At 74.1% G+C, this 98,162-nt stretch carries 97 protein-coding genes and 1 riboswitch; of the genes, 47 read left to right on the forward strand and 50 right to left on the reverse strand.

The window, feature by feature from the left end; translation table 11 throughout:
• Window positions 1–106 precede the first annotated feature (106 nt).
• Both AB0C17_RS25510 and AB0C17_RS25515 read left to right on the forward strand, forming a co-directional pair.
• Window positions 107–607, forward strand: coding sequence for a hemerythrin domain-containing protein (locus AB0C17_RS25510; protein WP_357387693.1), 501 nt, complete (start codon window positions 107–109; stop codon window positions 605–607).
• Between the two features lie 181 nt (window positions 608–788).
• Window positions 789–878: riboswitch (ZMP/ZTP riboswitch) on the forward strand.
• Window positions 879–896: 18 nt separating this feature from the next.
• Complete coding sequence (locus AB0C17_RS25515; protein WP_357387695.1) at window positions 897–2,333, forward strand: glycine hydroxymethyltransferase; 1,437 nt, start codon at window positions 897–899, stop codon at window positions 2,331–2,333.
• A 70-nt stretch (window positions 2,334–2,403) separates the two neighbouring features.
• On the opposite strand, the gene AB0C17_RS25520 is transcribed toward AB0C17_RS25515, so the two are convergent.
• The 6 genes from AB0C17_RS25520 to AB0C17_RS25545 all read right to left on the reverse strand — a co-directional run bounded on the left by AB0C17_RS25520 (window position 2,404) and on the right by AB0C17_RS25545 (window position 8,743).
• On the reverse strand, window positions 2,404–2,655 hold the full coding sequence (locus tag AB0C17_RS25520) for a hypothetical protein (protein ID WP_013286617.1): 252 nt from the start codon (window positions 2,653–2,655) through the stop codon (window positions 2,404–2,406).
• Window positions 2,656–2,682: 27 nt separating this feature from the next.
• Complete coding sequence (locus AB0C17_RS25525; RefSeq protein ID WP_357480778.1) at window positions 2,683–4,026, reverse strand: PLP-dependent aminotransferase family protein; 1,344 nt, start codon at window positions 4,024–4,026, stop codon at window positions 2,683–2,685.
• A 1-nt stretch (window position 4,027) separates the two neighbouring features.
• The gene (locus AB0C17_RS25530; RefSeq protein WP_357480781.1) at window positions 4,028–5,161 is read right to left on the reverse strand and encodes an alpha-hydroxy acid oxidase; all 1,134 of its coding nucleotides are present in this window, start codon (window positions 5,159–5,161) and stop codon (window positions 4,028–4,030) included.
• Complete coding sequence (locus tag AB0C17_RS25535; protein ID WP_357480784.1) at window positions 5,154–6,173, reverse strand: alpha/beta hydrolase; 1,020 nt, start codon at window positions 6,171–6,173, stop codon at window positions 5,154–5,156. The genes AB0C17_RS25530 and AB0C17_RS25535 overlap by 8 nt, the downstream gene beginning before the upstream one ends.
• Entirely contained in the window at window positions 6,173–7,393 is a 1,221-nt protein-coding gene (locus AB0C17_RS25540) for a cytochrome P450 (protein ID WP_357480787.1), read from the reverse strand. The genes AB0C17_RS25535 and AB0C17_RS25540 overlap by 1 nt, the downstream gene beginning before the upstream one ends.
• A gap of 66 nt (window positions 7,394–7,459) precedes the next feature.
• Window positions 7,460–8,743 (reverse strand): SGNH/GDSL hydrolase family protein, encoded by a 1,284-nt coding sequence (locus tag AB0C17_RS25545; protein WP_357387839.1) that lies wholly within the window; start codon window positions 8,741–8,743, stop codon window positions 7,460–7,462.
• 311 nt (window positions 8,744–9,054) lie between these two features.
• On the opposite strand from AB0C17_RS25545, the gene AB0C17_RS25550 reads away from it, so the two are divergent.
• The 8 genes from AB0C17_RS25550 (at window position 9,055) to AB0C17_RS25585 (ending at window position 16,276) form a co-directional block, all read left to right on the forward strand.
• Complete coding sequence (locus AB0C17_RS25550) at window positions 9,055–10,617, forward strand: AMP-binding protein (RefSeq protein ID WP_357387705.1); 1,563 nt, start codon at window positions 9,055–9,057, stop codon at window positions 10,615–10,617.
• Entirely contained in the window at window positions 10,614–11,834 is a 1,221-nt protein-coding gene (locus tag AB0C17_RS25555) for an MFS transporter (protein ID WP_357473684.1), read from the forward strand. The genes AB0C17_RS25550 and AB0C17_RS25555 overlap by 4 nt, the downstream gene beginning before the upstream one ends.
• An 80-nt stretch (window positions 11,835–11,914) precedes the next feature.
• Entirely contained in the window at window positions 11,915–12,061 is a 147-nt protein-coding gene (locus AB0C17_RS25560) for a hypothetical protein (protein WP_357387709.1), read from the forward strand.
• Window positions 12,058–12,690, forward strand: coding sequence for an HAD family hydrolase (locus tag AB0C17_RS25565; protein ID WP_357387711.1), 633 nt, complete (start codon window positions 12,058–12,060; stop codon window positions 12,688–12,690). The genes AB0C17_RS25560 and AB0C17_RS25565 overlap by 4 nt, the downstream gene beginning before the upstream one ends.
• Window positions 12,691–12,731: 41 nt before the next feature.
• Window positions 12,732–13,466, forward strand: a complete 735-nt coding sequence (locus AB0C17_RS25570; protein WP_357480790.1) for an SGNH/GDSL hydrolase family protein — start codon at window positions 12,732–12,734, stop codon at window positions 13,464–13,466.
• A gap of 51 nt (window positions 13,467–13,517) precedes the next feature.
• Window positions 13,518–14,756, forward strand: a complete 1,239-nt coding sequence (locus AB0C17_RS25575) for a YcaO-like family protein (RefSeq protein ID WP_357480793.1) — start codon at window positions 13,518–13,520, stop codon at window positions 14,754–14,756.
• 30 nt (window positions 14,757–14,786) lie between these two features.
• Complete coding sequence (locus AB0C17_RS25580) at window positions 14,787–15,026, forward strand: hypothetical protein (RefSeq protein WP_357387717.1); 240 nt, start codon at window positions 14,787–14,789, stop codon at window positions 15,024–15,026.
• An 8-nt stretch (window positions 15,027–15,034) separates the two neighbouring features.
• Window positions 15,035–16,276, forward strand: coding sequence for an MFS transporter (locus tag AB0C17_RS25585; protein ID WP_357387719.1), 1,242 nt, complete (start codon window positions 15,035–15,037; stop codon window positions 16,274–16,276).
• 145 nt (window positions 16,277–16,421) lie between these two features.
• On the opposite strand, the gene AB0C17_RS25590 is transcribed toward AB0C17_RS25585, so the two are convergent.
• From AB0C17_RS25590 to AB0C17_RS25650, 13 genes are all read right to left on the reverse strand, one after another.
• Window positions 16,422–17,771: a hypothetical protein gene (locus AB0C17_RS25590; RefSeq protein WP_357480796.1), complete on the reverse strand. Its 1,350-nt coding sequence runs from the start codon at window positions 17,769–17,771 to the stop codon at window positions 16,422–16,424.
• Window positions 17,772–17,774: 3 nt separating this feature from the next.
• Window positions 17,775–18,740 carry a transketolase C-terminal domain-containing protein gene (locus AB0C17_RS25595; protein WP_357387723.1) on the reverse strand — a complete coding sequence of 322 codons (966 nt, stop codon included), beginning with the start codon at window positions 18,738–18,740 and terminating at the stop codon, window positions 17,775–17,777.
• Complete coding sequence (locus AB0C17_RS25600) at window positions 18,740–19,711, reverse strand: thiamine pyrophosphate-dependent dehydrogenase E1 component subunit alpha (RefSeq protein ID WP_357387725.1); 972 nt, start codon at window positions 19,709–19,711, stop codon at window positions 18,740–18,742. Before AB0C17_RS25600 ends, AB0C17_RS25595 begins: the two co-directional genes overlap by 1 nt.
• Entirely contained in the window at window positions 19,708–20,505 is a 798-nt protein-coding gene (locus AB0C17_RS25605) for a DUF3050 domain-containing protein (protein WP_357473705.1), read from the reverse strand. Before AB0C17_RS25605 ends, AB0C17_RS25600 begins: the two co-directional genes overlap by 4 nt.
• Window positions 20,506–20,507: 2 nt before the next feature.
• Window positions 20,508–21,431 (reverse strand): phytanoyl-CoA dioxygenase family protein, encoded by a 924-nt coding sequence (locus AB0C17_RS25610; protein WP_357473844.1) that lies wholly within the window; start codon window positions 21,429–21,431, stop codon window positions 20,508–20,510.
• Between the two features lie 53 nt (window positions 21,432–21,484).
• Window positions 21,485–22,588 carry a 4-hydroxyphenylpyruvate dioxygenase gene (gene hppD, locus AB0C17_RS25615; RefSeq protein WP_357473708.1) on the reverse strand — a complete coding sequence of 368 codons (1,104 nt, stop codon included), beginning with the start codon at window positions 22,586–22,588 and terminating at the stop codon, window positions 21,485–21,487.
• A gap of 60 nt (window positions 22,589–22,648) precedes the next feature.
• On the reverse strand, window positions 22,649–23,911 hold the full coding sequence (locus AB0C17_RS25620) for a beta-ketoacyl-[acyl-carrier-protein] synthase family protein (RefSeq protein ID WP_357480799.1): 1,263 nt from the start codon (window positions 23,909–23,911) through the stop codon (window positions 22,649–22,651).
• The gene (locus tag AB0C17_RS25625; protein WP_357387732.1) at window positions 23,908–25,527 is read right to left on the reverse strand and encodes a class I adenylate-forming enzyme family protein; all 1,620 of its coding nucleotides are present in this window, start codon (window positions 25,525–25,527) and stop codon (window positions 23,908–23,910) included. Before AB0C17_RS25625 ends, AB0C17_RS25620 begins: the two co-directional genes overlap by 4 nt.
• Entirely contained in the window at window positions 25,524–26,024 is a 501-nt protein-coding gene (locus tag AB0C17_RS25630; RefSeq protein WP_357387734.1) for a beta-ketoacyl synthase chain length factor, read from the reverse strand. Before AB0C17_RS25630 ends, AB0C17_RS25625 begins: the two co-directional genes overlap by 4 nt.
• Before the next feature lie 107 nt (window positions 26,025–26,131).
• Entirely contained in the window at window positions 26,132–27,262 is a 1,131-nt protein-coding gene (locus tag AB0C17_RS25635; protein ID WP_357387736.1) for a beta-ketoacyl synthase N-terminal-like domain-containing protein, read from the reverse strand.
• A complete protein-coding gene (locus AB0C17_RS25640) occupies window positions 27,255–27,500 on the reverse strand; it encodes an acyl carrier protein (protein WP_357387738.1) in 246 nt (81 codons plus the stop codon). The genes AB0C17_RS25635 and AB0C17_RS25640 overlap by 8 nt, the downstream gene beginning before the upstream one ends.
• Window positions 27,500–27,763, reverse strand: coding sequence for an acyl carrier protein (locus AB0C17_RS25645; RefSeq protein WP_357387740.1), 264 nt, complete (start codon window positions 27,761–27,763; stop codon window positions 27,500–27,502). The genes AB0C17_RS25640 and AB0C17_RS25645 overlap by 1 nt, the downstream gene beginning before the upstream one ends.
• A 180-nt stretch (window positions 27,764–27,943) precedes the next feature.
• Window positions 27,944–29,341, reverse strand: a complete 1,398-nt coding sequence (locus tag AB0C17_RS25650; RefSeq protein ID WP_357480802.1) for a fatty acid--CoA ligase family protein — start codon at window positions 29,339–29,341, stop codon at window positions 27,944–27,946.
• A 256-nt stretch (window positions 29,342–29,597) separates the two neighbouring features.
• On the opposite strand from AB0C17_RS25650, the gene AB0C17_RS25655 reads away from it, so the two are divergent.
• Window positions 29,598–29,813, forward strand: coding sequence for a hypothetical protein (locus AB0C17_RS25655; RefSeq protein ID WP_357480806.1), 216 nt, complete (start codon window positions 29,598–29,600; stop codon window positions 29,811–29,813).
• A gap of 3 nt (window positions 29,814–29,816) precedes the next feature.
• On the opposite strand, the gene AB0C17_RS25660 is transcribed toward AB0C17_RS25655, so the two are convergent.
• The 8 genes from AB0C17_RS25660 to AB0C17_RS25695 are packed head-to-tail and all read right to left on the reverse strand — an operon-like array spanning window position 29,817 to window position 37,513.
• Window positions 29,817–31,064, reverse strand: a complete 1,248-nt coding sequence (locus AB0C17_RS25660; protein ID WP_357480809.1) for a beta-ketoacyl synthase N-terminal-like domain-containing protein — start codon at window positions 31,062–31,064, stop codon at window positions 29,817–29,819.
• Window positions 31,061–32,332: a beta-ketoacyl-[acyl-carrier-protein] synthase family protein gene (locus AB0C17_RS25665; protein ID WP_357473731.1), complete on the reverse strand. Its 1,272-nt coding sequence runs from the start codon at window positions 32,330–32,332 to the stop codon at window positions 31,061–31,063. Before AB0C17_RS25665 ends, AB0C17_RS25660 begins: the two co-directional genes overlap by 4 nt.
• On the reverse strand, window positions 32,329–32,739 hold the full coding sequence (locus tag AB0C17_RS25670) for a cupin domain-containing protein (RefSeq protein WP_357473734.1): 411 nt from the start codon (window positions 32,737–32,739) through the stop codon (window positions 32,329–32,331). The genes AB0C17_RS25665 and AB0C17_RS25670 overlap by 4 nt, the downstream gene beginning before the upstream one ends.
• Window positions 32,736–33,443 carry an SRPBCC family protein gene (locus tag AB0C17_RS25675; RefSeq protein WP_357387752.1) on the reverse strand — a complete coding sequence of 236 codons (708 nt, stop codon included), beginning with the start codon at window positions 33,441–33,443 and terminating at the stop codon, window positions 32,736–32,738. The genes AB0C17_RS25670 and AB0C17_RS25675 overlap by 4 nt, the downstream gene beginning before the upstream one ends.
• Window positions 33,440–34,957 (reverse strand): acetyl-CoA carboxylase biotin carboxylase subunit, encoded by a 1,518-nt coding sequence (locus AB0C17_RS25680; RefSeq protein WP_357480812.1) that lies wholly within the window; start codon window positions 34,955–34,957, stop codon window positions 33,440–33,442. The genes AB0C17_RS25675 and AB0C17_RS25680 overlap by 4 nt, the downstream gene beginning before the upstream one ends.
• Window positions 34,957–35,442, reverse strand: coding sequence for an acetyl-CoA carboxylase biotin carboxyl carrier protein (gene accB, locus AB0C17_RS25685; RefSeq protein WP_357387756.1), 486 nt, complete (start codon window positions 35,440–35,442; stop codon window positions 34,957–34,959). The genes AB0C17_RS25680 and accB overlap by 1 nt, the downstream gene beginning before the upstream one ends.
• A complete protein-coding gene (locus AB0C17_RS25690; RefSeq protein WP_357480815.1) occupies window positions 35,442–37,163 on the reverse strand; it encodes an acetyl-CoA carboxylase carboxyltransferase subunit alpha in 1,722 nt (573 codons plus the stop codon). Before AB0C17_RS25690 ends, accB begins: the two co-directional genes overlap by 1 nt.
• Window positions 37,160–37,513: a TcmI family type II polyketide cyclase gene (locus tag AB0C17_RS25695; protein ID WP_357480818.1), complete on the reverse strand. Its 354-nt coding sequence runs from the start codon at window positions 37,511–37,513 to the stop codon at window positions 37,160–37,162. Before AB0C17_RS25695 ends, AB0C17_RS25690 begins: the two co-directional genes overlap by 4 nt.
• 411 nt (window positions 37,514–37,924) lie before the next feature.
• Here AB0C17_RS25695 and AB0C17_RS25700 point away from each other — a divergent pair, with 411 nt between their 5' ends.
• From AB0C17_RS25700 to AB0C17_RS25725, 6 genes are all read left to right on the forward strand, one after another.
• Complete coding sequence (locus tag AB0C17_RS25700; RefSeq protein ID WP_357387762.1) at window positions 37,925–38,743, forward strand: BTAD domain-containing putative transcriptional regulator; 819 nt, start codon at window positions 37,925–37,927, stop codon at window positions 38,741–38,743.
• 62 nt (window positions 38,744–38,805) lie between these two features.
• The gene (locus AB0C17_RS25705; RefSeq protein WP_357480820.1) at window positions 38,806–39,153 is read left to right on the forward strand and encodes a TcmI family type II polyketide cyclase; all 348 of its coding nucleotides are present in this window, start codon (window positions 38,806–38,808) and stop codon (window positions 39,151–39,153) included.
• A 241-nt stretch (window positions 39,154–39,394) separates the two neighbouring features.
• The gene (locus AB0C17_RS25710; protein WP_357480823.1) at window positions 39,395–40,372 is read left to right on the forward strand and encodes a helix-hairpin-helix domain-containing protein; all 978 of its coding nucleotides are present in this window, start codon (window positions 39,395–39,397) and stop codon (window positions 40,370–40,372) included.
• Between the two features lie 195 nt (window positions 40,373–40,567).
• Window positions 40,568–41,770, forward strand: coding sequence for a low temperature requirement protein A (locus AB0C17_RS25715; RefSeq protein WP_357480825.1), 1,203 nt, complete (start codon window positions 40,568–40,570; stop codon window positions 41,768–41,770).
• A 109-nt stretch (window positions 41,771–41,879) separates the two neighbouring features.
• Complete coding sequence (locus AB0C17_RS25720; RefSeq protein ID WP_013286658.1) at window positions 41,880–42,086, forward strand: hypothetical protein; 207 nt, start codon at window positions 41,880–41,882, stop codon at window positions 42,084–42,086.
• A 177-nt stretch (window positions 42,087–42,263) separates the two neighbouring features.
• Window positions 42,264–43,223, forward strand: coding sequence for a TIGR03557 family F420-dependent LLM class oxidoreductase (locus AB0C17_RS25725; RefSeq protein ID WP_357387770.1), 960 nt, complete (start codon window positions 42,264–42,266; stop codon window positions 43,221–43,223).
• Between the two features lie 28 nt (window positions 43,224–43,251).
• Here AB0C17_RS25725 and AB0C17_RS25730 read toward each other — a convergent pair whose 3' ends face one another.
• The 4 genes from AB0C17_RS25730 to AB0C17_RS25745 all read right to left on the reverse strand — a co-directional run bounded on the left by AB0C17_RS25730 (window position 43,252) and on the right by AB0C17_RS25745 (window position 49,761).
• Window positions 43,252–45,339 (reverse strand): amino acid transporter, encoded by a 2,088-nt coding sequence (locus tag AB0C17_RS25730; protein WP_357480828.1) that lies wholly within the window; start codon window positions 45,337–45,339, stop codon window positions 43,252–43,254.
• Window positions 45,340–45,402: 63 nt separating this feature from the next.
• A complete protein-coding gene (locus AB0C17_RS25735; RefSeq protein ID WP_357480831.1) occupies window positions 45,403–45,840 on the reverse strand; it encodes a hypothetical protein in 438 nt (145 codons plus the stop codon).
• A 96-nt stretch (window positions 45,841–45,936) separates the two neighbouring features.
• Window positions 45,937–46,707: a DUF5995 family protein gene (locus AB0C17_RS25740; RefSeq protein ID WP_357387776.1), complete on the reverse strand. Its 771-nt coding sequence runs from the start codon at window positions 46,705–46,707 to the stop codon at window positions 45,937–45,939.
• A 114-nt stretch (window positions 46,708–46,821) separates the two neighbouring features.
• A complete protein-coding gene (locus AB0C17_RS25745) occupies window positions 46,822–49,761 on the reverse strand; it encodes an AAA family ATPase (protein ID WP_357480834.1) in 2,940 nt (979 codons plus the stop codon).
• Window positions 49,762–50,029: 268 nt separating this feature from the next.
• Between AB0C17_RS25745 and AB0C17_RS25750 the strand changes: the two genes are divergently transcribed.
• Window positions 50,030–51,997 (forward strand): adenylate/guanylate cyclase domain-containing protein, encoded by a 1,968-nt coding sequence (locus tag AB0C17_RS25750; protein WP_357480837.1) that lies wholly within the window; start codon window positions 50,030–50,032, stop codon window positions 51,995–51,997.
• A 74-nt stretch (window positions 51,998–52,071) separates the two neighbouring features.
• Here AB0C17_RS25750 and paaI read toward each other — a convergent pair whose 3' ends face one another.
• On the reverse strand, window positions 52,072–52,470 hold the full coding sequence (gene paaI / locus AB0C17_RS25755) for a hydroxyphenylacetyl-CoA thioesterase PaaI (protein WP_357387782.1): 399 nt from the start codon (window positions 52,468–52,470) through the stop codon (window positions 52,072–52,074).
• Between the two features lies 1 nt (window position 52,471).
• Complete coding sequence (paaK, locus tag AB0C17_RS25760; protein ID WP_357480840.1) at window positions 52,472–53,779, reverse strand: phenylacetate--CoA ligase PaaK; 1,308 nt, start codon at window positions 53,777–53,779, stop codon at window positions 52,472–52,474.
• Between the two features lie 227 nt (window positions 53,780–54,006).
• Between paaK and AB0C17_RS25765 the strand changes: the two genes are divergently transcribed.
• Window positions 54,007–54,489 (forward strand): CrcB family protein, encoded by a 483-nt coding sequence (locus AB0C17_RS25765; protein WP_357387786.1) that lies wholly within the window; start codon window positions 54,007–54,009, stop codon window positions 54,487–54,489.
• The gene (locus tag AB0C17_RS25770; RefSeq protein ID WP_357480843.1) at window positions 54,486–54,848 is read left to right on the forward strand and encodes a CrcB family protein; all 363 of its coding nucleotides are present in this window, start codon (window positions 54,486–54,488) and stop codon (window positions 54,846–54,848) included. The genes AB0C17_RS25765 and AB0C17_RS25770 overlap by 4 nt, the downstream gene beginning before the upstream one ends.
• Window positions 54,849–54,857: 9 nt before the next feature.
• Here the strand turns inward: AB0C17_RS25770 and AB0C17_RS25775 are convergent, their stop codons facing one another.
• Window positions 54,858–55,190 carry a hypothetical protein gene (locus AB0C17_RS25775; protein ID WP_357480846.1) on the reverse strand — a complete coding sequence of 111 codons (333 nt, stop codon included), beginning with the start codon at window positions 55,188–55,190 and terminating at the stop codon, window positions 54,858–54,860.
• 88 nt (window positions 55,191–55,278) lie between these two features.
• Complete coding sequence (locus AB0C17_RS25780) at window positions 55,279–56,568, reverse strand: MFS transporter (RefSeq protein ID WP_357480849.1); 1,290 nt, start codon at window positions 56,566–56,568, stop codon at window positions 55,279–55,281.
• Between the two features lie 118 nt (window positions 56,569–56,686).
• Between AB0C17_RS25780 and AB0C17_RS25785 the strand changes: the two genes are divergently transcribed.
• The 8 genes from AB0C17_RS25785 (at window position 56,687) to AB0C17_RS25820 (ending at window position 63,094) form a co-directional block, all read left to right on the forward strand.
• Window positions 56,687–57,676 carry a LacI family DNA-binding transcriptional regulator gene (locus AB0C17_RS25785; RefSeq protein WP_357480851.1) on the forward strand — a complete coding sequence of 330 codons (990 nt, stop codon included), beginning with the start codon at window positions 56,687–56,689 and terminating at the stop codon, window positions 57,674–57,676.
• A 359-nt stretch (window positions 57,677–58,035) separates the two neighbouring features.
• The gene (locus AB0C17_RS25790) at window positions 58,036–58,509 is read left to right on the forward strand and encodes a nitroreductase/quinone reductase family protein (RefSeq protein WP_357387798.1); all 474 of its coding nucleotides are present in this window, start codon (window positions 58,036–58,038) and stop codon (window positions 58,507–58,509) included.
• Window positions 58,510–58,663: 154 nt separating this feature from the next.
• The gene (locus AB0C17_RS25795; RefSeq protein WP_357480854.1) at window positions 58,664–59,563 is read left to right on the forward strand and encodes a DUF3153 domain-containing protein; all 900 of its coding nucleotides are present in this window, start codon (window positions 58,664–58,666) and stop codon (window positions 59,561–59,563) included.
• A gap of 139 nt (window positions 59,564–59,702) precedes the next feature.
• A complete protein-coding gene (locus AB0C17_RS25800; protein WP_357387802.1) occupies window positions 59,703–60,047 on the forward strand; it encodes a hypothetical protein in 345 nt (114 codons plus the stop codon).
• Window positions 60,048–60,060: 13 nt separating this feature from the next.
• Window positions 60,061–60,669, forward strand: a complete 609-nt coding sequence (locus AB0C17_RS25805; RefSeq protein WP_357387804.1) for a glycine zipper family protein — start codon at window positions 60,061–60,063, stop codon at window positions 60,667–60,669.
• Window positions 60,666–61,346, forward strand: coding sequence for a carboxypeptidase-like regulatory domain-containing protein (locus AB0C17_RS25810; RefSeq protein WP_357473776.1), 681 nt, complete (start codon window positions 60,666–60,668; stop codon window positions 61,344–61,346). Before AB0C17_RS25805 ends, AB0C17_RS25810 begins: the two co-directional genes overlap by 4 nt.
• Window positions 61,347–61,362: 16 nt before the next feature.
• Window positions 61,363–62,610, forward strand: a complete 1,248-nt coding sequence (locus AB0C17_RS25815; protein ID WP_357480857.1) for a phage tail sheath subtilisin-like domain-containing protein — start codon at window positions 61,363–61,365, stop codon at window positions 62,608–62,610.
• A 1-nt stretch (window position 62,611) separates the two neighbouring features.
• Window positions 62,612–63,094, forward strand: a complete 483-nt coding sequence (locus tag AB0C17_RS25820) for a phage tail protein (protein WP_260028717.1) — start codon at window positions 62,612–62,614, stop codon at window positions 63,092–63,094.
• A gap of 480 nt (window positions 63,095–63,574) precedes the next feature.
• Here the strand turns inward: AB0C17_RS25820 and AB0C17_RS25825 are convergent, their stop codons facing one another.
• Window positions 63,575–63,967 (reverse strand): hypothetical protein, encoded by a 393-nt coding sequence (locus AB0C17_RS25825; protein ID WP_357480861.1) that lies wholly within the window; start codon window positions 63,965–63,967, stop codon window positions 63,575–63,577.
• Window positions 63,968–64,274: 307 nt separating this feature from the next.
• On the opposite strand from AB0C17_RS25825, the gene AB0C17_RS25830 reads away from it, so the two are divergent.
• From AB0C17_RS25830 to AB0C17_RS25875, 10 genes are all read left to right on the forward strand, one after another.
• Window positions 64,275–64,616, forward strand: coding sequence for a hypothetical protein (locus AB0C17_RS25830; protein ID WP_357480864.1), 342 nt, complete (start codon window positions 64,275–64,277; stop codon window positions 64,614–64,616).
• Window positions 64,616–65,374: a hypothetical protein gene (locus AB0C17_RS25835; protein WP_357387814.1), complete on the forward strand. Its 759-nt coding sequence runs from the start codon at window positions 64,616–64,618 to the stop codon at window positions 65,372–65,374. Before AB0C17_RS25830 ends, AB0C17_RS25835 begins: the two co-directional genes overlap by 1 nt.
• Window positions 65,375–65,459: 85 nt before the next feature.
• Entirely contained in the window at window positions 65,460–67,031 is a 1,572-nt protein-coding gene (locus AB0C17_RS25840; protein ID WP_357387816.1) for a phage baseplate assembly protein V, read from the forward strand.
• The gene (locus AB0C17_RS25845; RefSeq protein ID WP_357387817.1) at window positions 67,031–67,369 is read left to right on the forward strand and encodes a hypothetical protein; all 339 of its coding nucleotides are present in this window, start codon (window positions 67,031–67,033) and stop codon (window positions 67,367–67,369) included. The genes AB0C17_RS25840 and AB0C17_RS25845 overlap by 1 nt, the downstream gene beginning before the upstream one ends.
• Window positions 67,366–67,806 (forward strand): GPW/gp25 family protein, encoded by a 441-nt coding sequence (locus AB0C17_RS25850; protein WP_357480866.1) that lies wholly within the window; start codon window positions 67,366–67,368, stop codon window positions 67,804–67,806. The genes AB0C17_RS25845 and AB0C17_RS25850 overlap by 4 nt, the downstream gene beginning before the upstream one ends.
• A complete protein-coding gene (locus tag AB0C17_RS25855) occupies window positions 67,803–70,424 on the forward strand; it encodes a putative baseplate assembly protein (RefSeq protein ID WP_357480869.1) in 2,622 nt (873 codons plus the stop codon). Before AB0C17_RS25850 ends, AB0C17_RS25855 begins: the two co-directional genes overlap by 4 nt.
• Window positions 70,405–71,100 carry a phage tail protein gene (locus AB0C17_RS25860; RefSeq protein ID WP_357480872.1) on the forward strand — a complete coding sequence of 232 codons (696 nt, stop codon included), beginning with the start codon at window positions 70,405–70,407 and terminating at the stop codon, window positions 71,098–71,100. Before AB0C17_RS25855 ends, AB0C17_RS25860 begins: the two co-directional genes overlap by 20 nt.
• Complete coding sequence (locus tag AB0C17_RS25865; RefSeq protein ID WP_357387824.1) at window positions 71,097–72,017, forward strand: hypothetical protein; 921 nt, start codon at window positions 71,097–71,099, stop codon at window positions 72,015–72,017. Before AB0C17_RS25860 ends, AB0C17_RS25865 begins: the two co-directional genes overlap by 4 nt.
• On the forward strand, window positions 72,014–72,490 hold the full coding sequence (locus AB0C17_RS25870; protein ID WP_357480875.1) for a hypothetical protein: 477 nt from the start codon (window positions 72,014–72,016) through the stop codon (window positions 72,488–72,490). Before AB0C17_RS25865 ends, AB0C17_RS25870 begins: the two co-directional genes overlap by 4 nt.
• A gap of 18 nt (window positions 72,491–72,508) precedes the next feature.
• Complete coding sequence (locus AB0C17_RS25875) at window positions 72,509–73,273, forward strand: hypothetical protein (RefSeq protein ID WP_357387828.1); 765 nt, start codon at window positions 72,509–72,511, stop codon at window positions 73,271–73,273.
• A gap of 12 nt (window positions 73,274–73,285) precedes the next feature.
• Here the strand turns inward: AB0C17_RS25875 and AB0C17_RS25880 are convergent, their stop codons facing one another.
• The 9 genes from AB0C17_RS25880 to AB0C17_RS25920 all read right to left on the reverse strand — a co-directional run bounded on the left by AB0C17_RS25880 (window position 73,286) and on the right by AB0C17_RS25920 (window position 82,194).
• Complete coding sequence (locus AB0C17_RS25880; RefSeq protein ID WP_357480908.1) at window positions 73,286–74,518, reverse strand: extracellular solute-binding protein; 1,233 nt, start codon at window positions 74,516–74,518, stop codon at window positions 73,286–73,288.
• Between the two features lie 181 nt (window positions 74,519–74,699).
• Window positions 74,700–75,314, reverse strand: coding sequence for a bifunctional 4-hydroxy-2-oxoglutarate aldolase/2-dehydro-3-deoxy-phosphogluconate aldolase (locus AB0C17_RS25885; protein WP_357387830.1), 615 nt, complete (start codon window positions 75,312–75,314; stop codon window positions 74,700–74,702).
• A 16-nt stretch (window positions 75,315–75,330) separates the two neighbouring features.
• Window positions 75,331–76,260 carry a sugar kinase gene (locus AB0C17_RS25890; RefSeq protein WP_357387832.1) on the reverse strand — a complete coding sequence of 310 codons (930 nt, stop codon included), beginning with the start codon at window positions 76,258–76,260 and terminating at the stop codon, window positions 75,331–75,333.
• Window positions 76,261–76,355: 95 nt separating this feature from the next.
• Window positions 76,356–77,204, reverse strand: a complete 849-nt coding sequence (locus AB0C17_RS25895; protein ID WP_357473813.1) for a PmoA family protein — start codon at window positions 77,202–77,204, stop codon at window positions 76,356–76,358.
• On the reverse strand, window positions 77,201–77,842 hold the full coding sequence (locus AB0C17_RS25900; RefSeq protein WP_357480878.1) for a hypothetical protein: 642 nt from the start codon (window positions 77,840–77,842) through the stop codon (window positions 77,201–77,203). The genes AB0C17_RS25895 and AB0C17_RS25900 overlap by 4 nt, the downstream gene beginning before the upstream one ends.
• A complete protein-coding gene (locus AB0C17_RS25905) occupies window positions 77,839–78,708 on the reverse strand; it encodes a carbohydrate ABC transporter permease (RefSeq protein WP_043323561.1) in 870 nt (289 codons plus the stop codon). The genes AB0C17_RS25900 and AB0C17_RS25905 overlap by 4 nt, the downstream gene beginning before the upstream one ends.
• Entirely contained in the window at window positions 78,705–79,685 is a 981-nt protein-coding gene (locus tag AB0C17_RS25910) for a sugar ABC transporter permease (protein WP_357383219.1), read from the reverse strand. The genes AB0C17_RS25905 and AB0C17_RS25910 overlap by 4 nt, the downstream gene beginning before the upstream one ends.
• Window positions 79,686–79,706: 21 nt before the next feature.
• On the reverse strand, window positions 79,707–81,050 hold the full coding sequence (locus AB0C17_RS25915; RefSeq protein ID WP_357383217.1) for an extracellular solute-binding protein: 1,344 nt from the start codon (window positions 81,048–81,050) through the stop codon (window positions 79,707–79,709).
• Between the two features lie 97 nt (window positions 81,051–81,147).
• Window positions 81,148–82,194 (reverse strand): LacI family DNA-binding transcriptional regulator, encoded by a 1,047-nt coding sequence (locus AB0C17_RS25920; protein WP_357383215.1) that lies wholly within the window; start codon window positions 82,192–82,194, stop codon window positions 81,148–81,150.
• A gap of 241 nt (window positions 82,195–82,435) precedes the next feature.
• Here AB0C17_RS25920 and AB0C17_RS25925 point away from each other — a divergent pair, with 241 nt between their 5' ends.
• The 8 genes from AB0C17_RS25925 to AB0C17_RS25960 all read left to right on the forward strand — a co-directional run bounded on the left by AB0C17_RS25925 (window position 82,436) and on the right by AB0C17_RS25960 (window position 92,007).
• Window positions 82,436–83,764, forward strand: coding sequence for a Gfo/Idh/MocA family oxidoreductase (locus tag AB0C17_RS25925; protein ID WP_357480882.1), 1,329 nt, complete (start codon window positions 82,436–82,438; stop codon window positions 83,762–83,764).
• A gap of 17 nt (window positions 83,765–83,781) precedes the next feature.
• On the forward strand, window positions 83,782–85,215 hold the full coding sequence (gene uxaC, locus AB0C17_RS25930) for a glucuronate isomerase (RefSeq protein ID WP_357480886.1): 1,434 nt from the start codon (window positions 83,782–83,784) through the stop codon (window positions 85,213–85,215).
• On the forward strand, window positions 85,212–86,513 hold the full coding sequence (locus AB0C17_RS25935) for an enolase C-terminal domain-like protein (protein WP_357480890.1): 1,302 nt from the start codon (window positions 85,212–85,214) through the stop codon (window positions 86,511–86,513). Before uxaC ends, AB0C17_RS25935 begins: the two co-directional genes overlap by 4 nt.
• A complete protein-coding gene (locus AB0C17_RS25940) occupies window positions 86,504–87,988 on the forward strand; it encodes a mannitol dehydrogenase family protein (RefSeq protein ID WP_357383207.1) in 1,485 nt (494 codons plus the stop codon). Before AB0C17_RS25935 ends, AB0C17_RS25940 begins: the two co-directional genes overlap by 10 nt.
• Before the next feature lie 67 nt (window positions 87,989–88,055).
• Window positions 88,056–89,198 (forward strand): Gfo/Idh/MocA family oxidoreductase, encoded by a 1,143-nt coding sequence (locus AB0C17_RS25945; RefSeq protein WP_357383205.1) that lies wholly within the window; start codon window positions 88,056–88,058, stop codon window positions 89,196–89,198.
• A 27-nt stretch (window positions 89,199–89,225) separates the two neighbouring features.
• The gene (locus AB0C17_RS25950; protein ID WP_357480893.1) at window positions 89,226–90,569 is read left to right on the forward strand and encodes a pectate lyase; all 1,344 of its coding nucleotides are present in this window, start codon (window positions 89,226–89,228) and stop codon (window positions 90,567–90,569) included.
• A 246-nt stretch (window positions 90,570–90,815) separates the two neighbouring features.
• Entirely contained in the window at window positions 90,816–91,274 is a 459-nt protein-coding gene (locus AB0C17_RS25955) for an ATP-binding protein (protein ID WP_357383201.1), read from the forward strand.
• Window positions 91,275–91,281: 7 nt separating this feature from the next.
• On the forward strand, window positions 91,282–92,007 hold the full coding sequence (locus tag AB0C17_RS25960) for an HD domain-containing protein (protein WP_357473832.1): 726 nt from the start codon (window positions 91,282–91,284) through the stop codon (window positions 92,005–92,007).
• Between the two features lie 315 nt (window positions 92,008–92,322).
• On the opposite strand, the gene AB0C17_RS25965 is transcribed toward AB0C17_RS25960, so the two are convergent.
• From AB0C17_RS25965 to AB0C17_RS25985, 5 genes are all read right to left on the reverse strand, one after another.
• Complete coding sequence (locus AB0C17_RS25965) at window positions 92,323–92,748, reverse strand: barstar family protein (protein ID WP_357480896.1); 426 nt, start codon at window positions 92,746–92,748, stop codon at window positions 92,323–92,325.
• A 62-nt stretch (window positions 92,749–92,810) separates the two neighbouring features.
• On the reverse strand, window positions 92,811–93,251 hold the full coding sequence (locus AB0C17_RS25970) for a ribonuclease domain-containing protein (protein ID WP_357383194.1): 441 nt from the start codon (window positions 93,249–93,251) through the stop codon (window positions 92,811–92,813).
• 186 nt (window positions 93,252–93,437) lie between these two features.
• Window positions 93,438–96,347, reverse strand: a complete 2,910-nt coding sequence (locus AB0C17_RS25975; RefSeq protein WP_357480899.1) for a M36 family metallopeptidase — start codon at window positions 96,345–96,347, stop codon at window positions 93,438–93,440.
• Window positions 96,348–96,662: 315 nt separating this feature from the next.
• Window positions 96,663–96,983: a hypothetical protein gene (locus tag AB0C17_RS25980; protein ID WP_357480902.1), complete on the reverse strand. Its 321-nt coding sequence runs from the start codon at window positions 96,981–96,983 to the stop codon at window positions 96,663–96,665.
• Window positions 96,980–97,969: an EAL domain-containing protein gene (locus tag AB0C17_RS25985; RefSeq protein WP_357480905.1), complete on the reverse strand. Its 990-nt coding sequence runs from the start codon at window positions 97,967–97,969 to the stop codon at window positions 96,980–96,982. Before AB0C17_RS25985 ends, AB0C17_RS25980 begins: the two co-directional genes overlap by 4 nt.
• A 78-nt stretch (window positions 97,970–98,047) precedes the next feature.
• On the opposite strand from AB0C17_RS25985, the gene AB0C17_RS25990 reads away from it, so the two are divergent.
• Window positions 98,048–98,162, forward strand: a 115-nt coding sequence (locus AB0C17_RS25990) for a transposase (RefSeq protein ID WP_357480911.1), incomplete at its 3' end; no start/stop codon positions are given.

Consider the following 98,162-nt stretch of genomic DNA (forward strand, 5'->3'; position numbering starts at 1 on the left):
TCCGCTGGGAAATCCGCGACGACATCCACGAAGCCTTCCTCAGCCTCGCCTGCGCCCTCATCTGCTGGCGCCAACTCCAACGTTAGGAGTTCTTAGGAGGTAACCGGTGTCCACCGACGCGATCGTCCTGCTCAAGGAGGACCACAAGGAGATCCGCCGTCTGTTCAAGGCCTTCCAGGAGGCCGAGGAGGGACCGGCGAGCAAGCGCGGGAAGATCGTCAAGCAGATCCTCGAAGCCCTGACGGTGCACACCTACCTGGAGAACGAGGTGATGTACCCGGAGGTCCGCAAGCTGGTGCCCGAGGTCGAGGACGACGTCCTGGAGTCGTACGAGGAGCACCACGTCGCGGACGTGCTCTGCTTCGAGCTGTTCACCATGGACGCCGACGACGAGCGGTACAACGCCAAGACGACGGTGCTGATCGAGAACGTCCTGCACCACATCGAGGAGGAGGAGCAGGAGTGGTTCCCGAAGGTCCGCGAGGCGCTCGGCCGTAACCAGCTCCAGGAGATCGGCCAGCGGATGCTGGACCTGCGCCCGAAGGCCCCGAAGACGCCGACCGCCCCCAAGGCGCTGAAGAAGTCGCTGGACGCCGTGGTCGCCTGACACCGGCACCGCGAGGCTAGCGGGACCGCCAGCTCGTACCCGATGCCGCCGGACGCGCCGGTCACCACGGCGATCGGCCGTCCGGTGCTCGGTGTGGTCATGGTCGTGTCTCCTCTCCCCGGGCCGGGCCGGGGCCGACGGGCGGCCCAACCCCGCAGCTCCCGGCCGGGCCGGTAGGATCGGCACGGGCCGTGACTGGCGCGTGGAGATGGAGCACCATCGGGGAGCGGCCTCGTCATGAGGACGCATGCCGAGCGCCTGGGCCTTCCGCACGTCATCTGGAGGTCGCATGTCGCGCAACGCCGAGTCCACCGCCTTCCGCAGCGCGCTCGAGGTCGTCCGCGGCGTCGAGCCGCGCGTGGCCGACGCCATCGCCGCGGAACTGGCCGACCAGCGCGAGTCGCTCAAGCTCATCGCCAGCGAGAACTACGCCTCCCCCGCGACGCTGCTGGCCATGGGCAACTGGTTCAGCGACAAGTACGCCGAGGGCACCGTCGGGCGCCGGTTCTACGCCGGCTGCCAGAACGTCGACACCGTCGAGGCGCTCGCCGCCGAGCACGCCCGGGAGCTGTTCGGCGCGTCCCACGCGTACGTGCAGCCGCACTCGGGCATCGACGCCAACCTGGTCGCCTTCTGGGCGATCCTGGCCGACCGGGTCGAGTCCCCCGCGCTGCGCAAGGCGCAGGCCCGGCAGGTGAACGACCTCACCGAGGCGGACTGGTTCGCGCTGCGCCGCGAGCTGGGCAACCAGCGGATGCTCGGCATGTCGCTTGATGCCGGCGGGCACCTCACCCACGGCTTCCGGCCGAACATCTCCGGCAAGATGTTCGACCAGCGCAGCTACGGCACCGACCCGGCCACCGGCCTGATCGACTACGACCGGGTGGCCGAGGCGGCCCGCGAGTTCAAGCCGCTGATCCTGGTCGCCGGTTACTCCGCGTACCCGCGGAAGGTCAACTTCCGGATCATGCGGGAGATCGCCGACTCGGTCGGCGCCACCTTCATGGTCGACATGGCCCACTTCGCCGGGCTGGTCGCCGGCAAGGTCTTCACCGGCGACTTCGACCCGGTGCCGCACGCGCACATCGTCACCACCACCACCCACAAGTCGCTGCGTGGCCCGCGCGGCGGCATGGTGCTCTGCGGCCCGGAGCTCGCCGACCAGGTCGACCGGGGCTGCCCGATGGTGCTCGGCGGGCCGCTGCCGCACGTGATGGCCGCCAAGGCCGTGGCGCTGGCCGAGGCACGCCGCCCCGACTTCGCCGACTACGCCCAGCGGATCGTGGACAACGCGCAGGCGCTCGCCGACGGGTTGCTGCGGCGCGGCGCCACGCTGGTCACCGGCGGCACCGACAACCACCTGGTGCTCATCGACGTGTCCGGGTACGGCCTGACCGGCCGGCAGGCCGAGCAGGCGCTGCTGGACTCGGGCATCGTGACCAACCGCAACTCGGTGCCGCAGGACCCGAACGGCGCCTGGTACACCTCCGGCATCCGCATCGGCACCCCGGCGCTGACCACCCGGGGCCTCGGCGCCGCCGAGATGGACGCCACCGCCGAGCTGATCCACACCGTGCTCAGCCAGACCACGCCGGGCACCGGGCCGGACGGCGCGGCGTCGAAGGCGAAGTACGTGCTGGACCCGGCCGTCGCCGAGTCCGTCGGCAAGCAGGCCGCCGACCTGCTCACGCCGTTCCCGCTCTACCCGGCGGTCGACCTGGGCTGAGCGCCCCCACCGACACGAAGCGGCGCCCCAGGAGAACGAGTCTCCCGGGGCGCCGGCGGGTCACGTGTGGTCAGCGCAGCGGGCGCTTGAGGTGGTAGCGGTGGACCTCGGTGCTGCCCTGCACGTTGTTCACGTCCTCGGCGGCAGAGACCAGTTCCCAGCCCTCCCGGCCGACCCGGTTGAGGTGGGCGATGGCGGTGTCGCCGTACGCGGTCACGTCGGTGCGTGACCCGTCCGGGCCGTACCACACGAACGAGACGTGGAAATTGCGACCCTGCCCCTGATACCGACGAACGAGCAACGCGTACTCCCAGGCAACCATTCGTCCATTATCAACAGTCGAACGGGCTCAGGAAACACGGACGGTGCCGGAAGGCTGACACTGCGGTGCCACCTGCGCTGCGATGGTGTCGGTGACCAGCGCGGCGAGCCGGTCCAGCCCGAGATCGATCGACTCCGGTGTGACAGCGCTCACCGACAGCCGCAACGCGTTCACCGGTGTGCCCGCGTCATAGAAGTGCGCCATCGGGGTCCAGAGCACGCCGTACTCGCGCGCCGAGCGGTGCAGCAGCGCGTCGTCGACGGCGAACGGCACGTTCACCACCACGAAGAACCCGCCCGCCGGGACGGTCCAGGTGACCGGGCCGCCGGCCGGGAAGCGCCGGGCCAGGCCGTCGACCAGATGCCGCAGGTTCCGGGCGTACGCGGCCCGCTCCCGCACGTTCGCGGCGACCAGCGAGCAGTCGTGCGCCAGCAGCGCGCCGCCGATCACCGCCTGGCTGATCGGTGACGTGTTCACGGTGACCATGCTCTTGATCTTGGCGAGGTGGTCGGCGAGCGGCACCACGGTGCCGTCGGTCTCGCTGACGCGCTGGTCGGCCACCACGTAGCCGACCCGCGCGCCGGGCAGCACCGTCTTGGCGAACGAGCCGAGGTAGACCACCCGGCGCGCGGTGTCCAGCGCCTTGAGCGTGGGCCGCCGCGCGGTGCCGCCGGCCGGGAACAGGCCGTACGGGTTGTCCTCGATCAGCAGCAGGTCCTCCTCGGCGGCCAGGTCCAGCAGCCGCCGCCGCTGCGCGGTGTCCATGCTGACGCCGGACGGGTTGGCGAAGTCGGGCATCACGTAGCAGCCCCGGGGCCGCAGCCCCTCCGCGCGGGCCCGGCGCACCCCGGCGCGCAGGTCGGCCAGGTCGACGCCGTCCGGCCCGCCGGCCACCGGGCGCACCGGCAGGTCGACCAGGCGGGCCGCGCCGGTGAGCCCGACGTACGTGGGCGCCACCGCGAACAGCACGTCGTCCGGCCCGGCCCGCAGCGCGCGCAGCACCAGGAACATCGCCTCCTGGCAGCCGACCGTCACCACCATCGACTCCGGGTCGACGGTGAGGCCCTCGTCCACGGCGAGGTGCCGGGCGATCAGGTGGTGCACGATGCCCTTGGTGCGGCCGTACTGCAGCAGCGTCCGGTCCACACCGGCCCGGTCCAGCCCGACGTCCTCGGTCAGGTGGCGGCGGAAACGGTCCAGGTGCGCGTGCAGCAGCGTGGAGTCGAAGAACTCCTCGTACGGCCGCCCTGCCGCCAGCGACACCGCGTCCGGGTAGTGCTGCGCCACCTCGTTGAGGAAGTTCATCGAGTTCAGCGCCGGGTCGCCGACGCTGCCGTGCAGCGCCGTGACGGTCAGGTCGACGGGTTCCACGTCAGCCTCCGATCCGGGTACGCAGCCGCCGGGCCGAGGCCGGGTCGGGGCAGCCGCTGAGGATGAGCGCGTCGCGCAGTTCCGCCGCGAGCAGCGCGAGCGCCGCCTCGGCGCCGGCCCGGCCGCCCGCCGCGAGCGCCCAGAGCAGCGGCCGGCCGAGCAGCACGCCGTCCGCGCCGAGCGCCAGCGCCCGCAGCACGTCGACGCCGCCGCGGACGCCGCTGTCCAGCAGCACCGCGCAGCGCCCGTCCACCGCGCCGACCACCTCGGGCAGCACGCTCACGCTGGCCGGGGCGGCGTCGAGCTGCCGTCCGCCGTGGTTGGAGACCACCACGGCGTCCACGCCGGCGTCCGCCGCGCGGACCGCGTCGCGCGGGTCCAGGAGGCCCTTCACGAGCAACGGCACCCGGGTACGCGCGCGCAGCCACTCCAGGTCCGCCCAGCTCAGCGCCGGGGCGAACACCGCGCCCGTGTGCACCGCCACCGCCGAGACACCCGGGGTGCCCTGGTGGGCCAGGTCGTCCCGCCCGCCGGGCAGGTTCGCGGCGGTGACGTGCGGCGGCAGCGCGAAGCCGTTGCGCGCGTCGCGCAGCCGCCGCCCCAGCACCGGCACGTCCACCGTCACCATCACCGCCGCGCAGCCGGCCGCCTCCGCCCGGTCCAGCAGGTCGGCCACCAGTGCCCGGTCGCGCAGCCAGTACAGCTGGAACCAGGCAGTCGCGCCGGTCGCCGTGATCTCCTCGATCGGCGTGCTGGACAGCGTGCTGATCACGTACGGCACGCCCGCCGTGCGCGCCGCCGCCGCAAGCGCCGGCTCGCCGCCGGGGTGCAGCAGCCGCTGGTACGCCATCGGCGCGACAGCCACCGGCAACGCGGCCCGGCCACCGGGCAGCGTCGCCTCGGTGGACGGGTCCTCGACCCCGGCGAGCATCCGGGGCAGCACCGCCACCCGGTCCAGCGCGGCCCGGTTCGCGGCCAGGGCGGTCTCGGTGCCGCTGCCGCCGTCGACGAAGTCCCACACGTCGGCCGGCAGCACGGCCCGGGCCAGCGCGGCGAACTCGGCCAGGCTGGCCGGCGGCACGAACCCGTCCGCCGGGTCGCCGGGCGGCCGCGTGTCGCGGGCCGGGTCAGCCATGGCCGTCCGAGCCCACAGCGCTCCCGGCCGCCACCGGTCCGGCCGGCTCGGGCACCGCGCCGTCCGGGCCGGTCGCCGCGTCGAGCCCGAACGAGCGGCGCAGGAAGGCGGCGGCGCGTTCCTGGGCCTCCCGGCCCGCGTCGAACACGCCGGGCATGGCGAAGAACCCGTGCACCATGCCCGGGTAGTCGACCGTCTCGGTGGGCACGCCGTCCTCGCGCAGCCGAGCCGCGTACCGCAGGCCCTCGTCGCGCAGCGGATCGTGCCCGGCGGTAATCACGAGCGCCGGGGGCAGGCCGGACAGGTCCTCGGCGAGCAGCGGCGACGCCAGCGGGTGGGCGGCGTCGCCGGGGTCGGCGAGGTAGTGGCCGCGGTACCAGCCGACCGAGTGCTTGTTGAACAGCAGCGGGTCCTCGTCGCCGGCCGGCCGGCGCCCGGGCCGCTGGTCGGTGTTCGGGTAGACGAGCAACTGGGCGGCCAGCCGGGGGCCGCCGTCGGCCCGGGCCAGCAGCGTGACCACGGCGGCCAGGTTCCCGCCCGCGCTGTCGCCGCCCACCGCCAGCCGGTCCGGGTCGACCCGGAACTCGGCCGCGTGCGCCGAGAGGTGCCGCAGCGCGGCGTGGCAGTCCTCCACCGCCGCCGGGAACGGGTGCTCCGGGGCGAGCCGGTAGCCGACAGTCACGGTCTGGGCGCCGGTGAGGTTGACCAGCCGGCGGCAGATCCCGTCGGCGGTGTCGACGCTGCCGAGGGTCCATCCACCACCGAAGAAGTAGACGAGCGTGGGCAGCGGGCCGTCACCGTCCGGCCGGTGGATCCGCACCGGCAGCGGCTCGGCCGGGCCGGGCACCGTCGTGTCGCGTACCTCGGCGACCGGTTCGACCGCGCCGGAGCCGGCACGGATCGCGGCGAGGTCGGCGGCGCGGGCCTGCTCGAGGGTCTGGGTGTAGAGCGGCACGGTGCCGGCGGCGGCCCGCGCGGCCCGCCACGCGACCACCTGTGGATCGAGTGTCATCAAGCCTCCCCGGTGGTGACGAAGAGTTTGTCGATACCGCGCAGGAACAGGCTCCCGCTGTACGTGTAGGGCTGGGTGACGGCGAGCCGGGGGAAGCGCGCGAACAGGCGCGGCAGCGCCAGCCGGCCCTCCAGCCGGGACACCGCCGAGCCGAGGCAGAAGTGCAGCCCGACGCCGAAGGCCAGCGACGACGGCCCGTCGCGGTGCGGGTCGAAGCGGTCCGGGTCGGGGAACCGGGCCGGGTCGCGGTTGGCGGCGGCGATGAGCAGCAGCACGTTGTCGTCGCGGCTGATCGGCACGCCGCCGAGGTCGACGCCGGCCGGCGCGGAGCGGGCCAGGAAGTGCACCGGGCTCTCCATCCGCAGCACCTCCTCGACGCAGCCGCTGGCCAGCGCGCCGTCGCCGGGCAGGGCGGCGGTCACGTCCGGGTGGTCAAGCAGCAGCGGCAGGCCGTTGCTGAACATGTAGACGGTGGTGACGAAACTGGCGTTGAACAGCACGATCAGGTTGCTGATCAACTCGTCCTCGGTGAGGTCGACGCCACCCGCGTCGAGCACCTCGACCAGCCCGCTGATCAGGTCGTGCCCGGGCGTACGGCGCCGGTGGGCGATCAGGTCCCGGTAGTAGACGCGCAGCTCCTCGGCGGCCTGGTTGGCCCGGGCCAGCCGCTCCGGCGTCTTGCCGGCGACGTCCATGTACTCGTCGATCCAGTCGACCCGCTGCCGGTACCACGCCAGGTCGGCCGCGGGCAGGCCGATGAACTCGGCCATCACCAGGGCCGGGACCGGGTACGCGAAGTCGGCCACGAAGTCCACCTCGTGCCCGCCCGCGCCCGCCTCGGCCATGTGGTCCAGGCGTTCGGCGACGATCCGCTCGATCACCGGCTCCAGCGCGCCGAGGCGGCGCGGGGTGAACGTCTTGGCGAACACCGCGCGCATCCGGGTGTGGTCCGGCGGGTTGACGAACATCATCGAGGTGAGGAACGTACGCAGGATCTCCTGCTCCTCCCAGCCGGGCGGGAAACCCTTGTACCAGCCGGGATCGCGCAGGATCTGGTCGACCACGTCGTACCCGCCCGCGACCGCGCTGACAGTGCTGTGCTCGGCCCGGGCCGGAACGGCGCTTATCGGCCCGTGCTCGTGCAGGGCCGTATAGAAGGGATAGGGGTTCTGCCGGCCCTGTTCACTGTAGAGCCCGGTCAGGATCTCGCTGACGTCCACTGTCTTTTCCTCCCCAGGAAACGGCGGCGGGGGCGGCGTCGTGTCGACCGCCGCCCCCGCCCGGTGTCACAGTCCGAGCAACTTCAGTGGCACGGCGTTCGCCATCGCCGCGGCACCCGTGTCGTTCGGGTGGATGTGGTCACCCGAGTCGTACGCCGGCAGCAGCCGGGTCGGCTGGGCCGGATCCCGCATCACCGCGTCGAAGTCGACGACGCCGTCGAACTCGGCCCGGCCGGGCCCGCGCAGCCAGGTGTTGACGGCCTGACGGGTGGCGTCCTTCTCCGGCGTCCACACGCCCGGCCCGCCGTTGCCCTCGTACGGCATGAGCGTGCCGGCGATGCTGGTCAGGCCGCGCGCCTGGACCTGCCGGTTGATCTGGCGCAGCGAGGCGATGATCGCCTCGGGGCTGTCGCCGTTCATCCAGATGTCGTTGATGCCCAGGTGGGTGATGACGGTCCGCACCCCGGTCTGCGGGAACACGTCCTCGTTGAGCCGGGCCAGCGCGTTCGGGCCCAGCTCGTAGTAGCCGGGGAAACCGCCCGCGCCGGGCTCGGTGCCCTCGTGGTTGAGCCGGTTGCCGGCCAGGCTGAGGTTGAGCACGCCCGGCGTACGCGGATCGGGCCGGGCGTCGATCAGCCGCTTGGCCAGGAAGTCCGGCCAGCGGCGGTCGGCGTTGACGGTGCTGCCGTTGCCGTCGCCGATGGAGTCACCCAGCACCACCACGGAGCCGGGCGTCACCTTGCGCTCCACGTCGATGCCGGACAGGAACATCCAGCAGCAGTTGGGCCGGATGGTGAAGCCGGCGCCGTCGGCAGCCGACGTGAGGTCGGTGGCGCCGATGAAGTTGGTGACCTTGGACTGGCCGTGGAACGTGACCGGCCCGGTGAGCACCGGGAAGTACAGCGTGACGACCAGGTCCTCCTGCTCGGCCACCCGGAAGTCCACCGGATCGCTGAGCAGTTCCGCGCCCTTGTTGATGGTCGCCGAGCCGCCACCGGAGAACGTCAGCTGGCGGACGCTCGCCGGGACGATGTCGGACAGGTCGTCGGGGGTGGCGGTGTTCGGCCGGGCGATCGTGGCGCGGCCGACCTGGACGGCCTGCTGGCCGTACAGGTTGGTCAGCCGCACCCGCAGGCGCGGCCCGCCGACCGAGGTCTGCACTGTCATCCGGATGCTCTGGTTGTTCAGCCCGGTCTCGGTCAGGCCCACGTTGTTCCCGCGGGTCACCGCCGCGGCCCAGGTTCCGGCCCACTCGGCGCGCCCGTGCCCGGCGCCCTCGTTCCCGGTCGGGCCGGCGCTCGCGGTGACCGCCGGGGTGGCGGCGATCAGGAGCGTGACGGCGGAAGCTATGACGTGCCATCTCTTCGGGGTCGGCATCGATCCTCCATGGTCGGCAGCCCCGGGCGTGACGCGGTCGGCGACACGGCCCGGGCGATGGACCGGAAACTAGCTTCCGGCCGTGACGAGCGTCAATCAACCTGATCGACATGATCAAATGCCCGCGGGACGGGACGCGACGACGATCGGCTCTGTCCGCCGTGGACCGCCGCTGCCTAGGCTCGGGGCTGGCGGCGGTGCGGTCGCCGACTCCGGCACCTGCCGTCATGTCCCGGCCCTGACCTGGCCGGACGCCGCTCGCGGACCATGATGGGGGCTGCCCGATGACCGACCGGCCGAACTACGTGCACGAGGCGCTGGAGCTGTTCGCCGGGTTCGGCGACCGGGAGGCGCTCGTCGGCGGCGGACGCCGCCTGAGCTACCCCCAGGTCGCCGCCGAGGTGCGCGGCCTGGCCGCCGCGCTGCGCCACCACGGGGTACGCCCCGGCGCGGCGGTGCTGGTGATGCTCGGCAACACGGTTGAGGGCCCGCTACTCCAACTGGCCCTGCACCTGCTCGGCTGCCGGAGCATGTGGGTCGCGCCGGTGACCTCGCGGCGGGAGGTGGACGAGTTCGTCGCGCTGTCCGCGCCGGAGGCGTTCGTGTACGACGCGCGCGATCCGCAGGCGGCGCAGGTCGCGGCGGGGCTGTCCGGCGTACCGCTGCTCTGCCTCGGTCCCGGCGGTGCCGGACCGGACCTGAGGGCCGAAACCGGCGAGCCGGCGGCGGAGCTGCCCGCCGGCGTGCCCGCGCCGGAGTCGTTCCTGCAGACCAGCGGCACCACCGGCACGCCGAAGCTGGTACACCACCGGGAGAGCTTCTACCGGCAGGTACTCGCCCTGGCCGCCGACTTCCGGGGCGCCGGGTTCCCGCTGCTGCGGCACCTGTCGCACTCCCCGATGTGGCTCGCCAGCGGCCAGATCACGACGCTGTTCAACCTGTTCACCGGCGGCGTGCTGTTCCTGCGCGAGCAGTGGGACCCGGCCGCGTTCATCGCCACCGTGGACGCCGAGCGGCTGACCTCCACGTTCGTCACCCCGCCGATGCTGTACGAGGTGCTCGACCACCCCGACCTGCCGGGCGCCGACTTCTCGGCGATGTTCATGTTCAACGTGGGGGCCGGGCCCGCCGCGCCGGCCCGGCTGCGCCAGGCCATCGCCCGCTTCGGCCCGTGCCTGCGCATCGTGTACGGGCTCAGCGAGGCAGTGGTCATCTGCGCGCTACCGGGGCTCACCGAGGACCCGGAGCACCCGGAACGGCTGCGGTCCTGCGGCCGCCCGTACGGCGACGTGACGGTGCAGATCCGCGACGCCGACGGGCGGGTGCTGCCGGCCGGCGAGGACGGCGAGGTGTGGGCGCGCACCAAGCTGAGCTTCGCCGGCTACCACGGACAATCCGAGCTGACCGCCGACACGCTCGTCGACGGCTGGGTCCGCACCCGCGACATCGGGCACCTCGACGCCGACGGCTACCTCTACCTGGTCGACCGGTTACAGGACCGGATCCTCACCCGGCAGCGCAGCTGGCCGATCTACTCCCGCCCGATCGAGGACGTGCTCGCCGGCCACCCCGAGGTACGCGCCGCCGCCGTCATCGGCGTACCGGACCCGGTGGCCGGGGAGCTGCCGCACGCGTACGTGGTGCCCGCGCCGGGCGCGTCGGTGACCGGCGAGGAGCTGATCGCGCTCGTGGTCCGGGAACTCAGCGAGACCTGGGCGCCCGGCGCCGTGGAGTTCGTCGACGCGCTGCCGCTCAACCGGTCGGCGAAGGTGGACAAGCGGGCGTTGCGAGCCCGGTACGCGGCCGCACACCCGGCCGGCGCCGACCCGATCGGCAGTCCGGCGTGAACCCGCGCCGGGAGTTGTACACCCTGGTCGGCGCCGACCTGCTGTCCAACCTCGGCACCCGGATCTCGGTGGTCGCCATCCCGTGGCTGGTGCTGGAGACGACCGGCAGCCCCACCAAGATGGGCCTGGTGGCGGCGGCGGAGACGCTGCCGTACATGCTGTCCAGCGCGCTGGCGACACCGTGGGCGGACCGGTTCGGGGTACGCCGTACCTCGGTGTTCGTGGACGCCGCGAGCGCCGCCGCGATGGCAGTGGTGGCGCTGGCGCCCTGGCTCGGGTTCGGCGCGTTGCTGGTGCTGGTGGCGGTCGCCGGCGGGCTGCGCGGCATCGGCGACCGGGTCAAGCACGTGCTGTTCAAACCGGCCGCCGAGCGGGCCGGGGTGCCACTGATCCGGCTCACCAGCGCCTACGACGGCCTGGCCCGGGGCATGACGCTGTTCGGCGCGGTGCTCGGCGGGCTGCTCATCGACTGGGTCGGGCTGACCCGGGCCATCTGGATCGACGCGGCCACGTTCGCGGTCTGCGCGCTGCTGATCGGCGTGCTGGTCCGGCCGCCCGCACCGGCCGAGCCCGCGCCCCGGGAGCCGTACCTGCGGGCGCTGCGCGGCGGCTTCGCGTACCTGCGCACCGACCGGACGTTGATGACGATGCTGCTTGTGGTGTCGGTGTCGAACATGTTCGCCAACGCCAGCGTCGCGGTCTGGATCCCGCTCTGGGTCAGCCAGGTGCTCGGCGACCCGGCCGGGTTCGGCCTGCTGTTGGGCGTCTTCTCGGCCGGCGCGCTGCTGGGCAACCTGCTGTTCACCATGCTCGGCACGCGGCTGCCCGCCGGGACGACGTTCGCGCTGGGGCTGACGCTCAGCGGCGCGCCCCGGCTGCTCGCGCTGGCGCTCAGCGACGACCTGGTCGTGGTGCTCGTGGTGACGTTCCTGTCCGGCATCGGCATCGCGGCGGTGAACCCGCTGCTCGGCGCGGCGCTCTACCAGCGGGTGCCGGGCGAGTTGCAGACCCGGGTGCTGGGCATCTCCGGATCGGTGGCGTTCCTCGGCCTGCCGGTGGGCGCGCTGCTCGGCGGCTGGTCGGTGGCGCTGCTCGACCTGACCCCGGCGCTGCTGGTGATGTCGGTGGTCTGCCTGGTGCTCACGGTGGGACCGCTGCTGCTGACCCGCGCGTCCCGGCGCCCGGCCGTGGAACCGGCCACTCCCACGCCGGTCTGAGCCCGCCGGTCGGGGCCCGCCGGTCGCGAGCCTGCCGGTCGCGGGTCGCGGCGTCGGGGGGCGGCGGTAGGGTCTGGGCCATGGCGACCTGGGACGACGTGCGGCGCATCGCGCTGGCCCTGCCGGAGACCACCGAGCGCGGCTCGCACGACGACCTGCCCGCCTGGCGGGTGCACGACCGCGCCCCGAAGCGGCTCGCCACGGCACACCGGGCCGGCGCCGCATGAGCCGCACGGTGGACGCGATCGTGTTCGACATGGACGGCACGCTCGTCGAGTCGCACGCGGTGGTGCCCGCGGCCTACCGGGCGGCCGTGCGGGCCGGCGGCGGCCCGTCGTACACCGACGCGGAGGTCATCGCCGGCTACTCGCTCGGCTCGCCGGCGGACCTGCTGACCCACCTGCTGCGGCGGCCGGCCTCCGGCGAGGACCTGGACCGCTACCACACCGAACTGGCCGCGCTGGCCGGGCGGGTGCGCGTCTACCCCGGCATCGCCGACACGCTCGCCGAGATCGCCGCCCGGGTGCCGGTGGGCGTGTTCACCGGCGCGAGCCACCGGGCCGCCGAGATCCTGCTCGACCGGGCGGGCCTGCGCGGCCACTTCGGGGTCGTACTCGGCGGCGACCAGGTCGACCGCCCCAAACCGGCGCCCGACGGCGTGGAGGTGGCCTGCCGCCGGCTCGGCGTGCCACCCGGCCGCGCCGCGTACGTGGGCGACTCACCGCTGGACGTCCGCGCCGCCCGGCACAGCGGCGCGATCGCGGTCGCCGCCGCCTGGGGCCACCAGTACGACAGCGCCGAGCCGGCCGACCTCAGCCTGAGCCGGCCCGGGGAGCTGCTGGCCCTGCTGCCCTGATCCCCTTTCCCCGCTCACCCGGCTCGGCTAGCCTGCCGGGCATGCCATCGACGTTGACCGAGGCGACCGACCCGTGGTGCCTGCGACCGGGAGAGGCCGCCGAGCTGCTGCGCGGGCACCGGTGGCGGCGGTTCGTGGTGCTGGGTGACAGTGTCGCGGAAGGGCTGTGCGAGCCGGCCGACGGCTATCCGGATCTCCAGTGGGCCGACCGGGTCGCCGTCGAGCTGCGCGCGATCCGGCCGGAGCTGGCCTACCTGAACCTGGGCCGGCGCGGGCTGCGCGCGCACGAGGTCCGGGCGACCCAGCTCGCCGACGCGCTGGCCTTCGAGCCGGACCTGGCCCTCGTGGTGTGCGGCGGCAACGACGCGTTCCGGTCCGCCTACGACCCGGACGCGGTCGACGCCGAGCTCACCGCCATGATCACCGCCCTACGGGAGGCGGGGGCGGACGTGATCACGGTGGGCATGTTCGACGTGTCGCACAGCCCGGCGGTGCCGGACGCGCTACGCGCGGGCCTGGGCGAGCGGATGCGCCGGCTGGCCCGGCACACGAGGGCGGTGGGCGAGCGGCTGGGCACGCTGCACGTCCACCTCACCGACCATCCACTGGTGGCCGACCCGTCGCTGTACAGCAGCGACGGCCGGCACGGCAGCGCCCGCAGCGACGCCGTCGCCACCGCCGAGACGCTGCGCGTCCTGGCCCGCCGCGACACGTCCGGCTCCCCGGAGAGGAACCCCGCGCCGACGCCGGGGCGCGGCGCGGCGCGTGGCGTCTGATCCCGCCACCGCCGTTCACATCGAGGCAGTTCGATGACACGGTCCGGGCCGGTGAACAGTTTCCGGGAGGCCGCGGTGCCGTTCCGGTCCGTGCCCGCGGAGCGCGCTCTCGCTACAGCGTCAACTGAGATCAAACGGCTCGGCCTCACGGCGCGGACGGAGGTGCTCGGCCCGGCCGAGTCGCCCACCATGCGCGTCACGCTGTTCCAGGGCGGGGCACGGGTCGCCGTGGGTGCGGGAAAGGGAGCGGGTCCCCAGGGCGCGGCGAGCGCGCACTTCGAGGCCCTGGAACGCCACCTCATGTCTGCCCGGGACAACCGCCGATGGACGGCGGACGCCACGAGGCTGCTGCCGGCGAGCATCGTGGCCGGACAGTCCGCCCTGGATTCGGATCTGGTCGTACAGCGGTGGGCGACGGAGTTTCCGGACTCCGTCGCGGCATGTGCCTCGTACGGCGGGGTCCGTTATCCCACCTTCCTCACGGACCCGCGCTACTACCGGTGGTCGGTGGCGGGTGACGACGTCCGGCCGTACCGCAGCCTCCTGCGATACTCGTCCAGCCTGGGCACAGCGGCCGGCGTCGACGTGGCGGAGGCCGTCTATCACGGCCTCTGCGAGCTGATCGAACACGACGGGCTCGGGCAGGCGCTGCTCCGGTGGTACGTCGCCGGAGTGCCGGACGTCGACCTCGTGCCGGCCGGGGACCTGCCGGACCAGCTGCGCGCACTGCACGCGCAGGCCGTACGGGCGGCCGGCGCACCCGTACATCTGCTCGACGTCACGACCGACCTGGACGTGCCGGTGTACCTGGCAGTCAGCCCGGCGGCCGGCGGTGAGCCGACCCGGCTCGGGGCCGGCGCATCGCTCTGGGCCACCGACGCCGCGTCGCGTGCCCTCGGCGAGCTGATCCAAGTCTGTGCGCTCTCCTCACCGGCCCCCGGCTCGCCCGCGGTCCAGCGTCTGGCGGCCTGGCCCGCACTGCGACGATGTGCCCTGATGCCACTCGACGGGCTGCTCTCCGGGCCGGTGCGCGCGGTGCCGCTACGCGCGGACGTAGCCGGCGACGGCAGCCCGGGTTGGGGGCTGGAGCACGTCCGGCGGGCTCTGGCCCGTCGAGGCGTCGACCACCACGTGTGCGAGGTCACGGCGGTCGGCTCACCGATCGTGGTGGCCACCACGATCGCCCCGGGGCTGGAACGCTTCAGCCTGGTGCGACACGGGGTGCCCGTCGTCCCGACCGGACGGGGATGGCACTTGTGGCCGTCACCGGACCGGGCGATCATCACCTGACCACATCCAGTCCAAACGATATGAGGACACATGTCTACTGAGGAGAACGGCTTCGCCCCCGGTGGTGGCAGCCTCTGCTTCCACCCGGGTGACGACGTCGAAGAGCCGATGGCTCAGGATCTCGGCATCGGCCCCGGTGGCGGCACCCTCTGCTTCCACCCCGGCGACGAGGAAGGCGCGTCGACGCTTCGCCTCGCCGACGATCTGGCAGCGGACCTGCACCTCGCGCTGACCAGCATCGACGACCGCCACCTCGCCGTGCTGGCCTGAAGGAGGTCGTGACGCGGCTCGTAGAGACAGCCGGCGTCGACGGGAGTCGGCTGTTTCACCGTGACTTCTCCCTCTGGTACCTCGCCCGGTCGATCTCCGTCGCCGGGACCGCCGCCAGCGCCGTCGCGCTGCCGCTACTCGTCTACCGGACGAGCGCGTCCCCGACGCTGACCGCGGCGGTGGTCGGGCTCGAAGCCCTGCCGTACCTGCTGTTCGGGCTCTTCGCCGGGGCCGCCGCCGACCGCCTGCGACGTAAGCGCATGATGATCATCGCAGACGTGTGCTGCGCACTGCTGATCGCCACCGTGCCGGTCGCCGCGTTGTTCGATGTGCTCGCCCCCTGGTACCTGCTCGTCGTGGCGTTCGGCGTGGGTTGCGGTTTCTGCTGGTTCGACGCGGCGGCGTGGGGCGCCTTCGTGCGCATCGTCGGCAAGGCGGGGATCACCCGGGCGAACAGCCTCATCTGGTCCACCGAGATCGTGCTGGAGATCGCCGCGCCCGCCGCCGCGGGACTACTTGCCGCTGTCGCCGACCCCACCCTGGTGCTGGCCGTCGACGCCGTCACCTATCTGGTGTCCGCCGCGCTGCTCGCCCAGATCCGCGCCGGGTTGGACCCGGGGCCGACGGGAGCCCGCCGGGTGCGGGCCGAGATCGCCGAAGGACTGCGCCACCTCTGGCGGACGCGGGTCCTGCGGACGTTGACCGCTGCCGGTTTCGGGCTCAACGTCGCCGCCGGCGGCGTGCTGGGCCTGCTCGTCGTCCACGCCGACGAGGTGCTCGATCTGAGCCCGGAGGACCAGCGCCTGGGTCTGCTCTTCACTGCCGCCGCGGTCGGCTCACTGGTGGCCGCCGTCGTCCTGCCCAGGGCCAGCCGGTGGGCCGGCCAGGGGACGGTGTCCATCACGGGGCTCGTCATCTTCGTCGCGGCCCTCATCGGCCTGGCCGGCACGTCGGTGTTCGCCCTGGCGTTGGCGTGGTGGACGATCTGGGCCGTGGCGCGCCTGACCGTGAACGCGAACGGCATCACCGTGCGCCAACTCCTCACACCAGATGCGCTGCAGGGCCGCGTCAACACCACCGGGCGCATGCTGGCCTGGGGCGGCACTCCGTTCGGCGCCCTGATCGGAGGGCTGGCCGCAGACACCGTCGGGGTCCGGGTGGCGTACCTGATGCTGGCCGTGCCCGTCGTGCTCAGCCTCGCCCTGGTCATCACCTCACCGGTGCGCGGCCTGCGCATCACGGCCGACTAACCACGCACCCCGCACCCCTGCCCCGCCCTTTCCTCCCCCGGGCCTGCCCTGCCCGACGATCCGCCCGTCGATCAAGGAGTTTGTGTCAACGGCAGGCCCTGGTGAGGACACAAACTCCTTGATCAACGCGCCCAAGGGGCGGGGGTCAGTCGGTTAGGAGGATGCCGGTCAGGAGGACGCCTCGGGCCAGGTTGAGGACCTCGTCGCAACCCGGGTAGCCGACCCGGGCCAGCGCGCCGGATCCGGTGCGGTCGAACAGGTACGGCGCGAGGCTGTACGGGACGTCGGCGGTGACCGTCTCACCGGTCTCGATCTGCACGAAGTCCATCGCCACCCGGTCCGCCTCGTGGTAGCGCTGCAGGATGTTGCCGCCCTCGGCGATCGCGGCGCGCACCCCGTCCGCCCATGCCACCGGCTTCATCTCCCGGCCGATCAGCACCCCGTGCCCGGCCGATCCGCCGGCCGGCTTGGCGACCAGGTCGGCCTGCTCGGCGAGCGCCCGGTCGAGCTGGTCGGCGGTGAGCGCCACGGTGTGCGGCACGTACCGGCGGATCAGCGTCCGGTCGTCCTCCGGCAACAGGTCCAGGTCTTCCCAGAGCCAGGCGTAGTTCAGCTTGTTGCTGAGCAGCCAGGCGGCGCTGCTGACGAACATCGGCAGCGTGCCGGCGGCGAGCGCCCCGGACACCGCGTCCAGGCCGGCGCTGGGGGTGACCCGGTTGGGCACGAACAGCCGGAACAGGGCGTCCACCGGGGCACCGCCGACGACCAGCCGGTTCCGCGCGTCCAGCGTGGCGGTGGCGACCGGGGCGATGACCAGGTCGATGCCGAACGGCCGGGCCTGGTCGATCAGCGGGGACAGGATCCGGATGAACGTCTCCGGGTCGTCCAGCCCCGGGTAGTCGGCGTCGAAGTCCATCAGCAGCGCCACCCGGGCGCCGTCGGGCAGGCCGAGCGTGTCCCGGATGGCCACGAACCGCTGATCCAGCAGGGACGGCGCGGGCCGCGCGCCGTCGAGCAGGTCATGGGTACGGTAGAGCTCGGCGTACCGCTGGATCACTGTGTCGGCGTCGAAGCCGCCGCCGAGGCTGCTGTCGATGTTGTACTCCACGATGCACGGCACGCCGCCGGAGAACAGCACGTCCGGCCGGTACGCGGCGAGCAGCCCCTCGTGCAGCTCCTCGTCCGGGTCGAGCAGCCGGGTCTCCCCGTCCGGCACGTCGAGCAGCAGGCGCAGCTCACCAGCGGTACGGGCGCGGCGCCGGCAGGCTTCCAGGATGAGCTGCGCGATGCGGTCGCAGACCTCGTTCAGCTCGCGGAACGCGTCGGCGGTGAACACGGGCGGGCGGGCCAGCCGCCACTGCTTGTTGTACGTGGCCCGGCCGTGGAAGACCTTCTCCCACGCCGCGGCGCCGGTGGCCACCATCGCGGTACGGGTGGACTCGGGCAGGTCGGTCCACGCCTGGCCGAGCGGCGGCCACGTGTAGTTCGGGTCCATCGTTCATCCGTCCTTGAGGGTCAGTTGGATGGCGGCGGTGAGCTGGTCGCGGCCGGGTTGCACGGCCCGGTCCAGGGCCGGCGCGAACGGCAGCACCGCGCCGTCGGGGCGGGTGACCCGCCGGGGTGGCGCGGCCAGCCGGACCCGCTCGACCACCGTGGCGATGATCTCCCCGGCGATGCCGCAGGAGCGGTTGCCGTCGTCGACGACCACCAGCCGCCCGGTGCGGCTCACCGACTCGACCAGCCCGTCCCAGTCGAACGGGTAGATCGTGCGGGGGTCGAAGACCTCCACCGACGCCTCGTCGGCCAGGTCCTCGGCGACGGCGAGCGCGTCGTGCACCAGGTGCCCGACCGCCACCACTGTCACGTCGGTGCCGGCGCGGCGGACGATCCCCCGGCCCAGCGGCACCGGCGCCGGGTCGGTGACGTCGGCGCGCAGGTCGAGGGCGCCCGCCGGGGCGAAGACCACCACCGGGTCGTCGCAGCGGATCGCGGACACCAGCAGGCCGTACGCGTCGGCCGGGGTGGCCGGTACGACTGTTGTCACGCCGACGTGGGCGAACAGCGCGTACGGGTGGTCGGAGTGCTGCCCGGCCCAGCCGGTGCGGGAACCGGAGCCGGGCACCACGTAGGTGACCGGCACCGCGCACTGGCCGCCGGTCATCAGCGGGAACTTGTGCGCGTGGTTGACGATCTGCTCGAAGACCAGGAACAGCAGCGACGGGATCTGGAACTCCACCACCGGGCGGGCCCCGGCCAGCGCCGCGCCGGTGGCGAAGCTGGTGAACGCCTGCTCGGACAGCGGTGTGTCGCGGACGCGTTCCGGGCCGAACTTCTTCAGCAGGCCGGTGGTGACGTTCGCGGCGGCCACCCGGATGTCCTCACCGAGCACCACCACCGAGTCGTCGCGGGTCATCTCGTCGGCGAGCGCCCGGGTGAGCGCCCTGCGGTAGGAGAGCCGAGGCATCAGCCACCTCCGGTCCGGGCGGTGAGCCCGCTGGCGTACAGATGGTCCAGTGCGGTCGCCGGGTCGGGGTGCGGCCCGGCGAGCGCGTAGTCGACTGCGGCGTCCAGCTCCGCCTCGACCGCGGCGTCCACCTCGGCCCGTACCGCCGGGTCCAGCCGCGCTCCGGCGATGTCCACCGGATCGCGGGACCGGCCCTCGGCCACCTCCTCCGGCGGCCGGTAGTCGAGGCGTACCTGATGTTCGAAGGTGTGGTGGGCGTCGAAGCGGTAGGTGCGGGCCTCGACCAGCTCGGGGCCGCCGCCGGCGCGCATCCGCGCGACGGCGGCGGCGGTGACCTCGCGTACCGCCTCCGGGTCCTGCCCGTCGACGGCGGCCGCCGGCATGCCGAACGCGGCGGCCCGCCCGGCGATGGTGCCGGCGACCGCCCCCTCGACCGGCATCGTGGTGGCGTAGCCGTTGTTCTCGCAGACGAACAGCACCGGCACCCGCCAGAGCGCGGCCAGGTTGAACGCCTCCAGGAGCATGCCCTCGTTGACGGCGCCGTCACCGAAGAAGGTGGCGCCGACGATGTCGGCGCCGCGCCGCCGGCGCTCCCACACCGCTCCGGTGAGGATCGCGCCGGCGGCTCCGACGATGGCATTGGCGCCCAGGACGCCGACGCCGAAGTCGGCGGCGTGCATCGACCCGCCCCGGCCCCGGTTGAGCCCGGTGACCCGGCCGCACAGCTCGGCCAGCATCCGGGCCGGGTCGGCGCCCTTCGCGAGCACGTGCCCGTGCCCGCGGTGGGTGCCGGTGACCAGGTCCTGCGCGGCGAGTGCCGCGCAGACGCCGGCGGCGATCCCCTCCTGACCGAGGTACGGGTGGATGCCGCCGACGATCTCCCCGGCGCGGACCAGCTCGATCGCGCGCTCCTCGAAGCGGCGGATCAGCCGGACCGTCCGGTAGAGCCGGAGCGGGTCGGAGCCGGTCACGCCGGACGGCCCTCCTTGACGGCGGCGAGGATGTCGTCCCAGAGGCGGGCGCGGGCGGCCAGCGCGGCGTTCACCGTGTCGGCGCACTCCTGCCACTTGGTGTCGTCGTCGCCGCACAGGTCGGCGAGCATCTGCATGGCCATCGGGGTGTGCTGCTCGCCGTCGACCTCGATGTGGCGCTCCAGGTAGTCGACGAACTTGTTGAGCCTGTTGCTGCGCTCGTTGACGGCGACGACCTGGGTGAACATCTCCGGGATCAGGTCCTCGCGGCCGAACGCGAACGCCGCCGCCTGGCAGTGCACCGGGGTGGTCTCGATGATCCGCCAGGTGGTGCCGGCGAACGCCGCCGAGGCCGCGGGGACGCCCGCCGCGCCGAGCGCCTCGGTGACCGGCGTGCCGTCGCGCAGCAGGTCGACGAGCTTGTTCACGGCCGCGGTGTCGGCGCCGGCCTCGGTCATGCCCTGCACGTACAGCTCGAAGTGGCTGATGTAGCCCTCGCCCAGCTCGTCGCTCTCCTCGACCATGACGATGTCGTTGATCAGGCGGCGGCTGCCGGTCGGGCCGGTCGGGATCCACGGCACCGTCACGCAGGTGAGCTGCCGCTGCAACGACTTCAGCAGCGACATGAAGTCCCACACCGCGAAGACGTGGTGCTCCATGAACGTGACGAGCGCGTCGTGGGTGTCCAGGTTGGCGTAGAGGGGGTGCTTGACCACCACGTCGCGGCGCTCGGTCACCGCCCGCTCCAGCCGCTCGATGCCCGGGTGCGTCTTACCCCAGTCGTACCGTGACATTGTCAGCCTCCCTGCTGGGCGCGGTCGCGCCAGATGACCGGGCAGTAATCGGGGTCCGCGTAGTCCGGCCGGCCCTCGTGGTTGCGGCGGACCAGCACGTCGTGGTTGTACGCGGCGAGCGTGCCGTCGGAGAGCGGATACTCCCGCCAGGCGTTGTCGCCGTCCTGCAGGTGCAGCGAGACGGCCCGGCGGGGCCGCCCGCTGACGTTCGCACCGCTGCCGTGGTAGATGCGGCAGTGGTGGAAGCTCATGTGTCCCTTCGGGATCACCATGGGGATCTTGCGGATCTGGGCGCCGTTGTACGCGGCGTTCTCGGCCAGCATCGCTTCGAGCTGGTCGCGGTCCCGGTCGGCGAAGTGCCGCACCACCGTGTCGTCGGCGCCGATCTCCCGCCAGCGGTGGGAGCCGTCGACCATGGTGATGGTGCCCATCTCCTCGCCGCAGTCGTGGAACGGGATGAACGCGGTGAGCATGTTCTCCGACGACGAGGACGCCCAGTAGTGCTTGTCGAAGTGCCACGGCACGATGTTCGACGGCTCGCCGGCGATCGGCGGCTTCCAGATCAGCGTGGACTGGAAGATCCGGATCTCGGCGGCCCGGGCCAGCCGGGCGGCCACCGCGCCGATCAGCGGCTTGCGCAGGATGCGGGCGATGCCGTCGTGCTCGTGGTGGACGTAGTCGTTGTGCCGCTGCACGTCACCCCGGGACGGCTCCCAGTAGGCCAGCTTCGGCGGCCGTGCCGGCAGCAACCTGTCGCGTTCCCCCGCGTAGTAGCTGTCGGTGGCGGCGACCAGCTCGTCCACCTCGTCGTCGGTGAGCAGCTTCTTCGACAGGTACCAGCCGTGCTCGGCGTAGTGCCGGACGTCCTCGTCGGAGGGCAGCAGCGCCTCCTCCTCGGCGGTCAGTCCGGGATCGATGGTGGTCATGCCGAGCCGACCGGGCATGGCCTCACGGCCCTCGCTTCGCTCGGTGCGTTCACTCATGCCGTACCTGCCCCTCCGGCGGCGACAGCGGGGGTCGCCCCCGCCGCGGCCAGCTCGCGTTCCTTCGCTTCGTAGAGCGCCTTGATGTTGCCGCTGCCGAAAGTGCGCGCCCCGCGCCGCTCGATGAGTTCGAGGAAGAGGGTGCGGCGCACGTGCATCGACTCGGTGAAGATCTGCAGCAGTTGCCCGTCGTGGTCGGAGTCGACCAGGATGCTCAGCTCGCGCAGCCGGTCCACCGGCGCGTCCAGCCGGCCGACCCGCTGCTCCAGGCCGTCGTAGTAGGCGCCGGGCGTGCTGGCGAAGCGCACCCCGCGCCGGGCGAGCGCGCCGACGGCGGTGACGATGTCGTCGGTGCGCAGGCCCAGGTGCTGCACCCCGGCCCCGGCGTGCCAGCGCAGGAAGTCCTCGATCTGCCCCGGCCGGGCGCCGGTGTCCGGCTCCAGCAGCACGAACGTGACCTGCCCGGAGGGGCTCTGCACCACCTTGGAGTTCATCGCCTGGCCGGCGACCTCGATGTGCTCGGTGAAGATGTCGGCGAAGCCGAACACCTTCTCGTAGTGCGCGACGGTCTCGTCGAGCTGCCCCGGCGGCACGCAGATGGCCAGGTGGTCGACCTCGGCGAGCAGGGTGTCCGTCCCGTCCGGCGCGGTCACCGGCTCGATCGCGCCGGGCAGGAACACACCCGGGTCGCCGCGCCGCTGCACGAGGCGGTGCACCACGTCGCCGAAGCCGCCGACCTCGGCGACCACCACCTCGGCGTCCGCGCCGGTGAAGGTGCGCGGCGGGCTCAGCGCCGTCGCGCCCCGGTCCACCAGTTCCGCGTACGCCCCGGCGGCGTCGTCGACGGCGAGCGCCACCACCGCGATGCCGTCGCCGTGCCGGTGCACGTACGTGGCCGCCGGGTGTTCGGCGGACAGTCCGGTGGTCAGCAGCAGCCGGATGCCGGCCTGGGCCAGCAGCAGCGACCGCTGCCCGTCCAGCCCGGTCTCCGGACCGCCCTGCCCGCACAGCCGGAAACCGACGGCGTTGTCGAAGTAGAAGGCCGCCTGCCGGGCGTCCCCCACGTAGAGCTCAAGATGATCTATCCCGTTGATGGTCATGGGCTTCCCCTGTTCCCCCCGTGATCGCGACCCGGACGGACGCCCGGGACTGGAGTCCGGTCAGCCCGCGGCCGGGGTGGCGGCCCGGCGGGCCGGCCCGGAGAGCCGGCGCAGGAGCAGGCTGACGTTCTGGCCGCCGAACCCGAACGAGTTCGTCAGCGCGTGGCCGGCCCGGGTCGGCCGGGGCACGGCGCGGACGTGGTCCGCCTCGCACTCCGGCTCCGGGTCGTCCAGGTGGTAGGTGGGTGGCAGCAGGCCACCGTCGAGCGCCAGCGCGGTGGCGGCGGCCTCCAGCGCCCCTGACGCGCCGAGCAGGTGCCCGGTGAGCGCCTTGGTGGAGCTGACCGGCACGGCGCCGGCACCGAAGACCTCGGCCAGCGCGGTCGTCTCGGCGACGTCACCGAGCTTGGTGCCGGTGCCGTGCGCGTTGACGTACCCGACGTCGGCGGGCTCGACCCCGCCGGCCGCCAGCGCCCGGCGCATGCACGCCGCCGCGCCCGCCCCGTCCGGCCGTGGCGCGGTCGGGTGGTACGCGTCGGTGTTCGCCCCGAACCCGGCGACCTCGGCGTAGCCGCGCACACCCCGTCCGCCGGCGTGACCGGCGCGCTCCAGCACCAGCAGCGCCGCGCCCTCGGCGAGCACGAAACCGTTGCGCCGCTTGTCGAACGGGCGGCTCGCCTCGGTGGGCTCGTCCCAGCCGCGGGCCAGCGCCCGGGCGTTGCCGAACGTGTCGGCGAACGTCGGGAACAGCGGTGCCTCGCTCGCCCCGCACACCACCACGTCGGCCTCGCCGGCGCGGATGAGGCGTACCCCGTCGGCGACGGCCTGGGCGCCGGAGGCGCAGGCCGTGCCGACCGACGAGCTGTAGCCGCGGATGCCGTGCGCGATGGCGATCCGCGCCGAGGGCATGTTCGGCAGGATGCCGGTGAGCAGGTACGGGCTGACCGCCGCGCGGCCCCGGGCGGCCCGCGCCAGCACCTGGCCCTCCAGCGTGGCCATGCCGCCGACACCGCCGACGATCACCGCGATCCGCTCCGGGTCGACGTCGCGGCCCACCTCGATGCCGGCGTCGGCGAGCGCCTCGGCGGCGGTGATCAGGGCGAGCAGCACCACCCGGTCGAGCACCTTCGTCTCCGGGCCGGAGGCGACGCTGCGCGGGTCGATGTCCGGCAGCAGCCCGGCCACCTCCAGGCAGCCCGCCGCCGGGTGCCCCTCGGGCGGGCGGCGCAGCCCGGAGCGGCCGGTCAGCAGCGCGTCGAACGTGTCAGCGACGCCGCGTCCGGCCGGGGTGAACAGGCCCATGCCGGTGATGACGGCGGTCACGACGGCGCCTCGGTCAGGTAGCGCTCGCGCAGCGCCACCTTGCGCACCTTGCCGGTGACGGTGACCGGGATGTCGTCGGCGCGCACCGGGACGATCCGGCGCAGTGTGGCTGCCACGTCCGGGCCGAGCGCGGTACGGATCCGCTCGGTGCGGTCCGCCTCCGGGTCGGCCCCGGCGGCCAGCTCCAGCAGCACGTCGGTGGTGACGGTGCCGTCGTCCGCCTTGACGATCACGACTGTGCAGTCGGTGACGTCGGGGCAGGCGGCGAGGATGCGCTCCTCGGACAGCGCGGTGAAGAACCGTTTCCCGTCGCCGGCCTCGACCGAGTCGACCGCCCGGTCCAGGTGGTAGTAGCGGCCGTCCTCGTCGGCGTACACCAGGTCGCCGGTGAGGTACCAGCCGCGCAGCCGGAACCGGTACGTGGTGACCGAGTCGTTCCAGTAGCCGCGGAACAGCGACGGCGAGTCGATGCCGAGCCAGCCCACCTGCCCGGGCGGCAGCTCGTTGCCGTCGGCGTCGAGCACGGCGACCCCGGCGAACCGGTACGGGCGGCCGACGCAGCGGCCGTACCTGTCGGTGTCGCTGGTGTGCGTGATGTGGAACATCGAGTGGCCCATCTCGCTGGAACCCAGGCCGTCGATGAACACCGACCCGGGTACCCGGGTCACGCCGCCGCGCGTCACCACGTCCCGGGAGCCGACCGCGACCAGCCGCCGTACGTGCGGCTCGTGCGAGCAGTCACCGGTGTTGAACCACAGCCGCACCGAGTCCAGGTCGTAGCCGGACAGGTCGAAGCGGGCCAGTTCGGCCCAGGTGACGGAGAAGCCGAACACGCCGTCCGGACGCCACCGCTGGATCGCGTCGAGCACCCGCTCGCCGCCCTGCTCGGAGAGCAGGAACATCTCCGCCCGGTTGCCCAGCGCCTGGTTGACCATGAGCACGGTGGCGGTGTGCGGGGCGGGCAGCGCGTTGAGGATGCGCGTGGTGCCCTGCGCCTGCGGCATGGACAGCAGGTGGCGGGTGGCGGCGAACAGGCTGGCGTGCGAGTGCAGCACCGCCTTCGGCACACCTGTGGTGCCGGAGGTGTGGGTGATCACGATCGGGTCGTCCGGGTGGTGCCGGTAGTGCGCCGGTGCGGCGTCCGGGTCACCGGTGCCGGCCTGCGCGGGCTCGCCGAGCATCGGGGCGCCCAGGTCGTGTCCGGCCAGCGCCTCGGCGTGCGCGGCGTCGGCGAGCACCCCGGCGGCGCGCAGCCGGCGGATGTACTCGGCGGCGATCTCGGGGCGCAGCCTGCCGTTCATCAGCGCCGGGATGGCGCCGAGGCGGGTCAGCGCGAGGAACGACAGCACCATGTCGGCGGCGGTGCCGGCCCAGACCGCGACCGGGTCGCGTGGCTTCACCCCGCGCTCGTGCAGCCAGGCCGCCCGCGCGGCGACCATCCGGTCGAGCCGGCCCAGGGCCAGCGGTGTCTCGGCCGGGTGGCCGTCGACCTCGGTGTCGAACGTGAGCCCGGGCCCCTCCGGGTCGGCGCCGTGGGCCAGCACCCGGGCGAGCATGTTGCCCGCGCCCAGTTCCGCGTCGGCCGCCAGCGCGCCGCGCAGTCCCTTCGTCCTCATTGACGTGTCCCCTCCCCCAGCAGCACCGCCGTCGCCTCGCCCGGCGTACCGTCCGGTGCCAGTTCGATCAGGATCAGCAACGCCTGTGCGGCGTCGCCGTCGTACAGCAGCAGGTCCGCCTCGGCCTCCCCCTCGGCCCGCGCGTCGCCGGTCGGGCTCAGGCACACCACCGGCCCGTCCAGTCCCCAGCGCGCCGCGACGTGCCCGGCCACGCTGTTCGGCACCGACTGGAAGAAGAACAGCGGCCCGATCCGCCCGCCCTCGGCCACAGTGGCGCGCACGTGCGCCGCCCCGGCGGTGTCCCCACCGGCGCTGACCAGCACCACAGCGGTGCGGTTGCCGGGCGGCAGCGGCCCGGTGCCGTACCGCCGAGCGAGGCACCGTTCCGCCACCGCCGCCACCAGCGGGTGGAACGGCGAGTGCACGAACCCCGGCACCCCCGGCACTCCCGCCCCCTCATCCCCGGGCTCGGGCCACCGCGCCTCCGCGAGCACCACGACCCCGTTGCGCGATCTTGCGGTTGGTGCCCCCTCGGCGGGCGTTGTGCCCGTTTCTCCGGGGCCGGAAGTGCAAGATCGCGGGAGGTCGGGGTGGGTGGAGCCGGTCATGAGGTGCTCACCAGGAGGGCCGTGTCGGCGCCGCCGAAGGCGGCGTTGAGGGTCAGGGCGTGCTCGGTTCGCGCGGGGCGGGGGGCGTCGCGGATGACGTCCAGCGGGCACTGCGGGTCCGGACCGAGCCAGCCGGCGGTTACCGGCAGCTTGCCGTGCCGCAGGGCCAGCACCGTCACCACCAGCTCCAGCAGGCCGGACGCCTCCAGCGCGTGCCCGTGCACCGACTTGGTGGAGCTGACCGGCAACCGCCCGGTGTCCTTGCCGAACACCCGGGTCAGCGCCGCCGCCTCGGAGGCGTCGCTGAACGGGGTGCCGGTGGCGTTGGCGTTGACGTATCCGACCGCGTCCGGGGGCAGCCCGCCGCGGCGCAGCGCCGCCTCGGCCGCCCGGGCCAGCCCGAGCCCGTCCGGGTGCGGCTGGCACGGGTGGTACGCGTCCCCCGCCCGGCCCCACCCGGCCACGCTCGCCATCGTCTCGGCGCCCCGCCGGGCGGCGGCGCCCGCCGACTCCAGCACCACGGCGGCCACCCCGTCACCGAGCAGCAGGCCCTTGCGGCCGGCGCTGAACGGGCGCACCGCCCCGTCGGCGGCGAGCGCCCGCCCGGCGTCGAACAACGCGAACTGGTCCGGTTCGACCAGGTAGCCGGCCGCGACCACGACCCGCTCCAGGTCGCCCCGGCGGATCAGCGCCGCCGCGTCGGCGACCGCGCTGCTCGCCGACACGCACGCGGTGGTGTAGATCCGGGTACGCCCGCCCAGGCCGCACCGCGCGGCCAGGTGACCGGCGAGCGCCGGCACCGCCGGTTCGTCCCGCCCCTGCGGTACGGGCAGCGAGTGCGGCCCACCGTGGGTGGCCAGGAACAGCGCCGACTCCGCGCGCCCGGCCCGGTCCAGCCCGGCGGCCCGGGCGGCGGCGTCGATTCCGTCCGCCAGCTCGTCGGCGAGCGTGCCGGCGTCCGGCACTGTGGCCGCCACCGTCACCCGGCGGCCGGTGGTGTCGAAACGGCGCACCGGCGCGAACGCCGGGGTGCCGGTGAGCACCCCGGCCAGCAGCGCGTCCGCGCCCCTGCCGAGGGCGCTGAGCGCGTACGTGCCGGTGATCCGTACGGTCTCCCGCTCAGCCATCTGCGGGAGCGGTCAGGGAGCCACGGAACACCGCGAGCGCGTCGTCGACGGTGCGGATGCCGGCGAGCTGGTCGTCAGTCACGTCCAGCCGCCGGTCGTAGCGCTGCTCGACCATGTGCACCAGCCAGGCCAGCTCCATCGAGCCGAGCCGGTCCGGCACCTGGTCGGCGGGGCTCGCGGTCAGTTCGGCGAGCATGCTCACCAGGTCAGCTCGCCCCAGGTCGGGCTGACCGGACATCAGGACTCGTCGCTGTTCGCGGCCACCCGGTCGGCGACCATCGTGATGAACTCGCCGACGGTCATCAGCGCCAGCTTCTCCGACTCGTCGTCGGCGAACTTCAGGCCGTACCGGTCCTCGACGCGGACCGCGAGGTCGGCCAGGGCCAGCGACTCCAGGTCGACGCCGGAGGGGCCGAGGGTGGTGTCGTCGTCGAGTTCCTCCACGTCGTAGTTCATGTCGGCGAGCTGTTCGATGACGAAGGTGCGGACCTCGTCTCGCATGGGTTCAGACCTCTTCTCCGTGTACCGGCTGACGGTGCCCGGTCGGGACACCGTGTGCGTGGGAACCGGCCGCATCGGACGCGCGGGTGGCGCGTTCCTCGGCCGGTCCGGGTCGGGAATCGGGGTGGACCGGACGACCGGCGGGCGTACGGCGGGCGTGCGGTTCGTACAGGGGGCCGGTCACGACGCCGCGTCCCGCAGCGCCGGGACGGACCGGACCAGCTTTCCGGTGGTGGTGCGGGGCATCTGGTCGAGCAGGCGCAGGGTGCGGGGACGCTTGAAGCCGGCCAGCCGTTCGGCGATCAGCTTGTCCAGCGTCTCCTCGGTCAGCGAGCCGTCGGTCTGCGCGTACGCGGTGATGCCGTCGTCCCAGACCACCACCGCGGCGATGACACCGGGCAGCCCGGCGACTGTCGCCTCCACCTCGGTCAGGTCGACCTTCAGGCCGCCCACCGACACCTGCGAGTCCAGCCGGCCCTTGATGGTGACCAGGCCGGTGTCCGGATCGACCACGCCGGCGTCGCGGGTGTGCAGCCAGCCGTCGGCCCAGCGGGTCGGGTCGGCCGGCCCGACGTACGGGTTGTCCGGGCAGGACACCCAGAGCTCGCCGTCGCGCTCGCGTACCTCGATGCCGGGGGCGGGCGCGATGGCGGGGCGGTGCCGCCCGTACAGGTCGGTGCCGATGACGCCGACCTCGGTCATCCCGTACATGTTGCCCAGCGGTACGCCGTACCGGTCGGTGAACGCGTTCGCCACGGCGGCGGACACCAGCTCACCGCCGGTGGTCATGCGCTTGAGCTGCGGCAGTGGCCCGGCGGTCGTGGTGGAGGCGAGCAGCCCGATGTGGAACGGCACGCCGAGCACCGTGGCCGGGGTGTCCCGCGCGGCGACGGCGGCGAGGATCGCGTCGCCGCTGAGCCGTTCCGGCGGGCACAGCTCGACACCGGCGTGCAGACCGTAGAGCAGGCCGCCGACCAGGCCGAGCACGTGCACCATGCTGGGCAGCAGGATGATCCGCTCGCCGGGCAGCGCGACGCCGTCGATGCGGGTGTAGCGGTGCACCTCGGCGACCAGGTCGGCGGCGGTGCGGCCGATCACCTTGGACGGTCCGGTGGAGCCGGAGCTGAGCTGGATGACCGCGTGCGGGCTGCCCGCCGGGCGGTCGGAGTACGCGCTGACCCCGGCGGTGACGTCGACGAAGATCTTCAGCGCGCCGCCGCCGGAGCGGACCGGGGCGACCACCACCTGCGGGCTGAGCCGGCGCAGCGCCTGGTCGACCTCGTGGCCGGTGAGCCGGTGGTCGAGCAGCACGGCCTGGGCGCCGGTGCGCCAGGTGGCGAGCAGGTACGCCACGTACGTCAGCGAGGGCGGCAGGCGCAGCGCGGCGGCGCCTCCGGCGCGCAGCCCGGCCTCGGCGAGCGCCGTCTGCGCCTCGCCGACGAGCCGGCGCAGGGTGCCCTTGTCGACCGGTTCGGGCAGCCGCAGGCAGACGTCGCTGTCGTGTCCGGTGAACAGGATGTCGTCCACCCAGTCCACCGTCGTCGGGGCGGGATCCTCCGCCACGGGATGTGCAGTCACGACCGGCCACCGTTCCACTGAGGAACTGGGCGGATCCGCCCAGCGGTACGTCGTTCGGGTACGGACGGAACCCTACGGCGGCCCATTTTGCATCGCCAGATGCAAATGGCTAGATCAAAAACGGCGGCTGGGTGGATTGCCCAGGCTCGATCGGACAGGCAGGATCGGGCACACGCCGGCAAGGTAGCCCGCCGGCCGCCCGATGCTGTGCGCACTCGAAAATCCCGCCCGGGCAGCGGGCGGCGAGGCTCACGGCATGTTCCGCGCGGCCCGGCCCGACGACTTCGCGCAGGTCGTCCGCCTCTACCGGCAGCTCAACCCGGACGACCCGCACCTGACCGACGGCTCAGACGAACGGGCCTTCGCGCGGATCCTGGCCACCGAGGGGCCGCACCTGTTCGTGCTGGAGGTGGACGGCGCCTGCGGGTTCTCCGGGGACGCCAAGACGGCGTACCTGGCCCGGCCGTCGTGACGGTCAGCGCTCGCCCGCCGGTGGGGGCGCGGCGCCGCGCAGCACCAGCGCGCTGTTGAACCCGTCGAAACCGCGGGCCCCGACCAGCGCGATCCGGCTGCGCGGCGGGCGGGGCTCACGCAGGAACGTCAGCTCGCAGCCGGGCGCGGGCTCGTCCGGGCCGGCCGAGGCGGGCAGCATGCCACGGCGGAACGCCAGCAGCGCGGTGGCCGCGTCCAGCGCGGACCCGCCCTGGTGCGCCCGGCCGGTCAGCGGTTTCTGCGTGGTCACCGGCGGGGTCCGGACGCCGAACACGGTACGCAGCGCCGTTGCCTCGGCCCGGTCGTACGTGGGCACGCCGAGCGCGTCCGGCCAGATCACGTCCACGTCGTGCGGGCGTACCCCGGCGCGCTCCAGCGCGAGCCGCAGCGCGCGGGCGTAGTGGGCCGGGTCGGGGCCGGTGGCCGGGTCGGTGGGCGCGGCGTCGTGGGTGGCCGCCCAGCCGGTGATCTCCCCGTAGACGCGGGCACCCCGGGCCAGCGCGTGCCCCAGGTCCTCGACCACGAACACCGCCCCGCCCTCGGCCGGCACGTACCCGCTGGCCGCGACGTCGAACGGCCGGTACGCGCGCTGCGGGTCGGCCACGTCGCTGAGCAGACCGGAACGCAACTGGCAGGCCAGCGCGTACGGGCTCAGCGGGCACTCGGTCGCCCCGGCGATCACCACCGGGGTGCCCCGGCGGACGGTGCGCACCGCGTGCGCCAGGCTGTCCAGCCCGCCGGCCGACTCGGACACTGTCACCCCGGACGGTCCCTTGAACTGGTGGCGGATCGACAGCTGGCCGACGCTCGCGGCGTAGAACCACGCGATCGACTGGTACGCCCCGACGGTGCGGCTCGGCCCGCCCCACAGCCGTTGCAGTTCCCGCTGCCCGAACAGGTTGCCGCCGGAGGAGCTGGCGAGCGTGACCGCCCACTTGTACGGGTCGGGCGACACCTCGGGCAGCCCGGCGTCGGCCAGCGCCAGTTTGGTGGCGGCGAAGCCGAGGTGGGTCCACCTGTCGGTCTGCACCCGCTGCCGGGTGTCGCTGAATCCGGCCGGGTCGAAGCCGGTCACCTCCCCGGCCACGCGCGTTGGATACCGCTCCGGGTCGAACAGCGTGATCGGCCCGGTGCGCCGGGTGCCGGCGACCACCGTGTTCCAGTGCGCCTCGGCCCCGATGCCGCTGGGTGCGACCACGCCGATGCCTGTCACCACCGCGCGCGCGGTCATGATGGCGTCACCGCCAGCCGGCGGAACACCATGGCCGACTGGAAGCCGCCGAAGCCGCTGCCCACCGACAACGCCACGTCCACCGGCACCTCCCGGGCCTCGTTCGGCACGTAGTCCAGGTCGCACTCCGGGTCGCGGGTGGTCCAGTTCGCGGTGGGCGGGACCACGCCGTACTCGATGGCGAGCGCGCAGGCGGCCATCTCGATCGAGCCGATGGCGCCGAGCGAGTGGCCGACCATCGACTTGATCGAGCTGATCGGCACCCGGTACGCCGTCTCCCCCAGCGCCCGCTTGAACGCCGCCGTCTCGTGCCTGTCGTTCTGCCGGGTGCCGGAGCCGTGCGCGCTGACGTACGACACGGCCGACGGGGCGAGCCGCGCCTGCCGCAGCGCGTCGCTGATCGCCACCGCCATCTCCGCGCCGTCCGGGCGCAGCCCGGTCATGTGGAAGCCGTTGCTGCGGCCGGCGTACCCGGCGACCTCGCAGTAGACGTGCGCGCCCCGGCGGCGGGCGTGCTCGGCCTCCTCCAGCACCAGCACCGCCGCGCCCTCGGCGAGGACGAAACCGTGCCGGTCGGCGTCGAACGGCCGGGAGGCGTGCGCCGGGTCGTCGTTGTCCGGGCTGGTCGCGCCGATCGCGTCGAACGAGGCGACGGTGACCGGGGAGATCGGCGAGTCGGCGGCGCCGGCCAGCACCACGTCGGCCTCGCCGTCGGCGACGAGCTGGTGGGCGTACCCGATGGCGTCGATGCCGGAGGTGCAGCCGGTGGAGATGACCTGCGCGGGGCCGTGCAGGCCGTGCCGGCAGGCCACGTCGGCGGCCAGGCTGCTGGGCACCAGCGCCTGGTAGAGGTACGGCCCGCCGAGCGCGTGGTCGACCAGCCAGTGCCGGCCGGAGTCGCTGACCCGCACGTACTCCTGTTCCAGCGCCATGGTGCCGCCGACGGCGGTGCCGAGCACCACCCCGGCGCGTTCGCGCTGCGCGTCGGTGAGGGCCAGGCCGCTGTCCGCGAGCGCCTCGGCGGAGCAGGCGAGCGCGAACTGCGTGTACCTGTCGGCGCGCTGCCGCTCGGCGAGCGTGATCCCGGCGGCGTCCGGGTCGAAGTCGCACTCGGCGGCGATCTGGGACCGGAACGGCGACGGGTCGAAGAAACTGATCCGCCGCGTCGCGGTACGGCCCTCGGTGATCGTCTTCCAGAAGCGGTCCCGGGTGGCGCCACCGGGTGCGACCACACCGATGCCGGTGACCACGGTGCGCCGGCCGGTCACGACGGCTCCCGTGGCGGCGGTGCCGCGCTCTCGGTGTCGACGTGGCCGAGTTCCGGGCGGGGGGCGAGCGGTCCGAGGTGGAACACCACCTCGGCCGGCTCGTCGCCGGTGTTGCGCAGCCGGTGCCGGACGTCCTTCGGCACATAGAGCGCCTCCCCGGCGGCGAGCGGCACCGGCGCGTCGTCCAGGTCGACGGTGATCGCGCCCCGGGCGACGTAGAGGAACTCCTCGCTGTACGGGTGGTAGTGCTCGGCGATCCGCTCCCCCGGCGCGAGCGTGGCGACGCCCATGAAACCGGAGGTGCTGCCGACCGTCTTCGGGCCGAGCAGCACCCGCAGTTCGCCGCCGCGACGGCGGTCGGCGGGTACGTCGTGGACGGAGACCCGGGCGGTGGTGGTGTCGGTCATCGCGCGCCTCCCGCGTACGCCCGCTCGATCTTCTCCTTGATCACGGCAAGCTGGATCGCGCTGTTGGTGTTGATCCGGTCGGTCATGCCAGCGTTGTCGACGGGCGCGTCCGGCTTCATCGCGAAGTCCTGCGTCCAGGTCATCCGGGTGCCGCCGGGCGTCTCGTCGTAGCGCCAGTGGATGCGCATGTACTCGAACGGGCCGGTCTCGACGCGCCGCGCCTGCACCTCGCGGGTGGCCGGGTCGGCGGTGCGCTCGCTGACCCAGCTCCACGCCACGCCGTTCTCATCCGGGTGCATGGTGAGCCGGAACCGCACGGTGTCGCCGTCGCGGTGCAGGATCTCCGCCACCGCGTACTCGGTGAACAGGTCCGGCCACCCGGCCACGTCGTTGGTGATCTCCCAGACCAGCGGCAGCGGCGCGTCGATCTCCACGGCGTTCTCGGTGTGCCCGGGTGGGTCCGACTTGCGGGCCACCAGGTCGGCGACGCCGGCGATGCTGAGCTGCCCGGCCTGTTCGGGGATCTTCACCCGCCACCTGTCGGCCACGACCGCCGACAGTTCGAGCAGCGCCAGCGAGTCCATGCCCAGCTCCTCCAGGCTCGCCGCGGGCGCGCCGGCGGCGGCGTCCGGGTCCAGGCCGCAGTGCGTGACAAGGATGTCGGTGATCTCGCGGGCGAGCGGGCGGTCGGGGGCGACTGTCATCGGTTCCTCCAGGTGGTCGGGCCGGCGGCGGGCACGGCGCTGACGGGGGTACGGCCGTCCGGTCCGGTCGCGCCGCGCGGGTCGGGTACGACGCCCCGCGCCGGGGACGCCCCCGGGGCGCCGTCGCCGGGTGGGGCGTCGCCGTTCGGTGGGGCGTCGTCGGTGGGCGGGGTGAGCAGGCGTTCCACAAGCGCGGTGGTGTGCCGGGCGGCGCGGAACGCCGGGTCGCGCAGCACCCGCCGGGCGAACGGGATGGTGGTACGCACACCGGGACCGGCCACGTCGAACTCGGCCAGCGCCCGGTCGAGCCGGTCCAGCGCGGCGTCCCGGTCCGGCGCCCACACCGCCACCTTCGCCAGCAGCGAGTCGTAGTGCGGGCTGACCAGGTAGCCGGCGTGGCCGTGGGTGTCGACCCGGGTGAACGGGCCGCCCGGCGGCCGGAACCGGTCCAGCCGGCCGGGGGCGGGCGCGAAGTCGCGGTCCGGGTCCTCCACGTTGACCCGGCACTCGATCGCCACGCCGTGCAGGCGGACGTCGGACTGGCGCAGCCGCAGCGGGGTGCCGTACGCGACGTGGAGCTGTTCCTGCACGAGGTCGATGCCGGTGACCATCTCGGTGACCGGGTGTTCGACCTGGATCCGGCAGTTGATCTCCAGGAAGTGGCAACGTTCGGCTTCGTCGACCAGGAACTCCACGGTTCCGGCGCCGGTGAAGCCGACCGACAGCGCGCCGCGCAGCGCCACCTCGGCGACGGTGTCCACCGTGGCCTGCCGCAGCGCGGGGGCGGGCGCCTCCTCGATCAGCTTCTGATGCCGCCGCTGCACCGAGCAGTCCCGGGTGCCCAGGTGCACACCGTTGCCGTGGCTGTCGCAGAGCACCTGCACCTCGACGTGGCGGGCGTCGGCGAGGAACCGCTCGACGTACACCCGGTCGTCACCGAAGGCGACCTGCGCGGCGGCGCGGGTCCTGGCGTACGCGCGGGGCAGCTCGGCGGCGGAACGCACCACTGTCATGCCGCGCCCGCCCCCGCCCGCCGCGGCCTTCACGATGACCGGGTAGCCCACATCGGCGGCCACCTCCTGCGCCTCGCCGACGGTGGGCAGCGTCCGGACGCTGCCCGGCGGCAGCGGCAGCCCGGCCCGGCTCATCAGCGCCCGCGCCGTCGACTTGTCCGCGAGCGCGGACATCACCTGCGGCGGCGGGCCGACGAAGACCAGCCCGTTCTCGGCGCAGATCTCGGCGAAGTCGGCGTCCTCGGACAGGAAGCCGTAGCCGGGGTGCACCGCCTGCGCGCCGGTCTGCCGGGCGGCCTCCACGATCGCCGCCGCGTTGAGGTAGCTGCGGCGGCTGGCCGCCGGTCCGATGCGTACCGCCTCGTCGGCGAGCCGCACCGGCAGCGAGTCGGCGTCGGCGCTGGAGTGCACCACCACGGTGCGTACGCCGAGTTCCCGGCAGGCGCGCAGCACCCGCAGCGCGATCTCGCCCCGGTTGGCGATCAGCACCTTGTCGAACATCACCAGTCCTGTCCGGTGACCGGTTCCAGGGCGATCAGCGGCTGGTCGTACTCGACGGGCTTGCCGTCGTCGACGAGCACCTCGACCACCCGTCCGGCCTGGCCGGCGGTCACCTCGTTCATCAGCTTCATGGCCTCGACGATGCCGACCACCTGGCCCGGGCGGACCATGTCGCCGACCGCCACGAACGGCATCGCCCCCGGCTCGGGGGCCCGGTAGAACGTGCCGACCACCGGTGAGCGCACGGCCGGCCGGTCGATCACGGGCGCGGCGCGCGCGGCCGGTTCGGCGGCTCGCGCGGGTGTCGCCTCGACCGGTTCGGCGGCGCGCTGCGCCGGTGCCGCCGGGTCGTGCCACTCGACCTCCAGCACCGACTCGCCGCTACGCAGCCGCACCCGGCGTACCGGCCCGGCCAGGTCGGCGACGAGCTTGCGGGCCTGCCGGCGCAGCCCGTCGAGCACCTGCTCGGCCTCGGCGTCGGCCATCACGCCACCTCCGCCCGGCCACCGGCCGGGGAGGCGGCAGGGGACGGTCCGGCCGACCGGGCCGCGCCGAAGCGGCGGAAGCGCTGCCTCCGGCGGCGCACCAGGGTGGCCGGCGGGACGGTGAGCAGCGGGGCGAGGTTCGCCGCGACCGCCCGGCGCAGCAGCTCGGCCGCGCCCCCCGGGTCGGCGTGCGCGGCCGGGCGTGGCTCCGGCACCAGCTCGTCGACCACGCCGAGGCGGCACAGGTCGGCGCCGGTGAGCCGCAGCGCGCGGGCCGCCTGCGGGGCGGCCGAGCTGTCCGGCCAGAGGATCGCCGCGCAGCCCTCCGGGCTGATCACCGAGTAGACCGCGTGTTCCAGCATGAGCACCCGGTCGGCGACCGCGAGCGCGAGCGCGCCGCCGCTGCCGCCCTCCCCGGTGACCACCGCCACCACCGGCGTGGGCAGCACGGTGAGCGCCAGGATGTTCTCCGCGATCGCCGCCGCCTGACCCTGCTGCTCGGCGCTCACCCCCGGGTCCGCGCCGGGCGTGTCCACAAGCGTCACCACCGGCAGCCGCAGCCGCGCCGCGAGCCGCATCAGCCGCAGCGCCTTGCGGTGCCCGGCCGGGCTGGCCATGCCGAAGTTGCGGGTCACCAGCTCGGCTGTGGTGTGCCCCTTCTGGTGGCCGAGCACCATCACCGGCCGGCCGTCCAGGCGGGCGATGCCGCCGACGACTGCCGGGCAGTCCGCGCCGAGCCGGTCGCCGTGCAGCTCCACGAACCCGTCGAACGCCGTCTCCAGGTAGTCCAGCGTGGTCGGGCGACCGGGGTGCCGCGCCGTGCGTACCGTCTCCCAGGGGTCGCGGTCCGGGCCGGCCGGCGTGGCGGAGACGGCGGGCGCCGGGCGCGGCGCGGTCGGGGCCTCCGGCGCACGGCGGCCGGAGTCGGCGGCGGCGAGCAGCGCGGCGAGCCGGCCCCGCAGCGCGTGCCGGGGCACCACCATGTCCACCTGGCCGTGCCGCAGCAGGTACTCCGCGGTCTGGAAGCCCTCCGGCAGCTTCGCGCCGGTGACCTGGCGGATCACCCGGGGGCCGGCGAAACCCAGCCGGGCGCCGCTCTCGGCCAGCACCAGGTCGGTGTTCGTGGCGAAGGAGGCGGCCACCCCGCCGTACGTGGGATCGGTGACCACGCTGACCGTGAGCAGGCCGGCCTCCCGCATCCCCGCGAGGGCCTGGCTGACGGTGGCCATCTGCATCAGCGACAGCGCGCCCTCCTGCATCCGCGCGCCGCCGGACGCGGTCACCAGCACCAGCGGGATGCCGTCGGCGAGCGCCCGCTCGGCGGTCCGGGTGATCAGCTCACCGACCGCGCAGCCGAGGCTGCCGCCGAGGAAGCGGAAGTCCATCACCGCCAGCGCGACCGGGTGCCCGCCCAGCCGGGCGGTGCCGCACAGCACCGCCTCGTCCAGGCCGGTCGCCGCGCGGGCCGCCCCGAGCCGGTGCGGGTACGGCAGCTCGTCGACGAACTCGATCGGGTCGACGCGTACCGCCGGGTCGGGCAGCGGCACGAACGAGTCCGGGTCGGCCAGTTGCGCCACCCGGTCGGGAGCGTCCAGCCGGGCGTGCGCGCCGCACTCCGGGCAGACGTCCAGGTTGCGGCGCAGCCGCTTGCGGTAGAGCAGCGACGCGCATCCGTCACACCTCGACCAGAGCTGCTCGTCGCGCGGGGCGGTCGTGGTCACTGCGGCCGCCCGGCGGCGTCGCGCAGGTGAGCCGGCGCGTCGTACCGGTAGAAGCAGTGCGCCATCGCGTCGCGGGGTGAGCGCCAGGTCGGCAGGTACGGCGAGATGTACGGCCGCAGCCGCTCGCTGATCCGGACGAACTCCGGATGCCCCCGGTTGTCCTCGACCGCGCCCCGCGTCGGCGTCTCCGTCTCCAGCAGGTGGACGTAGAGGTCGTGCAGCCGGTACAGCGAACGGTGCCGGACGCCGACCAGGCCGGGCAGCTCTGTCGCGTCGGACTCGGCGAAGATCTCGGCCACCCGGTCCTCGGCCGTCGGCACCACCTTGGCGACGATGAGCGAACGGTCCATTCGCGCCTCCTGCACGTCCCGGTGCGCGGCGAACCAGTCGCGCCGCACGGATCGCCACACGGTCGCGCCAGGGGCGTCTACCGGGCGTCAACCGGGACCCATCGCGGCACAAACGTGGTGACGCTGCGTTGACGCAAGCTGTGCGTGAGCTATGCGAAGATCGCCTTCCGCTCTCCGGGTGACGACACTTCTTCGCAGATCACGGCCGTATTACCGAGCCCGCTATGGACAGTCGGGTGACCGACCTAGCGTTGACTGAGAGTAACAGGCGTTGATATTCTCCGTCTCGGTCAGCCCGGCCACGGTGGAGATTCCCGGCCACGGCGGAGGCGTTCCGACACCGGCGTCGCGGGCGGCGTCCGGGCAACGGGAGACGGTCGGAACGAGGGTTCCGGTGCTGGGGGGTGCGCCGTGTCGGGTGGGTCGAGAATGCCGACGGCCGGCGTACCCGCGCCCCGGGTGTCACTGCACCTGCTCGGCGGTTTCCAGCTCCTGCACGACGACGCGCCGGTCGTCGTACCCCGGGGGTTGCAGCGCGTCATCGCCCTGATCGGCCTGCGTCCGGCCGCGACCCGCAGCCACCTCGCCGGGCTGCTGTGGCCGGAGACGCCGGAGGATCGGGCGCTGTCGTCGCTGCGTACCGCGCTGTGGCGGTTGCGGCAGGACCCGTGCTGCCCGCTGCGCACCGACGGCGACACCGTCCGCCTCGGGCCCACCGTCCGCCTCGACGTGGACGACCTGGTGGAGGCCGCGACGCTGGTCCGCGAGGGCGCCGTCCCGCGCGGCGCGACCGGCGCCGGACGCCACGACCTGCTCCCCGGCTGGTACGACGACTGGGTGCTGCTGGAACGCGAACGGCTGCGCCAGTTACGCCTGCACATGCTGGAGGAGCTGGCCGGCAACCACCTCACCGCCGGCCGGCACGGCGAGGCGCTGGAGGCCGCGCTGGAGGCGATGGCCGCCGAGCCGCTGCGGGAGACCCCGCACCGCCTGGTGGTGCGCATCCACCTGGCCGAGGGCAACGCGTTCGAGGCGGTCCACTCCTTCTACGTCTACCGGGACCTGCTCCTGCGCGAACTGCGCCTGGAACCGTCTCCGGCGATGACAGCGCTGCTCGACGACACCCTCGCGCCGATCCGCCGGGCCAGCCGTCCGGAACCGCCCGCGCCGCGCCGCACGGACCGGCCCGCCAAGGCGGCCCCACCATCAATGCCCCGGGGTACGCGGTGACGTCGAGGTGACAGCGCGACCGGCACGGTGAGCGCAGCACCACGGCGGCGAGAGGGGTCACGATGAGTCGACTGTTGGTGGTCAGCCGGATCGTGCCGGGCGCACAGGGACGGGTGGCGCAGATCTTCGCCGAGGCCGACGCCACCGAACTCCCCCACCTCACCGGCGTCCGGCACCGTTCCCTGTACTACCTGCACGACCTGTGCGTCCATCTGATGGAGACCGTCGACGTCTCTCCCGGCCTGACCGGGGAACTGCGCGACAACCCGCTGTACGAGCAGGTGAACAAGCGGCTCTCCGCGCACACCTCGCCGTACCTGCCGACCTGGCACTCCCCCCGCGACGCCGTGGCCGGCTGCTTCTACAGCTGGGACGCCGCCGACGCGCCCGCGCCGGGCCGGATCCACTGACCGGCGCGGGCGACGGACGGGGCGCCCCGGAACCACGCACGGCACCCGGGTTCCGGGGCGTCTCCCCGCCGCCGCCCGGCCGCCCGCGGCGCACGCTCGGTCACCCGCCGGCCACCGGCCGACACCTTCGGTCCCACCGCCGCGGCCCAGCCCTGGCCTGCCTGTCGTACGTCACGCGCGTGTGCGAAGCTGCCCCGAGTCTTTCGCCCCCGTCGTGCACGTACAGAGAAGGAGGTTGGCCATGCCGTCGAGCTTCGGGCAGTGGCTGTTCGTGATACTGGCCCTGCTCATCGGATTCGGCGCCGGCTGGTTCGTCGTCGGCCGCCGGTCCGGCGCCCCGGCGACGCCCTCGGCGGAGACCGCCCCCGAGGTCACCGCCACCGTCGACGAGCCGCGCCCGGTCGCGGTGGTCGACGAGCCACCGGCGACCGCCTCGGTGGCCGAGCAGCCCGCGCCCACCGAGACCGCGACCGCCGAGCCGGCCGTGGCGACCGCCGCCGAGCCTGTCACCGAGCCGGTCGCCGAGGCCGGGCCGGTCGCCGTCGCCACCGATCGTCCGGTCGAGGAGCCGTCCGCCACGGTGGCCGGTGCGGACCAGTCCGCGACCGCCACGACCGGCACCGATGTGGACGAGCCGGCCGGGTCTCCGGCGCTCGTCGCCGAGTCGGAGCCCTTCGCGGCGGAGCCGGAGCGCGCCCCCGTCGCCGTGCCGGCACAGTCGACACTGGCCGACGAGCCGGACGCCACGGCGTCGCCGGCCGGCCCGGCCACGGAGCCCACCGCTGATGCCGCGCCGTCACCCGTCGCGGCCACGGAGCCCGCCGAGACCACGGAGCCCGTCGAGCCGATCGAGCCGGTCGCTGCCGAGCCGGTCGCTGCCGAGCCGGTCGCCGCCGAGCCGGTCGCTGCCGAGCCGGCCGTCGTGCCCGCGCCGCGCGCGTCTGCCGAGAACGATGCTCCGGCCGACGCGGCCGACACCGCGCCGGACGACTTCCGGCGGATCCAGGGCATCGGGCCGAAGCTGGCCACCGCGCTCCAGGACGCCGGGATCCGTACCTACCGGCAGCTCGCCGAACTGGACGAGGTCACGCTGCGGCAGACCGTGAAGGCCGCCGGGCTGCGCACCGCGCCCGGCCTGGCCACCTGGCCGCAGCAGGCGAAGGTGCTGGCGGGTGCCCCCGCCGACGCCGACCGGGTGCTCCCGGCCGCCGCGGAGTAGACAGCCGTCCGCGTTCCGGGCCGGTGGTGACGAGTTGTCGCCACCGGCCCGGCGCGTTTCCGGCCCCGCCACCTCCCGGCCGGCGGGCACCGGACCGGTATGCCGGAAAGCCGACCACGGGGGTACGGGCGTCGCTACCGTCGGTGAGGGGCCCGGACGGCCCGCCGCGCGTACCGCCTTCCGCAGGAGCATGTCGTGCCCACCGCAGCGCCGGAGCCCGCCGGCCGGCGACCGCCGGTCCGCGACCCGGAGGCGCCGCGCCGGGTGACCCTGCTCGAACTCTTCTTCGACCTGGTCTACGTGGCCGCGCTCGCGTTGATCTCACGTCACCTGATCGGGTCGGTGACCTGGGAACGGGCCGCCGAGTCCCTGGTCATGCTGATGGCGATCTGGTGGACCTGGGCGATCACCACGCTGGTCACCGACATCTACGATCCGCAGCGCACCGAGATCAAGCTGCTGATCGTGGCGGTGATGTTCGGCGCGCTGCTGATGACCACCGCCATCCCGGAGGCGTTCAGCTCCCGCGGGCTGGTGTTCGCCGGGACGTACGTGGCGATCCATCTCGGACGCGGGCTCTTCCTCATGCCCGCCGTGCGGTGGGACGCGGAGAGCAACAAACGGGCCGTGCGCATCTTCGTCTGGTTCGCCGTGTCGGCGGTGCCCTGGTTGATCGGCGCGCTGGCCGCGCACGGCACCGCCCGGCTCCTGCTCTGGTTCGGCGCGCTGGCCATCGACTACCTGGGATTCCGGCTGGCGTATCCGGTGCCGGTCCTGGGTGCGGTGCCGGACGCCCAGCGCAACGTGACGGCCGAACACCTGTCCGAGCGGTACCAGCAGTTCTTCATCATCGCGCTCGGCGACGCCGTGCTGGTCGCCGGCACGGTGTTCAGCACGCACCACTCCGAGGTGGAGAACCTGGTCGCCTTCACCGTCGCGTTCACCACCACGCTGCTGCTCTGGCGCATCTACGTGCACAAGTCCGGCGAGCTGCTGCCGCACGCCATCGCCCGGGCCGACCGGCCGAACCGGTTCCTCAACACCGCGCCGTACACGCATCTGCTGATGGTGGCCGGGGTGGTGACCACCGCGGCGGGCTTCGACCTGGTCCTGCTGGAGCCGACCGGCCACACGCCGCCGGCCTGGCTGGCGGTGATCCTCGGCGGGCCGGCGATGTTCCTGGCCGGGCGGGCCGCCTTCGAGTACGAGGTGTTCAGCCGGGTGTCGTCGTCCCGGCCGGGCGGCGTGCTGGCGTTGCTGACGATCGCCCCGGCCGGGTTGTACCTGGCGCCGGTCTACGCCTCGGCCGGGGCGATGCTGGTGCTGGCCGGGGTGGCGTTCGCCGACTACCTCCGCAGCCGGGGCCGACCGCCCGAGGAGCCGATGCCGCCGCACTGAGGTAATCGGAATCGGCCGCGCCGGCACCGGTGCGCCGTTTGGCGGATCACCCGCACGGGGTACATGGCCTTCACCTCGAAATCCACCACGACCCCAGTGGAGGCAACTGATGCGCGGCACCTCGATAGTCGGCGTCCTGGTCGTCATCTGGCTCATCATCGGCGCCATCGCCGCCGGTCAGCGCGGCTACTACGGCAACGACGAAACCAACTGTGCGGAGGCGGGCACGATCCTGGTCACCATCGTGGCCGGCCCGCTGAACTACATCGGCGCCAACCCGAAGGTCGACTGCAAGCTCCCGGAGCCGTCGAAGTAGGCCGTCGCCCCGTACTTCCCCTCGGCCCGCGCCCGCCCGGCGAGCGCGGGCCGTTCCGTGCCCGCCGCTCGGTCGGTCACCACCCTAGACCGTCCTAGGAGGCTGGGTCTCGCCTGGTTTGCCCGCCGGTCGGGTGGGAACGGCAGCGGTTCGCCGACGACGGAACGGAGACCGGGCATGCGGATCGGCTACAAGCTCGCCTCGGAGGCGTTCGGGCCGCGGGAACTCATCCGGCAGGCGGTCCGGGCCGAGGAGGCCGGCTTCGACTTCGTCGAGATGAGCGACCACTACCACCCCTGGCTGGAGGCGCAGGGGCACTCCTGTTTCACCTGGAGCGCGCTCGGCGCGATCGCCGCCCGCACCACCACCCTCGGCCTGGCCACCGGCGTCACCTGCCCGTCGGTGCGCTACCACCCGGCGATCGTCGCGCAGGCCGCCGCCACCATGGCGCTGATCTCCGACGGGCGGTTCACGCTCGGGGTGGGCGCCGGGGAGCGGCTCAACGAGCACGTCGTCGGGCAGGGGTTCCCCAGCGTCCGAGGGCGGCACGAGCGGCTGCGCGAGGCGTTGGAGATCATCCGGCTGCTCTGGCAGGGTGGCTACCGCTCGTACGACGGCCGGCACCTGCACCTGGAGGACGCCCGGATCTGGGACCTGCCCGAGCAGCCGCCGGTGATCGCGGTGGCGGCCAGCGGCCGGGAATCCGCCGGTCTCGCGGCCGAACTGGGCACCGGCCTGTTCGCCACCGAGCCGAAGTCGTCGATCGTCGACCAGTACCGCAACGCGGGCGGCCAGGGTCCGCGCTACGCCGAGGTGCCGATGGCCTGGGCCGCCGACGAGGAGTCGGCGGTGCGCGCGGCCCGGGAGACCAGCCGCTGGGCGGTCACCGGCTGGAAGGTGATGAGCGAGCTGCCCAACCCGGTGAACTTCGACGCCGCCACCACCTGGGTCGAGGACCACCACATCCGGCAGCAGTTCTCCGTCGGCCCGGACGCCGAGCCGCACGTGGCGAAGGCACGGACGTACGTCGAGGCCGGCTTCGACCACATCGTGCTGCAGAACGCCGGGCCGGACCCGGACGGCTTCCTTGACTTCTGCGCCGGCGACCTGCTCGCCCGGGTCCGCGCGCTCGGCTAGTCCCGCCGCCGGGCCGGTCCCCCGCGCCTCAGCCGCCGACGTGGATGCCGGGGCGGCGTGTCGGGTCCGGCTCGGACTTGCGGATGATCTCCCGCACCACCGGCGGGGTGTCGCCCCGGCCGAGGATGAGATAACGCAGCAGATGCGCGATCGGATTGCCCTCCGACCACTCGAAGTGACAGTGCGGGCGTACGCCGGTGGCGTCGCGCAGGGCCAGCAGGATCGCGGCTATCGCGTTCGGCGCGGCCGGGCTGCTGGCGCGCAGGATCCGGTAGCCGCCGGATTCCACCCCGCGCACCCGCAGCACCTGGCTGAACTGGGACGGGTCGCTCACGTCGATCTCCAGGAACAGCACGTCGGCGGCGCCGGGCACCGGGTTCATCGACCGCTGCGCCCGTTCCTTGACCCGGTACTCCTTGACCGACCCGCTCTGCCGCTTGTGGGCGATCAGGTGCAGCCGCCCGTCCCGGGCGACCGACTCGTCGACGAAGCGGCGGGCCGCCTCGTCGAACTCGATCCGCTCGGCGCGCAGCTCGGTGGTGCGGGTGACCCGGGAGATCAGCGACACCGCGATGATCCCGGCGATGAAGAAACCGGAGATGGTGATCCCGTCCGGCTTCTCCACCACGTTCTCCACAAGCGCGTACAGCAGCACGGCGGTGAGCAGCGCGAACCCGGCAGCGGCCGCGCGGCCGCGAGCCCGCCACGCCGCGATGGTGACCGCTATCGCGCCGGAGACCATCATCGCGAGGATGCCGGTGGCGTACGCGCCGGCCTGGGCGTTCACGTCGGCGGAGAAGGCGATCGTGATGGCGACGCTGATCGCGGTGTATACCAGCACCACCGGGCGCACCGCCCGTCCCCACTCCGGCGCCATGCCGTACGACGGCAGGTAGCGGGGCACGATGTTGATCAGCCCGGCCATCGCCGACGCCCCGGCGAACCAGAGGATGAGCACGCTGCTGATGTCGTACACGGTGCCGAACGCCTCGCCGAGGTGCTCGTGGGCGAGGAACGCCAGCGCCCGCCCGTTCGCCGGCCCGCCGGGGGCGAACGCCCCGGGCGGGATCAGCACCGTGGTGACGAACGTGGTGGCGATCAGGTAGACCGACATGATCAGCGCGGCGGCGGTGAGCAGCCTTCGGGTGTTGCGGATCCGGGCGTCCAGCCGCCGCCGCGGGTCGTCGCCCTCGCCGCGCACCAGCGGCATCATGCTCACCCCGGTCTCGAAGCCGGACAGGCCGAGCACCAGCAGCGGGAACGCGAGCACGCTCGTGACCAGGACGTCGCCGGGCCCGCCGGTGTGCGCCAGCCGGCCGGTCCAGTCGCCGAGCAGGCCCGGATCGGCGGCCACCTCGGCCACCCCGGCGACCACCACCACCGCGTTCAGCGTCAGGAACGCCACCACGAGCGGGATGGCGACCTGCACGGCCTCGCTGAACCCGAGCAGGAACACGCCGCCGAGCACGAGCAGCAGCACCACCGTGACCAGCACCGCCGCCGCGCCGCCGTGCGGGAACGACGCGGGCAGGACCGGGTTCTCCAGCAGGTGCACGCTGGCGTCGGCGGCGGACAGCGTGATCGTGATGATCCACGAGGTGGCGACGAAGCCGAGCAGCACCAGCACGAAGACCTTGCCGCGCCAGAACGGCAGCAGCCGCTCCAGCATGGCCACCGAGCCCTGCCCGTGCGGGCTCTCCCGGGCCACCCGGCGGTACATCGGCAGCATCCCGAGCAGGGTCAGCGCCACGATCAGCAGCGTGGCCAGCGGGCTGAGCGCGCCGGCCGCCACGGCGGCGATGCCGGGCAGGTAGGACAGCGTGGAGAAGTAGTCGACGCCGGTCAGGCACATCACCTGCCACCACGGGTGGGACCGGGTCTGGTGCTCGCCGACCTCCGGGCCGACCGGCTCGACGCGGTGCGCGAACAACCACCTGTGCAGCCGTCCCGCCGGGGCCGCCGGCCGCGCCGGGGCCGCCACCCGTTCCGGCAGTTCCGGCACGGTGCGGCCGGCGTGGTCGCCGTGTCGCCCGGCCCGGGCCGCCGCGGCCGCGTGCGCCTCCCGGCGCCGGTTCCGCGTACGCCGGGGCTGTTCCGGCTCCCCCGCCTGCCCCATCTGCTCCCCTTCGTCCCTATGAAGACGGTAGGGGGTGTCCCGGGCGCGGCCCGGCCGAACCGGTCAAAGATCCGGTCCGCCGGCCAGGGCGTCGCGCACCGCCGCCGGGTCGGCCACCGTCACGGTGACCGCCGGGTGCCGCAGCCAGGAGCCGGGGGCCAACGCCGGCACCGGCTCGGCGAAGCGCAGGCAGAGCCCGCCGGCCAGGCTGGCGCCGAAGGTCACCCCGCCGTCGGCCAGCGACAGGTGCGGGCCGATCGCCCGCCACCAGCGGTACGGCCCGGTCAGCTCGGCCCCGGCCACGTTGCCCGGTGTGGTGCGCAGCAGCCACGGGCCGAACCGGACGACGAGCGCGTCCGGGCCCCAGTCGAGCCAGGCCGTGGCGGGCCGGACACCGAGCAGCGCCAGCGGCAGCCGGAACGCCGGGTCGAAGCGGAACGGGAAGCGGCGGGCCGGGCCCGGCGGGACCGCAGCGGGGCCGGCCTGTTCGTCTGGTGGCACGGCGGCGACGTACCCGGTGCGGCGGCCCCGACACCCGCGGGCGGCGTTCCCGCGCCCCGCGCCCGGACGGCGGGACGCGGGAACCCCCCGTCCCGGCTACTGCAGGAACGCCCCGAGGGGCGACAGCAGCAGCCGGCCGAGCAGCGCGGCGTTGTCGTCCAGCCGCGTCCGCTCACACTCGCGGGCCTCCGGGTCGTGCCGGCAGCGCCAGATCTTCTGCGCGTTGCGCCAGGCCACGTTCCGGGTGTACTCCACCAGTTCGCCCTGGTACCAGTCGTCGATGTCGCCGTTCACCATGTCGATCATGAGCTGCCAGTTGTCCAGGTAGCCGCGGCGCAGCTCCGGGATCCGCTCGGCGAAGATCTTGTTGATCTCCAGGTAGTCGCGGTGCTGGTCGCTGGCGTCGATCGGCTCGGACTCCAGGCTGTCGAACGTGGTCACCAGCGCGAACGGCAGGTCGTAGTTGATGTGCGCGTTGACGCCCGCGGCGGCCGACGGCAGCGGCCGGGCGTCCGGGCCCCGCATCCGCCGGAACAGGCAGGACCACGCCTTCGGGGTGCTCGGGCTGGAGTCGGTCCAGAACCGCAGCGCCTCGAAGTAGCGGGCCGCGAACTCCACGTCCAGCCGCGCCAGGAAGGCCGGGTCGCGGAACCGGTCGTCGTACAGGCCGTCGAGCACCGTACTGGTGATCACCAGGTAGAGCTTGTTGAAGTCGGCGAGCGGGCAGCTCTCCTGCAACGGCGGCAGCCGGACCAGCAGATCCTGCAACTTGGTCAGATGGTCCACGACCGCGGGCACGTCGGCGGGATGGTCGGCGAGCAGGCCGACGATGTCCTGGTGCACAGGACCCCAGACCGGTTCGGTCATCTCTCCTCCACAACGGCCGACGCCCCCACGACGCCACCACCCCTGTTCCGCCGGACAGCCTGCCAGCCACCGTCCACAGGGGGATCCGTCGAACGACGTATTGCCGGCGTACGCCTATTCCGCGCCGTTGCGCAGGAAGATGGCGCTGGCCTGCACCCGCGTGCGTACCTGGAGCTTGTCGAAGATGTGCGAGACGTGGACGCCGATGGTCCGCTCGCTGATGAACAGCCGCTGGCCGATCTCCCGGTTGGTCAGCCCCTCGGCCACCGCGGCGAGCACCTCCCGCTCCCGCGGGGTGAGCGTCGCCAGCTCGTCCACCGCCGGCCCGGCGGGCGCCGCCGCCCGCTGCCGGGGCACCGGCGCCGCCTCCGGCGCGGCGTCCACCGCCACCCGGGCCCGCGAGGCGATGGTACGGATCTCCGCGGTCAGCGGCACCGCGCCGAGCGACTGGGCCGTCGTGTACGCCGCACGCAGCAGGTTGCCGGCGGTGGCCAGGCGGCTGCGTCGGGCCAGCAGCGCCTCGGCCTGCCGCAACCGGGAGTACGCGGCCGGATAGGGGTGGTTGCGCCGGTCCCACTCGGCGGCGGAGCGCTCCCACAGCACGGGATCGCCGCGCCCGTCGTCGAGCCGGCTCAGCTCGGCGTGGCAGAGCGCCAGGAACCCCTCGGCCACGTACCGCACCGGCGCACCCGCCTCGGCGCTCTTGCCTGTCACCCGGTCGACCGCGGCGCGTAGCCGGCGTACCGCGTTCGGGTCCACCTCGATCGTGCGGCCGGCCGCCGCCTCGGCCTCCGCGCGCAGCCCGTGCCAGGCCAGCGTGGCCAGCACGATCACGTCGTCGGACCGGCTCTCGGTCAGGCCCCGCTGCACCGCCTGCCGGGCCAGGTCGTGCCGGCCCTGCCACATGGCCAGGCCGGCACGCAGGATGAGCATCGGCAGCACGTGCCGGGCGCCGCCACCGGCCAGCACCGTGGCGACCGCCTCCAGGTCGCGGTCGGACGCCTCGACGTCGCCGTACCCGACGGAGAGCCGGCACCGGGCCAGCAGCAGCTCGACCGCGTCCGCCCCGGAGGGACGGTGCCGCAGCGCGGCGGCGACCACCTTCTCCGCCTCCGCCCACTGCCCCACCCGGAACAGCCCGTTCGTCGCCACCGCCAGCAGCCGGGTCTCCCAGGTGCGGCCGAGCCCCAGCTCGGCGACCCGGTCGGCGCCCCGGCGGGCCACCACCACCCCCTCCTCGAGGATGTTCAGCGGCCCGGTGAGCAGCTCGGCCAGGTGCAGGTACGCGCAGGCCACGTCCTCCGGACGGCCGGCGGACTCGGCGGTCTCCAGCGCCTGGCGCATCACCGCCAGCCCGGCCGCCGGATCCTCCAGGAACGCCTCGCTGAACCCGAGTGCGGCGCTGGCCATCACCACCTCGGAGGTGGTGCCGGGCACGTCGGCGGCGAGCGCCAGCGCCTCCCGGGCCCGGTCGCCGGCCTCGGCGTAGCGGCCCAGGTGCAGCAGCAGCTCGGCCAGCCGGGCGGCGGCGGTGCACCGCTCCTGCGGCGTGCAGTCGGGCGAGGCCAGCACCAGCCGGTACTCCTGCTCGGCCGGGGCCGACCGGCCGGCCGCGGCCAGGTAACGGGCCCGGCGGATGCGCAGCGCGCAGACCGGTGGCCCGGACGGGTCGTCGGCCAGCTCCTCCAGCAGCGTCAGGGCGCGGGCGTGCTCTCCGCTGTGGTGCGCGGCCTCGGCGGCGTGGCTGAGCAGCTCGGCCCGGTCCACCTCGACCGGCTCCGGCAGGGCCCCGTCGGGCGTGACCGCGGGCGGCTCGGTGGCCAGGGTCAGCGCGGCCGACCAGTGGCGGTGCGCCTCGGCGTACCCGTGCAGCCGTTCCGCCTCGCGGGCCGCGGCCATCGCGGCGGGCAGCGCCCGGGCCGGCTCGCCGGCGTGCCGCCAGTGGTGCGCCAGCCGGGCCTGGTGCAGCTCGGCCGGCACGGCGGTGAGGGCCTCGGCGTAGCGGCGGTGCAGCGCGGCCCGCTCGGCGGGCAGCAGCTCGTGGGCCAGGACCTCGGCGACCAGCCGGTGCCGCAGCCGGTAGCCGTCGTCGGCGCCGACCAGCAGGCGGTGCGCGACCGCCTCCCGGACCGCGTCGAGCAGCTCCTCCTCGGGCAGCCGCACCACCTGGGCCAGCAGCCAGTGCTCGACCGGCTCGACGCCCACCGCCACCGCGTGCACCACCGCGTGCGCGGGCTGGGGCAGCGCGTCGACCCGGTCGAGGAAGACCTCGCGCAGCGTGTCGGAGAGACCGTCGCGGCCGTCGCGCCGGTCGCGGGCCAGCTCCTCCGCCACGAACGGATTGCCGCCGCTGCGCTGCCAGAGCTGGTCGGCGGCCTCCGGCGGCAGCGGCGCGCCGACGACCGCGGCGGCCAGCTCCTCGGTGGCGGGCCGGTCCAGCGGCAGCAGGTCGATCACCCGCACCGACCGCAGCCGGCGCAGCTCGGTGAGCACCCGGCGCAGCGGATGCGCGCCGCGCAGCGACTCGGCCCGGATCGCGGCCAGCACCGACAGCTGCAGGTCGCCCAGCCCGGCCAGCAGGTAGAGGACGAGCTGCCGGGTGCTGCGGTCGACCCACTGCAGATCGTCGAGGACGAGCACCAGCGGCCGTCCGCCGGCCACCAGGTGCAGGCCCTGGGCGACGCGTTCCAGCAGCGCCCCGGCGCCGTCCGGGCCGGGGGTCTCCTCGTCGAAGACCTGCAACACCCCGCGGATCGCCGCGGTGGTGCGCGCCTCGGCCTGCTCGGCGTCGAGCCGGCGCAGCGCCTGGCGTACCGGGTGCAGCGGCGAGGCGTCTCCGATGTCGAGGCAGGCGCCGGTGAGCACCACCGCCCCGGCCTGCCGGAGCTGCTCGCCGACCTCGGTCAGCAGGCGGGTCTTGCCCACCCCGCTCTCTCCGGTGAGGAACACCGCGCCGGTCTGCCCGGGCCGCAGGTCGTCGTGCAGCGCCGACCGCAGCGTCGCCATGGTGCCGGTACGGCCGACGAGCGGTGCGGTGTCCAGGTCGCCGGCCATGGGACGCAGCCTAGTCACCGCTCCCGCGCGGTTCTACGGCCGTGGGCCCGGACTGGTACCTCTCGCGTCGACTACACGACTAATGGTTGCGCGTGCCCGACATACGTCGTCCTACAGATCCCCCGAGAACCCGGTGGTGGAAGTCTGCGGTGGTCGTCAGGTACCGGAGTCCGGGGAAAGGGTGGGTGCGATGTCGATCACCACGCCCGTGTGGAGTCGGAAAGCCGTCATCGCGGCGTGCCGGCCGGTGCCCGAGGAACGACGTGTCGTGACCGTCCTCTTCGTCGACATCGTGGGCTCGACGCGGCTGGTCGAGCGGCTCGACCCGGAGGACGTACGGGCGTTGCAGCGCGCCTACTTCGGCACCGTGGCCTCGGTGCTGCGCCGCTGGCGGGGCGTGGTGGAGAAGTACGTCGGCGACGCGGTGATGGCGTTGTTCGGCGCGTCCGGTTCGGACGGTCTGGACGCGTACCGGGCGGTGCGGGCCGGGCTGGACATCCAGGCCGCGCTGGCGCGGCGGAGCCCGGCCGGCGTCCGGCTGCGCGTGCGGGTCGGCGTGGCGACCGGCGAGGTGCTGCTGGACCTGGCCGAGGTCCGCGACGGCGGCCACGGTGCGGCGAGCGGCGCGGTGATCACCACGGCGGCCCGCCTGCAGGAGCACGCGCCGCCGGGCGGGGTCGTGCTCTGCCCGGTCACCCGGAACGCGGTGGCCGGCCTGGTCGAGCAGCGTCCACTGGCCACGCTGACACTCGCCGGCAAGGCGCTTCCGCTGGACGTGTGGCGGGTGACCGGGACTGCCGGTAGCAGGCCGCCCCGGCACCGCGACCCGCTCGTGGGCCGCCGCCGCGAGCTGGCGAGCGCGGTCGACGAGGTCACCCGGGCGCTGCGTGACCGCCGTCCCCGGTGGATCTCCCTGGTCGGACCGCCGGGCAGCGGCCGCAGCCGGCTGCTGCACGAGGTGACCGGTGCCGTGTCGAGCGTGGACGGCGTGCCGGTGCTCCGGCGGGTGACGTCCTGCCCGCCGTACCCGTGCGGGGAACTGGCGCCCCTGGCCGACCTGGTCCGTCCCCGGCCGGACGGCACTGTCGCGGACGGGCCGGGCGGTGTGCTCGCCGCGTTCCTGGCCGCGCCGGACGACGACGCGGTGGCGGCCCGCGCCGTGGTGGCCTGCCGCGAGACGCTGCTCGGCCTGGCCGCCGACGCGCCGGTGCTGGTCGCGCTGGACGACCTGGACCGGGCCGCACCGGCGCTGCGCCGGTTCCTGCACCAGCTCCACGTGGCGGCGGGTGAACGCGGGCTGCCACTGGCGGTCGTCACCACCAGCGGCACCGGCTCGGCCGACCCGCTGCCCGCCCCGGCCCGGCGGATCCCGCTGGAGCCGCTCGGGCCGCTGGACACCGGTCGGCTGCTGCGGCACCTGCTCGACCGGGCCGGGCGGCCGGCCGCGCTCGCCGCACGCCTGATTCCGCTGGTCGGCGGCAACCCGGCGGTCGCGTCCGCGTACGCGGGCACGGATCCGGCGGGCGAGCCCGGCGGCGTGCCCGCCGCCGCGCGCCGGCTGGTGGACGCCCGGCTGGACCGGCTCGACGGCACACACCGGGCGGTGCTGCTGGCCGGGACCGCCCGCGGCGGCCCGGTCGGGGCCGACGCGGTGGAGGCGATGCTCGGCTGGCCCGCCGGCCGGGCCGAGCCGGTGCTGCGGGCGCTGGCCGCGGCCGGACTGGTCCGCCCGGTCCCGGCGGGCGGCTGGGCGGTCGACGCGCTGGTGGCGCGGGTGGCCGCGCTGCGGCTGTCCCGTGCGGTACGGGCGGACTTCGCCCGCCGCCTGCGCGCCACTGAGGACTCCGCTGCCGGCCGCGGGCCGGGAGCGGTAACCGGCGTCCCGTCCCGGGACGCCGACGAGCGGGGCGTCTGCCCGCTCGGGGCGGGACGGTCGCGCCGGTCGGGTGGAGGGGCCCGACCGGCGCCCGTCCCGCCGAACCGGCTGGATCAGGCCGACGCGCTCCGGGCGGTGCCCGCGCAGCCGGTGCGCGCCGGGCCCGTCACGGGGACCGTCCCGGGTGCCGCGGAGCGGCAGGGGTGGCGCGACGTCCCGCGATCCGAGGTCACGCCCGGTCGGTGGCCCGGCCCGGCGGTCACGGCGTGGCCGGAGCAGCGGACCGGACCACCCGGACGGCCGGGCGGGAACCGGCGAGGGAACGAGCCCGGCGGGCGCCCGCTCGGGCTGGCCGCATGAGCGTGACGTCCGGTTCGGAGCGGGCACGGGGCCACTCCGGCCCGGACGTCACCGGGCGGCCGGCCGGTCCGGGGTCAGTCGCGGGCGATGGTGCGGCTGCGTCCCCGGAACTCGGCCACCACCTCGTCGCCGCGCCGTACCGTCACGTCGTAGATGCCGCTGCGGCCGTGCCGGACGCGTTCGGTGGCGTACGCCTCCAGCAGGTCGCCCTCGCGCACCGGGCGCAGGAAGCTGATCTCGCCGCCGGCCGCCACGGTCGCCGGGCCGTGGCTGTTGCAGGCCAGCGCGAACGCGGTGTCGGCGAGCAGGAACACGAAGCCGCCGTGCCCGATCGCGTGCCCGTTGAGCATCGTCGCGGTGACCCGCATCCGGGCCACCGCCGCGCCGTCGCCGGCCGACACGAGTTCGATGCCGAGCCCCTTGGACGCCACGTCGGCGTCGAACATGTCGTGCGCCGCGGTACGGCCGGCCATCTCAGGACTCCCGTCGCTGGTCGACGATGCGGCGCATCTTGCCCATCGACCGTTCCACCCCGTCCGGTTCGATCACCCGTACCGCCACCGACACCCCGATGGTGTTCTTGACCTGCTCGACCAGCATCGCGCCGGCCCGCTCGGCCTCGTCGGCGGCGGCGCCCGCGCGCCGCTCCACGTGGACGGTGAGCGTGTCGAGCCGCCCCCGCCGGTCGAGCAGGCACTGGAAGTGCGGCGACAGCGCCGGGGTACGCAGGATCAGCTCCTCGATCTGGGTCGGGAAGACGTTCACCCCTCGGACGATCATCATGTCGTCGGTCCGCCCGGTGATCTTCTCGATGCGCCGCATCGGGCGGGCGGTGCCGGGCAGCAGGCGGGTCAGGTCGCGGGTGCGGTAGCGGACCACCGGCATCGCCTCCTTCGTCAGCGAGGTCAGCACCAGCTCACCCCGTTCCCCGTCGGGCAGCACCCGGCCGGTGACCGGGTCGATGATCTCCGGGTAGAAGTGGTCCTCCCACAGGTGCAGACCGTCCTTGGTCTCCACGCACTCGACCGCCACGCCCGGACCCATCACCTCGGACAGGCCGTAGATGTCCAGCGCGTGCATGTCCAGGCGGGTCTCCAGCTCCCGGCGCATGTCCTCGGTCCACGGCTCGGCGCCGAAGATCCCCACCCGCAGCGAGGTGGCGCGCGGGTCGACGCCCTGGCGTTCCATCTCGTCGACGATGGCGAGCATGTAGCTCGGGGTCACCATGACGACCTCCGGTTCGAGGTCGCGGATCAGCATGACCTGGCGCTCGGTCATGCCGCCGGAGACCGGGACGACGGTGCAGCCCAGCTCCTCGGCGCCGTAGTGCGCGCCGAGCCCGCCGGTGAACAGCCCGTAGCCGTACGCGACGTGCACGCGGTCGCCGCGGCGGCCCCCGGCGGCACGGATCGAGCGGGCCATCAGCTTCGCCCAGGTGTCCAGGTCGGCGCGGGTGTAGCCGACCACTGTGGGACGGCCGGTGGTGCCGGAGGAGGCGTGCAGCCGGGCGATCCGCTCGCGGGGCACCGCGAACATGCCGTACGGGTAGTTCTCCCGCAGCTCCGCCTTCGCGGTGAACGGGAAGCGGGCCAGGTCGGCCAGCTCACGCAGGTCGTCCGGGTGCGCGCCGAGCGCGTCGAACGCGCGCCGGTAGTGCGGCACGTTGTCGTACGCGTGGCGCAGCGAGTGCCGCAGCCGGTCCAGTTGCAGCGCGCGCAGCTCGTCGACGCCGATCCGCTCGACGGGATCCAGCTCCTCCGGACGGGGCGTGCGCTCCTCCACGGTGACCTCCTGGCACGACGGGCCCCGGACGCCGCGCGCCGGGCGCTGCGCCCACCGTACGCCCGCCACCCCTGCCCCGCCGCGCTCCCCCGCGATCTTGCACTTGCCGCCCCTCGGGTGTCCTTTTCGCGCAATGTGCCGGGGCGCAAAGTGCAAGATCGCGGAGGGCCGGGCGGGGGCCGGGCGAGGGCCGGGGGCGAGAGGCGGGGTTATGCTCTCGGGTGCTGGTGGGAGGTGTTGTGTCGGATCCCCGGGTCGATCCGGACGTCGACCTGCGCGTACCGGCGGACCGCGCGGAACTGTCCGCGCACCCGGCGGTGGCGCTCGGCGTGATCGCCGCCGGTGGCGTGCTCGGCGCGCTGGCCCGGGCCGGCGCCCAAGCCGCCGTGCCGCACCCGCCCGGCGGCTTCCCGTGGGCCACGTTCGCCGTCAACGTCACCGGCTGCCTGCTCATCGGCGTGCTGATGGCGGTGCTCGCCGCCCGCCCGGCCCATCCGCTGACCCGGCCGTTCCTCGGCGTCGGCGTGCTCGGCGGGTTCACCACGTTCTCCGCGTACGCGGTCGACGCGCAGCGGCTGCTGACCGGCGGCGCGGCCGGTACGGCGGGCGCCTACCTGGCCGCGACTGTGCTCGGCGCGCTGGCGGCGGTCGCGGCCGGGGACGCGGTGACCGCCCGGCTCCTGGCCGCCCGGCACGGGAGGGCAGGGTGACCGTCCTGCTGATCGCGCTCGGCGCGGCGATCGGCGCCCCGCTGCGCTACCTCACCGACCGGGCGGTGCAGGCCCGGCACGGCTCGCCGTTCCCGTGGGGCACGCTGACCGTCAACGTCGCCGGGTCGCTGCTGCTCGGCGGCCTGCTCGCGGCACCCGTCGACCCGGGCGTGACGGCGCTCGTCGGCACCGGCTTCTGCGGCGCGCTGACCACCTGGTCCACGCTCAGCTACGAGACGCTGCGCCTGGCCCGCACCGGTGAGCGCCGCCTCGCGTACGCGAATGTGGCGCTCAGTGTGGCCGCGGGCCTGGGCGCGGCGTTCCTCGGCTACTCGGTCGTCACCGCGCTGGGCGGTTGAGCCCGCGCGTCAGCGGGCCCGGCGCTCCGGGTGCGCCCGGTTCCACGCCCGCATGCGCTCCGGATAGCCGGTACGGGCCGCCTCGTAGAGCGGCAGCGCGTGCTTCTGGGCGATCTTGGCGGCGACCCGGGGCGAGCCGGTACGGCGGCGGATCCACTCGCCGTCGTGCGCGATGGCGACCACTGTCGTGTCGGTGGCCGTGGTCTCCGGTTCCAGGTAGAACTCGACCCCGCTGCGGCTGGTGACGAACGCCTCCAACTGCGCGAGGTCCTCCTTGGTCGCCTCGCGGTCGAGCTTCGTGGGCGTCGTCGGGTCGGCGGCCCGGCGGCTGAACCAGCCCATGCCCGCCTCCTCTCCTCGGCGTTCGCCCCAGTGCAGCACGCCCGCCTGGCAGCCGGCTGGGAGCGCGGTGGGAGTCGGCTGGGCCGGCTCAGCCGGCCTTCACGCCCGGGCTGCCGACTCCCGGCGTGCCGGCCCCCGATGTGCCGGCCGCCGCGTCCGGCGCGGCGGGGCGCTCCCGCAGCACCGGCACCAGCGCGAGCGTGGGCAGCAGGAGCAGCGGCACCACGCCGAGCGCGGGCAGCACGCCGAAGTGGTCGCCGAGGAAGCCGAGCAGCGGCGGGCCGGCGAGGAAGGCGGTGTAGCCGATCACCGCGACCACGCTCACCCGGGCCGGGGCCCTGTCCTCGTCGTCGGCGACGGCGCTCATCCCGACCGGGAAGCCGAGTGACGCGCCGAGGCCCCACAGCGCCACGCCGGCCACGGCGAGAGGGCCGTTACCGGCCAGCACGGCCAGCGCCGCGCCGGCGGACGCCATCGCGATGGTGGTGAACAGCACCGGCACCCGCCCCCACCTGTCGATGGCGACGGTGCCGACGGTGCGGCCGAGCGTCATGCCCACCACGAACACGCCGAACACCGCGGCGCCGACCGCCTCGTCGACCCCGTACCCGTCGACGAACGCCACCGCGAGCCAGTCGTTGGCGCTGCCCTCGGTGAACGCCATGACCAGCACGAGCAGCCCGACCAGCAGGGTGCGGGGCTCGCGCCAGGCGGCCAGCAGCGCCCGCCGCCGGGCCGCCGGCTCCCCGGCCCCGGCCGCCTCGGCCGTGGCCGCGAGGAAGGCCCGGGCGCCGAGCAGCGTGCCACCCAGGACCAGCACGGACAGGACCGGCAGGTGCACCCCGACGGGCACGCCGAAGTGCGCGGCGCCGGCGCCGAGCCCGGCCCCGGCCACCGAGCCGAGGCTCCAGGCGGCGTGGAACCGGGGCAGGATGGTGTAGCCGAGGCGCTTCTCCACGGCGGCGCCCTCGACGTTCATGGCCACGTCGCACAGGCCGGAGCCGAAACCGAACGCGGCGAGCCCCAGCCCGACGCCGACGACCGACCCGGCGATACCGGCGGCGAGACCGGCGCCGGTCAGGCCGAGCGCGACGAGCACCACCGACACGGTCACGGTGCGGGCCGGGCCGAGCCGCTGGGTCACCAGACCGGCGGTCGGCATGGCCAGCAGCGAGCCCGCCGACACGCAGAGCAGCAGCAGCCCGAGCCGGCTCGGGCTCAGGTCGAGCACCTCCCGGGCCGCCGGGACCCGGGAGAACCAGCTCGCCACCGCGAGCCCGTTGAGGGCGAAGACGACGGCCACGCCGTTGCGGGCGCTCAGCACCGCCCGGGGCGCCGGTGGCCGCTTCCCGGCCGGTGCGTCGATGGTGCTGCTCACGGTGCGGTGGTCCCTTCCCCCGTCTGGTTCCCGACGACGATCGCACACCTGAGAGCGCTTCCACCACAAGCGCCGTTAAGGCTTCGCCCATCCACGCCGGAGCGGGCATGATGCGGACATGGGTACGCCGACCGCACGTCCCGCCACGCTCGAAGACGTCGCCCGCGACGCCGGGGTGTCCCGGGCCACCGCCTCCCGGGTGCTCGGTGGCTACGGGTTCACCTCGGCGCAGGCCCGGGCCCGGGTGCACGCCGCCGCCGAGCGCCTCGACTACGTGCCGGACCTCGCGGCCCGGGCGCTGGTGCGCGGCGCCGGGGTACGCCTGGTGGTGGCGGTGGTGGGCCGCGACGAGACGGTGCTGGACGACCCGTACGTGCACCGGGTGGTGGGCGCGGCGTCGCGGGAGTGCGCGCCGCACGGCGTCGGCGTGGCACTGGAGTGGCTGCCGCTGGCCGACCCGTCGGGGCTGGCCCGGCTCGGCGCGGACCGGGGCGTGTGCGGGGTCATCCTGGTCAACACGACCCAGGCCGCGCTGGACGCGGTGCCGCCGAGACTGCGCGGCCGGGTCGTCTCGATCGGCCAGGGCTCGGCGACGGTGCCCTCGTTCGACGTCGACAACGCCGGTGGCGCGGGCGAGGTGCTGCGCCACCTGTACGCCACCGGCCGGCGCCGCATAGTCATGGTCACCGGGCCGCGCTGGCTGGTCTGCGCCGAGCGCTCGGTCACCACGTACCGGGAGCTGATGCGGGAGTCCGGGTCTCCGGAGCGGCTGGTCACCGGCGACTTCACCGCGGCGCGGGGCGGCTGGGCGGCGCTTGCGGCGCTGCGCCGGTGGCCGGACGCCGACGCGGTCTACGCGGCCAGTGACGCCACCGCGTTCGGCGTGATCGCCGCGTTGCGCGGGCGCGGTGTGCGGGTGCCGCACGACGTGGCGGTGGCCGGGTTCGACGACCTGCCGTACGCGGCGATGAGCAGTCCGCCGCTGACCACCGCCACCCACCCGGTCGACCGGATCGCCGCGGCGGCGGCCACCGCCGTGCTGACCCGGGCGCCGGTCGCGCCGAGCACCGCGTTCCCGTCGACGCTCGTCACCCGGGAGAGCGCCTGAGCGCCGGTCAGTGCCCGGCGGCGTCGGCGTGCCGGGCCGGGCCTGGGTCAGCACGTTCCGGGCGGCGGCGGGCGCGAAGAACGGCAGCGGGTGCCCGGCGAGCCGGGTGGCGATGATCCAGGCGACCGTCGCCGCCAGCGTGTCCTGGAGTACGGGCCGTCAGCCGTGCCGTAGCCGCCCGGCCGCCTGCCGGAGCGCCGTCGCGGCCCGGCTCGCGGTCGGTGTCATCGCTTCCCTCCGGTCCGCGTAACCCATCCTGCGGCCGGGCGGTCCCCACCGGTGGACGCGTTCGGGCCGGTCGGCCCTGGCCGTCGCCGCACGCCCGCCGGTCAATGGATACGGGAGAAGGAGGGGTTCCGGTGGGCGGACTCATGACGTGGATGTACCGGGGTCGCCGGCCGAACCGGCTGGCCCGGATGCTCAACGCGCTGTCGGCGTGGCAGTACGGCGCCGGGCTCGCGCCGCGGCACTGGGTGACCATGGAGGTGCCCGGCCGACGCACCGGCCGGACCGTGTCGGTGCCGATAGTGGTCGCCGATCACGACGGCGAGCGGTACGTCGTGTCGATGCTCGGCGAGCGGGCCAACTGGGTGGCGAACGCACGCGCCGCGCACGGGCGGGTGGTGCTGCGCCGTCGCCGCCGCGAGCCGGTCCGGCTGGTCGAGGTGCCGGTGGCGCAGCGGCCGGAGATCCTGCGCCGGCACCTCGCGCTCGCCCCCGGCGCCCGGGCGCACGCGCCGGTGGACCGGCACGCCCCGCTCGCCGACTTCGCCCGGGTCGCCGCCGGCATCCCGGTGTTCCGGATCGTCCCGGAGCAGCCCCCGGCGCGGTGACCCCCGGCGAACCGGCGCCGCGACAATCTTTCAGAATATCGATCGCTCGCGTTTCCGGGGTCGTCCGAATGGGAGAGGGAGCCGGTAAGATCGGCGACAGAACGGCGACCGATCACGGACTGCCCGGCGGCCCGCACCAGCTCACACTGAGCGCATGAATACGAGACTCCGCCGCCGCCGCACATTCGGTCTCGCGGCGTGTCTCGCCCTCGTGGCGATATTGAGCGGCTGCATGCAGCTCAACCTCGGGCTGACCGTGAACGACGACGACACGGTCTCCGGCCAGCTCCTGCTCACCGCGCCGAAGTCTGTGCTCAAGCAGCGCAACCCGGATCCGGCGGTGGCGTTCGCCGAACTGCGGCCGAACATTCCCTCACTTCCGCCCGGAGCGGAGACCCGGTACGAGGACGCCACCTCGTACGGCATTCAGATCGCGTACCGGAAAACGCCACTGGCGCAATTCACGAGCGAAAGCGTGAATCTTGTTCGGGACGACGATCTGTATCGCTTCTCGCTCCCCCTGGACCCGAAGAAATACGGCGGAAAGGTCGGGCAGCAGGATCCGCGTCAGCAACAGGCGTTCATGACCTTGATGGAGTTCGAGATCTCGGTGACGTTCCCCGGCCGGGTGCTCGACACGAACGGCACGGTCACCGGACGCTCGGTCACCTGGAAGGTGGTCGCCAACCAGCCCAAGCCGGCCGAGTTGCGCGCCGTCGCCCAGGCGCCCCCGCCGCCCGCCACCAGCCCGGCCGCCGTGGTGACCGGGAACGGCTCCTTCCCGTGGCTGGCGGTCGCCGGCGCCGTGATCGTCCTGCTGCTGGTCGTCGGCGTGGCGCTCGTGCTGCTGATGCGGCGACGGCGCTCCCACCGCGGGCCGGACGCGACGGCCACCACCGACCCGGGCGCCACCGGCCCGGCCCACACCCCCGGCGCCGCTCCCGGCCCGGGTGCCTCCACCGGCCCGGGCGCGCCCGTCGGCCCCGCCCCGGCCACCACCGGCACCCCGGCCGCGCCCGACGCACCGACTCGACCCGCCGGCCCACCGGCCTGAGCCCGCACCGACCACCGACGGCGCCCGCGCCGGCGGCCCACCACCACACCGGGCGGACCCTGGATCACGTGACCCGGAACGCCGCCGCACCACTCCACCCCGGCCGCACCACCGCACCATCGGAAAGAGGGGGATCGCCGTGAACGATCTCTTCACCTGGGCCGCCCTGGGCAGCCTCACCGGCGCCAGCGCCGCCACCCTGCTCGCCACGAACGTCATCGGCGGGCTGATCGGGCCGAGCGGCGACAAGGCGCGCAAGTGGATCGCGCTGGGCTTCGCGCTCCTGCTGTCCTACCTGACCGCCGCGTTCGCCGACGACGCCGGCCCGGAGAAGTGGATCATCGCCTTCTTCAACGGTCTGGTGATCTTCTCGGCCGCGCTCGGCGTCAACCAGCTCCCCCCTGGCAACCGGCAGGCGACGCAGGCGTCGCCGACCCAGCTCGCCCAGGGCCGCGAGCCCCGCTTCGTCCGCTCCTGGGTCTGAGAGAGGTGACCCCATGATCTTCGGCATCCTCAGCGCGGCCGTCCAGGTCGTCTTCGGCGCCGTACTCGGGCAACTCGCCGCCGGCACCGTCGGCCTGCTGGCCGGCGCGGTCGTCGGCCTGCTCGTCGGCGCACCGTTCGGCTGGGCGTCCGCCTCCGCCGGCACGTACGCCGCCGATCCGAAGGGGATCTTCCTCTTCGTGGTCGACCACACCTGGAGCCTGCTCAACACGTTCGCCGGGGCGCTCTACCTGGCGCTGCACCTGGTCTTCGGCCACCAGCTCGACCGGATCGTCTCGGCCGGCAGCGGCCGGGTCAACGTGGTCGAGGGCGTCTCCCCCCGGTACGCGACCACGATCGGCACCGTGTGCGCCGGGTCCAGCCCCGGCATCCAGCGGCACGAGGACGTGCACGTGTTCCAGGCCCGGCTGCTCGGCCCGTTCTACCTGCCGCTGGTGGCGCTCAACTACGCGCTGTTCACCATCGCCCCGGTGTGGCTGCTCTGGCACGACCACACCAACGCGCCGATAAACAGGTTCACCCGCTACTTCGAGATCGGCGTCTACCCGCACGTGTGGAACGAGGCCATCGCGTACCGGATCCAGGGGACGCCACCGCGATGACCGGCGCGATCGAGGCGGCCGTCGCGGACGTCGCGCAGTGGCTGGCCGGGGCGGTGGGCGAACCCGTACCCGTCGGTCCGCCACGTGACGACCCCGGCGGCGGCCTCACCCTCTGGCCGCTGGAGCTGCGGCCGGCCCGGCAGACCGCGACCGGCGGCGCGACGCGCGAGCCGTACCGGTTCGTGGTCCGCCTGCTGGTGGCGGGCGGCGGGTCGGCGGCGCTGGCCGCGCTGGACCGGGTGCTCGCCGCCGCCACCACGGCGGGCCGGCCGGAGCTGGTGCTCGCCGCCGGCGACCCGGCGCTGTGGCGCGCGCTGGGCGTGGCACCCCGGCCCGCGCTGCTGCTGGACGCGCCGGCCCGGGTGGAGCGGCCGGTTCCGGTCGCGCCGCCGGTACGCCAGCCGCTGCGGCTGCGGCAGCTCGGCATGCGCACGCTGCACGGACGGGTGGTCGGTCCGCGGGACCAGCCGCTCGCCGCCGTCCGGGTGGAGCTGGTGGGCGCCGCCCAGGCCACCGAGACCGACACCGCCGGCCGGTTCCGGCTGGCCGGCGTGCCGCACGACCCCGACGCGCCGGACGCCCCGGTGCGGATCCGGCTCATCGGCGCGGGGCGCGTCCACACCGCCGAGCTCGACCCGGCCGGCGACGGCCTGATCGTCGTCCGCGCCCCCGACTGACGTCCGAGGAGGACCGATGCCCACCTACTTCTCCCCCGGCATCTACGTCGAGGAGGTGCCCAGCGGGGCCCGCCCGATCGGGCCGGTCGGCATGAGCACCGCCGCGTTCGTCGGGGTCGCGCCCGATCCCGGCGCCCACGTCGGCGAGGCGCTGGCGGTGAACAGCTGGACCGAGTTCCTGCGGCTCTACGCCGACGGCGAGCACCTGGAGAGCACCCCGCTGGCCCGCGCCGTGTTCGGCTTCCTGGACAACGGCGGCACCCGCTGCTGGGTGGTGAACGTCGGCGAGAGCGGGCAGCTCACCGGCACCGGCGGGCGGCGCGGCGGCCTGCAACTGCTGGAGGCCATCGACGAGATCTCCATACTGGCTGCGCCCGGCTACCACGATGCGGTCTCGCACGAGGCCCTGATCAGCATGGCCGAGCGGCTGCGCACCATGGTGGCGATCTGCGACCCGCCGCCGGAGGTCACCGACGTCTCCCGGCTCACCCGGGTCGCCACGCCGGGCAAGCCGCCCAAGCCCGCGTCGGCCGCGTCGGCCGACAAACCCGCCGAGGGTACGCCGGGCGACGCCGACGCCGAACCGCCCGGCACCGGTGGCGACCGCCCCCGGCAGTCGGACTTCGCCACCTTCTACTTCCCGTGGATCCGGGTCCGCGACCCGCTCAGCGGCGACCTGGTGCTCACTCCGCCGAGCGGGCACGTGGCGGGCATCTGGGCCCGCACCGACGCGCTGCGCGGCGTGCACAAGGCGCCGGCGAACGAGCCGGTACGCGGGGCCGTCGACCTCGCGTACCGGGTGACCCGGCCGGAGCACGACGTGCTCAACCCCAAGGGCGTCAACGTGATCCGGTTCTTCGCCGGGGAGGGCATCCGGCTGTGGGGCGCCCGGACGCTCGCCGCCGAAGCGAGCGAGTGGCGCTACCTGAACGTGCGGCGGCTGTCCATCTCCATCGAGCAGGCCATCGCGGGCGGCACCCGGTGGATGGTGTTCGAGCCGAACGACTTCACGCTGTGGCGCTCGATCCGCCGCGACATCGGCGCGTTCCTCACCCGGGTGTGGCGCGACGGCGCACTGCTCGGCCGTACGCCCGAGGAGGCGTTCTTCGTCAAGTGCGACGAGGAGACCAACCCGGCCGACGTCCGCGACGCCGGCATGGTGGTGGCCCACATCGGCATCGCCGTGGTCAAGCCCGCGGAGTTCGTGGTGTTCAAGCTGAGCCAGTGGGCCGGCGGCACCGAGACCGAGACGATCGGAGGCTGACATGCCCACCACTGCCACGCCGCAGCCGGGCGCACCGGTCGACCCGTACCGGGCGTACCACTTCAAGCTGCTCATCAACGGCATCACCAACGGGCACTTCACCGAGGTCAGCGGCTTCGAGGTGGCGATACCGGCGCTGTCGTACCGGGAGGCGGGCAACGAGCGCATCCGCGCCGTGCCCGGCCAGGTCGAGTACGCCCCGGTCACCCTCCACTTCGGCCTGACCAGCTCACGCGAGCTGTGGGACTGGGTGAACGCGGCGGCGAAGGGCACCGTCAACCGGCGCAACGTGTCGGTGGTGCTGCTGGACCCGGCCGGCACCGCCGAGGTGCTGCGCTGGAACATGATCAACGCGTGGCCGACCCGGTGGCGGGGTGCGCACCTGAACACGCTGTCGCAGGAGATCGCCATCGAGGCGCTGACCCTGGCGTACGAGGGCCTGGAGCTGGAGGCCGGCGGTGCCGCCGCCCCGGCGTCCGCGTGACCGGCTGGCCCGCGCGCTGCGGGCCACCGCCGATCGCCTGTCCGGTCCCGACTCGCCGTCGTCGACGGACGACGCGCCACGTCCTCCCGGCCAGCCGCCCGAGCACTGGCGGCGCCTCGTGGCAGCGCACGCCCCCGGCCTCCTGCGCGACCTACCTCCGCCCGCCGCCCCTCCCCCGCCCGCCGACGGGCGGGTTCAGGCACGCCGCTGGCCGGCTTGGACGACACGGCTGATCAACCGACTCACCGCCTCCCGCAACGGACCGTCGAGATCTTGGTACGAAAGGGCCCCTATAGGGGCCGTTTCCTACCAAGATCTTCCGGAGGTCCTGGAAGGTGGGACAGAGGTCTCGGGAAGTGGGAGAGCGGAGCGAGGGCGCGGCGCGGAACCGCCCTGGCGTGGAGCGGCGTCAACGTGGGCGGGTGCGGGGCGGGAAGCGGGCGGGGCGGTGACCTCCGCAGCGGCGGCGGACACCGGGTCCTACTCGGACAGTGCGGCGCGGGCGTGGGATACCGGATCGCTCGCGGGCGGGCGTGCAGGCCGGGACGTGACCGAGTCGGGCGGTCCGGAAGGGGCGCCGGAGCTGACGGGAACGGCGAGCATCTCCGACAGGACTGGATCACCGAGCGCCACCGGCACGACCGTCACCACACGCACGACTGACGCCAGCGGCGCGTCCTCGACCCGCAGGCCGACGGTGACCCGCGCCCCCAGGCCCACCACCACGGGTGGACGCGGCGGGAACGGCGCGAACGGCGCGCGGCGCGTGATCGGCGCGAGCAGCATGACCGGTGCGATCAACGCGAACGGCGCGCGGCGCGTGATCGGCGCGAGCGGCGGCGCTGGCGAGAACGGCGGCACCGGTCGGCCCACCGAGCCGGATCCGCCCACCGACACTGGCGGGCCCGCTCATCTCGCCGAAAGCTGGGACACCGTCGGCGTGACGTCCCGCGAATCGAACCGGCCGCCACCGCCCGAGCGGCGACCCGACCTGCGCGCGGATCGGGGGGACGTACTCCGGAACCCGGTGCCGGCCGGACGGGACCGGAATGTGGTCGCCGGGACGAGCCCGTCGCCCAGCCGGGACGACGTCCTCCCACTCCTCCTCGCCGCCGCACGACAGGCCACAGGACAGGCCGCACGACCGGCCGCCCCACTGGACGCACGACCGGGGCCGATCATGCCCGCCGGAGGCGACCGGTTCGGGCTCCCCGAGGCGGCCACCCACCAGCGAGGACGCGCCGCCGAGCCGCACCCCGAAGGGCCCGGACCGGCGACCGACGGCGAGCGTCCGGCGCGATATCGGCACCGGCCCGAGTCCACGCCTTCCGGCCCGTGGCCGGCCCTGCCGGACGACTTCGGCCGGACCCGGACCGCGGTCTCCGCGCACCAAACCGCCGAGGGCGGCCCGCCGCACGCGGACCCGTGGCCGGTGCTCCCGGCCGAACCGGCATGGCTTCCCGAGCGGGCCACGCCGTGGAGCGACACGGCCCGGCTGGACCGGGAACAGGCGGGTGACTGATGGAGCGTGTCGCCTTCCTCGTGGACGAGTCCGGCACCCGGGTCGACTGCCTGCTCAACCCGGAGACCGTCCGGGTGACCCGGCTGGCCGGGGTACGCCCGCGTGGCGGGCCCGACGGGACGCTCACCGGCGCCGGGCTGGCCGACGACCCGCTGGTCTTCACCGGCGGTGGGCGTACCGAACTGGTCCTCGACCTGCTCTTCGACGTGGACTTCGTGGAGTCGCCGGCCCGCCCCGAGGACGTGCGCGCGCTGACCCGGCCGCTGTGGATGCTGGCCGAGAACTCGGCTGTCGAGCACGGCTGGCTGCGCCCGCCGCTGGTCCGCCTGGTCTGGGGCAAGACCTGGAACGTCCCGGGCGTGATCACCGCGATCGCGGAACGCTTCGACGCGTTCACGCTCACCGGCACGCCCCGGCGGTCGTGGCTGCGGCTGAAGCTGGTCCGCGTCGCTGAGGGCGCGGAGGCGGCGCGCTCCGGGTTCGAGGAGGAGCTGGCCGCCACGAGCACGCCGGCTGTCGCGCCCGGGTCGGCGGTGGTCGCCGCCGCCGACGGGGCGGCCGAGCCGGGCTGGTCCGGGGTGCGCTTCGACCTGCTCGCCCACGACGCGCTGGGCTCGCCGCTGCGCTGGCGGCTGCTCGCCGAGCACAACCGCATCACCGACCCGCTCACCGTGCCCGCCGGCACCGCGCTCGCCGTCCCCCCGGTCGGCGCCGCCACGGCCCCGCCCGACGCGGTCACCACGGGCGGCACCCCGTGACGGGCCACACCACCGGCGCCGCGCGGCGAGCGACCTTGGTGCCGGTGTGGTGCGCGACGGTGGCCGCGTCCGCCGGGGGTGCGCCGTGAGCCGAGCCGCCCTGGTCACAGTCGACGGCCGGCCGCTGGCCGACCCGTCCCGGCTGCGCGGCATCCGCGTCGCCGCCCGCCTCGACCGGCCGGCGCAGTGCGAGCTGACGCTCACCGCCGCTCCCGGCGCGGGCCCGCTCGACCCGCCGGTACGCCCCGGCGCCACAGTCGGCGTACGCCTCGACGGCCAGGCGGAGGCGCTGTTCACCGGCGAGGTGACAGCGGTCGAGCGGGAGTACGCCGGTGACGGCGTCGCACTGGCGCGGATCCGGGCGTACGACCCGCTGCACCGGCTGCGCAAACGGCAGGAACTGCGGGTGTTCGAGTCGGTGACCGCCGCCGAGCTGGCCGCCGAGCTGTGCGCCGGGCTGGGGTTGGGCGTGGCGGCGGAGGACGACGGGCCGCGCCTGGACCGGCTGCTCCAGCACCGGCACACCGACCTCGACCTGCTGTGCGAGGTGGCCGGCCGGGCCGGGCTGCACCTGAGCGCCGACGGCGACCGGCTGCGGATGTTCACACTGGACGGGTACGGGGAGCCGCTGCCGTTGACGCTCGGCGAGACGGTGCACGCGCTGCGGGTCACCGAGAACCTGGACCGGGCCGGCGCGGAGTGCGCCGTACTCGGGTGGCATCCGCAACGCGCCGAGGCGCTGAGCCAGCGCGCGGACGAGGCACGCAGCGGGCGGCGCATCCCGCTGCGCCCCGACCCGGGCGACGTCGGCGCGGGCCGCGTCCGTACCGCTGTGGACCAGCCGGGCCGCAGCGACGACGAGCTGGCGGCGCTGGCCCAGGCCGGGCTGGACGCCCGGGTGGCGGCGCTCGTCACCGCCGAGGGCACCGCGGAGGGCGACCCGGCGCTGCGGCCCGGCCGGCGGATCGTCCTCGCGGGCGTCCCGGAGCCGGTCGCCGGGGTGTACGTGCTCACCGAGGTGGTGCACACGGTGGACGCGGACGGGCACCTGACCCGGTTCTCCACCGCGCCGCCCGGCCAGCCGCCGTCGGCCGCGCCACCTGCGGCGACTGTCACGCTCGGCACCGTCACGGACATCGACGACCCGGAGGGGCTGGGCCGGGCCCGGGTGACGCTCCCGGCGTACGGCGATCTGGACGCCGGCTGGCTCGCGGTGCTCTGCCCGGGCGCGGGCCGGGGCAAGGGGATCGTCGCGCTGCCCGACCCGGACGACACCGTGCTGGTGGCGCTGCCCGGCGGCGAACCCGCCTCGGGCGTGGTGCTCGGTTCGCTGTTCGGCGCGGTGGAGCCGTACGACACCGGGATCGTCTCCGGGCGGTCGCGCCGCTGGTCGATGCGGACCGGCACCGGGCAGTCGATCGTGATCGACGACGACGGCCGCACGCTGCGGCTGGCCACCGACGCGGGCAGCTTCGTCGAGCTGCGTCCCGAGCTGACCACCGTGCACGCCGCCGGTGACCTGGTGCTCTCCGCGCCCGGCCGGGCCGTCGTGGTGCGCGGCCGCACAGTCGACTTCCTGCACGCACCGGCGGCCGAGGACGCCGAGACCGCCGCCGCGCAGGCCCGTACGCTCGCCCGTTCCGCCGGAGGTGGCTGATGCGCTGGATCCACCGCGACTCGCTGATCACCTGCGGGCACGACGGGCGGGTGCGCAACCGCCCGTCCCAGGACTGGGTCACCGTCCAGGCCGTGCCGGTGCTGATCCGTCCCGACCCGGAGGGGCGCGACATCACCGCCTGCCCCAACTACGGCCCGACGATCAAGCCGTGCCTGCACACGCTGACCGTGACAGTGGGTTACAGCACGTGGGTGCGGGTGGACCGGCAGCCGGTGGTGCTGTCCCACCTGGACGGGCTGACCGACGGCACCCCGCCGGGCACCGTGCACCACCAGGTCCGCGACGTGCGGCAGGGATTCCTGGGGGCGGACGCATGAGGGCCTTCCGCTTCGTCGGCGCCGGTTTCGACGCCGGCCGCGCCGGTGGTCTCGCGCTCACCGCCGCCGGCGGGCTCGCCATGACCGACGGCGACGAGACGGTACGCCAGGCGCTGTACCTGCTGCTGTCCACCACGCCCGGGGAACGGCTGATGCGCCCCGGGTACGGGTCGCGGCTGCACCGGCTCGTCTTCGCGCCCAACGACGACACCACCGCCGGGCTGGCGATCCACTACGTGCGGCAGGCGATCCGGCGCTGGGAGCCCCGGGTGGAGGTGCTGGACGTGGACGCCGGCCCGGACCCGGACGACCCGTGGCGCCTGGTGATCCGGCTGGACTACCGGGTGCGGGCCAGCCTCTCCCCCGGCCACCTGGTGTTCTCCGTGGACCTGCTGCCCGCCGACGAGGAGACCGGAGACGAGGAGGGCACGCCATGACGCTGCCGGTGCCGCACCTGGACGACCGCGCCTTCCTCGACCTGGTCACCGAGGCGCGGGAACGCATCGCCCGGTCCTGCCCGGACTGGACCGACCTGTCCGCGCACGATCCCGGCATGGCGCTGCTGGAGGCGTTCGCCTACCTGACCGAGGTGATGATCTACCGGCTGAACCAGTTGCCGGAGAAGGCGTACGTGGCGTTCCTGAACCTGCTCGGCGTCACCCGGCACCCACCGGCGGCGGCCTGGGCGGACGTGCGCCTGACCCGGACCGGCCCGGACCGCGGCCCGGTGCGGGTGCCGGCCGGCACCCGGATCGCCGCGGCCCGCGGCGCGGACCCCCGGCCGGTCGTCTTCGTGACCACCGAACCGGCGGTGCTGCCCGCCGGGGAGACCACGGCGACGGTACGCGTGCACCACTGCGAGCCGGTCGAGGCGGAACTGCTGGGCACCGGCACCGGACAGCCCGGTCAGGTCCTCCGGGCCGCCCGCGCGCCGCTGACGCGGACCACCGAGGCGATTGACCTGCTGCTCGGGGTGGAGGTGCCGGCGGGTTCGGTGGAGCTGGGCGCGGCGGCCCGCGAGCACGAGGGGCGCACGTACGAGATCTGGCGGCCGGTGGACAGCTTCGCCGGGGTCGGGCCGCAGGCGAAGGTCTACCTGGTGGACCGGGCCTCCGGGGTGGTCACGTTCGCCCCGGCGCTGGACCTGCGCCCGGACGTGGGCGCCCCGGCCGTCGAGGGGGCGGCCGGGGCGACCACGGTGGCTGCGGTGCCGCCGGCCGGGCGGCAGGTGCGGCTCTGGTACCGCTGCGGCGGCGGGCCCGCCGGCAACGTGGCGGCGGGCGTGCTCACAAGCCTGCGCGACCCGCTGCCCGGGGTGAGCGTGGACAACCCGGAGCCGGCCACCGGCGGGCGGGAGCTGGAGTCGCTGGAGTCGGTGCTGGCGCGCGGGCCGTACGAGTTCTTCGCCCAGCAGCGCGCGGTCACCGCCCGGGACTTCGAGATCCTGGCCACCGGCTCCGGGGCGGTGGCGCGGGCGCGGGCGTTCACCAGGGCGGCCGTCTACAGCTTCGCCCGGCCCGGCGAGGTCGAGGTGGTGCTGGTGCCGTACGTGCCGGACGCGGCCCGCCCCGGCGGGCGGCTGCCGGTGGCGGTGCTGCGCGAGCACGAGGTGGAGGAGGCCCGCCGCCGGGTCGAGGCCGACCTGGAACGCCGCCGGGCCCTGGGTACGGCGGTGCGCGCGGGCTGGGCCCGCTACAAGGCGGTGTCCATCCAGGCGCGGGTGGTGGTGCGCCGCGAGGAGGACGTGGACGCGGTGCGCCGCCGCATCCACGACCGGCTGCACCAGACGCTCAGCCCGCTGCCCACGCCGCTCAACCCGGCCGGGTGGGCCTTCGGCGAGCCGCTGCGCGCCTCGAACGTGTACCGGATGCTGGAGCACGCCGAGCCGGGCGTGCGCTACGTCGAGTCGGTGCGGTTCGTGGTCGACGAGGCCCCCGACGCGCGGGTGCGCACCGTGGCGGTCGACCAGTACCAGGCCGACACCTGGTACGCAGGCGGCGGCCCGGTGCTGTTCCGCTCCACGAACGCCGGTGCCGGCTGGGAACCGGCCGGCCGGTTCGACGGCGAGACGGTGGTGCGGGTGGTGCCCGCGCCCGCCCCGGTACGCCCCGGTGTGGTCCCCCGGGCCGGTTCGGTGGCGGTGGTGACCAGCCGCGACGCCGGTGGCTCCCGGGTGCGGCTGAGCACCGACCTGGGTGAGACGTGGACCCTGCTGACCGACCTCGACTCCGGCGTACGCGACCTGGCCTGGATCGACCGGGACGGCACCGGCGCGCTGCTGCTGGCCACCGACACCGGCCTGTACGAGGTGCCGCTGCTGCCGAACGCGGTGCCGTTGCAGATCCTCGTCGACCCGGCCGACGCGGACCGGGGCTTCTACGCGGTGCGCGCGTTCGTCTCCGAGCGCGGCGCACCCGGCGTGGCGGTCGCCGCGCAGGCCGGATTCGGCGTCTACCTGTCCACGGCTGCCGGACGGCCCGGCACGTTCGCCCACGTCGGCCTCGCCAACGTGGACAACCGGGTGCTCGCCGTGCAGTACGACGGCCCGGCCACGCTGCTGTGGTGCGGCGCGGGCGAACCGGACCCGAAGAAGCCCGGCCAGGGCTGCCATCGCACCCGGCTGTTCGAGTCGGACGTGAAGTGGCAGTCGATGGCGTCCGGCTGGATCGGCGGCACCTGCCGCGACCTGGCGTTCAGCGGCCAGCTGGCGCTGGCCGCGACGCAGAGCGGCGGCGTGGTCCGGCTCGACACGCTCGCCGGGCAGCCGCAGTGGTCGCCGGTGATGGTCAACTGCGGCCTGCCGTTGCGGGACCGGACCCGGTTCGTCCCGGTCGACACCATCGCCGCCACCGCGCCCACCGGCACGTCCGGCGCCGGGCGGCTGGTGCTCGCCGGTGGCGAGCGCGGCGTGTTCCGCAGCGGCGACGGCGCGGACTGGACCGCCAGCGCCAACCAGGCCACCGCCGACGTGGTCACCGTCCCCGGCACCTGGCTGCTCTGCTCCGGCGAGCACGACATCGAGGTGGTGCGGCAGGATGCGCCGAGCGGCGATTGAGCGGCTGCTTCCGGCCGCGTACCAGCGGGCCGCCGGCCCGGGCAGCGTGCTGGGCGCGCTGCTGGACGTGATGGAGGCGCTGCACGCCCCGGACGAGGCGGTGCTCGCCGACGTCGACGCGTTGTTCGCGCCGTACCGGACGCCGGACGGGTTCGTGGCGTACCTGACCCGCTGGGTGGCGATGGACCACGTGGTCGCCGCGCCCCGCGCCGACGCGCCACTGCCGTTGCCGGCAGGCCGCCTGCGGGACCTGGTGGCGCACGGCGCGCTGCTGGCCCGCTGGCGCGGCACCCCGCACGGGATGCGGACCGCGTTGGAACTGGCCACCGGCGTGACCGGGTTCGTGCTGGACGAGCCGCCCGATCGGCCGTTCCACCTGGTGGTGCGGGTGCCACCGGCCGCCGCCGGCCGGCTCGCGCTGGTCACCCGCATCGTCGAGGCCGAGAAGCCGGCCGCGGTCACCGTCGAGGTCGTCACCGGCCCGGACGGCCCGCCCTCCGAGCCGACGCCGCCCGACCCCGGCCCGCCCGCAGCGGGACCGCCGGAACCGGGCCCTCCGCCCACGCCCGGGCCGGACGACGCCGAGCCCGCCGCCGGGGTGGCTTCGGTGCGCGCGGTCGGCCGGGCGCACGTGCCCGCACCCCTGCCCCACGATCCGCCCGAGGAGCCGTCATGACCACCGAATGGACAGTCGTCGCCGCCGCCGAGCAGTTCACACTTGATGCCCGCAACGCCGGTGAGCTGACGTTCACCGTGTCCAACCCGGGCACCGCGCCGGACACCGTCGTCTTCGACGTCGCGCCCGGCGAGGGCAGCCAGCGGGCCTGGTTCACGATCGCCGAACCGCAGCGGGTGGTACCCGGGCAGGGGTCGGTGTCGTTCCTGGTCCGGCTCGCCGTGCCGCCCGGCACGCCGCCCCGGCGCTACGACATGACCGGGTTCGCGTACTCGGCGAACACCGCGCCGGAGGAGAGTTCCCGCTCCAGCGGCCGGGTCACGTACGACGTGCGGGCCGTCGTACCCCCGAAGCGCGCGCCGTGGCCGTGGATCGCGGCCGCCGCGGCGCTGGTGCTGGTCGTGGCCGGGGTGGTGGCCTGGCTGGTGACCCGCGGGCCGGACGCCCCGGCACCGCCGCAGGCGAATGCGGTGGCGGTGGAGGCGGAGACGCTCGTCGCCGGCGCTGCGGTGCAGTCCACCGGTGCCGTGAAGGCGGAGGTGGTGGCGCAGGAGAACTGCTGCGACGTGGAGTGGTCCGGCGACGCGCAACTGTTCTTCCTGGGCCGGGCGGTCGGTGACCGGGTGACGGTGCGGGTGGACGTGCCGTCCGACGGCACCTGGCGGTTCTCCACCGTCCGCACCACCTCGTTCGACTACGCGAACACGATCTGGCTGGTAGACGGCCGGCAGGTCGGCGACACGTTCTTCGGGTTCAGCCCGACGGTGGTCCGCACCGGCGAGGTGGACGTGGGCACAGTGGAGCTGGCCCGCGGCCCGCACACGCTGACGCTGGTGGCGGTGAGCAAGACCCAGGGCACCGACAGGTACTTCGCCGGGGTCGACGAGATCCGCTTCACGCCCGTCGTCCGGCCATGAGTGGGCGGCAGAAGCTGCTGCTGGTGGCGGTTGCTGTGCTGCTGGTGGCGCTGTACGTGACGGCGGTGGCCGGTCGCCGCGACGACCCGGGCGACCCGGCGGCCGGGCCGGGCGCGCTGGCCCGGCTCGGGCGCGGATCCGGGACGGTCGACCCGGCCAAGGTGGCGGTGACGTGCCTGCCGCCGGCCGCCGAACCGGTCACCACCGCCGACGGGGTGGCGCTCACCTTCGGGACGGTGTGCCGGCTGCGGGTCGCCGACCCGGGCGCGCTGCGCACGCTCGTGCTGCGCGGCACGACGCCGTTCCAGGTGACCGCCCCCGCGCCCGGCGACGCGGACGTCACAGTCACCGACGAGGTCGCGCCGGACGCGGACGGCCCGGCGGTGACGAAGGTGGCTGTGGACCGGGAGACCGAGGTGCTCCTGCGCTGTCCGGGAGGTGGCGGATGCGCTGTCACGCTGGCCCGGTCCTGACCGGTACGGAGACGCGGCATGGGTGAGTTGCGCAAGCCGTTCCTGCTGCTGGCCCTGCTCGCGGTGGCGCTCGTGGTGGGCGTGGAGCTGGGCGCGGCGGCGCTGACCGGCGGCGGCGACGCCAGCGGCGCGCTGCGGGGCAGCGCCGGGCAGCTCGGCGTCGAGCTGGGCGACGTCGGCGCGGTGTCCGAGCCGTCCGGGCGCGGCATCGGCTACCTGGCGCTGATCGACGTGGTGGCGCTCTGGACGACCGGCCTGTTCTGCCTGAGCCTGGTGCTGCCGGACCGCGTGCAGGGCCGGGTGCAGGGCGTGGCCACGCTCGTCTTCTCGATCGTGCTGCTGCTGGTGTCGCTGGTCCTGCTGGTCGTCGCGTTCGTCGAGCTGACCGTGATGGTGTCGCTGTTCCTGGCGCCGCCGTTCGGCACGCTGGCCTACCTGGCGGTCTGGGGGTTCTTCCCGGTCGACGACGCGGCGGCGCTGCTCGGGCTGGCGCTGCTGCTCAAACTGGTCTGGGCCGGGCTGCTGCTCGCCGCCCAGCCCCGGTTCCTGCGCAACAAGGGCCTCGTCGCGCTGGCGCTGACCACGCTGCTGTGCACAGTGGTGCTGCAGTTCCTGCACGGCCTGGTGCCGGTGATCCTGGTCAGCATCCTGGACGACCTGGGCGCCGTGGTGTTCGCCGTGGTGGCGCTGATCTGGGCGCTGGTGCTGCTGATCGGGTCGATCCCGGCGATCGTCAAGGCGGTCCGGACCACCGCCACCACGTCCGGCCGTACGGTCACGTGACCGCGCGGCCGGTCAGGCGATCGCGGCCGAGGCGGCGGCGACGAACTGTTCCGCCGCCCGAGCCGGGGTGGCCCGGCCGGACTGGGCGTTCTCGGCGGCCTTGACCAGCTCGGACCTCACCGCGCGGTGTCCCTTGAGCGGTGGCCGCGGGCCGTCGCCGAACGTCTTCGCCAGCTCGGATCCGAACCGGATGGACCGCTTCACGGCCGGGTCGGTGACCGTCTCGCCGAGCTTGGCGCGCAGGTCGACGTTGGGCGGCAGGCCACGGTCGGTGCCGAGCAGCACCACCGCTTCGGGATCGTTGAGCATGAAGTTGATGACGTCGACCGCGGCGTCCTTCTTCCCGCTGCGCCTGTGCACCGACCAGTACGTCTCGGCGCGGGCCCACTGTGCGCTCGGGTCACCCGGGTACGCCACCACGCCCAGCTCGTCAGTGGTGCTCTTCTGCAGGTCCGGCATCTGGCCGGCCCAGACCCAGGACGTGGCCGCCCTGCCGGTGACCACCAGCTGCCTGGTGACGTCGCTGGTGTTTCCCTGGCGGATGACGTCCGGCGTCGGCGTCGCCCCCCGGTCGCGGGCGCCGGACCACAGCTCGAACCACCGCGTCACGTCCTCGACGGTGAAGCCGAGGCCCTTGTCCTGGTACAGATCCTTGCCCTGCTGGCGCAGCCACACCCAGAGCGCCTTGTCGTCGGCGCTCGGATCCTGGGTACCCGGGACCTCGGCCTTCCTCGTCACCTGCTCGGCCCAGGCGATGTGCTGCTCCCACGTCATGCCGGTGGTCGGCTCGGGCAGCCCGTGGCGGGTCAGCAGCGTCCTGTTGTAGACCAGGCCCTGGGTGTTCTCCCCGGCGGGCACGCCGACGAATTCCCCGTCCACGTAGCCGTACCGCCAGAGGCTGTCGTGCATCGGGCGGGTCTCCAGCTTGCGCGCCCCCTGGTAGTAGAGCAGCCCGGCGAGCGTCCGCCGCGCCGCGTACTCGGCCAGGTGGTCGTCGTCGATCTGGAAGATGTCCGGCGCCTTGTCGCCGGCGGTGAGCTCGGCCAGCCTGTCGAAGTAGCCCTGGTCGGTCTGCCAGGTCTTCGTGAAGGTCACGTTCGGGTGCTTCCTGGTGTAGAGGGCCAGCACCTCCTCGGTCAGCCTGGCCCGCGCTTCGGTGCCCGACCAGAAGACGGAGAGCTCGACCGGGGCGTCCGGGTCGACGGGCGCGTCCTCGTCGTCGCCGCAGGCCGCGGCGCCCGTCATCGGCGCTGCGGCCGCGCCGGCCAGCAGGCCACGCAGCAGCAGCCGCCGGGACAGAGGACTGGACAGCGACACGCCGTCGGCGTGCCTGGCAAGAGCGCGGATCAGATCCTCCTCGGCCGCCGGGTCCCCGTGTCGGCTACGAAGATACGGTCGTCGCGCCACCGGATCCACCACACGGCGGTCAGGTGGCCGCCCCGCCTGCGGCGAGCGTGGCCAGGCGCGGCAGTTGCGCCGGATCGGTGAGCGCCGACCCGACCGCCACCACGCGCGCCCCGGCGGCGAGGAAGTCACCCGCGTTGCCGGCGTCGACACCGCCGGTGGCCACGAACCGGGCCTCCGGCAGCGGCCCGGCCACCGCCCGGAACCACGCCGGGCCGAGGCTGACCGCCGGGAACGCCTTGAGCCACACCAGGCCGTGGTCGAGCGCCCGCTGCGCCTCGGTCGGGGTGGCCACGCCGGGCAGGTGCGGCACGCCGAGACCGGCCGCCGCGTCGGCCACCGCCAGGTCCAGGCCCGGCGCCACCGTGAACGCCGCCCCGGCGGCCACCGCGTCGTGGACCTGCGCCGGGGTACGCACGGTGCCCGCGCCGACGATCCGGTCCCGCCGCCGCCCGGCCGTCACGGCGGCGCGCAGCGCCGGCACCGCCTCCGGGGTACGGATGGGCACCTCCACCACAGCGATGCCGAGATCCCAGGCCAGTTCCGCCAGCCGGACCGTCTCCTCCGGCGGCAGGTCACGCAGGATCACCATCACCCGCGCGTCGCCGAACAGGGCCTCGAAGGCGTGCCCGCTCATCTTCCGCTCCCTTCCGTCACCGCTCGGTCCACGCCTCGTCCGGCAGCGCCAGCGCCCGCGCGATCGTCTCCCGGTCCGGCGGTGGCGCGGTGTCGCCCGCAACGGCAAGCACCGGCGCGGCGGTCAGGTGACCCAGCCGCAGGCAGGCTCGCAGGTCGAGACCGCGCAGCAGCCCGGAGAGGAACCCGGCGGCGAACGCGTCCCCGGCGCCGACCGGCTCCACCACGTCCACCGGCAACGCCGGCACGACCACCGCCGGCCCGGTACGCGGCAACGCCGTCGCGCCGACCGGCCCGTCCTTGACCACCACCAGCTCCGGGCCGGGCAGCAGCGCGCGGACCGCCACCGGATCGTCCACCGACCAGAGCACTGCCGCCTCGTCCAGCCCGACCAGCACCACGTCGGCGCGGTCGGCCAGGCCACGCAGGACCGGGCCGGCCCGGTCGGCGGGCCAGAGCGCCGGCCGGTGGTTCACGTCGAAGCTGACCCGGGCTCCCGGCAGCACGCGCCCGGCCAGCGCCGATGTCAGCAGGTCACGGCAGGTGCCGGAGAGCGCTGCGGTGATCCCGGACAGGTGCAGCAGCCGCGCCCCGGCGAGCCCGGGATGCGCCAGGTCGGCCGGGCCGAGGCGGCTCGCGGCCGACCCGGCCCGGTGGTAGTGCACGAGGGTGCGGTCCGGCCCCGGATCCTTCAGGTAGACCCCGGTCGGCGCGTCCTGATCGACGGTGACCAGTGAGACGTCCACGCCCGCGGCTGCGACCTCGGCCACCACCCGCCGGCCGAACGGGTCGTCACCGACCCGGCTGACCCACGCCGCGCGGTGCCCGAGCCGGGCCAGCCCGGCCGCCACGTTGGACTCCGCGCCGCCCACGCCGACCGCCAGCCGCGCGGCGTGCTCCAGCCGCCCGCCGTCATCAGGGGCGAGCACCACCATCGTCTCGCCCACGCAGACCACCTCCGGCCCGCTCCCGGCGCCGCCTCGGCCCTCGGCAGCGGTAGCGCCTCGGCCCGCCACAGCGGCACCGGGGGCAGGCGGCTCGCTCACCGGAGGACCGTCGCGTCCAGCCGGGCCGCCACGTCGGCCGGGTCGAGGTGGCCGTCGGCGACCAGCACCCGGTGCCGGTTGTGCCGGGGCTGCCCGGCGGCGACCACGGCCGGGGTGTCGAACGCGTACGCGACGCAGACGCCCGGGTACATGGCGCTGCGCGCGAACCACCTGTCGCCCGGCCCCAGACCGGTGAACACCAGCGTGTACGCGCCGCCACCCGGTGCCGTGGCGGTCAGCGCCAGCCAGGGCGCGGCCGAGCCGTTCACCGCCTCCTCGCCTGCCGCGTCGGCGGTCCGCACCAGCGGTTCCCCGTCGGCCACCGCCCGCCAGAAGAAGCCGCCGTACCCGGCACCGCCCGGCCGGCCGTTCGTGGCCGGGCTGCCCAGGTGCACGCCGGCGCCGGTGGCGGCGGTGAGCGTGGCGGACAGGTGCAGCCACCAGGCGTCCTCCCCGGCGGGGGTGGCGGTGATCCGCCGGTGTTCGCGCAGCAGCACCCGGCCGTGCCGGTCCCGCCATTCCAGGTCGTGGTCGAGCCGGTCGGCGGCGCGCTCCCGCCAGCCGGTGTGCGCGATGACGCCGTGGTCGTCGCGCCAGGTGTAGCCGCTGCCGCGCACGTACGTCCGGCCGCCCCACAGGTTGACGCCGTCCACGTCCTGCACGGCCAGCGACGCGCCGAGGTGCCAGACGTGGTCGGCCGGGAGCGCGTCGGTCACCGGGGTGCCGGCCCGGGTCCGTATCGGATGCAGGTAGGGCCGGGGCCCGTGGCGCGGGTCCAGGTCGGGCCGGAGCACGTACCGGGCCACCTCGGCACCGCCCACGACCAGCCGGGGTTCGGCGGTCACGACGGCACCACCGGGCGGCGGGCATCCAGCGCGTGCAGCGCGGCGAGGGCGTAGCCGCCGAGGATCGGCACCGCGACCGGCGTGACCAGCACGGCCAGCACCAGGGCGAGGGCGCAGACGCCGGAGGCGGCGGCCCACACGCCGGGGCGCTCCGGGCAGGAACGCGCCACCCGGCGGGCGGCGGTCCGCCAGCCCCGGCCGCCGGTGCGCCCGACCGCGACGGCGACCAGGCCCGCGTACCCGAGCAGGACCGCCACCGCGACGGTGGTGAGCGCGAGCGCGGGCCGGCCGCCGGGCACCCGGCCGGTGGCGAGCGCGACCAGGTCGGCGGCGAGCAGCGCGGCGGCGGCGAGCGCGACGGCGCTGGCCGCGAGCCCGGCGGGCAGCGCGCGGCCGAACCGGGTGAGGCTGGTCCGCGCGTCGGGCCAGGCGCCGGTGACCGACCTGTCGTGCAGCGCGGCGCTGGCCGTGGCGAGCGCCGGGGCGAGCGTGAGCACCGGCAGCGCGGCGAGCGCCACGGCGAAGCCGAGCAGCGCCAGGTCGGTCGCCTCGCGCAGCGTGTCCCGCCAGTCGGCGCGGGCCGGCACGGTGTCGGGATGGGCGGGCAGGGCGTCGGTGGAGGCGGGCACGGCGGTCATCCCTTCAGCCCGCTGGTGTTGATGCCCTCGACGAGCATCCGCTGGAAGGCCAGGAAGAACAGGAACACCGGCAGCAGCGACAGCACGGACATGGCGAACATGGGGCCGACGGCGCTCTGGCTGGTCGAGTCGATGAACAGGGTCAGCGCCACCGGGACTGTGTAGTCCTCCAGGCTGGACAGGAACACCAGCTGCCGGAAGAAGTCGTTCCAGGTCCAGATGAACGAGAAGATCGCCGTGGTGACCAGCGCCGGGCGGCTCAGCGGCAGGATGACGTGCCGGAACACGCCGTACGGGGACGCGCCGTCGATGGTGGCCGCCTCGTCCAGCTCGCGCGGGATGCCGCGCATGAACTGCACCATGAGGAAGACGAAGAACGCCTCGGTGGCCAGGAACTGCGGCACCAGCAGCGGCAGGTACGGCCAGTCGCCGCCGACCAGGCCGAGGCTGCGGAACAGGATGTACTGCGGCACGATCAGCACGTGCCCGGGCAGCAGCAGCGTTCCGATCATGACGGTGAACCACAGCTTGCGCAGCCGAAACCGCAGCCGGCCCAGGGCGTACGCGGCGAGCAGGCAGGACAGCGCGTTGCCGACGACGGTGAGCGCGCTGACCACTGCGCTGTTGAGGAAGAACCGGCCGAAGCTGATGTCGAAGTTGGTCCAGCCGTCGACGTAGTTGCCGGGGGTGAACACCTCCGGCAGCAGGCCGACGTTGTTGACGATCTCGGCCTGCGACTTGACCGACGTGCCGAGCATCCAGAACAGCGGGTAGAGCACCACCGCGACGATCGCCACGAGCACGACCAGCCGCAGGACGTTGCGGCCGCTGCCCGGCCGGCGGCGGGCGACAGGAAGCGCCGTCATGAGTCGTCTCCGTCCGAGTAGTGCACCCAGAACCGGCCGGTGCTGAAGAAGACGGCGGTGACCAGGCCGATCGCCACCAGGAACACCCACGCCATCGCCGAGGCGTAGCCCATCTCCAGGTCGGTGAAGCCGGAGATGTAGAGCTTCAGCGTGTACATGAGGGTGGAGTCGACAGGGCCGCCGGTGCCGTTGCTGAGCACGAACGCGGCGGTGAAGCCCTGGAAGCCGTTGATCGTCTCCAGCACCAGGTTGAAGAAGATCACCGGGGAGAGCATGGGCAGCGTGACCGCGCGGAAGCGCCGCCACGCCCCGGCGCCGTCGACGGCCGCCGCCTCGTACAGCTCGGTGGGCACCTGCTTGAGCCCGGCCAGGAAGATCACCATGGGTGCGCCGAACTGCCAGATCGCCAGCACCATCAGCGTCTCCAGCGCCCAGTCCGGGTCGGCGACCCAGGGCAGCCCCTCGACGCCGAACAGGGCGAGGAACGAGTTGAACGCGCCGTCCCGGTTGAACATGTTTACCCAGACGATCGCCAGCGCGACGCTGCCGCCGAGCAGCGACGGCAGGTAGAACAGGCTGCGGAACAGCCCGACGCCGCGCCAGGCGCGGTTGAGCAGCAGCGCCACACCGAGCGCGGCGGCCAGCTTCAGCGGCACCGCGATCAGCGCGAACGTCAGCGTGACCCGCACCGCGTGCCAGTACGACGGGTCGGCGGTGAACATCCGCTCGTAGTTGGCCAGCCCCACCCACCGCACCTCGGACAGCGGGGTGAGGATGTCGTAGTCGGTGAAGCTCAGCCAGAGCGAGAGCAACATGGGGATCGCCGTGACGCCCATCAGTCCGATGAGCCAGGGCGAGAGGAAGACGTACCCCGCCAGACCCTCGCCGAGCCGGGCCCGGCCGGCCCCGCGCCGCGTGGGGCGGGGGCCGGCCGGTCCGGTACGCGGGGTCCGGCCGGGCACCGTGGTGAGAGCCACGGGACCGGTCCTTTCGTGGGGTCAGGCGATCGCGGCTTTGCAGGCGGTGACGAACTGCTCGGCCGCCTGGGCCGGGGTGGCACGGCCGTACTGGGCGTTCTCGGCGGCCTTCGTCAGCTCGGACTTGACCTTGCTGTGGCCCTTGATCGGCACCTGCGGCGAGGCGCCGAACTTCTGCGCCAGCTCGGACTCGACCTGGATGGACTGCTTCATGGCCGGGTCGGTGGTGGTCTCGCTGACCTTGGCCCGCAGGTCCATGTTGGACGGCAGGCCACGGTCGGTGCCGAGCAGCGCCACCGCCTCCGGGTCGTTGTTCAGAAAGTTGATCACGTCGACGGCGACGTCCTTGTGCTTGCTGCCCTTGAACACCGACCAGTACATCGAGGCCCGCGCCCACTGGGCGCTCGGGTCACCCGGGTACGCGATCACGCCCAGCTCGTCCTTGGTGTTCTTCTTCAGGTCCGGCATCTGGTTGGCCCAGACCCAGGAGGTGGCCGCCTTGCCGGTGACCACTAGTTGCTTGGTGATGTCGGTGGCGTTGCCCTCGTGGATGACGTCCGGCGTCGGGGTGGCGCCCCGGTCCCGCGCGCCCTTCCACAGCTCGAACCACCTCGTCACGTCCTCGACGGTGAAGCCGAGCTCCTTGCCCTTGTACAGGTCCTTGCCCTGCTGACGCAGCCACACCCAGAGCGCCTTGTAGTCGGCGCTCGGGTCCTGGGTGCCGGGCACCTTCGTCTTCTTCGCCACCTGCTCGGCCCAGGCGATGTGCTCCTCCCAGGTCATCCCGGTGGTCGGCTCGGGCAGCCCGTTCTTGGTCAGCAGCGTCTTGTTGTAGACCAGGCCCTGGGTGTTCTCCCCGGCGGCCACCCCGGCGAGCTTGCCGTCGACCACGCCGTACTCCAGCAGGCTCTTGGGGAACTTCGACACGTCGAGCTTGCCGGAGTCGCGGTAGCTGCCCAGGTCGAGCGTGGTGCTGCGGCCGGCGTACTCGGCCAGGTAGTTGTCGTCGATCTGGAACAGGTCGGGCGGGTTGCCGCCGGCGGTCAGCGTGGCGAGCTTGTCGAAGTAGCCCTGGTTGGCCTGCCAGGTCTTCTCGAACGTCACGTCCGGGTGCTTCTTGGTGTAGAGGGCCAGGGCGTCCTCGGTGAGCTTGGCCCGGGCCTCGCCGCCCCACCAGAAGACGGAGAGTTTGACCGGGCCGCCGTCGCCGCCGGCGGAGTCGTCGCCGCAGCCGGCCGCGCCCAGGGCGAGGGGCACGGCGAGCGCGACGGCGGCCAGGCCGCGCACGAGTCGGCGTCGGGTCAGAGGGGTACGGTGATCCCGCCCGGCGGGTACGCCGGCGGTGGGGGACGTTGCGGGGTGCATCTGCGCTCACTCCTCGGCTTTGGGAGGCGACGACGTCACCGGCGGCCGTCCACGGGCCGCCCGGGTCCGCAGTGCTGTGCGGGCCCGGGCCACCTGCTCAGGCTCCGGTGCCGTCCCGGCCGGGCGCGGGGACGGGCCCGGTCGAGTCGCGGACGACCAGTTCGGTCTGGAGCATTACCTGTGCGGTGGTGCGACGGTCGCCGGCCGCCGGGCCCCGGCCCCGGGCGCCGCGTGGCGCGTCGGAGTCGAGTTGCAGCAGCATGTCGACGGCCGTCCGGCCGGCGGCCGCGGTCGGCGTGGCCACCGTCGTCAACTTGGGGCGGGTGAGCCGGCTCAGCGCGATGTCGTCGACGCCGACGACACTGACGTCGTGCGGCACCCGCGCCCCGATCGCGTCCAGCCCTTCGATCAGGCCGATCGCCATCAGGTCGTTGTAGGCGAGCACGGCGGTGACGCCGCTGCGGCGTACCTGTTCGGCCAGGGCGCCGCCGCCGGTCTCGGTGGGCTGGTTGGGTCCGAGAATGGTCAGCTCCGCTCCCCCGCCCCGGGCGGCGGCGGTCGCGGCGCGGCGCATCTCCCGGGCGGTCCAGGAGCCGCGCGGCCCGCCGAGCAGCGCGATCCGGCGGTGGCCGAGCCCGAGCAGGTGCTCGATCGCGGCCCGGGCGCCCTGCCCGACGTCCATCATCACGCAGGGCAGGCCGGCGACCTGGCGGTTTATCACCACCACCGGGACCTCGCGGCTGACCTGCTCGATCAGGCTGTTGCTCATCCGGGGGCTGCACAGCAGCACGCCGTCGACCTGCTTGGCCAGGGCGTGGACCAGGTCCTCCTCGGCGACCGGGTCCTCGTTGGTGTCGGCCACGAAGACGTGGTAGTCGCGGTGCCGGGCCTGCCCCTCCGCCGCCTTGATCAGCGGCGGGAAGAACGGGTTGGCGATGTCGGCCACGATCAGGCCGATGTTGTGCGTACGGCCGGTGATGAGGGCCCGGGCGGCCCGGTTGGGCCGGTAGCCGAGGTCCTCCGCGCAGGCCAGCACCCGGACCCGGGTCTCCGGGTTGACCAGGTGCGGGGCCGAGAACGTCCGGGACACGGTGGAGATGTGCACACCGGAGGCGCGGGCGACGTCCCGGATGGTGGCTGGCACGGCGGGCTCCCTCGTCCGATGTGGTGGGCGTCACGGGTGCCGCCCATTAATGCAAACGGTTGCGCCCGTGTCAACGGTCCATTGTTGCGGCTCGATTTCGCCGGCGTTCCCATCGCACGCATGAATGCTGATCAATGCGGATGGATAGGGCGGCTTGGCCGGCAACCGTTGACGACGTATCCATCGTCGTGGTTTCTTCGGCTGCAAACCTTTGCAGCCGACTGCCGGGGAGGCCGACGTCATGTCACCACCGGCCCGGGAACGGGTCCGCCACGCCCTGGTGGGTGCCGGAGCGCGCGCCGAGATGTTCGTCCGCGCCCTCGCGCTCGACCACGCCGACACCGCCGAGCTGGTCGCGCTCGCCGACGTCAACCAGACGAGGATGGACGCGCACAACCGCTGGCTGGCCGAGCTGGGCCACCCGCCGGTGCCCACGTACGCCGCCGCCGACTTCACCGCCATGCTCGCGAAGGAACGCGTCGACGTGGCGCTGGTGACCAGCGTGGACGCCACCCACGACGAGTACGTGACGGCGGCGCTACGGGCCGGTTGCGACGTGGTCGTGGAGAAGCCCATGACCGTCGACGCGGACCGGTGCCGCCGCATCCTCGACGCGGTCGCCGAGACCGGCCGGCGCGTCACAGTCGCGTTCAACTACCGCTACAACCCGCTGCACGAGCAGGTCCGGCGGCTGCTCGCCGACGGCGCGGTGGGCGAGATCGGATCGGTGCACTTCGAGTGGCTGCTCGACGTGCGCCACGGCGCCGACTACTTCCGCCGCTGGCACCGCGACAAGTCCGTCTCCGGCGGGCTGCTCGTGCACAAGTCCGGCCACCACTTCGACCTGGTCAACTGGTGGCTCGACGCCCGCCCGGTCGAGGTGCACGCGTACGGCAGGTTGTTCTTCTACGGCGCCCACGGCCGCCGGCACGGCTATGCCCGCGACTACGACCGGGCACACGGCTCCCCCGCCGCCGACGGCGACCCGTTCGCGCTGCGCCTCGCCGACCACCCGCGGCTGCGCGAGCTGTACCTCGACGCCGAGGCCGAGGACGGCTACCACCGCGACCGCAACGTCTTCGCCCCCGGCGTGACCATCGAGGACGACCTCGCCCTGCTGGCCCGCTACGACACCGGCGCGACGATGACCTACCACCTGACCGCGTACGCCCCCTGGGAGGGCTACCGGGTGATGGTCAACGGCAGCCGGGGCCGCCTCGAACTGGAGGTGACCGAGAGCGACCACGTCAGCCCGGCCGTCGCCGGCGCCCTGAAGGGCGCGGCCCTGCACGGCGACGAGGCGGCGGTGGAGCGGGGCGCGGCCCGGCTCACGCTGCGCCCGTTCTGGGCGCCGCCGCAGGAGATCCCGGTCGAGGGCTGGACCCGGCGCGGGCACGGCGGCGCGGACACCCGGATGACCCGGGTGCTGCTCGGCGGCGAACCCGACCCGCTCGGCCGGGCCGCCACCGCCCGCGACGGCGCACTGGCGCTGCTCACCGGCCTGGCCGCCAACCGCTCGCTGGAGACCGGCGTGCCCGTCCGGGTCGCCGACCTGCTCACCCTGCCCTGACCGAGGAGCCCGCCCCCGTGCCGATCATCTCCCCCAGCGATCTGCTGCTGCCCGCCGAGCCCGGCCTGCGCGCCCTGGCGCGCGAGCTGTACGCGCTCGCCGCCCAGCAGCCGATCATCTCCCCGCACGGGCACGTCGACCCCGGGCTGCTGGCCGAGGACCAGCCGTTCCCCGACCCGGCCCGGCTGCTGATCGTGCCCGACCACTACCTGACCAGGATGCTGCTCAGCCAGGGCGTACCCCCGGCCGACCTGGGCGTGCCGAGCGTCGACGGCAGCCCGGTGGAGACCGACGGGCGGACCGTCTGGCGGCGCTTCGCCGCGCACTGGCACCTGTTCCGCGGCACCCCGTCACGGCTGTGGCTGGAGCAGACGTTCCGGAACGTGTTCGGCGTCGACACGCCGCTGGGCCCGGCCACCGCCGACGACGTCTACGACGCGCTCGCCGCCCGGCTGGCCGAACCGGGGTTCCGGCCCCGGGCGCTGTTCGAACGCTTCGGCATCGAGGTGCTCGCCACCACCGAGTCGCCGCTGGACGACCTGGGCCGGCACGCCAAGCTCGCCGCCGACGGCTGGGGCGGGCCGGGCGGGCGGGTGGTCACCACGTTCCGCCCCGACGACGTGGTGGACATGGAGTTCGGCAACTGGGCGGCAAACGTGGACCGGCTCGCCGAGGTCTCCGGCGAGGACACCGGCACGTACGCCGGATACCTGGCCGCGCTGCGGGCCCGGCGGGAGGCGTTCGCCGCCGCCGGCGCCACCTCGTCCGACCACGGGCACCCCACCGCCCGTACCCTCGATCTCAGTCCGGCGCAGGCCGCCGCGCTCTACGACAGGGGCCGGCGCGGCCTGGCCGACACGCGCGACGCCGAGGCGTTCCGGGCGCACATGCTGCTGGAGTTCGCCCGGATGTCGCTCGACGACGGCCTGGTCATGCAGCTGCACCCCGGCGCGGTCCGCAACCACAACCGGTGGCTGCACGCCCGGCACGGCCGCGACGTCGGCGGGGACGTGCCGCAGGCCACCGAGTACGTGCACGCCCTCGCCCCGCTGCTGGACGCGCACGGCAACGACCGCCGGCTCACGGTGGTGCTCTACACGCTCGACGAGGACACGTTCACCAGGGAACTCGCGCCGCTCGCGGGCGGGTACGCGGCGTTGCGCCTCGGCGCGCCCTGGTGGTTCCTGGACTCCCCCGAGGTGCTGCGCCGGTTCCGGGAGGCGGTCACCGAGACGGCCGGCTTCTACAACACCGCCGGGTTCGTCGACGACACCCGCGCGTTCTGCTCCATCCCGGTACGCCACGACGTGGCCCGCCGGGTCGACGCCGGATTCCTGGCCCGCCTCGTCGCCGAGCACCGCCTGACCGGGGACGAGGCCGCCGAGACCATCGTCGACCTGGCGTACCGGCTGCCCAAGCAGGTCTTCAAGTTCGGAGGTGGACCCGCATGACCACAATCGTCGACGTCGAGGTGCACGACGTGCGCTTCCCCACCGCCGCCAGCGGCGACGGCTCGGACGCGATAAACCGGGGCGACTACTCGGCCACGTACGTGGAGCTGACCACCGACGGCGGCCCGACCGGCACCGGGTTCACGTTCACCAACGGGCGGGGCAACGAGATCACCTGCGCGGCGGTCCGCGCGCTCGCCCACCACGTGCGGGGACGCACCGTCGCCGAGATCGCCGCCGAACCGGTCGCGTTCTGGCGCTCCCTGGCCGCCGACGTGCAACTGCGCTGGCTCGGCCCGGAGAAGGGCGTCATCCACATGGCCACCGGCGCGCTCGTCAACGCGGTCTGGGACCTGCGCGCCAAGCTGGCCGGCAAGCCGATGTGGCGGTTCCTCGCCGAGATGCCCACCGACGAGCTGGTGGCGACAGTCGACTTCCACCACATCACCGACGCGCTCACCCCCGACGAGGCGGCGGCCATCCTCGACAAGGGACGCGACGGCCTGGCCGACCGGCTCGCCGGGCTGGAACGCGACGGGTTCCCCTCGTACACCACCTCGGTCGGCTGGCTCGGCTACCCGGACGAGCGGGTGCGCGCGCTGACCCGCGACGCGTACGCCGCGGGGTGGCGCGCGATGAAGATGAAGGTCGGCGGGCGGATCGAGGACGACCTGCGGCGGGCCCGGATCATCCGGTCCGAGATCGGCCCGGACGCGCTGCTGATGATGGACGCCAACCAGGTGTGGGACGTGGACGAGGCGATCGCCGCGATGGGCGTGCTCGCCACTGTCGACCCGTACTGGATCGAGGAGCCCACGCACGCCGACGACGTGCTCGGGCACGCCCGGATCGCCCGCGCGGTCACCGAGCTGACCGGCGGACGCTGCCGGGTCGCCACCGGCGAGGTCGCCGCCAACAAGGTGATCTTCAAGCAGCTGCTCCAGGCCGAGGCGATCGGCGTGATGCAGGTCGACGCCTGCCGCGTCGGCGGCGTGGACGAGGTGCTCGCCGAACTGCTGCTGGCGGCGAAGTTCGGCGTGCCGGTCTGCCCGCACGCGGGCGGTGTGGGCCTGTGCGAGTACGTGCAGCACCTCGCGATCTTCGACCACCTGCGGGTCGGCACGAGCCTGGACGGCCGCATGGTCGAGTACGTCGACCACCTGCACGAGCACTTCACCGACCCGGTCCGCACCCGGGGCGGCCGCTACCTGCTGCCCACCGAGCCCGGCTACAGCTCCACCATGCGCCAGGAGTCGATCGCGCGGTTCCGCTTCCTGGACGGCCCGGCATGGCGCTGACCCCCGGCCGGCTCGGCCTGGCCACGCTGCGCCACCTGCCGCCGGAGTCCCGGCCGCTGCTGCGCCCCGGCACCGTGCCCGCCGGCATCGTCCACCTCGGCGTCGGCGCCTTCCACCGCGCCCACCAGGCCGTGCACACCGAGGCGGCGGTCGGCGCGGCCGGCGGCGACTGGGGCATCGTCGGCGTCGCCCCGCGCAGCACCGACGTGGTCGACGCCCTCGCCGCGCAGGACTGCCTGTTCAGCGTCACCACGCTCGCCCCCGACGCCGCGGCGACCCGGGTGGTCGGCGCTCTCGCCGGGGTACGCCACGCCGCGAGCGACCCGGACGCGGTGTCCGGCCTGCTCGCCGACCCGGCGATCCGGGTGGTCACGCTGACGGTGACCGAGAAGGCGTACCGGCTCGACCCGGTGACCGCCGCGCTCACAGTGGACGCGGACCTGACCGCCGACCTCACCACCGGCCGTCCCCCGCGTACCGTGCCGGGTCTGCTGGTGCGCGGGCTGCTCGCCCGCGCCGCCGCCGACGCCGGGCCGATCGCGCTGGTGAGCTGCGACAACCTGCCCGCCAACGGGCGCCGGCTGCGCGGCCTGGTGGAGCAGTGCCTCGCGCTGGCCCGGGTGCCGGACGCGAGCGCCGAGCGGGTCCTGGCGGCAGTGACCTGCCCCGGCACCATGGTCGACCGGATCGTGCCGGCCAGCACCGACGAGACCCGGGACACCGCCCGGCGGGCGCTGGGCGTGACCGACCTGGCGGCGGTCGCCGCCGAACCGTGGTCGCAGTGGGTGATCGAGGACGACTTCCCCGGCGGGCGTCCGGCCTGGGAGCGGTCCGGCGCGATCCTCACCGACGACGCCGGCCCGTGGGAGCGGCTGAAACTGCGGGCGCTGAACGGCGTGCACTCGGCCATCGCGTACCTGGGCGCGCTGGCCGGCGCGGAGACGGTGGCCGAGGCGCTGGCGCTGCCGCACCTGGAGGCGGTGCTGCGGCGGCTGCTCGCCGAGGAGATCACGCCGAGCTTCACCCCGCCGCCCGGCGCCGACGTGACCGACTACGGCGAGCAGGTGCTCGCCCGCTTCGCCAACCCCGCGATCCGGCACCGGACGACGCAGGTCGCCATGGACGGCTCGCAGAAGCTGCCGCAGCGGGTGCTGCACACAGTCGCCGACCTGCGGGCGGCCGGCCGGTCGGCGCGGTGGAGCGCGCTCGTGGTGGCCGCCTGGCTGCGGTTCCTGCTCGGGTACGCCGACGACGGCCGGCCGCTGCCGCTGGACGACCCGCTCGCCGACCGGCTGCGTGCCGCGCTGGCCGCCGGAGCGCACACTCCGGCCGGGGTGGTCGACGCGGTCTTCGCGCTGCGCGAGGTGTTCCCGGCCGACCTGGCCGACGACGACGAGTTCCGTGCCGAGGTGACCGGCTGGCTCACCGCCCTGGAACGTCACGGCGTCCGGGCCACCCTGGCGGACGCCCGGTGACCGGCGGCATGCCGGGTGGGCGGCGACCCGCCGAGGGCACCCGGTGAACGGCGGCGGGCCGCCGCGCGTGGCACTGGTCGGGGCGAACGGGCACGGCCGCTGGCACCGCCGGACCATCGGGGAGCTGCACGCCGCCGGGCGGGCGCGGCTGGTCGCACTCGTCGACGTGCGCCCGCTGGAGGCCGAACCGGACGCGCCGGTCCCGCCGGAGACCGGCGTGTTCACCGACCACCGGGACATGCTCGCCGAATCCCACCCTGACGTGGTGGTGGTCTGCACGCCGCCACACACCCACCTGCCGATCGCGCTCGACGTGCTCGCCGCCGGGGCGGACCTGCTGCTGGAGAAGCCGCCGGTGCTCGACCTCGCCGGACACCGTGCGCTCCGCGCCGCCGCGGGTGCCGCCGGCCGGGCCGTGCAGGTCAACTTCCAGGCGCTCGGCTCGGCCGCGCTGACCGAACTGACCGGCGCGCTCGGGCGGCTCGGCCCGGTCACCGGCATCGCCACGCTCGCCGCCTGGCAGCGCCCGGACGCCTACTACGCCCGCTCCCCCTGGGCCGGACGGCGGTCGCTGGACGGCCGCCCGGCGCTGGACGGCGCGCTCGCCAACCCGCTCGCCCACGCGCTGATGCAGTGCCTCGCCGTCGCCGAATCGGTCACCGGCGCACCCGTCCGCAGGGCCCGGATCGAGGTGGAGCGCTACCGGGTCCGCCCGATCGAGGTGGACGACACCACCGTGCTGCGGCTGACCCCGCACGCCGGGCCGCCGGTGCTGGCCGCGCTCACCCTCGCCGCCGAGGAACACGTGGCCGGGGAGGTGCTGGTCACCGGCGAGCGCGGGCAAGCGGTGCTTGAGTACCCGACCGACCGGCTGCGGCTACCCGGCGACGACACGCTCCGCCCGGTGCCCGGCCGCCGGGGGCTGCTGGCGAACCTGCTCGACCACCGCGCGGACGGCACGCCGCTGATCGCGCCGCTGGCGCGTACCGAGCCGTTCACCGCGGTGCTGGACGCGCTGCGTGACGCGCCGCAACCGGCGCCGCTCGGCGGGGACCTGGTGCGCGAGGCGGGCGACGGCCCGCAGCGGGTGCTGATGGTGCGGGGTATCGGCGCGGTGCTGCGGGCGGCGGCGGAGACCGGCGCGCTGCCGTCCGAGGCGGGCGTGCCGTGGGCGGTCAAGCCGTACGTGGTGGACCTGCCGGTGCAGTGAATGTCCCTCGACAGATCGGACCGAGTCATGCATACCCGAACCGCAGTCGTCGCGGCGCTGACCGCCGCGCTCGTCCTCACCACCGCCGGCCCCGCGCCGGCCGCGCCCGGTGAGCCGTCCCGGGCTGCCGAGCTGATCGGCCGCCAGGCCCTCGCCGCGAACGACGGCTGGGCCGCCGCCGGCACCGGCACGACCGGCGGGTCGGCCGCCGCGCCGGACCGGGTACGCGTCGTGCGTACCCGCGCCGAGTTGGTCGCCGCGCTCGGCGGCGACAACGCCACGAACGCCGCCGACGCCACCGGAAAGATCGTGTACGTGGCCGGAACCGTCGACGGTTTCGAAGGACCGGACGGCACGCCGCTGGACTGCGCCGACCTGGCCGACCCGGAGTACTCGCTGCCCGCCTACCTGGCCGCGTACGACCCGGCGACCTGGGGCCGGGCGAACCCGAGCGGGCCGCTGGAGGCCGCCCGGGTGCGGTCGGTGGCCGCGCAGACCCGGCAGACCCAGATCAACGTCGGGCCGAACACCACTATCGTCGGGCTGCGCGGCGCCCGGCTCACCGGTCTGACGCTGATGATCGACCGCGCGGACAACGTGATCGTGCGCAACATCGAGTTCGCCGACGCCCGGGACTGCTTCCCGGCCTGGTCCCCCACCGACGGCGACACCGGCAACTGGAACTCCCAGTACGACCAGATCTCGGTGCGGCGCAGCGAGCACGTCTGGATCGACCACAACACCTTCACTGACGGCGACAACCCGGACAGCGCCCAGCCCGTCCACTTCGGCCGCCCCTACCAGGTGCACGACGGCTCGGTGGACGTCACGCACACGGCCAGCCTGGTCACCGTGTCCTGGAACCGGTTCACCGGCCGGGACAAGGTGATGCTGATCGGCTCGTCGAACACCGTCGGCCCGGACGTGGGCCGGCTCAACGTCACGGTGCGGCACAACCTGTTCGACGGCACGCTGCAACGGCTGCCCCGGGTACGGTTCGGCCAGGTCGACGTGCACAACAACCACTACCGGCTCGGCGGCCCCGGCTTCGCGTACGCCCTCGGCGTCGGCGTGCGGTCCGCGCTGTACGCGGAGAACAACTTCTTCACCCTCACCGGCGACACCACTCCGGCCGACCTGCTCTACGACTGGGGCGGTACCGCGCTGACCGAGCGGGGCACCTGGGTCCGGCAGGGTGACCGCCCGGCCCGGCCGGTGGACCTGCTCGCCGCGTACAACGCCGCCCACGATCCGGACCTCGGCGGCGACGCCGGGTGGACGCCCACGCTGCGCGCCGCCCGGCCGCTGCCGGCCCCGCTGGTCCCGCTCGTCGTCGACGTCTGGGCGGGCGCCGGGAGACTGCCGCTCTGACCTGCGCCCGAGCGCACCGATCGTCGTGGGCCGGCGTCCCCTCGGGGGTCGCCGGCCCACTGTCGTCGCCGCCTTCGCCGGGCCGCCGGCTGACACGCCGCCCTCGATGCGCGATGATCACCTTGACGGACACCGCCGCCGGGGGAATGAACCGGCGGCCACCGGGGACAACAGGGTGAGAATCAGGCGGTGACAGCGCGAGTGGGCGCCCAGGCCCGGGGACGGGCACGGGACGGAGGGCCGGACGTGACGGGTGGGACATCCGGGGACGTCGGCCCGGTCCTCACCATCGACCTGCCGGCCGACCCGGCCCGGCTCGCGGCCATCCGGGAACGGCTGCGCGGCTGGCTGCACGCGCACGGCGTCAGCGACTGGGATGTCGACACCGTGCTCATCGCCACCGGCGAGGCGTGCGCCAACGCCATCGAGCACGGCTACCGCTTCGCCGCCGAGGGCATCACCACGCTGCGGGCCGAGCTGCGCGGCGACCGGCTGGAGATCGAGGTACGCGACCGGGGCGGCTGGCGCCCGGCCGACGGCGACGAGACCGGCGACCGGGGCCGTGGTCGGCTGATCATGGCGCGGGTGATGGACGAGGCCACCATCGTCGGCACGCCGGAGGGCACCTGCGTACGCCTGGTCAAGCGCCTCACCGGCGACGTGAGCGGCCAGGCGGTCACCGGATCTAGCGAAGATCAGCTATAAGGGACGCATGGAGTTCCCCGCGTACCTCGCCACCATGCCGATGCACGCGATCACCGAGATCCACGGTGAGCCCGGCCTGCTGGCCCGGTTCCGGCTGGAGATCGAGGCGTTCGACGAGGCCGCCCGCGACCGGCTGACCGAGGCGCTCGACCTGGCCGCCGAGCTGCACCGCGACGACCGGCGGGTACGCGAGCCGTACCTCAACCACCTGCTGCGGGTGGCGATCCGGCTGATGCACCACTACCAGGTGCGGGACGTGGACGTGATCGTCGCCGGGCTGCTGCACGACGCGGTCGAGGACCACCCCGCCGAACTGGCCGGGCTCGATCCCGATCCGGGGGCGGACGCGACAGCCGCCGCGCTCGCCGCTCTGTCGGACCGGTTCGGCGCGCGGGTCGCCCGGCTGGTCGCGGCGGTCACCAACCCGGCGTACGACCCGGGACGGGACCGCGACGAGCAGTACCGGGAACACGTCGCGGCGAGCCTCGAACGGGAACCCTGGGCCCGGGTGATCAAGGTGTCCGACTTCACCGACAACGGGGTGGGCGTGATCCACACGGTCGGCCCGAAGGTGGCCCGCGCCGCCACCAAGTACCGCCCCCTGGTGCCGGTCTTCCGCGACCTGGTCGCCCGCCCGGACACGCCGCTGTCGGCGCCGGTCAAGCAGCACATCCTGGCCCAGCTCGACCTGGCCGAGGAGCGCTTCAGCGCCATCCTCGACCACCCCACCTGACCCACCCACCCCCTCCCCTCCCGCCCTGCCCCGCCCTCCCATGCCCGCCATGCCCGCCCGCCCTGCCCGCCGATCATGAAGTTGACCGCCCGGAGAGCGCTCCCCACCCCCGCCAACTTCATGATCGCCCCGCCCCGCCCTCGCCCCGCCCTCTCGCCCCCGCCCCCTCCCCCCTCGCCCCCGCCCCGGCGGTGATCAAGGAGTTTGTGTCGCTGCGGAAGCCTGATCAGGACACAAAATCCTTGATCACCGCCAAGGTCGCGAGCCGAGCCGAGCCGAGCCGAGGCGGAGGGTGGGTGGGGGTGAGGGTGGGGGTCAGTCGGTGGGGGGTGGGGCGCCTACGTGGCCGCCCAGCGCGGCGGTCACTCGGTCGCGCAGGGCGGGCAGACCGTCCGGGTGGTCGTGCAGCATCACCCGCAGCGTCGCGTGGCCGCTCGCGGCCGCCGCGCCCAGCACGTCGAGCAGCGTGCCGAGCTGGGCGGGCGGCTCGTCGGCCAGCAGGTCCGCCGCGTCGGTCACGACCAGCGTCAGCGGACCGGCGTCGAGGCGGTCGGCGAGCGCGTCGGCGAGGGCGTCCCAGTTGTGGCCGTACCAGCCGGGCAGCGCCAGCGCCCCGGCCAGCGTCTCGTGCAGCCCGGCCCGGGTGCGGGCCTGCGCGCCGGAGACCGGCACGCCGTGCGGCTCGGGTGCGGCGTCGCCGTACACGAGCCAGGCCGGTGCCTGCGGGGACGCCGCGTCCATGGTTTCGTCCTTTCCCGACGGCGCCGGCCGGGCGCAGAGTGCCCGGCCGGCGCCGAGGCCGCTCAGAGCCGGTAGAAGTTGGCGTAGTGGTCGGGTGAGAACCAGGTCGCCCCGGTGCTCTTGTTGACCACGATCCGGTACGCGTCCCGGGAGGCGTTGCAGGCGCGCGGGTAGACGTCGTACTCGTAGTAGGTGGCGCCGGAGGGAAGCTGTCCCTCGTAGTTGTAGAACCGGCCGCCGGCGAAGTTGCACTGGCCGCCGCTCCACGAGTACCAGCCGCGGCTGGTCGGGAAGCTCTTGGCCGACCAGCCGGACCGCGCGGTGCGGGCGTCGGCGCAGCGGGACTGCGTGCAGGAGCCGTACACGGCGGCCACGGCGGGCTCGGCGAGGCGGGTGGAGACCGTGGACGGTGCGACGAGCGCGGCGGCGGCCACGGCGGTGACCAGGGCGGACGCGGCGAGGGCGCGGCGTACGCGGGTGACGGCGGCGCGGAACGGGGTCAAGGGATCCTCCTTGAACGAGACGGCTGTACATCGATCGACGTTGATGACCGATCGGCGCTCAGTCTGTCGGGGATCCTGCCCGCCGTACAGCCCCGATCCGGCGACGACGCCTCGAATCGACTGTGAACATACGATGGCGGGTGCGGACGGGCGACTCGCGCCGACCGTCCGCACCCGCCGGGTGGGTCAGCGCGGGAACGCCTGGAACTCGGCGATCCGCACGTTCTGCGCCTGCGGGCTGGCGGTGGCGCAGTCGGTCGCCGCCTGCGGGTCGTCGTCCTGCTCACCGGCGTAGTCCGGTGCGCCGGTGCACTGGTTGGTCAGCACCTCGACGCGCAGGTGCGTGGCAGTGGTACGCGGGATGTCGAACGACCGCATGATCAGCTCGGGCGCCCGGGGACGCGGCGCGACCGCCGGGAAGGCGTCCGGCGCGCTGGTGTGGACCGGGCGGAAGTCCGCCGCGTCGGCGCAGGTCACCGGCCCGGCCGCGGTGCACGCGAGGACCCGGAACTGCCGCACCGCGGAGTACCGGCTCTGGGTGCCGGCGTCGGCGTCACCGGCCACCGGCGGGCGCAACATGGCGCTGACCTGCACCCGGCGTACCTGCTGGACGCCACCGGCCAGGTCGACGGTGACCTGCCGGCCGGCGACCGGCGCACCGAGCGCGGCCCAGTTGGTGGCCTCGTCGTCGTCGGCGATCTGCGGCAGGTTGATGCCGTCACCGGTCACAGTCGCGCCCGCGGCGGCCGAGGCCAGGTTGGGTCGCAACGTCACCGGCAGCGTCCGGTTCTGGCCCGCCTTGACAGTCACCGGACCGATCCGGGTGTGGCCGTAGCCGGGTGCCCGCACCACGAACTCGTACGTGCCGGGCACCAGGTCCACCCGGTCGGTGAGCGGGGTGGCCGCGTCGGTGTCCGCCACCGGCACGGCCCGCGCCTGGTAGCGCCCGACGAACAGCTGCGCCCCGGCGACCGGCCCGCGCTCGCCGACCGGCAGGAACCGCAGCGCGGCCTCCCGCGCGTACGGCGAGGTGAAGCCCGGCGTGGGGTCGGCGTCGGTGTGCCCGACGCTGGCCGCGCCCTCCCCCAGGCCGCGCTTGGCGAACGCGTTCCACAGCAGGTCCTGGTTGGCCCCGCCGAAGCGGATCCGGTCGGCGGCGAGCATCGCGTCCCGGGCGTCGACCATGCTGACCTGGCTGACCGACATCAGCAGGAACGAGTCGAAGACCAGCTGGATCCAGCGCCGGTTACCCGGGCAGGTGGTCACGTCGCGGGCGCCGGTGGCGCACGCCTTCTGGACGGCCGGGGTGCCGCTGCCCCAGCGGCGCATCATGGCCGCGCGGATGTCGGTGTTCGTGGCGCTCCACACCTCGCCGGAGGCGTGCACCTGGAGGCCGGCGAGGTCGTAGTCGAGCGAGCTGTAGTTGAGCGGGCTGTCGCTCATGTTGTAGTTGCGGATGCCCGCGTTCGGGTCTCCGGTGGTGTACTCGCCGATGGTGAAGCCGCGCCGGCCGGGCGCGGCGTACCCGTGCTCGAACAGGTACTCCATGGCGAGCTGGTCGGACCAGCTCTCGCTCATGCCCTGCGGCGAGCTGACCCCGGCGCTCGGCCCGGCGATCATGCGGTTGGAGACCGCGTGGCCGTACTCGTGGGCGATCACCGACATGTCGAAGTCGCCGTCGACGCAGGGCGCGTAGAACGAGCCCGCGATCGGCTGCCACAGGTACATGTTGGTGGTGGGCGCGACGCCGTCCGGCGGGGTGATCTGGTTGGCGTTGTTACGGGCCGCGAACGTGGGCGGACCGCCGCTGACGCCGCCGGCCTGGGCGTTGCCCTGCTCGGGGTCGTTACCGAGCCCGCCGCGGCCGAGGTTGTCCTGCTGCATGTTCCAGGTCTCCTCGGTGAACCCGAGGTGATAGGTCCAGTCGTGCATCCGGTTGTGCATGGCGAACAGGTTCGCCCGCGCCGCGTCGATGTCGTTCGCCTGCGGCGAGGTGAACACCGCCGGGTTGCAGCGCTGCTCCTGCCACTGGTTCGTCCACGGGTAGTCGTACCGGCGGTCCGGGCGCGGCGTCGCGGGCTCGGTGCCGACGCTGAACGGGTCGTTGCTGTACCAGTTCTGCACCGCGATCGCGTTGTTGCCCTTGGTCGTGGTGGTGGACTGGCCGGTCGCCGGGTCCACGTCCCACGCCGGGTGCCCGGGCACGCCCACCACCTCGTCGCAGCCGCGCGCCGGCACGGCACACCACCGCTTGCGGGTGTCGACCGAGGACCTGTCGACACGCGGCGAGTTCGGGAAGACCTCCCACGAGGGGTGGTCGGCGTCGTGGTCGATCAGGTCCTCGCGGACCAGGACGGCGCCGTCGCGGGCGTCCACGTAGGTCGAGTAGGCCGCCGGGTCCGCGCCGGTGGTGTCCGCGCCGAGAACCACCTCCCACGCCGCGCGCGCCCCCCGGTCCGCGGTGGGCACCGCCACCAATGAGGTACGCACGACCCGCGCGTCGGCACGGCCGGCGTCGGCGATGGCGGCGGTGCGGGCCTGCTCGGCGCTGATCGTCGCCGGGGCCGGCGTACCGGCGTCGCGGGCGAGCGAGGAGCTGACGTGCCACACCGCTCCGTCGCGTACGCCGACCGACAGCATGCCGTCGACCGCGGCCGGCAGGTCGCCGAAGCGCTGCCGGAACAGCACCGTCGCGCCCTGCCCCATCGGCGCCACGGTGAGCAGCTCCAGCGCGGCGGCGCCCTCGGCGGTCAACCCCAGCACGTCCCGGTTCGCGGCGACGTACGCGCGCGCTGCGGCGGCCGGGTCGGCGGGCAGGCCGGTGGCCAGGGGCTTGCCGGTCGAGGTGAGCGTGGCCGGCGTACCGAAGTCGGTCCAGCGCACGCGCGCGCCGAGTGCGGCGGCGCGGTCCCGCTGCCGCTCGGTGGCGGCCACGCGGCCCTTGCGGTTGTCAGTGGCCTTGGTGTCGTGCCGGTCGCCCGGCAGGTGGTCGGGTGGCGCCTGGGTACGGGCCTGTTCCCGGGGTGCCGCCTGGCCGCCGCCTGCGGCGGTCAGGACCAGCCCGGCTGCCATCAGCAGCGCGGTGGTCCCCGTCAACGCACGGGATGGTGTGCGCACGGTCCCTCCTGTCATCGTCGAACGGCGATGTCCGTTCCGCCATCCGACCAGCCCGATCGACGCGCCGACACCACCCGAACATCCATAAGTGTTGCTGCGTCGATTTCTCGGCGGCGCCACTCGGCGGCTCCACCCACGCAGTTCCGAGACCGACGTCCCACTAGACGAGATACGAATAGATCTTGGCAGGAAACGGCCCCTATGAGGGCAGCCCCTATGAGGGCCCTTTCCTACCAAGATCTGCGCGGCGGCGGATCGCGGTCTGTTCGAGCCGTGGAGGCGTGCCGGCCTGGGTCACTCGTCCTCGAAGAGTGGCTGGAGCTGCGCGAGAAGCTGGGCCCTGCTGACGTTGCGGGGCAGGTCAACCTTCAGATCGATTCCTGGCCCTTTGACGGTCAGGGTCACCGAGGGCCGGGGATCACGCAGCCGCCAATTGCGGATTGCTGCGACCAGCTCACCGAGTTGAGGCTGCAAGGTGGCCAAAGTGGCGAGATTCGCCATGACGGCCACCGCGTCGACGGCGAGGGTTATCGCGGCGACATCGCGAACACCCTCATAAGGAAGATCAAGTTCCTCCATGACGTCCGCCGGCAAGAGCAGCTTGACGGTGCTCATTCCTCACCTCTCACCAGGGTGGCGACACGGTCCCGGACCGTCTGGTCGAGCGGATGCAGCGCGGTCGTCGCCACCTCTCCGCAGAAGTACCCCTGGACGTGGTGGATGCCCAGATTGTAGATCTGTTGAAGACCAACTGGCGCCTCGTCGTCGTAGCCCTCCACGATGACCGCACGTGCCTGTGGTGCGTGTCCTCGGTCAAGCGCATCTCGCGCCACCCGGGCTACCAACGCGAGTTCCTCCACAGCCAAGGGATGATGCAGGACAGCCCGGTCAACCTTGATCTGGGTCAACGGCAACTCAGCCATGCGCGCCAGCGATGCATAGCCGACGCCGAAGTCGTCGACCGCGAATTGAATCCGCAGCTCGCGAGCCAGGGCGGTAAGACGACTGTGAAAGTAGGCGAGCGGCTCCTGTGGCCATTGTTCGCCCGGGTTCGGCTGGATCGGGTCCTGTTCGGATATCTCCAGCGTCAAGGTTCGCGGGTGGAAGCCGGCCTCAGCGAGCGCCCTGCTCACATGGCTCAAATAGGAGTCGCTGAGCAAGGAACGGACCGCCACGTTTACCGAGAGCGGCTTCGTACCCTGCCAGGGCGCATCGGCATCAGCATCGGCGTAGGAGGTGATCGCCTTCTCCAGGAGTTGCGTATCGCGTTCGATGATGAACCGGTCGCCCCAGACATGCGCCATCTGCAGTGCCGTGAAGGGGGCACGCTTTTCCTTCTCGGTACGGCGAGCCAATGCCTCGTAGCTCTGAATGCTCACTCCGGTCGGACGCTGGGCGATTTCCACCACAGGCTGGAAGACCATGGTCATCGAGCCGATCAGCTTCTGATAGAGGCTGAAGGCGTACTGGTAGAGGGTGAGCGGCAGTCGCCCGAAGTTGGTGCGCAGGGCGGTCATCACTCGCATCTCGGCTTCAGTCGGGTTGTCCAGCGGATCCGACTCCCAGATCGTTCGCAAGATGATGGCCAGCGGCTCACCCATGTCCAGCATGGCCAGTGCGGGGTTCGCTATGCGGTTCCCCTCGTAGCGTGGAGGCCGGAGCTTGAGGGATAGAGGTTCATGGCTGAGACGAGACGTCAGTTCGATCCGGAGTTCCGGGCGGGCGCGGTGCGCATCGTGCGGGAGACGGGTAAGTCGATCGCTCAGGTGGCGCGTGACCTGGGGATCAACGACG

Origin of the sequence: Micromonospora sp. NPDC048887 (genome assembly GCF_040649715.1) — a bacterium.
GTDB lineage: Bacteria > Actinomycetota > Actinomycetes > Mycobacteriales > Micromonosporaceae > Micromonospora.

What these genes read in the sequence shown, in the direction of transcription:
- AB0C17_RS25515 (WP_357387695.1), top strand. Translation starts at nt 897, where the DNA reads ATGTCGCGCAACGCCGAGTCCACCGCCTTCCGCAGCGCGCTCGAGGTC.
- AB0C17_RS25520 (WP_013286617.1), bottom strand. Translation starts at nt 2,655, where the DNA reads ATGGTTGCCTGGGAGTACGCGTTGCTCGTTCGTCGGTATCAGGGGCAG.
- AB0C17_RS25530 (WP_357480781.1), bottom strand. Translation starts at nt 5,161, where the DNA reads ATGGCTGACCCGGCCCGCGACACGCGGCCGCCCGGCGACCCGGCGGAC.
- AB0C17_RS25535 (WP_357480784.1), bottom strand. Translation starts at nt 6,173, where the DNA reads ATGACACTCGATCCACAGGTGGTCGCGTGGCGGGCCGCGCGGGCCGCC.
- AB0C17_RS25550 (WP_357387705.1), top strand. Translation starts at nt 9,055, where the DNA reads ATGACCGACCGGCCGAACTACGTGCACGAGGCGCTGGAGCTGTTCGCC.
- AB0C17_RS25560 (WP_357387709.1), top strand. Translation starts at nt 11,915, where the DNA reads ATGGCGACCTGGGACGACGTGCGGCGCATCGCGCTGGCCCTGCCGGAG.
- AB0C17_RS25565 (WP_357387711.1), top strand. Translation starts at nt 12,058, where the DNA reads ATGAGCCGCACGGTGGACGCGATCGTGTTCGACATGGACGGCACGCTC.
- AB0C17_RS25570 (WP_357480790.1), top strand. Translation starts at nt 12,732, where the DNA reads ATGCCATCGACGTTGACCGAGGCGACCGACCCGTGGTGCCTGCGACCG.
- AB0C17_RS25580 (WP_357387717.1), top strand. Translation starts at nt 14,787, where the DNA reads ATGTCTACTGAGGAGAACGGCTTCGCCCCCGGTGGTGGCAGCCTCTGC.
- AB0C17_RS25590 (WP_357480796.1), bottom strand. Translation starts at nt 17,771, where the DNA reads ATGGACCCGAACTACACGTGGCCGCCGCTCGGCCAGGCGTGGACCGAC.
- AB0C17_RS25595 (WP_357387723.1), bottom strand. Translation starts at nt 18,740, where the DNA reads ATGCCTCGGCTCTCCTACCGCAGGGCGCTCACCCGGGCGCTCGCCGAC.
- AB0C17_RS25605 (WP_357473705.1), bottom strand. Translation starts at nt 20,505, where the DNA reads ATGTCACGGTACGACTGGGGTAAGACGCACCCGGGCATCGAGCGGCTG.
- AB0C17_RS25610 (WP_357473844.1), bottom strand. Translation starts at nt 21,431, where the DNA reads ATGACCACCATCGATCCCGGACTGACCGCCGAGGAGGAGGCGCTGCTG.
- hppD (WP_357473708.1), bottom strand. Translation starts at nt 22,588, where the DNA reads ATGACCATCAACGGGATAGATCATCTTGAGCTCTACGTGGGGGACGCC.
- AB0C17_RS25625 (WP_357387732.1), bottom strand. Translation starts at nt 25,527, where the DNA reads ATGAGGACGAAGGGACTGCGCGGCGCGCTGGCGGCCGACGCGGAACTG.
- AB0C17_RS25635 (WP_357387736.1), bottom strand. Translation starts at nt 27,262, where the DNA reads ATGGCTGAGCGGGAGACCGTACGGATCACCGGCACGTACGCGCTCAGC.
- AB0C17_RS25640 (WP_357387738.1), bottom strand. Translation starts at nt 27,500, where the DNA reads ATGTCCGGTCAGCCCGACCTGGGGCGAGCTGACCTGGTGAGCATGCTC.
- AB0C17_RS25645 (WP_357387740.1), bottom strand. Translation starts at nt 27,763, where the DNA reads ATGCGAGACGAGGTCCGCACCTTCGTCATCGAACAGCTCGCCGACATG.
- AB0C17_RS25655 (WP_357480806.1), top strand. Translation starts at nt 29,598, where the DNA reads ATGTTCCGCGCGGCCCGGCCCGACGACTTCGCGCAGGTCGTCCGCCTC.
- AB0C17_RS25660 (WP_357480809.1), bottom strand. Translation starts at nt 31,064, where the DNA reads ATGACCGCGCGCGCGGTGGTGACAGGCATCGGCGTGGTCGCACCCAGC.
- AB0C17_RS25670 (WP_357473734.1), bottom strand. Translation starts at nt 32,739, where the DNA reads ATGACCGACACCACCACCGCCCGGGTCTCCGTCCACGACGTACCCGCC.
- AB0C17_RS25675 (WP_357387752.1), bottom strand. Translation starts at nt 33,443, where the DNA reads ATGACAGTCGCCCCCGACCGCCCGCTCGCCCGCGAGATCACCGACATC.
- AB0C17_RS25680 (WP_357480812.1), bottom strand. Translation starts at nt 34,957, where the DNA reads ATGTTCGACAAGGTGCTGATCGCCAACCGGGGCGAGATCGCGCTGCGG.
- accB (WP_357387756.1), bottom strand. Translation starts at nt 35,442, where the DNA reads ATGGCCGACGCCGAGGCCGAGCAGGTGCTCGACGGGCTGCGCCGGCAG.
- AB0C17_RS25695 (WP_357480818.1), bottom strand. Translation starts at nt 37,513, where the DNA reads ATGGACCGTTCGCTCATCGTCGCCAAGGTGGTGCCGACGGCCGAGGAC.
- AB0C17_RS25705 (WP_357480820.1), top strand. Translation starts at nt 38,806, where the DNA reads ATGAGTCGACTGTTGGTGGTCAGCCGGATCGTGCCGGGCGCACAGGGA.
- AB0C17_RS25710 (WP_357480823.1), top strand. Translation starts at nt 39,395, where the DNA reads ATGCCGTCGAGCTTCGGGCAGTGGCTGTTCGTGATACTGGCCCTGCTC.
- AB0C17_RS25720 (WP_013286658.1), top strand. Translation starts at nt 41,880, where the DNA reads ATGCGCGGCACCTCGATAGTCGGCGTCCTGGTCGTCATCTGGCTCATC.
- AB0C17_RS25725 (WP_357387770.1), top strand. Translation starts at nt 42,264, where the DNA reads ATGCGGATCGGCTACAAGCTCGCCTCGGAGGCGTTCGGGCCGCGGGAA.
- AB0C17_RS25730 (WP_357480828.1), bottom strand. Translation starts at nt 45,339, where the DNA reads ATGGGGCAGGCGGGGGAGCCGGAACAGCCCCGGCGTACGCGGAACCGG.
- AB0C17_RS25740 (WP_357387776.1), bottom strand. Translation starts at nt 46,707, where the DNA reads ATGACCGAACCGGTCTGGGGTCCTGTGCACCAGGACATCGTCGGCCTG.
- AB0C17_RS25745 (WP_357480834.1), bottom strand. Translation starts at nt 49,761, where the DNA reads ATGGCCGGCGACCTGGACACCGCACCGCTCGTCGGCCGTACCGGCACC.
- paaI (WP_357387782.1), bottom strand. Translation starts at nt 52,470, where the DNA reads ATGGCCGGCCGTACCGCGGCGCACGACATGTTCGACGCCGACGTGGCG.
- AB0C17_RS25775 (WP_357480846.1), bottom strand. Translation starts at nt 55,190, where the DNA reads ATGGGCTGGTTCAGCCGCCGGGCCGCCGACCCGACGACGCCCACGAAG.
- AB0C17_RS25785 (WP_357480851.1), top strand. Translation starts at nt 56,687, where the DNA reads ATGGGTACGCCGACCGCACGTCCCGCCACGCTCGAAGACGTCGCCCGC.
- AB0C17_RS25795 (WP_357480854.1), top strand. Translation starts at nt 58,664, where the DNA reads ATGAATACGAGACTCCGCCGCCGCCGCACATTCGGTCTCGCGGCGTGT.
- AB0C17_RS25805 (WP_357387804.1), top strand. Translation starts at nt 60,061, where the DNA reads ATGATCTTCGGCATCCTCAGCGCGGCCGTCCAGGTCGTCTTCGGCGCC.
- AB0C17_RS25810 (WP_357473776.1), top strand. Translation starts at nt 60,666, where the DNA reads ATGACCGGCGCGATCGAGGCGGCCGTCGCGGACGTCGCGCAGTGGCTG.
- AB0C17_RS25815 (WP_357480857.1), top strand. Translation starts at nt 61,363, where the DNA reads ATGCCCACCTACTTCTCCCCCGGCATCTACGTCGAGGAGGTGCCCAGC.
- AB0C17_RS25820 (WP_260028717.1), top strand. Translation starts at nt 62,612, where the DNA reads ATGCCCACCACTGCCACGCCGCAGCCGGGCGCACCGGTCGACCCGTAC.
- AB0C17_RS25830 (WP_357480864.1), top strand. Translation starts at nt 64,275, where the DNA reads ATGCCCGCCGGAGGCGACCGGTTCGGGCTCCCCGAGGCGGCCACCCAC.
- AB0C17_RS25835 (WP_357387814.1), top strand. Translation starts at nt 64,616, where the DNA reads ATGGAGCGTGTCGCCTTCCTCGTGGACGAGTCCGGCACCCGGGTCGAC.
- AB0C17_RS25845 (WP_357387817.1), top strand. Translation starts at nt 67,031, where the DNA reads ATGCGCTGGATCCACCGCGACTCGCTGATCACCTGCGGGCACGACGGG.
- AB0C17_RS25850 (WP_357480866.1), top strand. Translation starts at nt 67,366, where the DNA reads ATGAGGGCCTTCCGCTTCGTCGGCGCCGGTTTCGACGCCGGCCGCGCC.
- AB0C17_RS25855 (WP_357480869.1), top strand. Translation starts at nt 67,803, where the DNA reads ATGACGCTGCCGGTGCCGCACCTGGACGACCGCGCCTTCCTCGACCTG.
- AB0C17_RS25860 (WP_357480872.1), top strand. Translation starts at nt 70,405, where the DNA reads ATGCGCCGAGCGGCGATTGAGCGGCTGCTTCCGGCCGCGTACCAGCGG.
- AB0C17_RS25865 (WP_357387824.1), top strand. Translation starts at nt 71,097, where the DNA reads ATGACCACCGAATGGACAGTCGTCGCCGCCGCCGAGCAGTTCACACTT.
- AB0C17_RS25870 (WP_357480875.1), top strand. Translation starts at nt 72,014, where the DNA reads ATGAGTGGGCGGCAGAAGCTGCTGCTGGTGGCGGTTGCTGTGCTGCTG.
- AB0C17_RS25875 (WP_357387828.1), top strand. Translation starts at nt 72,509, where the DNA reads ATGGGTGAGTTGCGCAAGCCGTTCCTGCTGCTGGCCCTGCTCGCGGTG.
- AB0C17_RS25880 (WP_357480908.1), bottom strand. Translation starts at nt 74,518, where the DNA reads ATGACGGGCGCCGCGGCCTGCGGCGACGACGAGGACGCGCCCGTCGAC.
- AB0C17_RS25885 (WP_357387830.1), bottom strand. Translation starts at nt 75,314, where the DNA reads ATGAGCGGGCACGCCTTCGAGGCCCTGTTCGGCGACGCGCGGGTGATG.
- AB0C17_RS25900 (WP_357480878.1), bottom strand. Translation starts at nt 77,842, where the DNA reads ATGACCGCCGTGCCCGCCTCCACCGACGCCCTGCCCGCCCATCCCGAC.
- AB0C17_RS25905 (WP_043323561.1), bottom strand. Translation starts at nt 78,708, where the DNA reads ATGACGGCGCTTCCTGTCGCCCGCCGCCGGCCGGGCAGCGGCCGCAAC.
- AB0C17_RS25915 (WP_357383217.1), bottom strand. Translation starts at nt 81,050, where the DNA reads ATGCACCCCGCAACGTCCCCCACCGCCGGCGTACCCGCCGGGCGGGAT.
- AB0C17_RS25925 (WP_357480882.1), top strand. Translation starts at nt 82,436, where the DNA reads ATGTCACCACCGGCCCGGGAACGGGTCCGCCACGCCCTGGTGGGTGCC.
- AB0C17_RS25935 (WP_357480890.1), top strand. Translation starts at nt 85,212, where the DNA reads ATGACCACAATCGTCGACGTCGAGGTGCACGACGTGCGCTTCCCCACC.
- AB0C17_RS25940 (WP_357383207.1), top strand. Translation starts at nt 86,504, where the DNA reads ATGGCGCTGACCCCCGGCCGGCTCGGCCTGGCCACGCTGCGCCACCTG.
- AB0C17_RS25950 (WP_357480893.1), top strand. Translation starts at nt 89,226, where the DNA reads ATGCATACCCGAACCGCAGTCGTCGCGGCGCTGACCGCCGCGCTCGTC.
- AB0C17_RS25960 (WP_357473832.1), top strand. Translation starts at nt 91,282, where the DNA reads ATGGAGTTCCCCGCGTACCTCGCCACCATGCCGATGCACGCGATCACC.
- AB0C17_RS25965 (WP_357480896.1), bottom strand. Translation starts at nt 92,748, where the DNA reads ATGGACGCGGCGTCCCCGCAGGCACCGGCCTGGCTCGTGTACGGCGAC.
- AB0C17_RS25980 (WP_357480902.1), bottom strand. Translation starts at nt 96,983, where the DNA reads ATGAGCACCGTCAAGCTGCTCTTGCCGGCGGACGTCATGGAGGAACTT.
- AB0C17_RS25985 (WP_357480905.1), bottom strand. Translation starts at nt 97,969, where the DNA reads ATGGGTGAGCCGCTGGCCATCATCTTGCGAACGATCTGGGAGTCGGAT.